This is a genomic window from Enterobacter cloacae complex sp. P38RS, assembly GCF_014930775.1.
Lineage (GTDB): Bacteria > Pseudomonadota > Gammaproteobacteria > Enterobacterales > Enterobacteriaceae > Enterobacter > Enterobacter bugandensis.
In genome coordinates this window covers 1-114,133 of record NZ_JADBRS010000014.1, presented here as the reverse complement: position 1 = coordinate 114,133, position 114,133 = coordinate 1, and the positions used below count along the sequence as shown (strand labels likewise).

The following is a 114,133-nucleotide window of genomic DNA, read 5'->3' as shown; positions in this document are numbered from 1 at the left end:
CAGCACGGAGAAAAACATCAGTACCCAGCGACGGTCGATACTTTTGGTCGCCGGCGTAATCAGAAGCCCGGTGACCAGTGCCACCAGCGCGGTGGCGGTGACGGCCTGCCCGGCCATGCCCTCGCTGACGCCCAGACTCGCGGCCATCGGCGTCAGCAAACTGGCTGGCAGGAACTCAGCCGTTATCAACCCAAACACGCCCAGCCCCAGTGAATAGACGGCCCGCCAGGCGGGTCTGGCTGGCGCCACGGCCTCTCTCGCCACGACACATGAATTCATCTGTTGTTCTCCCGTTATAAAAATGTGACAACTGTCGCAAAAGCATAGAGGGTTCACCGTGGACGATCTATGACATATAATCTCCACTTATTGATTATTCGTCCGGAGTTGCGCCATGACCGTTCAGTCCCCCGATTTGATCAGCGAACTCTTACGCGGCATGCGCCTGTCGGGTGTGAAATACCGACGGATTGAAGCCAGCGCGCCGTTTGGCGTGGCGTTCCACCAGGCGCCCGGTAAGGCGCAGTTCCATTTTGTGAGCCACGGTAGCGCCCTGCTGCGTATGGAGAGCGGTGCGACCTTCGAACTGAGCGGCGGCGACGCGCTGTTTATTCCTGGCGGGAATGCCCACGCCCTGCTCTCTGACGCGCAGGCAGCCATTACCCCGGTGAACGCTTTTCCGAGCGAACCTATCTGCGGCTCGGTGTGCGCCATTACCTGCGAGCCTTGTCCGGAGAGCGAGAACACCATCATCTTTAGCGGGTGTATGGATTTTGAGCTCGGCGGGATGCAGCCGCTGATCAAAGCAATGCCGGAAGTGATGATGGTCAGCCGGCTGATGTCCACCTGGCCGGAAATTCATCCGCTACTGGCGGCGATGGAGCGAGAATCCATGACCCGTCAGGCCGGGTTCGCCGGGATCCTTGCCCGGCTGGCTGATGTGGTGGCGGCGTTAATTGTGCGCGGCTGGGTTGAGGGCGGCTGCGGTAAAGCTACCGGCTGGGTGCAGGTTTTACGCGACCCGCGCCTGAGCCGGGCCATTTACGCCATGCACCAGCAGCCTGGCCTGAACTGGAGCGTGGCGGATCTGGCGAAAGAAGCGGGCACCTCACGCTCCGTGTTTGCCGAACGGTTTCTGGCCGCGACGGGGACGACCCCGGCAAAGTATCTCAGCGAACTGAGAATGCGGCTGGCGATTCAGTACATTCGTCACGAAAATCAGCCGATTGAAACGGTCGCCTTGCGGCTGGGTTACGGATCGCTGGCGGCCTTTAGCCGGGCCTTTAAGCGCATCATTGGCCATGCGCCGGGCACGCTGCGGGAAGCCGGCCAGGCCCCGGAAGAGGTCTGACCGGCAGGCTGGCATCAGAAAGAGTATTTAAAGCGCACGCGGCCACCGTAGCGATCGTCGTTTTTCTTATCGCCCGCTTTCGGGGAAGCGTTGACCCAGGACGCATACGCGCCCAGATAGATATTGAAGATTTTCATCTTCATGACGTTCGGGATCAGATCGTATGGATGGTATGAATATCGTACTCGCCCTTCGCGTCCAGGTAAGCGGTGTTGAGGTTCATGACCACGCCGTTCTCCGGATCGGTTTTAAGCCCGTCCCAGGTCATAGTAAACCCGTAGCCGTCGCTGTAGAGATCGTCCGACTTTAATTTCCCCGTCGTTCACAGAACCGAAGAAGAATACCGCATCATCGAGATACATTTTCCCGCCGAGAGGCTGAACGGAAAATCCGGCAAAATTGCCGTTATCCATTTTTCGATAACCATCAAAACCTCATAAATTACGCCCGTTAATATCCCAGCGTTATTTATATCCCGGCGCCCGGTCGCTATTAGTGCTTTGATTAATGGGGGTCAGACTGCCTGTTTTACTGGCGGCATCCATATTAAACTCCACGTCACCATAAAATTTAATATCGCCAAACCCTGAAAGCGTCAGCTTTGGCGGTTCGGCTTTGCTCACCGGCTCTTCGGACTGCATAACAACGGCGGGTGGTGCCTGCGCGGCGGCCGCCTGCTGCTGTCTAAGCGCCGGAATAAAATGCACTTATCAGTATTACCGTTTTTTTAATTTCATAAAATTCATCCTGATTATAAAAGTGGATACGCAAATAGGGAGCATCGCCATTTCGACTACATAGCCTTTTGGGTTCTATTATTTTTTTTGTTGCACAACAAATCCTTCCGGACAGGGCGTGCGAAGCGGTAAATTGTCTGGTTCTGCGCAAAATGGGATATTCAACACGCGAAGCGGGCAATATTCGTCTAAGGTTTTCAGGTGATTGATAACAGCGGTCACGCTGCTCAGGAATACAGGAGACGAACCGATGATAAGACCTCGTACTTTACGCCCTGCTCTTTTGCACCTCGCGCTGGGAGGCGCGCTGCTTGGTGTGGCAACGATGAGTTATGCTGAAGAACAACCAGCCTACCAGAAAAATTCACCCGATATTTTGCTTGGCCCTCTGTTTAACGACGTGCAGAGTGCCAAACTGTTTCCCGATCAGAAAACCTTTGCCGATGCCGTTCCCAAAAGCGACCCGCTGATGATTCTGGCGGATTACCGGATGCAGCACACCCAGACAAGCTTTGACCTGCGCCACTTTGTGGAGATGAACTTCACGCTGCCTGCGGAAGGTGAAAAATATGTGCCGCCTGCGGGACAAAGCTTACGTGAGCACATTGACGACCTCTGGCCTGTGCTGACGCGCACCACGGATAAAGCCAGTAACAAATGGGATTCCCTGCTGCCGTTACCGAAACCTTACGTTGTGCCCGGCGGGCGCTTCCGCGAGGTCTACTACTGGGATAGCTATTTCACCATGCTGGGCCTGGCGGAGAGCGGCCACTGGGACAAAATCAGCGATATGGTGGATAACTTTGCGTATGAGATTGATACCTTCGGCCATATCCCCAACGGCAACCGCAGCTACTACCTGAGCCGCTCCCAGCCGCCGTTCTTCTCACTGATGGTTGAGCTGCTGGCGACGCATGACAAAGACGCGCTGAAAAAATACCGTCCACAAATGGAGAAAGAGTACACCTACTGGATGGAGGGTGTAGAAAGCCTTCAGCCAGGGCAGGCTAACCAGCGCGTGGTGAAGCTCGATGACGGTTCCGTACTCAACCGCTACTGGGACGATCGCGATACCCCGCGCCCGGAGTCCTGGCTTGACGATATCACCACGGCGAAGAGCAACCCTAACCGGCCTGCGACGGAAATCTACCGCGATTTGCGCTCCGCAGCGGCCTCGGGGTGGGACTTTAGCTCCCGCTGGATGGACGACCCGCAAAAGCTCGGCACCATCCGCACCACCAGCATTGTGCCCGTCGATCTGAACGCCCTGATGTTTAAAATGGAAAAACTGCTCGCGCGAGCAGGCCAGGAGGCGGGCGACAGCGCGGCGGCGAGTAAATACGAGGCATTAGCCACCGCGCGTCAAAAAGCCATTGAGCGCCACCTGTGGAACGATAAAGAGGGCTGGTACGCCGATTACGATCTCAAGAGTAAGAAGGTGCGCAACCAGCTCACGGCGGCGGCCCTCTTCCCGCTCTACGTGAAGGCGGCGGCACAGGATCGCGCCGATAAAGTGGCCGCGGCCACCTCCGCGCGCCTGTTGAAGCCGGGCGGTATTACCACGACCACAATCAACAGCGGCCAGCAGTGGGATGCGCCAAACGGCTGGGCACCGCTGCAGTGGGTGGCAACGGAAGGGTTGCAGAACTATGGGCAGGATAAGGTTGCAATGGACGTGACCTGGCGCTTCCTGAAGAACGTTCAGCACACTTATGATCGCGAGAAGAAGCTGGTGGAGAAGTATGATGTCTCTTCTACCGGTACCGGCGGTGGCGGCGGTGAATATCCGCTCCAGGATGGGTTCGGCTGGAGTAACGGCGTGACGCTGAAAATGCTGGATCTGGTTTGTCCGAAAGAGAAACCGTGCGACAGCGTGCCGGAAAATCAGCCTGCGGCGAACGATGAGGCTGCGCCGGTGAAAGCTGCGGCGCAGTAAGGGAGTATTGCCGGGTGATGGCTACGCCTTACCCGGCCTTCATTTTGAACTCACAGGGATTTAGAAGCTGTAACTCGCCCCTAGCTGATACGTCCTGTCACGCCCAATCCAGCAGTTAGTCGCATCGTAGCAGGTCAGCGTCTCTTTATTGGTGATGTTCTGCATACTTGCCTTAAGCATCAGCCCCGCCAGCGAAGGCAGAATTTCGCCCATCCGGTACGACGCCGCCAGATCGTACTGCGTGGTGCCCCCCAGCTTACCCGCATCGTTAGACGGTGAAATCTCCATCGGCCCGGTATAGCGCGCCCCGGCGCCCAGCATCAGCCCCTTCAGCGGCGTGCTCTCGAAGGTGTAGTCCCCCCACAGGTTGAACGCATTTTCCGGCACCTGAGTAGGACGCTTGCCCTGGTATTTATCATCTTCGGTATTAATTACGTGGGTGTAGGCATAGTTGGCAATCAGCGTCAGGTTGTCCGTCGGGCGGCTGATGGCGGAGAGCTCCGCGCCTTTGGATTCCACTTCACCAGTCTGACGGTAGTTCAGGAAGCCCGGGTCGGAGGTGACGACGTTTTTCTGCCGGATGTTAAACACCGAGGCGGTAAACGTCGTGGCGTACTCTGCCAGCAGATATTTTACCCCGCCTTCAACCTGCTTGCTGGTGGTTGGCTTGACGTCTTTCGCCGTGAGCGTCCCCTGCGGCGAGACCGGTGCAAAACCTTCTGAATAGCTGATAAACGGCGAAATACCGTTATCGAAGGCGTAAAGCGCCCCCAGGCGTTTGGTAACGCGATCCTGCGATACCCAGGCCTTATCGCCGTTTTGCAGGTAATCGGTGGTGACGGAGCGGTAATCGTCGTAGCGCAGGCTGCCCAACAGACTTAAGCCGCCAAATTCCACCTGATCCTGCAGGTAGTACCCGTTCTGCTGGTAGCTGAGACGGTTTTTCTGGGCGGTGTAGAGTCCCAGCGCGCTTTCGTGGATTTGCGAATAGTCCGGATTACGCATATCCATGCCCGGCGTAGTCGACGCGTAGCGGTAGTGGAAATGGGAGTTCAGCCTCTGATAGTCAAACCCGGCCAGCAGATGGTGTTTCCATTCGCCCAGCGCAACGGTTTTAGTCACCTGGTTGTCGATGTTGAAGCTCTTAAGATCTTCATCGGTGGTATAGGCAAAGCGGTTAAGCTGATAGACCTCACTTCCCGTTCCCGTCGCGTAGACGCTGTTCTGGTGGGTATCGACGTCGAAATAGCGCGCTTTCTGATTAAAGCCCCAGCCGCTGTCAAACTCGTGTTCGAAGCTGTAGCCCAGCATCCACTGCCGCTGCTTAAACCCGCTCCACTCATCTCCGGCGTAATCCTGGCGATCGGCATATTTGGACCGCAGATAAGCGAGCGGCAGCGGGTTAGACGGCGTCAGGCTCGGGGAGTTTTGCGCCAGCGCATCCAGGGTGAGGCGGGTTTTACCGTCGGGTTGCCATGTAACGGACGGGGCGACCAGATAATTTTCATAGCGGCTGGTGTGCGGCTGATCGTCATTCTCCGTCGCCTTACCCAGCAGGCGGTAATTCCAGTCGCTGTCGGCAATTTGTCCGGTCGAATCGAGGTAGCCTTCTTTCAGATTACGGTTCCCGGTGTTAAAACCGACCTCGGTTCGGGCTTCCCGCTGCGGCATTTTGCTTTGAATATTTACCAGCCCGCCCGGCGAACCGCCGCCGTAAAGCACCGATGAAGGCCCTTTCAGAATATCGACGCTCTCTATTAACAGCGGATCGATGCGCGCCTTGGTGTTACCGGTGACGTTATAGGGTAGCTGCAGTCCGTTGTAAAACTCCTGATCGACGGTAAAGCCACGAATTTTGTATTCGCTCATATAGGAGGTATTCCCCCGCACCTCGGTTGAGACGCCTGGGGCATAGCGCAGGATTTCATTCACGGAGTTCGCGTGACGCTTTTCGATCTCCGGCGCAGAGAGCGTGTTGATAACCTGCGGCGTTTTACTTTCGGCAACGGCCGATTTGGTGGCGCTGTTGGTCCAGGCCGGCAGCGCGCTGCCCTGCTCTGAGCCCGTGACGACAATGGTTGATTCTTCGGCGAAAGCCTGGACCTGCAATGCCAGCGTGACGGCACCCGCCAGGGTGCATAACGTAAAACGTGAGGAGTTCATAATGTCGTCTTGTTATTACATGCAATACGGAACGACAATTATTATCATTTAGATTAGCAAATCAATATAGCGGCAAAAAAAACGGCCCTCCGCAGAGAGCCGTTCTGTCATTTTATGCTCGTCGCAGTAATCTGAATATGCCCAGCACGACAATGGCTCCCACGACAGCGACCAGGAAACTGTGCATGTCGAAACCACTGATGTCACCACCAAAACCAAACATCGTCGCCAGCCAGCCGCCTACAACCGCACCAACGACCCCGAGTACGCAGGTCAAAATAAAGCCGCCGCCATCGTTTCCCGGCATGATCAGTTTTGCGATAGCGCCGGCAATAAGGCCAAAGATAATCCAGGCGATGATACCCATAGCAATGCCCTCTTGCAGATTAAACGCATGTACAGAAAACCTTCTGCACAGCTAACTTAAGTATAGGTCATCACCGGAAAACCAGTTTCGTCTCACCGACTTATCCTGCGGACAACGGTAAAAAAATCTCACCGGTTTGTATTAAGTTTGAGGGTGGATTGCCGATAACACTAAGACAGTCTGTCATCAATCAAGGAGCCATCCGGCGTGAGTCATTACAGTGAGCAGTTCCTCAAGCAAAATCCGCTGGCTGTATTAGGGGTATTACGCGACCTGCAAAAAGGCGAAGTGCCGCTGCGCATCAGCTGGTCGAATAATCAATTTATCAGCAAGATCCTTGACGTCTCGCAGGAGAGGCTGGTTATTGACCTGGGCAGCCTGGAGTATGAAAACCGCGCGGCGCTGAAAGCAGAGAATATCGTGGTCATGGCCGAAACCCATGGGGCCAAAGTGGAATTTGTCCTGCCGCATCTGGAATTGAGCGAATACCAGGGACTTCCGGCTTTTGTTACCCTCCTTCCAGGCAATCTCTGGTTTGTCCAGCGCCGTGAATATTTCCGCATCAGCGCCCCGCTTCATCCTGCCTATTTTTGTAAGGCTAAAATGCCGGACAAAAAAGAGATCCGCTTCCGTCTCTTTGACCTGTCGCTGGGCGGAATGGGCGCGCTGATGGATACCCCGAAGCCGGAGGGTCTGGTAGAAGGCATGCGGTTCACGCAAATAGAACTGGATATGGCGGGCTGGGGCCGCTTTTATTTCGATGCACAGCTGATTGCCATCAGCGAGCGCACGGTGGTGGACAGCAAAAATGAAACGATTACCACGCCGCGTCTGAGCTTCCGTTTTCTGAACGTCGGGCCCGGCGCGGAGCGCGAGCTGCAGCGCATTATCTATTCGCTGGAACGGGAAGCACGGGAACGTGCGAATAAGGTTCTGTAGGAAAAGTCGGGCAGCGAGCGCCGCCCGTTTGCGGCCTTACATGGCATCCATCGCTTTCTGTACTTTCCAGATATAGCGAGGCGCCTGCGGTGCCGGATGATTTTTCGCCACATGCTCGACGAACTCATCTTTGTCCATGTCGTTGATCTCCTCAATCGCCTCTTTGCGGTCAGAGGAGAAGGTTCTGAGCAGCGCCCCGGCGCCATTCACGTACGAGACCACCAGCGCGTATTGCATCACTTCCGGATCCTCAATGCCCTTCAGCACGCCGTGTTCCAGAATGCTCAGGTAAGCGGTCCCCATAGAAATGTTGCGTTCCGGGTTCTTCAGCTCGCTGGTCGACGGCTGGCCGCTCCAGCCCATATAGCGGTAGACCTCTCTCCCCGCCGTAGAGGCTTTCAGCTGCATCAGCCCCACCGCGTTGGATTTGCTGACAAGCGTAGGATTGCCACCGGACTCCACCGCAATAATGGCGGTGATCAGCCGCGGGCTGACGCCCCATGCCTTCCCGGCTTTTTCACTGATCGGCATCCACTGCATGGCCCGTTTCACCGGCACTTCCGGGTTCCAGGGCGGGTTTTGATAATCATGTTTTGAACTACAGCCAGCCAGCAAAACAATCAAAAAAGCAAACCATCTCAATTTCACGTCATCTATCCTTATAGCCGGTCATCGCGGTGCGCCGCCCTTGAAGCAGGCGACGTATACGCGGCATGATATAGACAATTAGTTTCTCATTCAGCAAGGAATTGCCATGTCTCAGTTTCATCTCATCGCGCCATCGGGCTACTGTATTAACCAGGACGCGGCGCAGCGGGGCGTTCAGCGCTTACTGGAATCCGGCCATCAGGTAGAAAATCAGACAATTATCTCCCGCCGCCAGCAGCGTTTTGCCGGAACAGAAGCGCAGAGGCTAAATGATATCAATAGCCTGGTGAACCTGAAGGGCGAAAACCGAATAGTCCTTACGGTGCGCGGCGGCTATGGTGCGAGCAGGCTGCTTGAGAGCATTGACTGGCAGGGCCTGGCACAGCGCCAGCAGCAGGATCCGCTGCTGATATGCGGCCACAGCGATTTCACCGCCATCCAGCTTGGTCTTCTGGCGCTGCATAACGTCATCACGTTTAGCGGCCCGATGCTGGCCGGTAACTTCGGCGCGCCGGAACTGGACGCGTTCACAATGGAGCATTTCTGGCGCGCGCTGCGCAATCCCACCTACAGCGTTGAATGGCAAGGCAATGGACCGCACTGGGAATGTGAGGGCCAGCTCTGGGGCGGTAACCTGGCGATGCTGGTCTCGCTCATCGGCACGCCGTGGATGCCGCAAATCAAGGACGGCATTCTGGTGCTGGAGGATATTAACGAACATCCGTTCCGCGTCGAGCGCATGTTATTGCAGCTTTATCATGCCGGTATTCTCGATCGCCAGTCCGCGATCGTGCTGGGCAGCTTCAGCGGCTCTGCCCCGAATGACTATGATGCGGGCTACTCCCTGGAAACGATGGTCGATTTCATACGCTCGAGGCTGGATATTCCGGTTATCACCGGTCTGGATTTCGGCCATGAGCAGCAGACCGTTACCCTTGCGCTGGGCGCGCAGGCGACGCTTACACATGATGTTTCGGGCAGTCGGTTAACGATCGGTGGTCATCCGGTCATAAAAGCATAAAAAACCCCCTTAATAAAACGCTGTTGCCGTTGTTAATATGTTAGGGTTTTAGTAACAGCGTTAACATTGAGGTGGGAGAAAGAGAACATTGGATGCCGCAGCGATAATCAGCCTTTTCATTTTGGGTTCTGTACTTGTAACCAGCAGTATTTTATTAAGTTCATTTTCATCGCGTCTTGGCATACCCATTCTTGTTATTTTCCTGGCCATCGGCATGCTGGCCGGCGTTGACGGCATCGGCGGTATCCCCTTCGATAACTATCCCTTCGCCTACATGGTGAGTAACCTCGCGCTGGCGGTGATCCTGCTCGACGGCGGGATGCGCACTCAGGCGAGCTCCTTCCGCGTGGCCTTAGGGCCTGCGCTGTCGCTGGCGACCGTCGGCGTGTTGATCACCTCCGGCCTCACCGGGATGATGGCCGCCTGGCTTTTCAATCTCAATCTCATGGAAGGCTTGCTGATTGGCGCAATCGTTGGCTCTACCGATGCGGCGGCGGTCTTTTCCCTGCTTGGGGGTAAAGGGCTTAACGAACGTGTTGGCTCAACGCTTGAGATTGAATCCGGCAGTAACGATCCGATGGCGGTGTTCCTGACCATCACGCTGATAGAGATGATCCAGCAGCACGAGACGGGCCTGAGCTGGATGTTTGCCCTGCATATTCTGCAGCAGTTCGGGCTGGGGATTGTCATCGGCCTGGCGGGGGGATACCTGTTACAGCAGACGATCAACCGCATTTCTCTGCCCTCGGGACTTTACCCTCTGCTGGCGCTGAGCGGCGGCATTCTCATTTTTGCCGTCACCACCGCGCTGGACGGCAGCGGTATTCTCGCCGTCTACCTCTGCGGGTTCCTGATGGGCAACCGCCCTATTCGCAACCGTCATGCTATTTTGCAGAACTTTGACGGCCTGGCGTGGCTGGCGCAAATCGGCATGTTCCTGGTGCTGGGCCTGCTGGTGACCCCGTCGGACCTGCTGCCGATCGCCGTTCCGGCGCTGCTGCTGTCGGCGTGGATGATCTTTTTCGCCCGTCCGCTTTCCGTATTTGCAGGCCTGCTGCCGTTTCGCGGTTTTAACCTGCGCGAGCGCGTCTTTATCAGCTGGGTCGGCCTGCGCGGCGCGGTGCCGATTATCCTTGCGGTGTTCCCGATGATGGCCGGTCTCGACAACGCGCGGCTGTTCTTCAACGTGGCGTTCTTCGTAGTGCTGATTTCCCTGCTGTTCCAGGGCACGTCGCTCGGGTGGGCGGCGAAAAAGGCCAAAGTGGTGGTGCCGCCCGTAGGCTGGCCGGTCTCCCGCGTGGGGCTGGATATTCACCCGGAAAACCCGTGGGAGCAGTTCGTCTATCAGCTGAGCGCCGATAAATGGTGCGTGGGGGCCTCGCTGCGCGATTTGCACATGCCGACAGAAACGCGCATTGCTGCCCTGTTCCGCGATAATGTCCTGCTGCACCCGACTGGCAGCACCCGCCTGCGCGAAGGGGATATTCTGTGCGTCATTGGCCGCGAGCGCGACCTGCCCGCGCTGGGCAAGCTGTTCAGCCAGTCGCCTCCCGTGGCGCTGGACCAGCGTTTCTTCGGCGATTTTATTCTGGAAGCCAGCGCCAAATTTGCGGATGTGGCGCTCATTTATGGCCTGGATGAAGGTGCAGAAGACGGTGATAACCCGCAAACGCTGGGCGAAATCATTCAGCAGCGGCTTGGCGCTGCGCCGGTTGTGGGTGACCAGGTGGAGTTTGCCGGGATGATCTGGACGGTGGCAGAAAAAGAAGATAACGCGGTGCGGAAGGTCGGTTTGAGGCCGATGGAAGAGGACGCGGAGTAGTTTTTTTACCGGGTGGCGGCTTCGCGTCACCCGGCAAAGATACAAGTTACACCGTCACAACCGGCACTCTTGGTGCCAGGGCGCACATCAGTTCATACCCTACCGTTCCCGCCGCGGCCGCCACGTCATCAATTTTGATTTCGTTGCCCCACAGCTCGACCGGTGAACCGATGCCCGCCTGCGGGCATGGCGTCAGGTCAACGGCCAGCATATCCATTGATACGGTGCCTACCGTGCCCGTGCGCACCCCATCCACCCAGACCGGCGTGCCGGTCGGCGCGATACGCGGATAGCCGTCGGCATAACCGCCCGCGACGATGCCAATCCGCTGCTCGCCCTTCGCCCGGAAGCGGCTGCCGTAGCCTACCGTGTCGCCCGCCTTCAGCGTCTGCACGCCGATGATCTCGCTGCGCAGGGTCATGACCGGCCTCAGGCCGCTGTTGGCAATATCCTGCCACTGGCCTGAGGGTGATGCACCGTACAGAACGATCCCCGGACGCACCCAGTTATAGTGGGCTTCAGGATGCCAAAGCGTCGCCGCCGAGTTCGACAGGGAGCGCGGACAATCGAGCCCTTCAGCCGCCTGCTCAATGCGGACCATAGCATCAGCAATGCCGTCCGGTTTTTCCGCATCGGCAAAGTGCGCCATCAGCGTCATTTCGCCGACGTTTTTCAGGCCACGCAGCTGCTGCCAGACCGTATGCACCCGCTCGGGCTGGAAGCCCAGGCGGTTCATGCCGCTGTTCACCTTGAGATAAATATCCAGCGGAGCGTGGAGCTTCGCATCCTGAATGGCTTTAATCTGCCAGTTGCTGTGAACGCTGGTGGTCAGGCGATACTTATCCAGCAGCGGCAGATCGTCCGCGTGGAAGAACCCCTCCAGCAGCAGAATAGGCCCTTTCCAGCCGCGCTCGCGCAGCAGGATTGCCTCTTCCAGATTGAGTAACGCAAAACCGTCGGTCGCGCCGAGCGCGCTCCATATACGGTCAATACCGTGGCCGTAGGCGTTTGCCTTGACGACTGACCAGACGCGCGAACCAGGTGCTGCCCGGCGAACAATTTGCAGGTTTTCCTTCAGGGCCTGCAGATCCAGCTGAGCCAGAACAGGACGGGACATGACAACTCCTTAATTATGCGCGCCGTGCAGGTGCTGAGGACGCGATGGCGTAAATCCTGATTGATAGCGCGCAGCACTTAAATCGTCAAACGGAATTGCCGGCGTGCGCCCGGAAATCAGGTCGCTCAGCAGCTGGCCCGAGCCGCAGGCCATCGTCCAGCCGAGCGTGCCGTGTCCGGTATTGGTCCACAGATTTTTGTATGGCGTGCGGCCCACGATTGGCGTGCCGTCCGGGGTCATCGGACGCAGGCCGGTCCAGAACGTCGCCTGTTCCACAAACCCGCCGCGCGGGAAGAGATCGCCCACCACCATCTCCAGCGTTTCACGACGCGGCTGCAGCAGCTCGGTGTTGAAGCCGACAATCTCCGCCATGCCGCCGACGCGAATACGGTTATCGAAGCGGGTAATGGCGATTTTATAGGTTTCATCCAGGATGGTTGACACGGGCGCCCCGCTCTCCTCTTTCACCGGGATAGTCAATGAGTAGCCCTTGAGCGGGTAGACCGGAATATCGAGGATGCCTTTCAGCATGGCGGTGGAGTAGGAACCAAACGCCATCACGTAGGCATCCGCCTTTATCACCTCGTCGCCGCACTTCACGCCGTAAATTTTTTCGCCTTCCGACAGCAGCTTGTCGACGGATGTATTAAAGCGGAATTTCACCCCAGCCTGCTCGCACATCTGTGCCAGACGCTGGGTAAAGAGCTGACAGTCGCCGGTTTCGTCATTCGGCAGACGCAGACCGCCGGTCAGCTTGTGGGCCACTTCGGCCAGCGCGGGTTCCACCTGCCCCAGCTGGCTGGCTTCCAGCAGCTGATACGGTACACCGGCATCTTCCAGCACGGCGATATCGCGGGTGGCGTTTTCATACTGTTGCTCGGTGCGGAACAGCTGCAGCGTGCCGCCCTGACGGCCTTCGTACTCAATCCCCGTCGATGCGCGCAAGGCTTTGAGGCAGTCACGGCTGTATTCCGCCAGACGCACCATGCGGCCTTTGTTTTCCATGTAGTGCCGGGTGTCGCAATTGCGCAGCATCTGCCACATCCACTTCAGCTGGAACTGCGTGCCGTCAAGGCTGATGGCCAGCGGCGCGTGGCGCTGGAACATCCATTTGATTGCCTTCAGCGGCACGCCGGGCGCCGCCCACGGGGCCGCATAGCCAGGAGAGATTTGACCGGCATTTGCCGCACTGGTTTCAAGCGCCGGGCCGGATTCACGATCGATAACGGTAACCTCATGTCCCGCCTGACTTAAATACCAGGCGCTGGTTACGCCAACGACACCACTTCCCAGTATGACAACACGCATAGCCACTCCATTATGAGCAAAAGAACAATCATCTAATTACAGATTGATAACCTAGTTGAAAATATTATTCAACATACGACTTTTTTATGGTGACTTACCTCACACATCCCCCAGCATCAGGGGACAGGGATAATTTGGGATCTCCTGCTGAGCTTTATTTTTAACCAGCATAAAATTCTGATGAGTGCGCTTTTTTTGCCGTATCAAAAACGGGAAATCGCAAAGAAAAAATTTCTGCGCCAGCACGCTTTTTAACACGTTGATCTATGCTTGAAAGGAGGCTCTCCAGACAGAGAGAGCACCCACAACGAGGGCGCGCTAATGGCTACTATTGATTCCCTGAACAAGGACAACACACGTCTGAGCGATGGACCCGACTGGACCTTCGAGCTGCTGGATGTCTACCTCGCCGAAATCGACCGGGTGGCAAAACTGTATCGCCTGGATACCTATCCCCATCAGATTGAGGTGATTACCTCCGAACAGATGATGGATGCTTACTCCAGCGTCGGGATGCCGATCAACTATCCGCACTGGTCGTTTGGTAAAAAATTCATTGAAACGGAGCGGCTGTACAAGCACGGCCAGCAGGGGCTGGCGTATGAGATCGTCATTAACTCCAACCCGTGTATCGCCTATCTGATGGAAGAGAACACCATTACCATGCAGGCGCTGGTGATGGCGCACGCCTGCTACGGCCATAACTCCTTCTTTAAAAATAACTATCTGTTCCGCAGCTGGACGGACGCCAGCTCCATCGTCGATTACCTGATCTTCGCGCGTAAATACATTACCGACTGTGAAGAGCGCTACGGCGTGGATGAGGTAGAGAAGCTGCTCGACTCCTGCCACGCGCTGATGAACTACGGCGTGGACCGCTATAAACGCCCGCAGAAAATCTCTCTGCAGGAGGAGAAAGCCCGACAGAAAAGCCGCGAGGAGTATCTGCAGAGCCAGGTGAACATGCTGTGGCGCACCCTGCCGAAGCGTGAGGAGGAAAAAACGATTGCCGAAGCGCGTCGTTACCCGTCCGAGCCGCAGGAAAACTTGCTCTATTTTATGGAGAAGAACGCCCCGCTGCTGGAGCCGTGGCAGCGCGAGATTTTGCGTATCGTGCGTAAGGTGAGCCAGTATTTCTATCCGCAGAAACAGACCCAGGTGATGAACGAAGGCTGGGCAACATTCTGGCACTACACCATTCTCAACCATCTGTATGACGAGGGGAAAGTCACCGAGCGGTTCATGATGGAATTCCTCCACAGCCATACTAACGTGGTGTTCCAGCCGCCCTACAACAGCCCGTGGTACAGCGGGATTAACCCGTATGCGCTGGGCTTTGCGATGTTCCAGGATATTAAACGCATCTGCCAGTCGCCAACGGAAGAGGACAAGTACTGGTTCCCGGATATCGCCGGTTCTGACTGGCTGGAAACGCTGCATTTTGCGATGCGCGACTTTAAGGATGAGAGCTTTATCAGCCAGTTCATGTCGCCGAAGATCATGCGCGATTTCCGCTTCTTCACCGTGCTGGATGATGACCGCAACAACTATCTGGAGATCTCCGCGATCCACAACGAGGAAGGGTACCGGGAGATCCGCTCGCGCCTCTCCTCCCAGTACAACCTGAGCAACCTTGAACCCAATATTCAGGTGTGGAACGTGGACCTGCGCGGCGACCGCTCCCTGACGCTGCGCTATATTCCGCACAACCGCGCGCCGCTGGATAAAGGACGTAAAGAGGTGCTGAAGCACGTGCACCGCCTGTGGGGCTTTGACGTGCAGCTGGAGCAGCAAAATGAGGACGGCAGCGTGGAGCTGCTGGAACGCTGCCCGGCGCGGTTGAATACGCTGTAGCGCCACCGGGCGAAAAAAAACCTCTCGATTGAGAGGTTTTTTATTTTAGCGACTCTGAATCGCCAAATCGCCCGGCAGCGTTTTCTGCATACGGTGCCAGATTTCACCGGAGTCGTGGCCGTAGCGGCGTACGGTTTCATAAACCTGATCGTGCAGGCCTTCGGTGCAGAGCTTGCTCAGCTTATGGTAGAAGCCCAGCGCCAGACTGCGGGCTTCAGGGTTAGCGAAGTAGTGACGACCAATGCGGGTATAGAGCCCTTTCATACCGTTGAGGATCAGGCCGTAAACCGGGTTGCCGGAGGCAAACGCCAGGCCGCGAAACACGTTGTAATCGAGGGTGGCAAAGGCGTCGGCGTGATCTTCAACTTCATTCGCGCTGGCCAGCACCGCAAGCGCATCTTCAGGATGCTGACGGAAAGCGGTACGAATAAAAATAGTCGCGATGTTGGTGCGCACGGAGAGCAGATTATCAATCAGCTGCGGCACGCTTTCGTGGTCGAGGCGCGCCAGCGTTTCAAGAATGTTCAGCCCCGAGGTTTCCCAGAAGTTGTTTACCTTTGTTGGCTTGCCGTGCTGGATCGTCAACCATCCATCACGCGCCAGTCGCTGAAGCACTTCACGCAGCGTGGTGCGAGTGACGCCAATCAGTTCAGAGAGTTCGCGTTCAGCCGGAAGAATGGACCCCGCAGGGAAACGATTATTCCAGATGCTTTCAATGATGTACTCTTCCGCGAAACCCGCCGGGCTCTGCGCCTTAATGACCATAGTGAGATTTCCATTACACAGCTTTTTGCAAATTGGACTCATCATACCAGAGGCGTGCAACGGCAGGTAGCGCGGCAAAGTGAGAAAAGAGGGATCGCCGTTTCATTTTTGTGAAATTTACAATGCGGTCTTATCCGCCTCCGGGCCGCGATTTTTGCGTATACTGATGTTTTGTATTACTTAACGGGAAGGACGTCTGTTGTGGAAATTTCTTTTGGGCGCGCGCTGTGGCGCAATTTTTTAGGTCATTCTCCTGACTGGTACAAACTGATACTGCTGGTTTTCCTGGTCGTTAATCCCATCATTTTTAGCGTGGATCCGTTTATCGCCGGGTGGCTGCTGGTGGCAGAATTTATCTTCACCCTGGCCATGGCGCTGAAGTGTTATCCCCTGCTGCCCGGCGGTTTGCTGGCGTTTGAAGCCGTTGTCATCGGCATGACGTCCGCAGAGCATGTAAAAGCAGAGCTGGCCTCCAATCTGGAAGTGCTCCTGCTACTCATTTTTATGGTGGCCGGTATCTACTTTATGAAACAGCTGCTGCTTTTTATCTTTACCCGCCTGCTGCTGAGCATTACGTCAAAAACGATCCTCTCGCTGGCGTTTTGCCTTGCCGCCGCCTTTCTGTCGGCCTTCCTGGATGCGCTCACCGTTGTCGCGGTGGTGATCAGCGTCGCCGTCGGATTTTACGGCATTTATCACCGCGTGGCCTCCTCTCGCCCAAGTGAGGATTTACAGGACGATAGCCACGTCGAGGCGCATAACCGCGACGTGCTGGAACAGTTCCGCGCGTTTCTGCGCAGCCTGATGATGCACGCAGGGGTCGGTACGGCGTTGGGCGGCGTGATGACCATGGTGGGCGAGCCGCAAAACCTGATCATCGCGAAAGCGGCTGAATGGCATTTTGGCGAGTTTTTCCTGCGCATGGCCCCCGTCAGCGTGCCTGTGCTGATCTGCGGGTTAGCGACCTGCATTCTGGTCGAAAAATTCAGGCTGTTCGGCTACGGCACACAGCTGCCTGAACCGGTCCGCAAAGAACTGCATAAATTTGACGAGCAGAGCCGCAAACAGCGTACGCGCCAGGAGACGCTGCGTCTGATTGCGCAGGGGATCATCGGCATCTGGCTTATCGCCGCGCTGGCGTTGCATCTTGCCGAAGTCGGGTTGATTGGCCTCTCCGTCATTATTCTTGCCACCACCTTTAGCGGGGTAACGGACGAACATGCTATTGGTAAAGCCTTTACCGAAGCCCTGCCGTTTACCGCGCTGCTGGCGGTCTTTTTTGCAGTCGTGGCGGTGATTATTGACCAACACCTTTTCGCACCGATTATCGCGTTTGTGCTTCAGGCCTCGCCGGACTCGCAGCTTACGCTGTTCTATCTATTTAACGGTCTGTTGTCCTCTATTTCCGATAACGTTTTTGTCGGGACGGTGTATATCAATGAGGCCAAAGCGGCGATGGAGCAAGGGATCGTCAGTACCGGGCAGTTCGACCTGCTGGCGGTGGCCATCAACACCGGAACAAACCTGCCCTCCGTTGCAACACCGAACGGCCAGGCGGCATTTCTCTTCCTGCTGACCTCGGCGCTGGCGCCGCTCATACGGCTTTCTTATGGAAGAATGGTCTGGATGGCGCTGCCGTACACGCTGGTGCTCACCGTTGTTGGTTTGCTGTGCATCAAAATTACTCTCGTTCCCTGTACGCAATGGCTGCTACAAGCGGGTATACTTGCGGCGCATTAAAATTCGTTTACACTGCGCTTTCTAAGCATGTTCCAGGGAAATGATTATGTTGAGATTTTTAAACCAGTGCTCCCGCGGTCGCGGAGCGTGGTTGTTGATGGCCCTGACCGCCTTTGCGCTGGAAATGGTTGCGCTGTGGTTCCAGCACGTGATGGGACTCAAGCCCTGCGTGCTGTGCATCTACGAGCGCTGCGCGCTGTTCGGCATTATGGGTGCAGGCCTGGTGGGCGCAATTGCCCCAAAAACGCCGTTGCGCTACGTCGGTATTGCCATCTGGCTGTACAGCGCCTGGAAAGGGATTGAGCTTTCCTGGCAGCACACCATGATGCAGCTGCATCCGTCACCGTTTATGACCTGTGATTTCGCCGCCCGCTTCCCGAGCTGGCTGCCGCTGGATAAGTGGCTTCCGCAGGTGTTTGTCGCATCCGGTGACTGCTCCGTACGTCAGTGGGAATTCCTGACGCTGGAGATGCCGCAGTGGCTGGTGGGCATTTTTGTGGCCTACTTCGTCGTGGCGCTGCTGGTGCTGATCGCTCAGCCGTTCAAACCGAAGAAACGCGATTTGTTTGGAAGGTAAAAGCAAAAACCCGCCACGGCGGGTTTTTTATTATCACCGATTAGGGTGATTCATGATGTGATCTTCCCAGTCCCGTACCTCGGACTCCTTCACCGCAATGTGGCGTACCGAGATACGCTCGCCGTGCATCGCCGCTTTTGAACCGGTCAGCAGAGGATGCCAGGCCGGTAGATCTTTCCCTTCCGCCAGCAGGCGATACGCGCAGGTGTGCGGCAGCCACTCAAAAGTCGGCAGATTTTCACGGGTGAGCTTGATGCAGTCCGGCTCGAACTCGAAGCGGCGTTCGTAGTTGCGGCACTGGCAGGTTTTAATGTTCAGCTGCCTGCAGGCGACGTTGGTGAAATAGATCTCATCGGAGTCTTCATCCATCAGCTTGTGCAGGCAGCACTGCCCGCAGCCGTCGCACAACGATTCCCACTCCGCGTCGGTCATTTGGTCAAGAGTTTTGCTTTGCCAGAAAGGAATGTCGTTCATCAGGATGTCCACACGTCAAAAGAAAGCGCACCTTATAACGAGTCTGGCACGTGGTTGCAAGTTTTGCCGCCCTTTGCAGGCGGCAAGATGCGGTTACAGCACGCGGGTTTTTAGCGACAGACCGTTAAAACCGACCTCAAGCTCATCGCCGCTGGCGAGCGGGCCCACGCCTTCCGGCGTGCCGGTGAGGATCACATCGCCCGGCTTCAGGGTGAAGAAACGGCTCATGTAGGCGATCAGCGGCACGATCTTGTGGATCATATCTGCCGTGGTGCCCTGCTGGCGGATCTCGCCGTTAACCTTCAGGCTGAGCGGAGTGTCCTGCGGATCGTTGGTAAATTCATTCACCGGAACAAACCCTGAAATCGGACATGCGTTATCAAAGCCTTTGGCTTTTTCCCACGGCTGCCCTGCCTTCTTCATTTTGCCCTGCACGTCGCGCAGGGTCAGATCCAGCGCCACGCCGTAGCCGGCAATCGCTTTCTCGACATGCTCTTCGGAAGCCTGGCGCAGCGTGGCGCCGATCAGCACGGCAAGCTCTACTTCGTGATGTACCGACCCCAGCCCCTGCGGCAGCGCCAGCGGCTGGCGGATGTCGCATAGCGCCGTCTCGGGCTTAATAAACAGGACCGGCTCTTCTGGGGTTGCGCTGCCCATCTCCTGAATATGCTTCGCATAGTTGCTGCCCACGCAGACCACTTTGCTGACGGGATAATCCAGTAATGCACCTTGCCAGTTATGATGTTGATACATGCTCGACCCCTAATCGGTTGATGTGTTATGCCCGAAAACAGCTGAGGCTATTTTTTCCCGGACGCCTCGAGGTGCTGTTTTAATAAATTCTCAGGCGGCGGTGGAAGCTGTAAATAATAGCCCTGCTCGGCTAATGCCGTTTTCACTTTTTCCAGATCGGCATTCACCAGTTTCTTACGGCCGTCCAGCGGCAGCAGCATCGCCAGCTGTGGTCGGCCAAAGTTCTTCATTAATTCTTCCGGCACGCGTGAAAAATCGTCTTTCTTTTCGACATAAAGATAGGTCTGGTCACGGCTTGTACTTCTGTAGATCACACAAAACATGTTTTTACTCTGAATTAATGGGTGGTTGCTTGCCTCAATATACTCCTGACTATAACATGCCTGATACTCTTCGGAATATCGCAGCGAATGGTTGCGGTTAATAGCAAATTGAGTAAGGCCAGGATGTCAAACACGCCCATCGAGCTTAAAGGCAGTAGCTTCACCTTATCAGTGGTTCATTTGCATGATGCAAAACCCGAGGTTATTCGTCAGGCGTTAGAAGACAAAATCGCCCAGGCTCCCGCCTTTCTGAAGCACGCCCCCGTCGTCATCAACGTCAGCGGTCTTGAGGCGCCGGTTAACTGGACACGTCTCCAGCAGGCGGTCTCCTCTACCGGGCTGCGTATTGTCGGCATCAGCGGCTGCAAAGATCCCGAGTTGAAAGCGGAAATCGACCGTGCGGGGCTGCCTCTTCTTAATGAAGGCAAAGAAAAAACCCCACGTGCAGCACCCGCTGCCGTACAAACGCCCCCTCCTGCGGCGCAAAACGTTACCGCTCTCACAAAAACGCGAATGATTGATGTGCCGGTTCGTTCCGGTCAGCGCATTTATGCGCCAAACTGTGATCTAATTGTTACAAGCCACGTCAGCGCTGGCGCAGAGCTTATTGCAGATGGCAATATTCACGTTTACGGTATGATGCGTGGACGTGCGCTCGCGGGTGCAAGTGGCGATCGGGACGCGCAAATATTTTGTACTCACCTGACGGCGGAACTGGTGTCCATCGCAGGTGAATATTGGCTGAGCGACAAGATCCCAGCCGAATTTTATGGCAAAGCGGCTCGCCTGCTTCTGGCAGACGACGCGTTGACCGTTCAACCGTTGAATTAATCCCTTTTTAACAAGGAATTTCTATGGCACGCATTATTGTTGTTACTTCGGGTAAAGGAGGCGTTGGCAAGACCACCTCCAGCGCGGCCATCGCTACTGGTTTGGCCCAGAAGGGAAAGAAAACCGTCGTTATCGACTTCGATATCGGTCTGCGTAACCTCGACCTCATCATGGGATGTGAGCGTCGCGTCGTATATGACTTCGTGAACGTCATTCAGGGCGATGCCACGCTGAACCAGGCGCTGATTAAAGACAAGCGCACCGAGAACCTCTTCATTCTTCCGGCTTCTCAGACGCGTGATAAAGATGCCCTGACCCGTGAAGGCGTGGAAAAGGTGCTCGACGAGCTGAAAAAAATGGAGTTCGACTTCATCGTCTGTGACTCCCCTGCCGGCATTGAAACCGGTGCCCTGATGGCGCTCTACTTTGCTGATGAAGCGATCATCACCACCAACCCGGAAGTCTCCTCCGTGCGTGACTCCGACCGTATTCTCGGTATTCTGGCCTCCAAATCCCGCCGTGCGGAAAATGGCCAGGATCCGATCAAAGAGCACCTGCTGCTGACCCGCTATAACCCGGGTCGCGTAAACAAAGGTGACATGCTGAGCATGGAAGACGTGCTGGAGATCCTGCGCATTAAACTGGTTGGCGTTATCCCGGAAGACCAGTCCGTGTTACGCGCCTCTAACCAGGGCGAGCCCGTGATCCTTGATACAACGGCAGATGCAGGTAAAGCTTACGCCGATACCGTTGACCGTCTGCTGGGAGAAGAACGTCCTTTCCGCTTCATTGAAGAAGAGAAGAAAGGTTTCCTCAAACGCCTGTTCGGAGGATAAGTTATGGCATTACTGGACTTTTTTCTCTCGCGGAAAAAAAGCACCGCCAACATCGCAAAAGAACGCCTGCAAATTATCGTTGCGGAGCGTCGTCGTAGCGACGCCGAGCCTCACTACCTGCCGCAGCTGCGCAAGGACATCCTGGAAGTGATCTGTAAGTATGTGCAGATTGACCCGGAGATGGTCACCGTACAGCTGGAGCAAAAAGACGGGGATATTTCGATTCTGGAGCTGAACGTAACGCTTCCGGAAGCGGAAGAGTCGCGTCCGTAGGTTCCTGGTGTCGTAGCCCCGGTAAGCGCAGCGCCACCGGGGAGAATATGCCGGGTATATCGCCCGGCATATTTTTATCGCGGATAACCTTCCAGCAAGGTATTCAGGCGATCGGCCATCAATACCCCGCGCCAGCCAGCCATCAGTTCCGGCACGCCATTCTGCGGTTTCAGCTTCCAGTGCCAGTTCAGCAGCTGGTTAATCTGTCTGCGTGACGCCAGCAGTTCAGCGCTCAGCTTGCTTTCCGTTGCGACATCCTGCACCAGCGCTTTGATATCCTTAAATGCTTTACGATAGCCCGGCATATCCATGAGATTCAGCAGCGTCTCAGGCAGTGCGTCCTCCGGCAGCGCCTGCGCTTTGGCGACCAGCGCCAGCAGGGTTTTACCATGGAAACGGATCTCGCTGCCGGAAAGGCCAATGCTGTCCAGCTCGCCCAGGCTGCCCGGCATATAGCGCGCGACCGCCCAGAGATGCTCTTCACGCACCACAAAATTCACGGCTAGATCGCGCTCGCGCGCTTTACGCAAACGCCAGTCCGCTAACAGCTGCAGGCAGGCCAGCTGACGCGTGCGAAGCTGCCAGGCGTTGGTGATATCACGCCAGGCCTCTTTCGGGTCAACCACTTCCCGGCGACGCTGCTGCGTCATACGGCACTCGTCCAGCGCGGCAGACAGCCAGCCGGAGGCTTCCGCCTCTTTCATCAGCTGTCCGGCAATCGGCAGCAGGTAAAACACGTCTGCCGCCGCATATTCCAGCTGACGCTCGGTAAGCGGACGCGCCAGCCAGTCGGTACGGGATTCACTTTTATCCAGCGTCAGGCCCGTGTACTCCTCCACCATGGCGGCAAAGCCCCACGACAGCGGACGACCGCTGAACGCCGCGAGGATCTGCGTATCAATCAGCGGCTGAGGCATGATGCCAAAGGTGTTAAGAAAAACTTCCAGATCTTCACTGCCCGCGTGCAGATATTTCGTTACCGCAGTATCCAGCAGCAGGTCACGCATCGGCGCCCAGTCGGTAATGCCGAGCGGGTCGATCAGCGAGACGTGCTTACCGTCGTACATCTGTATCAAACCCAGCTGTGGATAATAGGTGCGAGTACGGACAAACTCGGTATCCAGAGCGATGGCAGGAAAGTCGCGCGTCACTTCGCACAGCGAAGCCAGCTCGTCGTTGGTCGTGATCATCTGGTAATTCAAATCGGATTCTCTTTTGTTTGCGCCCATAAAAAACGCCGGCTTAACCGGCGTCTGGGCGATTAACGTGAAGCTCAGGCCTTATTGTCTACTTTGGCACGGGCTTCGTCACGTAATTCTCGTCGTAATATCTTCCCGACATTGGATTTCGGCAGCTCATCGCGGAATTCCACCAGCTTCGGCACCTTATAGCCCGTCAGCTGACGGCGACAAAACGTTATCAGCGCTTCCTCGGTAAGAGAAGGATCTTTCTTGACCACAAATATCTTCACCGCTTCACCGCTACTGCCGGAAGGAACGCCCACCGCCGCCACTTCCAGCACGCCGCTGTGCTGCATCACCACGTCTTCGATTTCGTTCGGATAGACGTTGAAGCCGGAGACCAGGATCATATCTTTTTTGCGATCGACGATGCGCAGGAAGCCTTCGTCATCCATCACCGCAATATCGCCGGTGTGAAGCCAGCCGTCTTTAATGATTTCGTCGGTCGCATCAGGACGCTGCCAGTAACCCAGCATTACCTGCGGCCCTCTGACGCACAGTTCGCCCGGCTCGCCGTGAGGCACTTCGTTATCCTCATCATCCACCAGCTTTGCTTCCGTCGACGGGACCGGCAGGCCGATGCTGCCGCTGTGGTAGTCGATATCGTGCGGGTTGACGCTCACCAGCGGGGCACATTCCGTCAGGCCGTAGCCTTCCAGCAGATATTGCCCGGTTAGCTTCACCCAGCGCTCGGCCACCGCCTGCTGAACCGGCATGCCGCCGCCCGCGGAGAGATGGAGCGTGGAGAAATCAAGCTGCTGGAACTCTTTGTTGTTAAGCAGCGCGTTAAACAGGGTGTTCACCCCGGTCATGGCGGTAAACGGGTATTTTGCCAGCTCTTTCACCAGACCCGGGATATCGCGCGGGTTGGTGATCAATACGTTTTGCCCGCCCAGCTCGATAAACAGCAGGCAGTTCATGGTCAGCGCGAAGATGTGATACAGCGGCAGCGCGGTGATTACCAGCTCTTTACCCGGATGCAGCAGCGGCCCGTAGGTGGCATTAACCTGCTCAAGGTTCGCCAGCATGTTGCGGTGGGTCAGCATCGCCCCTTTGGCCACGCCGGTGGTGCCGCCTGTGTATTGCAGGAAGGCCAGGTCTTCGGAGACGACTTCAGGCTTGACGTACTGCATGCGATAGCCCGCATGCAGCGCGCGGCGGAAGGAGATAGCATCCGGCAGGTGGTATTTTGGTACCAGACGTTTGACGTATTTAACGACAAAGTTGACCAGCGTCCCTTTGGCGGTGGAAAGCTGATCGCCCATGCGCGTCAGGATGACGTGCTTCACCTGGGTTTTGTCGACCACTTTTTCCAGGGTATGGGCAAAGTTAGAAACTATGACAATCGCCACCGCCCCGCTGTCGTTCAGCTGATGTTCCAGCTCGCGCGGCGTGTAAAGCGGGTTAACGTTGACCACAATCATCCCGGCACGCAGGATGCCAAACAGCGCCACCGGGTATTGCAGCAGGTTCGGCATCATCAGCGCGACGCGATCCCCTTTTTGCAGCCCAAGTCCTTCCTGCAGATAAGCCGCAAACGCCCGGCTACGCTCCTCAAGCTTACGGAACGTCATCACCTCGCCCATATTCACAAACGCGGGCTGGTCTGCGTAACGTCTTACCGAGTGCTCAAATAATTCCACCAGGGATTGATAACGGTCAGGATTGATCTCCGCAGGCACATCTGCGGGATAACGGTTAAGCCAAACCTTTTGCAATGCATCACCTCTGAAATGAGTGTTCGTCGTCATCACAGCCCCGATAATAAACAGTTTGTTAACATTATATTAACTCAGCGTACCAGTTTATTAATTGTTCAGATTGCAGGTTGCGAAGCGCGTCACTCTTTTTTTTCGTTTTATCCGTAAAAAAACAGAGACAGCGGCTGAGCCGCTGTCTCTTTCTTAACAATAACAGTAAGTTACTCAGTTACGATCGTTTGCACCTGTGCAGGGCCCGGGTTATACCAGCCCCATCCCGGATAACCGTAACGATAAGGATGTGGACCCCACATCCACGGGTCGATTGGCTGAGGCGGCATCACCACCTGCTGGGCGATACGCCAGCGCTTATAGCCGTTCACCTGCATGGTCATAAATTTGTACGGCGTGTTGCCGATTTTGCCCTGCACCGAACCGGTAATCGGCCCGACAACGGTTACCAGCTGTCCGCGAAAATCGACCGGGTCGAGGAAACCACTAACGTCGGCATAGATACGCCCGCGAGAGGCTTCACCGAGTACGGGACGCGCGCCGCTGTCGAGCGGTACCGTGGCAATTTCCAGACGGGTTTTCCCCTGCTGGTTCTGCACGTCGATCACTTTCCCACCGAAGCGGGCTTCCTGGCCGACGTAAAGCTCGGGCGCATTCATTACCCGAACCAGATCCTGCTGTGGCGTCGGGCTGCTGCCCTTGATCGCATCAGGTACGGTTACGCAACCGCTCAGTGCTATGGCAACCGCGCCTGCCATAAAAAGGCGTACTACTTTAGTCTGAACCGCCATGATGCGACTCCTTTTTCTCAGTTCCTGTTACTGAGATTCATTCGCGGCCCGGAAGTTTCTTCCACGCGACGGTGTTTCGCAAATAAACCGGCTCCGCATGTTCAACGGCAACGGTTTTTCCTGCTGCAAGCAGTTGACGGGCAATCGGGAGCATATCTTCCGCCGCAGGCAGGAGCATGTTGCCGTCCACCAGCGTCACGCCGGTGCCGCTCGCCATCTCTGGCCACGCCGGCCAGCCCGTGCCGACCGTCGCCCACTCGCCGGACAGCTGCTTCAGGCGTTCAGTAACGGCTTCAGGCTTAAGCACTGCTTCCGTCTCTTCGCCGTGCCACACGCCGTTTTCATCGCGGGTATATTCCGCCCAGTAAACTTCACCCATGCGAGCGTCAATAGCGGCGAGCACGCGGGTCGCGCCCGTCATGCGCCAGGCTCCCTCCGCCATCGTCGCAAGCGTAGAGACGCCGATCATCGGCAGGTCAGCGCCCAGCGCCAGCCCCTGCGCGATGCCAATCCCAATGCGCACGCCCGTAAAGCTGCCGGGGCCGCGGCCAAAGGCCAGCGCGTCGAGGTCGGTTAAGGTGGTGTTGCCCTGGGTTAAAATGGCTTTTACCAGGGGCAGAATACGCTGGGTGTGTTCCCGTGGACACTCTTCGAAATGAGCAGAAACAGCACCGTCGTTTAACAGAGCAACAGAGCAAGCCTCTGTCGCGGTATCAATAGCCAGAATTCGCATCAGTCGTCGCGCTCTCGCAAGGGTCAGTCACAAAATGGCGCGCATCTTAGCACACTCCGGAGCGAATTACTCCGCCGTTGGGTTTGCCAGGAAACGCACCGCGCGTTTAATGTCCCGCGTACGCGGGGCGGGCGGCAGGCTGGCGAGGAACGTTGCGCCGTAAGGACGCATCACCAGGCGGTTATCGCAGATGACCAGCACGCCGCGATCAGTGACGTCACGGATTAAGCGCCCTACCCCCTGCTTAAGCGTAATGACCGCATCCGGCAGCTGAACCTCGTCAAACGGATCGCCGCCGCGCAGACGGCAGTCTTCCATCCGCGCCTTGAGCAGAGGATCGTCCGGCGACGTGAACGGCAGCTTATCGATGATCACTAGCGAGAGCGTGTCGCCGCGCACGTCCACCCCTTCCCAGAAGCTGCTGGTTGCCACCAGCAGGGCATTACCGGCGCTGACGAACTGCTGCAGCAGCTGGCCTTTGCTGGTTTCGCCCTGCAGCAGCACCGGGAGGGTCATGGTGGCGCGAAACTGCTCGGCGAGATCGCGCATCATGGCGTGTGAGGTGCAGAGCATAAAGCAGCGCCCGTTGTTGGCCTCAATCATCGGCTTGAGCATCGCCGCGAGATGCCGCGCCGCGCCCGGCTGGTTCGGCAGCGGGAGATTGCGTGGCACGCAGAGCAGCGCCTGCTTTTCGTAATCAAACGGGCTGGGCAGCAGCAGTGATTCCGCCTGCTCAATACCGAGGCGCTCGGTGAAGTGATGCAGATCGTCATTTACAGACAGGGTTGCGGAAGTGAAGATCCAGCTTCCCGGCTTCTGCGCCATCACCTCTTTGAATTTATCGGCCACCGTCAGCGGCGTGAGCGCCAGGGTAAAGTGGCGCGAGGTGCATTCATACCAGTAGCTGTACCCCGGCTGGTTGATCTCTTTTAGCCGTTTGAGCCGCCCGCGATAGAGCGTGGCGCGTTCGAAGGCGGCGTCAAGCAGCGCGGAGCGTCCGAGGGACAGCTTCGCCACGTCGTAGCAGAGCTCAAGTGCATCATCGAGCAGCAGCAGCGCGCGCTGGATATTTTTGTCCGCCAGCAGTTCGCGCAGGTTGCCGCGATAGCCCGGCTCGCCAAGCTGTAAGCGGAAATCCTGCGCGCTTTGCGCCAGACGGTCGGCGCACTTCTGCAACTGCTGGGTATCTTTAAGTTCGGTCCGGTAGGCAATGGTAAAATCTTTCGCCAGATCCTGTAGCTGGCGGCTGGAGAGCGACTGGCCGAAATACTGGCTGGCGATATCCGGCAACTGATGGGCTTCATCGAAGATCATCACGTCCGCCTCCGGAATCAGCTCGCCGAAACCGCTGTCCTTAACCACCATGTCCGCGAGGAACAGGTGGTGGTTCACTACCACCACGTCTGCGTCCATCGCGGTTTTGCGCGCTTTCACCACAAAACAGTCTTTATACAGCGGGCAGTCGCTGCCGAGGCAGTTGTCGTTGGTGCTGGTCACCAGCGGCCAGGCCGGGGAGTCTTCCGGCACGCTCGCGCAGGTGCTGATATCGCCCTCTTCGGTCTGGTTCGCCCAGGCGCGCAGGATAATGACGTCGCTCAGTGTTTGTACCGGCAGATCGCCGCCGGCCAGCGCCTGCTGTTCAAGTCGCTCCAGGCAAAGGTAGTTCGATCGCCCTTTCAGCAGTGCCAGGCGTCCTTTGTATTTCAGCGCTTTTGCTACGGTAGGCAGATCGCGGCTGTAGAGCTGATCCTGCAGCGCTTTCGATCCGGTGGAAATTATCACTTTCTTTTTCGCCCGCAGCGCCGGCGCAAGGTAAGCATAGGTCTTACCCGTGCCGGTTCCGGCTTCAACCACCAGCGGCTGGGCCTTATCAATGGCGCGGGCAACGGCGTGCGCCATCTGTCGCTGAGGCTCACGGGGCTTGAAGCCGGGGATCGCCTGCGCTAATTGACCTTCAGGGGAAAAATCGTCTGCCACGTTGCTCTCTCACTGTATTTTTGCACAGGGATTATGTCAGCCCATCTTCTCCTGTGCCACCCCAAATAGTGACGACGGCAGAACAATATGGCAGTCTTGCCGCCTGACGACGAAAAATAACGAGGAAACGTTTATGACAATTGTGCGCATTGATGCCGAAGCCCGCTGGTCTGATGTGGTGATCCATAACCAGACGCTGTATTACACCGGTGTACCGTCAAATCTGGAGGCGGATGCGTTCGAACAGACGGCGAATACCCTGGCGCAGATTGATGCCGTGCTGGAAAAACAGGGCAGCGATAAATCCCGCATTCTGGATGCGACCATTTTCCTGGCAAATAAAGACGATTTCGCGGCGATGAACAAAGCCTGGGATGCGTGGGTGGTAGCGGGTCACGCGCCTGTACGCTGCACCGTACAGGCCACGCTGATGAAACCGGAATACAAGGTTGAGATCAAGATTATCGCGGCGGTTTAAGCCCGATTACTCTTCATCTTCATCCTCAAAACGCGCCACGATCCGCTCGCCGGTATGGGTGGCGCGCAGCTCCTCCGCCACCTGGGAAATCGCCTGTCCGCTGCTCATCCCCTGGGACATCAGTTCCTGAATTCGCTCAACCGCTTTCTGCTGCTGTTCATGGCTCAGAGAAGGTAAACCTGCAAACATCGTCAACTCCTGCTAAATTATTCGCGCTAATTATTTCACGCTGCCCGGTAGTATGCCATACATGAACATGCGCTTCCCCACTGTTGTTACCTTACCCTGGCGCGCTGACGCCGCTGAGTTCTGGTTTGCCCGTCTGAGCCATCTTCCTTTTGCCATGCTGCTGCACTCCGGCCATGCGGATCACCCGTACAGCCGCTTCGATATTCTGGTGGCCGATCCCCTGAAAACGCTGACGACCGACGATCTGTCGACGACGGACGATCCGCTGATGCAGCTTCAGCAGGAAATCAACGCGCTGGGCTTATCCGCTACCCCTAACCTGGACCTGCCCTTCCAGGGCGGCGCGCTGGGCCTGTTTGGCTACGATTTGGGTCGCCGCTTCGAGGTGCTGCCCGAGCATGCGCAGGCGGATATTGCCCTGCCGGACATGGCCGTGGGGCTGTATGACTGGGCGTTGATTGTGGACCACCAGAAAAAAAGGGTCTCCCTGCTGAGCCATGATGACGTGCAGGCGCGTCTGGCCTGGCTTGAGGCACAACAGCCTGCTCCAGCTGAAGCGTTCACCCTGACCTCCGGCTGGCGCTCGAACATGACCGCGCTGGAATACGCGGAAAAATTCTCCCGCGTGCAGGCCTATCTGCAAAGCGGCGACTGCTATCAGGTTAACCTTGCCCAGCGTTTCCAGGCAGCATACCAGGGGGACGAGTGGCAGGCGTTTACCCGTCTCAATGCCAGCAACAGGGCTCCGTTCAGCGCGTTTGTACGTCTGGAACAGGGGGCCATCCTCAGCCTGTCGCCGGAGCGTTTTATCCATCTGGCGGAAGGGACGATTCAGACCCGCCCGATTAAAGGCACGCTGCCGCGCCTTGCCGATCCGGACGCCGATCGCCAGCAGGCGGAGAAACTCGCCGGGTCACCGAAGGATCGCGCCGAAAACCTGATGATTGTCGACCTGATGCGTAACGATATTGGCCGGGTCGCCGAACCAGGCAGCGTGCGCGTGCCGGAGTTGTTCGTCGTCGAACCTTTCCCGGCAGTGCATCATCTGGTCAGTACCATCACCGCGCGTCTGCCCGCCTCTCGCACCGCCTGCGATCTGCTCCGGGCCGCGTTCCCGGGTGGCTCCATCACCGGTGCGCCAAAAATTCGCGCCATGGAAATCATCGACGAACTGGAACCGCACCGCCGCAACGCCTGGTGCGGCAGCATCGGCTATATCAGCCTGTGCGGCACCATGGATACCAGCATTACCATTCGCACGCTGACGGCCTGCGGCGGCAATCTGTACTGTTCTGCGGGCGGCGGCATTGTGGCGGACAGCCAGGTCGAGGCGGAATATCAGGAAACCTTTGATAAGGTGAACCGCATCCTGAAGCAACTGGAGAACTAACGGTGGAGAAAGAGAACCTGACGCTGGATGATTTTCTGTCGCGCTTTCAGCTGCTACGGCCGCAGGTCAACCGCGCCACGCTGAATCAGCGTCAGGCGGCGGTGCTGATCCCGGTGGTGCGCCGGGAACAGCCGGGCCTGCTGCTTACGCAGCGTTCGCCGCATATGCGCAAACACGCCGGTCAGGTGGCCTTTCCGGGAGGGGCGGTGGACAGCACCGATGCGTCGCTGATTGCCGCCGCGCTGCGGGAAGCGCAGGAGGAGGTGGCGATCCCGCCTGACGCGGTGGAAGTCATCGGCGTGCTGCCGCCCGTCGACAGCGTGACCGGCTTTCAGGTCACCCCGGTAGTCGGCATTATCCCCCCCAATCTTCAGTATCACGCCAGCGTCGACGAAGTCTCTGCGGTGTTTGAGATGCCGCTTGAAGAGGCGCTCCGGCTAAGCCGCTACCATCCGCTGGATATCCATCGCCGGGGGCATGACCATCGGGTCTGGTTGTCCTGGTATCAGCATTATTTTGTCTGGGGCATGACGGCGGGCATCATTCGTGAACTGGCGCTACAAATCGGCCTGAAGCCTTGACTATACTTTACATTCCAGCCTTTTTTGCAGGTTTGCGATCCGCGTCGCGCTATTAGCAAAACCCATCGTTAACCATTAGTTTAATTCATGTGAATAGTTAAGCCGAGGTTGGTGTTCCCTCTTACACTATGCGCAGTTATAACATCGTTACTGGAACCCCGGTAACCCTGTCAGGAGTGTGAAAGTGATTAGTATATTCGACATGTTCAAAGTGGGGATTGGTCCTTCTTCTTCCCACACTGTAGGGCCGATGAAGGCCGGTAAACAGTTCGTCGATGATCTGGTCGAAAAAGGATTACTGGAAAGCGTTACCCGTGTCGCCGTAGACGTTTACGGTTCACTGTCATTAACGGGTAAAGGCCACCACACCGATATCGCCATTATTATGGGTCTGGCGGGCAATATGCCGGACACTGTTGATATTGATGCCATCCCGGCATTCATCCGCGACGTGGAAGCGCGCGGTCGCCTGCTGCTGGCTAACGGTCAGCACGAAGTGGATTTTCCGCAGGATGACGGCATGCGTTTTCGCAGCGACAACCTGCCGCTGCATGAAAACGGCATGACTATCCACGCCTGGAGCGGCGAAAAAGAGATCTACAGCAAAACCTACTACTCCATCGGCGGTGGCTTCATCGTTGACGAAGAGCATTTCGGTAAAGAGAGCGCGGGCGACGTGAACGTGCCCTATCCGTTCAAATCGGCCACCGAGATGCTGGGCTACTGCAAAGAGACCGGTTTGTCGCTGTCCGGCATGGTGATGCAGAACGAGCTGGCGCTGCACAGCAAAAAAGAGATCGAAGACTATTTTGCCAACGTGTGGCAAACCATGCGCGCCTGTATCGATCGCGGGATGAACACCGAAGGCGTACTGCCAGGGCCACTGCGCGTGCCGCGTCGTGCCTCTGCCCTGCGCCGTATGCTGGTGACCACGGACAAATTCTCTAACGACCCGATGAACGTGGTTGACTGGGTGAACATGTTTGCTCTGGCGGTGAACGAAGAGAACGCCGCAGGGGGGCGCGTCGTGACTGCGCCAACCAACGGTGCGTGCGGGATCGTTCCGGCTGTGCTGGCCTACTACGATCACTTTATCGAGCCTGTGACGCCGGATATTTATATCCGTTATTTCCTCGCGGCAGGCGCTATCGGCGCGCTGTACAAGATGAACGCGTCCATTTCAGGCGCTGAAGTGGGCTGTCAGGGTGAAGTAGGCGTGGCCTGCTCCATGGCGGCGGCCGGTCTGGCAGAGCTGCTGGGCGCAAGCCCTGAACAGGTTTGCGTGGCTGCGGAAATTGGCATGGAGCATAACCTCGGTCTGACCTGTGATCCGGTCGCAGGCCAGGTGCAGGTGCCGTGCATTGAGCGTAACGCGATTGCCTCCGTCAAAGCGATTAACGCCTCACGCATGGCGATGCGCCGTACCAGCGAACCACGCGTGTCGCTGGATAAGGTTATCGAAACCATGTACGAAACCGGCAAAGACATGAACGCGAAGTACCGTGAAACGTCGCGCGGCGGTCTGGCCATTAAGGTGCAGTGCGACTAATCCTCTCTTTCGCCCATCCGCAACGGATGGGCGAATTTCTCCCTTCATTCTCGTCTCCTTCTTCTTTCCCCACTACACTTTTACGGTCGCGGCTGCTCGCGCTCGGCCTGACATCAGGCAGCGGCTAAATAGCGAACGGGTTGAGAGAGAAGCAGGCGCGGTAGTAGCCACAATGGCTGGCGGGAAAATCTTCCCCGCCAGAAGATCGTAACGGGCACATCGTACCCGTTAAGCAGACTTATTCGTCTTCGTCGTGTGCAGACTGTTCTTTAACAATGCGGACCAGATCGACGCGGTAGTCGTTAGCTTCAACGATAGTGATGTGCAATGGAGGAAGCTCGATCACATCCCCGACGCGGGGGATCTGACCGTTTACGGCGATAACCAGCCCCGCCACGGTTGCGATGTCTTCTTCATCGTTAACCACGTTTTCCAGCCCCAGCGTATGCGAGAGCGCGTGCAGGTCGGTCGCACCTTTGACCAGCCAGCCTTCGCCGTCGGCCACAATCTCAGGCGTTTCGTCTTCATCCGGGAATTCACCGGCAATCGCTTCAAGCACGTCCAGCGGCGTCACCAGCCCCTGTACCACACCAAACTCGTTGGTGACGATAACAAAGCTACCGCGCGCGCGACGCAATACGCCCAGCAGGTTGATCGGATCCAGCGTTTCCGGTACGACAATCGCTGGCGACGAAGCTGCAATGGCCTCCACGTTGACGCCCTCTTCCAGCGCCACCAGCATCTCTTTCGCCCGAACCACGCCGATGATTTCATCCAGCTCACCGCGGCATACCGGGAACAGGCTGTGCGGAGATGAGAGCAATTGCTGACGAATTTCATCCACGCTCAGGTTTGCATCGACCCAGCTAATTTCCCCGCGCGGCGTCATGATGCCGCGCAGCGAGCGGGAAGCCAGGGAGAGCACGCCGTTAATCATGTAGCGTTCTTCTTCCACAAACGCCCCTTCCGGAACCGGCACCGGGTTACGGTTTTCAGGGTCAGACTGGACGTTCACCTGACGGCGTCCGCCCATCAGGCGCAGAATGGCGTCCGCCGTACGGGCGCGCAGCGGCTGATTTGACTGCTGCTTAATAAAGTTACGGCGCGCAATCTGGTTGAACAGTTCGATCAGGATCGAGAAGCCAATCGCGGCGTACAGGTAGCCTTTCGGAATATGGAAGCCGAAACCTTCCGCCACCAGGCTCAAACCAATCATCAGCAGGAAGCTCAGACAGAGCACGACCACCGTCGGATGCTGGTTGACGAAGCGCGTCAGCGGTTTCGAGGCCAGCAGCATCACCGCCATCGCAATCACGACAGCCGCCATCATCACCGGCAGGTGGTTCACCATACCGACCGCGGTAATCACCGCATCCAGCGAGAAGACTGCATCCAGCACCACAATTTGCAGCACCACGACCCAGAAGCTGGCGTAGCCCTTACCGTGACCATCATCATGCTGCCGGTTCTCCAGCCGTTCATGCAGCTCTGTTGTCGCTTTGAACAGCAGGAATATCCCCCCGATTAGCATGATCAAATCACGGCCGGAGAAGGTGTAATCCATGACGGAGAACAGCGGTTTGGTCAGCGTGACCATCCACGAGATCACGGAGAGCAGCCCCAGTCGCATGACCAGCGCCAGCGAGAGCCCAATCAGACGCGCTTTATCACGCTGTTTTGGCGGCAGCTTATCCGCAAGGATGGCGATAAACACCAGGTTATCAATACCGAGAACGATCTCCAGCACCACCAGCGTGAGCAGTCCCACCCAGATTGACGGGTCCATTAAGAATTCCATGACAAGCTCCTGCTAAAGGAATGACAAAACGGTGCCCCACTCAACGTAGGCAAATAAGAGGCAGACAGAGTTGATACGTGGCGTGGTTCGCCGGTGAAAAAGGCGCGGAATGGCCTGGTAGATGACTGACGTCGGTGACGGTCCATATAGTGGGCTGTAGCCCTATACTCCTGATCAAGTAAACGGAGGCTAAACATATCAGAGAGACTGTGTTTTTAGCAAAGATTTACGTTCCTTTGCAAAGTTCTGTAACACAGCGGCTATACGCTACAGATAATTCTGTAACGCGTGGCTAAATTACGGATCTTCATCACATAAATTATTTTTTCACTATCTAAAATAATTCGCGGAAGTCTTAGTTTTTTAAACTCTAACCCTTATCTGAATCGATTCGGTTCGCCAATACGATTCTCAGTACGTCTGCCCGGCAGGCGTATTAATGATAATAAAAGGAGGTAGCAAGTGACCATTGCTATTGTCATAGGCACACATGGTTGGGCTGCTGAGCAGCTACTCAAAACGGCAGAGATGCTGTTGGGCGAGCAGGAAAACGTCGGCTGGATCGATTTCGTTCCCGGTGAAAATGCCGAGACGCTGATTGAGAAGTACAACGCTCAACTCGCGAAGCTGGATACCAGCAAAGGCGTGCTATTTCTCGTCGATACATGGGGCGGCAGTCCGTTTAATGCTGCCAGCCGCATTGTCGTCGATAAAGAGCATTATGAAGTCGTCGCCGGGGTAAACATCCCCATGCTGGTGGAAACCTTTATGGCACGCGACGACAACCCAGGCTTCGATGAGCTGGTCGCGCTGGCCGTTGAAACCGGCCGCGAAGGGGTGAAAGCCCTGAAGGCTCAGCCGGTTGAAAAACCCGCCCCTGCCCCGGCTGCGGCGGCACCGAAAGCAGCAGCACCGGCAAAACCGATGGGACCGAACGATTACATGGTTATCGGCCTGGCGCGTATTGATGACCGTCTGATTCACGGACAGGTTGCGACTCGCTGGACCAAAGAGACCAACGTACAGCGTATCATCGTGGTCAGTGACGAAGTGGCCGCCGACACTGTCCGTAAAACCCTTCTGACTCAGGTTGCACCACCGGGCGTTACCGCGCACGTGGTGGATGTCGCCAAGATGATCCGCGTTTACAACAATCCGAAATATGCGGGTGAACGCGTGATGCTCCTGTTTACTAACCCGACAGACGTCGAGCGCATTGTTGAAGGCGGCGTGAAAATCACCTCCGTGAACATCGGCGGTATGGCTTTCCGTCAGGGCAAAACGCAGGTCAACAACGCGATTTCAGTTGATGCGAAAGATATCGAGGCGTTTAACAAGCTGAATGCCCGCGGTATTGAGCTGGAAGCCCGTAAGGTTTCCACTGACCAGAAACTGAAAATGATGGATTTGATCGGTAAAGTTGGGAAATAAGCCCGCGCCGGTTTTTCACATAAAGCTTATGTTATAGGAGAAGTACAATGGAGATTACCACTCTTCAGATTGTGCTGGTGTTCATCGTCGCGTGTATTGCGGGTATGGAATCCGTACTTGATGAATTTCAGTTCCACCGCCCTCTGGTGGCCTGTACGTTGATCGGTGCCGTTCTGGGTGATATGAAAACCGGTATCATCATCGGTGGTACGCTGGAAATGATCGCCCTGGGCTGGATGAACATCGGTGCCGCCGTTGCGCCTGATGCCGCACTGGCCTCTATCATCTCAACCGTTCTGGTTATTGCCGGTCATCAGAGTATTGGTGCAGGTATTGCCCTTGCCATTCCTCTGGCCGCAGCAGGCCAGGTGCTGACCATCATCGTTCGTACCATCACCGTGGCCTTCCAGCACGCGGCGGATAAGGCGGCCGAGAACGGCAACCTCACGGCACTCTCCTGGATCCACGTGTCGTCCCTGTTCCTGCAGGCGATGCGTATCGCAATCCCGGCGGTTATCGTTGCGATCTCTGTCGGCACCAGTGAAGTTCAGGGCATGCTGAACGCGATTCCTGAAGTGGTCACCAGCGGTCTGAACATCGCGGGCGGTATGATCGTCGTGGTAGGTTACGCGATGGTCATCAACATGATGCGCGCGGGCTACCTGATGCCGTTCTTCTACCTCGGCTTCGTCACCGCAGCATTCACCAACTTCAACCTGGTTGCGCTGGGCGTGATTGGTGCCGTGATGGCGATTCTCTACATCCAGCTCAGCCCAAAATACAACCGTGTTGCGGGTGCCCCAGCGCAGGCTGCTGGTAACAACGATCTCGATAACGAACTGGACTAACAGGTGAGCGAAATGGTTGATATGACAAAAACTACCACCGAGAAAAAACTCACTCCGGGTGATATTCGTGGCGTGTTCATCCGTTCTAACCTGTTTCAGGGTTCATGGAACTTCGAACGTATGCAGGCGCTGGGCTTCTGCTTCTCTATGGTGCCGGCGATAAAACGCCTCTACCCTGAGAACAACGAAGCACGCCGTCAGGCAATTAAGCGTCACCTGGAATTCTTCAACACCCATCCTTACGTCGCGGCTCCGGTTCTGGGCGTGACGCTGGCGATGGAAGAGCAGCGTGCGAACGGCGCGGAGATTGACGATGGTGCCATCAACGGTATCAAAGTCGGTCTGATGGGTCCGCTGGCCGGCGTGGGCGACCCTATCTTCTGGGGTACTGTTCGTCCGGTCTTCGCGGCGCTGGGTGCCGGGATCGCGATGAGCGGCAGCCTGCTCGGTCCTCTGCTGTTCTTTATCCTGTTCAACGCGGTACGTCTGCTGACCCGTTACTACGGCGTGGCCTACGGCTACCGTAAGGGCGTGGACATCGTTAAGGATATGGGCGGCGGCTTCCTGCAGAAACTGACCGAGGGGGCGTCTATTCTCGGCCTGTTTGTGATGGGGGCGCTGGTTAACAAGTGGACGCACGTGAACATCCCGCTGGTGGTTTCAACCATCACCGGTCAGGATGGTCAAACCCGCGTTACCACCGTGCAGACCATCCTCGACCAGCTGATGCCTGGCCTGGTGCCGCTGCTGTTGACCTTCGCCTGTATGTGGCTGCTGCGTAAGAAAGTGAACCCGCTGTGGATCATCGTTGGCTTCTTCGTCATCGGTATCGCGGGCTACGCTGTCGGCCTGCTGGGCCTGTAAAACATTGCGTTATCGACCGGGGGCTTGCCCCCGGTCTTTTTATCTGGAGGATGAATGACTGTTACGGACATCGTACTGGTGTTGTTTATTGTTGCCCTTCTGGCTTACGCGATCTATGACGAATTCATTATGCCTCGCCGTAATGGCGAGACGCTGCTAACCCTTCCCCTCTTACGCCGTGGACGCATTGATGCATTTATCTTCGCCGGCCTGGTGGTCATTCTGATTTACAATAACGTGACCAGCCACGGTGCAATATTAACCACATGGTTATTATGTGCGCTGGCATTAATGGCGATTTACCTGTTCTGGATCCGCTCGCCAAAACTCATTTTTAAAAAACAGGGATTCTTCTTCGCCAACGTATGGATAGAATATAACCGCATTAAAGAGATGAGTTTATCCGAAGACGGCGTGTTAGTGATGCAATTAGAACAGCGCCGCCTGCTCATTCGGGTCAAAAATATTGATGACCTTGAGAAAATCTACAAATTACTCGTTAAAACTCAATAATTTAACATTATAACCTCGGCTATATATTGTAATATTCTTTCGCAAAGAATATAGCCGTTGCTATATCTTCTCTCCTCTTTGACTTATATTTATTAACGATATTTTCACGCATAAACCTAAATGAAAATCGTTATCAAAGACGCAGATAAATTAAGCTTTGCTCGTTGTTGTTTTATATTCTCAAAATATGTTAAGGTTGCGCCCGTCGTTGGGGAGTAGCCGATTTCCTGCACGCAGGAAATGTACGCGTCAACATACTCGTTGAAAAACGTGGCGCGTACGGATCGCTTTCAGCACGCTTACCGTGCAAAAGAGATCAGGCGAGACCATAGATACATCAACTGCTGTTTACTGGGGGCAGTGATGTGTCATATGGATATCCCCGGTCTGGACGCTCTTATGAACATCTCCGCTACGATCCTTCTCGCTTTTGGCATGTCCATGGATGCATTTGCCGCCTCCATCGGCAAAGGCGCCACGCTTCACAAACCTAAATTCACAGAAGCTCTGCGCACCGGTCTGATCTTTGGTGCCATCGAAACGCTGACGCCGCTCATCGGCTGGGGTTTGGGCATGCTCGCCAGCCAGTTCGTGCTGGAGTGGAACCACTGGATTGCGTTCGTCCTGCTGGTGTTTCTCGGAGGCCGAATGATGATTGAAGGTTTTCGCGGGAATGATGATGAAGATGAAGCACCGCTGCACCGCCACGGTTTCTGGCTTCTGGTGACAACCGCTATCGCAACCAGTCTTGACGCCATGGCCGTCGGGGTGGGTCTGGCATTCCTGCAGGTCAATATTATCGCCACCGCGCTGGCCATTGGCTGTGCAACGCTGATTATGTCCACGCTGGGCATGATGGTCGGGCGGTTTATCGGCCCGCTGCTGGGTAAACGCGCCGAGATCTTAGGCGGTATTGTGCTGATCGGCATTGGTGCCCAGATCCTCTGGGCACACTTCGCGCCTTAAGCGTCGCGCTGCCAGACGTGGATACTGAAATCTGTCTGGCAGACAAACGTCGTCCGAGCCGCTAACGCATCCCATACTTCCGGCTTTGCCCGCCACGCGAACGGCGTCATCTGCAGCAGGGCTACCGCTTCTTCCCCGTTCAAATTCATTTCATACGCAACTGAATGCTCCTGCTTCAGCGTAAAGCCTGTCAGCTGTTCAGAGTGTGGGGCATGCAGACGCACCTCGTCGTAAATGAGTCCCTTCAGCTCCATCAGGTGACGCGGACCCGGCGTGACGGTTATCACCCAGCCTCCGGGCTTCACCACGCGCGCCAGCTCATCTGCTTTACACGGCGCGTAGATGCGGATAATGGCATCCATACTGGCATTATCAAACGGCAGCCGGTGGCTGGATGCCACGCAAAACGTCACGCCAGCGTAACGTTTAGCCGCCGCGCGGATCGCCACTTTCGACACGTCAAGACCGAATGTCACGGCCCCCTTCTCCCGCACCACATCCGCAAACCGTGCGGTGTAGTACCCTTCCCCGCAGCCGATATCAAGCATGGCGGACGCCGAATCAGGCAATAAGTCACCCAGCATCTGCGCTACCGTCTCCCGTAGCGGCAGATAGTGCCCGGCATCGAGAAACGCCCTGCGCGCCTGCATCATCTCTGCGCTATCACCCGGATCGCGGGAGCGCTTGTGCTGCACCGGAAGAAGATTCACATACCCTTCTTTCGCCATATCAAACTGATGTCCCTGCGGACAGGCATAACTTTTATCTGAGCGCGTCAGTGACGCGTGGCAAAGGGGACAGCTGAAGGACATGGAAACTCCGGGAGATAAACCAAAGGGCGAAGTGTACCGCTATTCGCCCTGCTATAAAACGGCTGGATTACCGCATGACGATAAGGTGGTCTGAACCGGCCGGCAGGCCATCGGGTTTGATATTCTCCAGGCGCAGCACGTTGCCCATGATTTCGCTGAAGACCGGCGCGGAAACCGCCCCGCCATAGTAGGCCCCGTTTTGAGGATCGTTAATCACTACCACCAGGGCGAAACGCGGGTCGCTGGCAGGCGCAACGCCTGCGGTATAAGCGACGTATTTATCGACATATTTGCCGCTATCATCAATTTTCTTCGCCGTCCCGGTCTTAACCGCCACGCGATAATCGCGAACGGCGGCCTTAACGCCCCCGCCGCCGGGCAGCGCGACGCTTTCCATCATGTGCTCCACTTCATGCGCGATCTCCTCCGGCATGACGCGGTGGCCGATAACCGGGGGATCGATGCGGGTGATGGAGAGTGGACGCTCAAGCCCGAAGCCGCCAATCGTCGCGTAGACGTGGGCAAGCTGGAGCGGTGTGACCATCAGGCCGTAGCCAAAGGCAAAAGTCGCGCGGTCTAGCTGACTCCAGTATTTACGCTGTGGCAACAGCCCGGCGCTTTCGCCCGTTAACCCCAGCCCCGTGTTGGTGCCAAACCCAAAGTTTCGATAGGTATCAATAAGATGCTGGACAGGCATCGCCAGCGAGAGCCGGGATACGCCGGTGTCGCTCGATTTTTGCAGGATCCCGGTCATGGTCAGCTCAGGATAATAACCCACGTCGCGGATACGATGCCCGTCAAGGGTATACGGGTGGGTATCAATGACACTGTCCGGCTGGACCAGCCCCTGCTGCAGAGCCGTCATCAACACCAGCGGCTTAACGGTCGAACCGGGCTCGAACGTATCGCTGATTGCCCGGTTGCGAAAATCGTTTATCGTCGCGCCTTCACGGTTATTGGGATTGAAATCCGGATAGCTCGCCATGGCGAGTATTTCCCCGGTGGGGATATTAATGAGCACCGACGCCCCTGACTCGGCCTTATTCCAGGCGACGGCATTGTCCAGCGCGTCTTCGGTAATGGTTTGCAGCCGCTCGTCAATACTCAACTGGATGTTATGTGCCGGCGTGGGCGCCACTTCCGTCAGGTTTTCAACCACGCGCCCGTAGCGATCCTCCCGGACCTGTCGGACACCCGCTTTACCGGTCAGCTGAGTGTTGAAGCTTTTCTCCACCCCTTCAATGCCCTGCCCGTCAATATTGGTGAAGCCAATCAGGTTCGCCGCCACGTGGCCTGCCGGGTAAAAGCGGCGGGATTCATCGCGCAAATTAATGCCGGGTAAATTGAGCTTATCAATCCACTTCGCCTGAGCAGGATCGACCTGACGCGCCAGGTAGATGAAGCGTCCCTGGGGGTTGGCGTTAATCCGTGATGAAAGGGTGCTCAACGAAAGATGCAGCGCGCTCGCCAGCGCCTGCCAGCGTTCATCAAACCCAACGCCCCCTTTTGCCAGCACCGTTTTTGGATCGGCCCATACGGCCCGGACGGGCACGCTGACCGCCAGCGGTCGGCCTTCACGATCCATAATCATCCCACGCGGCGCATCAATCGCCAGCTGACGGAGGGATCGCATATCTTCCTGCTTCACCAGATTGTCAGGTTTGATGATTTGTAGCCAGGCAACGCGGCCAAGTAAAAAGGCCAGACTGCAGAAAATAGCGAAACAGAGCAGCGCGAAACGCGCCGGCGTGAAATTGCCAGCGGTTAATATCAATTTTTTCTTCACCTGAACCCCAGGGCTGTTAAACAACGCTCTGATTTAACGAGAAAAGATGCGCTTAGGGAGGCGAAACTGTGATACTAACCTCGCAGCTTTGCAACAAGTTGCTAACAAGACCGTAGATAGTAATATTTTGAAAGATAGGGAATAAAAAAGCCCCGCATGATGCGAGGCTTTATGTCTGAGAGTGAAGCGCTATGCGCCCCAGTCAGCAGCGGTTCGATCAGATAGCAGTTACGTTAACTGCAGCTGGGCCTTTCTGGCCGTCCTGAATTTCGAACTCAACGTTCTGGCCTTCGGCCAGAGTTTTGAAGCCGTTACCCTGGATTGCAGAGAAGTGTACGAACACGTCTTTGCTGCCATCAGCAGGAGTAATGAAACCAAAACCTTTAGACTCGTTGAACCACTTAACTTGACCTTTAATCTTTGCCATTTTGCAAAATTCCTTAGAGTGTTTTCTTAGCCCGCAGGCATTAACTGAGATAAAACTGAGACATTACTGCATGAGGCACTAATATAAGGTTCGGCAGAGAAGCGGTATTCAACGACAACGTGTTTACTCAGGACTTCTTTACTGAAAATGCCACACATAAACAGAACTGTACCTCGTTTGACCCAAAACGTGTTATCACACACTATGTTTAATATGGCAAGCCATTTTTAAACATGTCTCGATCCGCCGCACAAATTCGAACACTGTCTGTAAGGAATTGCACAATTATGCGCTTCTCAAACAGACGGCTATACTCCCTTACACAGACTCAACGCTGCTTGCACAACCGCTGTAATCTAAGACTTTTTTAACATAGCTCAATCATTACAATGCGTCCAGCATTCGGGAAAAGAAATCTTTGGCGTTGATTGAGTTAGAACAAATTGTGAAAACTTATGCTTAAATCATTGTAACGTGACCGTATTGTTTCAGCCAAAAAGGATGTTAATAATCCGCACCCTTCTGTATTAAAATCCATCAGGTAATTAGCAGTGTTATGCACCAAAATAATGAAATTTTTATGACTCTGCATCAAAACAAGGCAAGCAAAACGTTTCGATAAAATTAAAATTTTCCTGACGACGAATACATACACAATATACGCAACAATTTATCGCTTCGTTTATAAGGGTAAATACTCGCCAACTTTCAGTATCCTGAAAGTATTATTAACTGGTGCTACATTATCCAGCGCATCAGTTAATTCTTTTATGGGGTCATCCAGCGCTTCATCCGCCAGCTCAAACACGCCCCAGTGAACAGGGAACGCCAGCGGGCAACCTAACTGTTGCCACAGCGCAACGGCAGACTGGGGATCCATATGGTGTACGGCCATAAACCATCGTGGAGCATAGGCGCCAACGGGCAATGCTGCAGCATCAATTTTCCCCAAACGTTCCGGTATCAACAGCAGCTCAGGCGAATAGCCGGTATCACCACTAAACCAGAACCGGTGATGCCGCCCTTCAAAGACCCAGCCGCACCACAATGAGCGATTGCGGTTCCAGAGCGTGCGCATACTCCAGTGCTGCGCCGGTACGGCGGATAATGTTATCCCCTGCCAGGTATAACTCTGCCACCAGTCGAGCTCAACCACCTGTTTTGCGCCCCGGCGGCGAAACCAGCCGCCCAGGCCTAAAGGAACAAACACGCTAACGTCCGGAAAGCGTTTGAGAATGTGGCGAACAGTGAGTTCATCAAGATGATCGTAATGGTTATGCGAGATAACGACCGCGTCAAGCTGGTGCAGCTGATCGACAGAGAGTGCCGGAGGCGTTCTACGCTGCGGCCCTAAGAAAGGAAGTGGAGAAGCGCGCCTTGAAAAAACGGGATCGGTAAGAAGGAAATTGCCGTCCAGCTGCAGCAGGATGCTCGCATGTCCGAGCCACCACGCCCCATCCTGCTGCGGCTGCTGAAGATCGGCCGGTTGCCACCACCGCCGGATAAAGTCATCGTAGCCGAGCGCGGGCGGCTTCGGTAAGCCAGCTGCTTTGCGTTCTTTGCGCCAGCGGTCAAGGTCGCCAGGCTGGTGTCCTGCAGAAGTGGTATTACGAAAACCGTTTGGGGTGTGATGTTTCAGGGAGGGGTCATACCAGGGATTTTTCCAGACCACTGCCACCTCCCGGAATAATACGATTAACGCTCAGCCACCAGGCGGATAAAATCGTCTTGATCGTTGTTCTCGTCAGCGACCGCTTCTTTTTGTGCTTCTTTCTCTTCCGGCTCGTTAGCCTCGCACAGACGACGCAACAGTGCATTCTGCCGTTTTTGCTGCTCAAGCAGCGCTTCCAGCAGTTCGATCTGCTCATTGGTACGTGAACTGGCACGGTTTACGAAAAACCAAATGACCAGCCCCACCAGCAGAACAACCAAAGAGATCGTCAGGGATGCCATATTTAGCAGCCCTGAATTCAGTAACTCACCCATTTCACCACCTCAATAAAAACGTCTATTTTACCACTGGCGCGAAGGAAGGAAATCACCTGAAGAAAAAATGCGTGCTACCACGGAATAAACTTATTGATTGCGCAAACGCCGCTAAAAAACTGTACATCCTGATCGCACATCACGTTGATAGTCTGCGTCCACAATACCACGCACGCTATCAGCACGATAATCAGAATCACCCAGCGTATTTTTTTCACTCCACACTCCGTTTACAGACCTGATATGACCAGGTTATCACGGTTATCTTAAACAAGGACTAACTGTAGCGCCATCAGGCTCTTTTCAGAATCCTGCACTTGTTTCATTACGTAAACCGGTTAGGCTAGCATCATGATAACAATGATAAAGAGGTAATAATGCGCTTAATTATTCGTACAATTGTTGCACTGGCGATACTCTGGATTGGCCTTCTTTTAACGGGTTATGGCGTGCTGGTGGGAAGCACCGAAAACGCCGCAGGGTTAGGCATTCAATGTAAGTATTTAACAGCACAGGGAGTCAGCACGGCGCAGTATCTCCATTCTGATAGCGGGATCATTGGGTTAACCAACTGCCCGGTACTGCGTAAGACCTCCGTCGTGATTGATAATGGCTGAGCCACAGCGTTAACGACGAATAAAAAACGCCGCAAAGATGCGGCGTTTTTTTTATGCTAACCGGGGTTAGAACGGATAGTCGTGGTAACCCATCTGTTCAGAAATCTTACGCGCGGCGGTATGCAGAATAGCCACGTACTCGTGCAGGCGCTCTTCCGAGAAGCGAAGCGTTGGGAAAGAGATGCTCAACCCCGCGATCACGACGCCAAAACGGTCAAACACCGGAACGCCAATACAGCGCAGCCCTTCTTCCTGCTCTTCGTTATCTTCGCCGTACCCTTGCTCACGCACCTTGTCGAGCACCGTTAATAACTCATCGGTGTTAGTAATGGTGCGTTCTGTGCTGCGTTTGTACTCCACGCCATCGAGGATCTGTTTAACTTCTTCACGATCGCGCCACGCCAGCAGAACCTTACCGATTGCCGTGCTGTAAAGCGGGTTGCGACGACCAATGCGCGAATACATACGCAGGTTATACATGGAGTCAATTTTATGGATGTAAACAATACTGTCTTCATCCAGCGCGCCCAGGTGGATAGTCTCCTTGGTCAGGCGGGAGATCTCGCGCATCTGAATATCCGCGCTACGGATCAGATCCACGTTTTGCAATGCCCGGGCACCCAGTTCAAACAGTTTCAGCGTCAGAGAATATTTTTCAGATTCGCCTTCCTGTGCAACGTAACCCAGTGATTTCATGGTTTGCAAAAAGCGGTAAACGGTGCTTTTCGACATCATCACGCGCTGTGACAACTCTGTGATACCAATTTCACGCTCTTCCCCGAGCGCCTGTAAGATGCCAAACACCTTCAGCACGGAAGAAACTGAATCTGGCTGTTTATCCAAATCCGCAATTGCCATTTACCACCTCATAGAGAGTGTTTTATAAAAATCAGAACCGGTTTTTATTATAAATTCCCGTCATGTTACCTGCAATCAATCCGCGTTTACTTCGTTACAAATCTGCGACATAAAACGGTGTTAACGATGCTAAAATAGTTACCCTGAGAATAATTTCACTCTGAGCTATTTATCCCCGATGGAAAAGAACCTTTCCGATGGCCTGCCTTTGCCCCAGCGGTATGGCGCTATCGCTACGATTATTATTGGTATCTCAATGGCCGTTCTTGACGGCGCGATTGCGAACGTTGCCCTTCCCACCATTGCCACCGATCTGCATGCTTCCCCGGCCAGTTCGATATGGATTGTTAACGCCTATCAGATTGCGATTGTGGTTTCCCTGCTCTCCTTTTCTTTTCTGGGCGATATGTTCGGCTACCGTCGGGTATATCAGTGCGGGCTGGTGGTATTTACCTTTACATCACTGCTGTGCGCCCTTTCGGACTCTCTGCATACGCTGACGCTGGCGCGCATCGCGCAAGGTTTTGGCGGCGCGGCGCTGATGAGCGTCAATACGGCGCTAATCCGCCTAATTTATCCGCACCGCCATCTGGGCCGCGGCATGGGGATAAATTCGTTTATTGTCGCGGTCTCTTCTGCCGCAGGGCCAACGATTGCAGCGGCCATTCTTTCTGTCGCCTCGTGGCAGTGGCTGTTCGCCATAAACGTACCGCTGGGTATCGTAGCCATCTTCTTTGCCCTGCGATTTCTCCCCGCTAACGGCCCGAAAAACACCATGCCGCGCTTTGACGTAGCAAGCGCGGTGATGAATGCGCTCACCTTTGGTCTGCTGATTACCGCCCTGAGCGGTTTTGCGCAGGGTCAATCCCTGATGCTAACCGCCGTGGAGCTTGTTGCCCTGCTGGTGACGGGCTTCTTCTTTGTTCGCCGCCAGCTTTCCCTGCCGGTGCCCTTACTGCCGGTCGATCTGCTGCGTATTCCCCTCTTTTCGCTTTCCATCTGCACCTCCGTCTGCTCATTCTGCGCCCAGATGCTGGCTCTGGTTTCTCTGCCCTTCTTCCTGCAAAGCGTGATAGGACGTTCCGAAGTGGAGACCGGGCTGCTGTTAACCCCCTGGCCGCTGGCGACGATGGTGATGGCCCCCCTGGCAGGTTATTTAATAGAACGTGTACATGCCGGTTTGTTGGGCGCGGTGGGGCTGGCCGTGATGGCAACAGGTCTTTTCGCGCTGGCGCTGCTTCCATCATCGCCAGGGGATCTGGACATCATCTGGCGCATGATTCTGTGCGGAGCCGGGTTTGGCCTGTTTCAGTCCCCCAACAACCACACCATTATTACCTCTGCGCCGCGCAACCGCAGCGGAGGGGCCAGCGGCATGTTGGGGACCGCGCGTCTGCTGGGGCAAAGCACCGGTGCGGCGCTGGTTGCCCTGATGTTTAACCTTGCCGGGCAAAACGGCAACCACGTTGCGCTTCTCACCGCAGGTGCGCTTGCCACCCTTGCAGCCATCGTCAGCGGGTTGCGCGTGACCCAACCCGGCGTTCAGGCATAAAAAAAGCCGGGCGGAGTCTTCTCCTGCCCGGCTTATTTAAGCGCTTAGCGTTACTTCAGGTATTCTCCACTGCGCAGCGCTTCAATACGTTTATCCAGCGGCGGGTGAGACATAAACAACTCGCTCAGCGACTTTGATTTGCCGTTGATGCAGAAGGCCATCATGCTGTTCGCTTCCTGCGGCTCGTAGCTGGTTTTCAGACGCTGCAGGGCGGCAATCATCTTTTCACGCCCTACCAGCTTCGCTGAACCGGCATCCGCATGGAACTCACGGTGACGGGAGAACCACATGGTGATAATGCTGGCCAGAATACCGAACACCAGTTCCAGCACCATCGATACGGCGAAGTAGATCAGCGGATTACCGTTGCTCTCTTCACCTTCATCACGGTTGCCGCCCATGAAGCCAGCCGCAATCTGCGCCAGGATACGGGAGATGAAGATAACGAAGGTGTTCACCACACCCTGAATCAGGGTCATGGTCACCATGTCACCGTTGGCGATATGGCTGATTTCGTGCGCGATAACCGCTTCGGCTTCATCACGGCTCATGTTCTGCAACAACCCGGTGCTCACGGCAACCAGCGACGCATCACGACGGGCACCCGTAGCAAACGCGTTAATATCCGGGGCATGGTAAATAGCAACCTGCGGCATCGCAATGCCTGCCTGCTTAGACTGCTGTGCCACCGTATTCATCAGCCACTGTTCCATGTCGTTACGCGGCTGTTCAATCACTTCACCGCCTACGGATTTCAGCGCCATCCACTTTGACATCAGCAGGGAAATGAAAGAGCCACCAAAACCAAACAGCAGCGCCATAATCAACAGACCCTGAACGCTGCTCGACTGAATTCCCGTCAGGCTTAGCACTAGCCCGAAAACCACCATCACCGCCAGGTTGGTGAGCAGGAAGAGCGCGATTCGCATCATAATTTTCTTTTAACCTCAGTTTAACAAAACGCACTATGCGATTACCCACATCGTATGGGTATTACGGCTATTTTCAAGCATCCGGTGGGCGTAAGTCACCAGAAAGACACAACTTTACACAATTGGAAATCAGCCTGACGGAAGGATGCAGAACAAAAAGAAACAGGCACAATTTCTTGTGCCTGTTGGGAGATTATTTTGCCGGAGCGGGCTGTACGGCAGGCTTCTCTTTTTCCAGATTCGCCAGGTCGAGCGCGATATGCACCGTCTCGTCCAGGTACGGATCCGGCTCCTGGTAATCTTTTGGCAGATCGTCCAGTTTCTTGAGCAGAGGCTTACCTTCTCGCTTGAAGCGATCGTTGATACGCGCCAGACGCGTTGCGTCGTCCTCGTTGTTCTCTTTTTCACGCTGAGCGTAGTTCAGAGAAACAATATTCCGCTTATCTTTCAGGGCATTGAAACGCGCAATGTCCTTCATTATGTACTGGAATTCCGGGTCTTTCGCGATGCGTTCATTATGCGCTTTCAGCAGCTCAGGGCCAAACTGCGTCATATCACCTGCCTTCACGAATGTCGCAGCATTGATGCTGTCCCACGGCAACGCGTTATCTTCAAACTTCTCGCCGGTTTCGGTCTCTTCCGTGCCGGTCGGCATCATGATATCCGGCGTTACGCCTTTACGCTGCGTACTGCCGCCGTTAACGCGGTAGAACTTCTGAATGGTGTACTGAACGGAGCCCAGCGCAGGCCATTCCGGACGCAGCATCTGATCGTAAATACGGTTCAGCGAGCGATACTGCTGAACAGTACCTTTGCCGAAGGTGGGCTCCCCCACGATTAGCGCGCGGCCATAGTCCTGCATTGCAGCGGCAAAGATTTCAGATGCGGACGCGCTGAAGCGGTCAACCAGGACCACCAGCGGGCCTTTGTAATAGACCACACCGTCGTTATCAGCATCTTCACGAACTTTACCGTTGTTATCTCGCACCTGTACAACCGGGCCAGACGGGATAAACAGGCCTGAGAGCGACACCGCTTCGGTCAGCGCACCGCCACCGTTCGTGCGCAGGTCGATAATGACGCTGCTCACGTTCTGCTTCTCAAGTTTCTGCAGCTGAACTTTTACATCGTCGGTCAGCCCCACGTAGAAGCCAGGGATATCCAGGACACCCACCTTCTCTTTACCCACGGTTTTCACCGACATTTTCACCGCGCGGTCTTCCAGACGGATACGCTCGCGGGTCAGGGTCACGATACGGGTTTTGGTGCCTTTACCGGCAGGCAGAATTTCCAGACGAACTTTGCTGCCTTTCGGACCTTTGATCAGCGCAACCACATCGTCCAGACGCCAGCCAATGACATCAACCATGCTCTGACCGGTTTGTCCTACCCCCACAATGCGATCGCCTACGCTTATCGCTTTGCTTTTGGATGCCGGGCCGCCCGCGACCATGGAGTTGATCACCGTGTAGTCATCATCCATTTGCAGTACCGCGCCAATACCTTCCAGAGACAGGCTCATCTCAGTATTGAACTGTTCGGTATTGCGTGGAGAGAGATAGTTGGTGTGCGGATCGATTTCGTGCGCAAAGGCGGTCATCGCCAGTGAGAAAACATCTTCACTGTTGGTCTGCGCCAGACGGCGAATGGCAAATTTGTAACGACGCGTCAGCGTGTCGCGGATCTCTTTTTCATCTTTGCCGGTCAGCTTGAGGCTCAGCTCGTCGTATTTGACCTTTCCATCCCACAGCGCGTTCAGCTCGGCTTCGTCTTTCGGCCAGGGCGCTTTGCTGCGATCGAGATTAAAGGTATCGTTGCCGGTGAAGTCCATTGGACGTTCCAGCACTTTCAGCGCGTACTGATAGCGTTCAAAGCGGCGCTTCTGCGACAGGTTGTAGAGATCGTAGAACAGATCCAGCTTGCCTGACCGCAGCTCATCACCCACCTCGGATTTGCGCTTAGCGAACTGCTCGACATCGCTGGCGAGCAAAACGTTATGGCTGTAATCCAGCAAGTTCAGATAGCGGTCAAAGATTTTGGCCGAAAAGGCCTGATCGAGATCGAACTGACGATAGTGCGAGCGGGTAAAGCGAGAGGTTACACGCTCGCTTACCGTCGCGTGCTGCGTCTCTTCCTTGAGTACCGGAATTTGATCAACACGCGTGATATCGTCCACTGCGAAAGCGTGACCTGTTATGGCAAACAGGCCCGCCAGCGCGGTGAGCTTAAAAAAAGTGTTCATGCCAGGCTTGGCCTCCGTTTCAGAACAACAAGTGTTCTGCGCGTACAATCATTGACATACCAGAAGTCAGCTGTACACGAACGCCATCTTTGGTGATTTCCAGTACGGTGGCGTCCATTGCGTTGTTGCCCGCTTTTACTTTCAGAGCCTGACCCACGCTCAGGGCGTTAATGTCAGAAACCGGAGTATGGCGCTGCTCTTCACGAGGCGCACGAGGGGCTTTCGCTGCTGGTTTGTCTGCACGCGGTTTGCGATCGTTATTGTCGTGACGACGCGGCGCAGGACGTGGTTTACGCTCACGACGAGGCGCTTCTTCCTGGCCGTTTGCCGCTGCGGCTTCGCGTTTTTTCGCCTGCTGTTCTGCACGTTGTGCCTGAACGCGTGCTTTGGCTTCTTCCAGCTGCTTGCGCGCGTGTTCTACGTGCTGCTCGTCCAGCTCGCCACAAGGGTTGCCGTCGAGATCCACGCGGGTCGCGCCCGGTTTGATACCGTACAGGTAACGCCAGCTCGAAGTATAAAGACGTAAGGCAGAACGCAGCTGAGTTTTGCTGAGGTTCATTTCCCCTTCAACACGCGCTACCAGATCCTGAAAAATACCGACTTTCAGGGGACGTGCTTCACCTTCCGCGCTGAAGCACTGAGGGAAACGCTCGGCCAGAAATGCGATAACTTCTTTACTGCTATTCAACTTAGGTTGATTTTCCATGAAATTTCCTGATTACAACGGACGTTGCCAACAAGCGCAGGCATGAACAGGCGTCATTATAATGACGCTATCAGTAAATGCTACGTTATCCGTTGATTATCCTGCGACGCTCGCAAAGAATTTTTGATAATCGGTTGCAGCGAGGACGTTTTCCAGATTCGCCACCAGCTCGTGCAGCCCCTGTTCGTCCTCGGTTGTAAAGCGACTGAAGACCGTACTGTCGATATCCAGAACGCCAATAATCTGATTTTTTACCACCAGCGGCAGAACGATCTCTGAATTGCTGGCAGCATCACAGGCGATATGCCCGTCAAAGGCATGAACATCTTCCACGCGCTGAACCTGATTCTCGGCCACCGCGGTACCGCATACGCCGCGCCCTACCGGAATACGCACGCAGGCCAGTTTGCCCTGAAACGGACCCAGCACCAGCGTTTCACCTTCCAGGAGATAAAAGCCAGCCCAGTTCACATCGGATAGCCGTTCGAACAGCAATGCGCTAGTATTTGCCAGAGTGGCTAAGAAGCTGGTTTCACCTGCCATCAATGCCTTAAAATCGCGGTTCAGATCCGCGTAGAATTCTGTTTTGTTCATTATTCAATCACTTAGTTGTCTTACAAAATTACCGCATAGCCTATTAAAATAAGCAATAAATGCGCTCATGCTCAAGATGAATCCGTTCATGAGTTAATATAACGTTCAACAATACTTATTTGCGCGCAGCTGATGGCCTTAAAAACAACCAAAATTACGCCGACAAAAAAGATAACTGTCCATACGGTAAGCGACGCTTTGCCTCGTGCACATTATCAGCGTTGCCCCCAGTGCGATACGCTTTTTATGTTGCCGAAGATGAAATCGCACCAAAGCGCCTTTTGTCCCCGCTGTGACGCTAAAATTCGTGACGGCCGCGACTGGTCGTTAACCCGCCTTGCCGCTATGGCCGTTACCATGCTGCTGCTGATGCCCTTTGCCTGGACCGAACCGCTTCTGAAGCTTTACCTGCTTGGTGTGCGCATTGACGCCAACGTGCTGCAGGGTATCTGGCAGATGACGAGCCAGGGCGATCCTCTCACCGCCGCCATGGTACTGTTCTGCGTTGTCGGCGCGCCGCTGGTGCTGGTTGCAGCCATTGCCTACCTGTGGTTTGGTAACATCCTCGGAATGAACCTGCGTCCGGTATTGCTGATGCTGGAAAAGCTTAAAGAGTGGGTCATGCTGGATATCTATCTGGTGGGCGTGGGCGTGGCATCAATCAAGGTGCAGGACTATGCCTTTCTGCAGCCGGGCGTCGGGCTTTTTGCATTTATCTGCCTGGTATTGCTCAGCATCCTGACACTGATCCACCTGAACGTTGAGCAGCTTTGGGAGCGTTTTTACCCGCAGCGCCCTGCCACCCGCCCGGATGAAAACCTCCGCGTCTGTCTGGGATGCCATTACACCGGGTTGCCCGACAAGCGTGGACGCTGCCCGCGCTGCCACATACCGTTGAGGTTACGACGCAACAACAGCCTGCAAAAATGCTGGGCGGCGCTGATTGCCTCCCTGGTGTTTCTGTTCCCGGCCAATATGCTGCCGATATCCATTATTTACGTGAACGGTGGCCGTCAGGAGGATACTATCCTCTCCGGTATTATCTCCCTTGCGCACAGTAACGTTGGGGTGGCGGCCATCGTCTTTATTGCCAGTATCCTGGTTCCCTTTACCAAAGTGGTGGTGATGTTTACCCTGCTCGTCAGCATTCACTTTAAGTGTGAACAAGGTTTACGTACCCGTATTCTGCTTCTGCGATTCGTCACCTGGATTGGCCGCTGGTCAATGCTGGATCTGTTTGTGATTTCGCTGATGATGTCGCTGATCAATCGCGACCAGCTTCTTGCTTTTACTATGGGACCCGCGGCTTTTTATTTCGGCTCTGCGGTGATATTGACTATTCTTGCTGTGGAATGGCTGGATAGCCGCTTACTTTGGGATGCACATGAGTCAGGAAACCCCCGCTTCGCCGACTGAAGCGAGAATTAAAACTAAACGCCGCATTTCGCCATTCTGGTTGCTGCCTGTCATCGCCCTGATGATTGCAGGCTGGCTTATCTGGACGAGCTATGAAGATCGCGGCAGTACCGTCACCATTGATTTTCAGACCGCCGACGGCATCGTCGCCGGACGAACCCCCGTTCGTTTTCAGGGGGTCGAAGTCGGTACGGTTCAGGACATCTCCCTTGGAAAAGGGCTTAACAAGATTCAGGTGCGGGTCAGTATAAAATCTGACATGCAGGATGCTCTTCGCAGCGAAACGCAGTTCTGGCTGGTGACGCCGAAAGCCTCCCTGGCCGGCGTGTCCGGGCTGGATGCGCTGGTTGGCGGCAACTACATCGGCATGATGCCGGGCAAGGGTGAACCGCAGGATCACTTTGTCGCGCTGGATACGCAGCCGAAATACCGCCTCAATAACGGCGATCTGATGATCCATCTTCAGGCACCGGATTTGGGCTCGCTGAACAGCGGCTCGCTGGTCTACTTCCGCAAGATTCCGGTTGGCCGCGTGTACGATTACAGCATCAACCCGAATAAACAGGGCGTCACCATTGATGTGCTGATCGAGCGTCGCTTCACCAATCTGGTGAAAAAAGGCAGCCGCTTCTGGAACGTGTCCGGCGTGGATGCCGACCTGAGTCTGAGCGGTGCAAAAGTGAAGCTGGAGAGTCTGGCCGCCCTGGTTAACGGTGCCATTGCCTTTGACTCCCCGGAAAACTCAAGCCCTGCCACGGCCGATGACACGTTCGGTTTATACCCGGATCTGGCGCACAGCCAGCGTGGCGTGATCGTTAAGCTCGTTCTGCCTGATGCCAAAGGGCTGAAAGCGGGGTCAACGCCGCTGATGTACCAGGGACTGCAGGTCGGCCAGCTCACCAAAATGACGCTCAACCCTGGCGGTTCGGTCACGGGCGAAATGACGGTCGATCCGAGCGTGGTCGATCTCCTGCGCGAGAAAACGCGCATCGAGATGCGCAGCCCTAAACTCTCTCTGAACGATGCCAGCCTCAGCACGCTGCTGACCGGAAATACCTTTGAACTGATCCCCGGTGAAGGCCAGCCCAGCAATAGCTTCGTCATTGCCCCGGCGGATAAAGCGCTGCTGCAAAAACCGGGCGTCGTGACGGTTACGCTCAATGCGCCTGAAAGTTACGGCATTGAGGCCGGTCAGCCGCTGATTCTGCACGGCGTACAGGTGGGTCAGGTGCTGGAGCGAACGCTCTCCGAAAATGGCGTGAGCTTCTCGGTAGCTATCGATCCGCAATACAGCAACCTCGTCCATGGCGACAGTAAGTTCGTGGTGAACAGCCGCGTCGACGTGAAGGTGGGTCTGGACGGCGTGGAGTTCCTCGGCGCCAGCGCCAGCGAATGGGTTAACGGCGGTATTCGCATTTTGCCGGGCAATAAAGGCGCCGTTCGAGACAGCTACCCGCTGTACGCCAACCTGGACAAAGCGATTGAAAACAGCCTGAGCGATATGCCAACCACGACCCTGACCTTAAGCGCCGAGACGCTGCCTGACGTTCAGGCGGGCTCCGTGGTGCTCTACCGCAAGTTTGAGGTTGGGGAGGTGATCGCCGTTCGCCCGCGTGCGGACGCGTTTGATATCGAACTGCATATCAAGCCCGAGTACCGCAAGCTGCTGACCCCAAACAGCGTCTTCTGGGCCGAGGGCGGCGCGAAGGTGCAGCTTAACGGCAACGGCCTGACCGTGCAGGCCTCCCCGCTCTCGCGCGCGCTGCGCGGGGCGATCAGCTTCGATAACCTCAGCGGCGCGGGCGCGAACCTGCGTAAAGGCGATAAGCGAATTCTCTTCCCGTCCGAAACCGCCGCGCGTGCCGTGGGTGGGCAGATTACCCTGCATGCGTTCGATGCCGGCAAGCTGGCGGAAGGCATGCCAATTCGTTACCTGGGCATTGATATCGGGCAGATCCAGAAGCTGACGCTCATCACCTCGCGCAACGAGGTGCAGGCCACCGCCGTGCTTTATCCGGAATATGTGCAGACCTTCGCCCGCTCGGGTTCCCGCTTCTCGGTGGTAACCCCGCAGATTTCGGCCGCGGGCGTTGAGCATCTCGACACCATTCTGCAGCCTTACATCAACGTCGAGCCCGGTCAGGGCAAAGCCCGTCGTGATTTCGAGCTGCAGGAAGCTACCATTACCGACTCGCGCTACCTTGGCGGCCTGAGCATTGTAGTGGAAGTGCCGGAGGCGGGCTCGCTTGGCATCGGTACGCCGGTGCTGTTCCGCGGCATTGAGGTGGGTACGGTTACGGGCCTCACGCTCGGCACGCTCTCCGACCGCGTGATGGTGGCGCTACGCATCAGCGAGCGTTACCAGCATCTGGTGCGTAATAACTCGGTGTTCTGGCTGGCATCCGGCTATTCGCTGGACTTCGGCCTGACGGGTGGCGTGGTCAAAACCGGTACCTTCAACCAGTTCATCCGCGGCGGTATTGCGTTTGCCACCCCGCCGGGAACGCCGCTGGCGCCGAAAGCGCAGCCGGGTAAACACTTCCTGCTGCTGGAAAGCGAACCGAAAGAGTGGCGCGAATGGGGAACGGCCCTGCCGCGTTAATCTGACAGGCTCCGGTGTCAACGCACCGGAGCCTTTATGTTACACTGCGCACCTGAACTTTTCCCTGTGGTGTGCTCGTGGCTCAAAACTCCGTATTTCTTCCCGATCAATTCCTGGCGCAGATGCGCGAGGCGCTTCCCTCTCATCTGTCGCTGGACGATTTTATCGCCGCCTGTCAGCGTCCGTTACGCCGCAGCATTCGCGTCAACACCCTGAAAATCAGCGTCGAGGATTTTCTGGCCCTGGTTTCTCCGTACGGCTGGCAGCTTACGCCGGTTCCGTGGTGTGAAGAGGGATTCTGGATCGACCGCGATGACGAAGACGCGGTGCCGCTGGGAAGTACCGCAGAACATCTGAGCGGTCTGTTTTATATTCAGGAAGCGAGCTCGATGCTACCGGTTGCCGCCCTCTTCGCCGACGGCAACGCGCCTGAACGCGTGATGGATGTCGCCGCCGCGCCCGGTTCGAAAACCACGCAGATTGCCGCGCGCATGGGCAACCGCGGAGCAATCCTCGCCAACGAATTTTCCGCCAGCCGCGTGAAGGTGTTGCATGCCAATATCAGCCGCTGCGGTATTCATAATGTCGCTCTTACGCACTTCGACGGTCGCGTCTTTGGTGCCGCCCTGCCGGAAATGTTTGATGCCATCCTGCTGGACGCCCCCTGCTCCGGTGAAGGGGTAGTGCGTAAAGATCCCGATGCGTTAAAGAACTGGTCCGTGGAGAGCAATCTTGAGATCGCCGCCACGCAGCGGGAGCTGATCGACAGCGCGTTCCACGCCCTGCGCCCCGGCGGCACGCTGGTCTATTCAACGTGCACCTTGAACCGGGATGAAAACGAAGACGTCTGCCTGTGGCTGAAAGCGCAATACCCGGATGCGGTCGAGTTCCTGCCGCTCAACGATCTGTTTTCCTCGGCACAGGAGGCGGTCACGCCGGAAGGTTTCCTCCATGTGTTCCCGCAGATTTACGACTGCGAAGGGTTCTTTGTGGCGCGCCTGCGTAAAACGCAGGCGATTACTCCCCTGCCCGCCCCCAAATTCAAGGTCGGCAATTTCCCGTTTGCCCCCCTCAAATGGCGCGATGCAGCACAGCTTGTCGCCGCCGCCGAAAAGGTTGGCCTGGTCTTGGATCAGAGCCTGCAACTCTGGGTGCGTGATAAAGAGGTATGGTTGTTCCCGGCAGAGATCGCACCGCTCATCGGAAAGGTCCGTTTTTCCCGAATCGGGATCCGCCTTGCGGAGGTGCATAATAAGGGCTATCGCTGGCAGCACGAGGCGGTCATCGCGCTTGCCGGACACGAGAATACGTTCGCCCTGACGCACCAGGAAGCTGAAGAGTGGTACCGTGGCCGCGATGTTTATCCTGACAGCTCGCCTTCCGCAGATGAAGTGGTAGTGACCTATCAGGGATTCCCGCTGGGGCTGGCCAAAAAGGTCGGTTCAAGGCTTAAAAACAGCTATCCACGCGAACTGGTCCGGGATGGCCGACTGTTTACCGGTAACGATCGCACCGCCTGAAAAAAGCGCATTTTTTTACTGGCGATTTTGCTCTCCTTGTCTACGATCAAAAATGGATGCCCATACTGGTCATACCAGATTTTGACAACCGACCCGGAGAGCACTATGACGAAAACCAGCGTGCGTATTGGCGCTTTTGAGATCGACGACGCAGAACTGCGCGGCGAAGCACAAGGCGATCGAACGTTAAGTATTCCCTGCAAATCCGACCCGGATTTGTGCATGCAGCTCGATGCATGGGATGCAGACACCAGCGTCCCGGCAATACTTGATGGCGAACACTCTGTCCTTTACCGTGAGCATTACGATAGTAAAACCGATGCCTGGGTCATGCGTCTTGCCTGACCTAAAGAGAACCCGCCCGAAGGCGGGTTATTTATTACTGCAGCTGCGCCAGCGTAAAGTAACCGTCAAAAACGGCCCCCGTATCAATGTAGTGCAGATTGTCAAAATCATACCTTCTGTCGACGGGCGTATGTCCGAACCAGAAGTGATCCGCCCCGCTAATTCCCTGCCCTTTGCCCACCATAAACCCCATCAGGCGGTCGCGATCCCATAACACGCGCTGGGCGCTTACCGGTTTTTCCCAGCGGTATTCCTCCGCCGGGTAATCAGCATGAGCAATAACGTTCACCCCGTTCGCGCAGGTAATTTCGATAATATGCGGTAACGCACGGCATGCGTTAAGTAACGAGCGCGCCCGCTGCTGCTCTTCATGCTCAAGCCGCGAAAACCACATTCCGCCATTCATTGTCCAGAGCGCAAAATCATTATTATCCAGGCTATCTATTGCCATTTGCTCATGATTGCCCCGCACTGCTCGAAACCATTTCTCATTGATGAGCTGCAATGATTTCACGCTGTCCGGACCACGATCGATCAGATCGCCAACGGAAATAAGTAAATCCTCATAAGGATTGAAATGACGGCGTTTCAGTTCCTCCATGAGCCTCTGGTAACAGCCGTGTATGTCGCTGACAACCCATACGTGACGCCACTCTCCACCTTCTATTCGCTGATACATAAGGCCTCCCTTTAACAGTATAGCCGCCGTCAAAAGCGCAAGAAGATCAGCGCAGCCCGTACAAAGTAAAACAAACGGTAAACCAAAGAGAAATAAAGATCCGCGCGCTCTTAATCCCTTTTTACTGGCTCCTTAGAATAAGGGGAGATAAAAACGAGAGGTCTTCACGTGTCTAATACACAGCTACATAACGATGTTTTCTATCCGCATCGCACGAATATTATTTCCGAGCTGGTGAACGGCAAACGCGTCCCGGGGCCAATCTGGCGGAAACGCGACTACAGACTGAAGTTCCTTTTACGTTCCCTGCTCTTTTGGTCTTCCACCCACCGTATGCTGGAAGCCCTCTCTGGCCGTGACGATTTCGACAAACTGCTGACATCGCAAATTACGTTGCCCAGCAAGACCCATCGGCAGTACCTGATGCGCGGTCTGACGGCTAACGATCGCGCCGACGCTATCGTTAACCATTACTACTGGATCGATCGCCTGAAGGAGAGCCGTCTTGCCCAGGCTATGACCGGCGCGCAGGAACAACCTATCGCGCAGTTCCATGTCAAAGACGGCGTGACCTACACGGTTAATGCGTCCTCAGCTGGCAAAGCCGAGCGTGAAGGTGAGAGTACGCTCTGGCTGCGCGACAACGAGGATACGCTTCTTGCCAGCCTGACCTTTAGCGTCGCCCGCAGCAATGGCCAGCCCGTTGTGGTCATTGGCGGACTTCAGGGCCCCCGTCGCTGCGTGTCACGAGATGCCATTAAACTGGCAACTCGCGCCTGCCATGGCCTGTTTCCCAAGCGCGTGCTGATGGAGGTACTTTTCCAGCTGGCAGCGCAGTCATCTGTTCGGGCCATTTTTGCCGTCAGCGATGAAGGACACGTTTTCCGCGCGCTACGCTATCGCCTCAGCAAAGGCCGTCATTTCCACGCCAGCTATGACGAATTCTGGGATTCTTTGGGTGGAAAAAAACTTTCCGCCTTCTGCTGGCAGCTGCCGCTGCAGATGGAGCGCAAATCCCTCGACGAGATAGCCAGTAAAAAACGCGCTGAATACCGTCGTCGCTTTGAACTGCTTGATGAAATTGAGGCGTCCGTTAAGTCCCATTTCTAATCGCGACAAGCGTTTTCGCTCTCAGCACAGAGAATGCTCTCGGTTTGAGAAAGGAATGATAAAGCAGAGCACTCTTGCATATGCCAGGGGTGCTCAGTTAGCATTGCGCGAAATGAAAATAGCGAATGCGTTGGAAAAGCGCAGTGTAGACGCAAATTTAAGGACTTTAGTGATGATTTACGACTGCTTCTTGTATTACGATGAAGATATGCTTCTTGATATCAGGCTAAATACGCTAGCGGACGTTGTTGATCGGTTCGTTATCGTTGAGTCAACGCATACCTTTACCGGCAAAAAGCGGCAGCTTCACTTTGACATAAATAAATACGGTCCTTTTAAAGATAAAATTATTTATGTTGTGCATGATGAAACACCTCTCATGAAAGCCTCTGACGGCGGCGATCAGCATCAGGACGGTCTGGTGGTGGATGCATGGGCGAATGAAGCCGCGCAGAGAAATGCCATCATGCAGGGCCTCAAAAGTGCTAAAGATGATGATTTGATTTTAATTTCCGATGTGGACGAGATTTTTTCACCACAGGTTATCGGCTCTATCAACGCGAATAAACTCTGCACAACGCTTTATCAGAATTTTTATAATTATCAGTTTAATCTGCAGGTTTTTAATACAGATAACACCCCAAGAAAATGTAAACTGCCGAGAGCGACAAAATATAAAAACCTCGTTCATTTTTTTGGCGGCGAGCCTGAGTCGTTCAGAAATCTTAAACGCACCAGAAGCGTCAAAAACTGGTCCTGGCTTAAATGGAACTGGTTCAAACTTAACAATCGCATCATTGAAAATAGTGGCTGGCATTTCTCATGGGTTATGACCCCTGAACGCATATCAGAAAAAATGTCCACCATCTCCCACACGGAATACGATCTGCCTGAGTTCAACAACCCGGAACATATCATGAAGGTGATAAAAAACGCCGAAGATATCTGGGGACGAGACAGGAAGTTAATCAGGCAAGAGCTGTCGGCAGACAATTTCCCCGAGTATATCGTTAACAACAAAGATAAATTCAGGGAATTCATTATTTAACTATCAGGCCGGGCCTTTACTTCACCGACGAAGATTCCACAGCGATCGCCAGGCCACAATTTTTTAACAAAGATGCCAAAAAACCCTGGACGCACGCGGTCCTGAGTATGTTATGGTTTAGTCAGGATAGGGAACTGTCCATCTATTCTCGGGGTTTTCGGTCCATAACCGAAGAAACCTTTTGAGAAACAAACAGATAAAAAGAGACCGAATACGATTCCTGTATTCGGTCCAGGGAAATGGCTCTTGGGAGAGAGCCGTGCGCTAAAAGTTGGCATTAATGCAGGCTAAGTCGCCTTGCCTTTTAAGAATAGATGACGACGCCAGGTTTTCCAGTCCACAGCAAAAGTGGCCTGAAAAAAAGCGTCAGAGCATCATTAAAAGTGAAAAACCGCAGTGCTTTGGCGAGCATCTGCGGTTTTTTATTGGAAACCTGAACGTCAGCAGAGCTTGTCAGCGCGCTCGATAAACGGTGCCAGGCTCATCTTCTGCCCCGGGTTGGCCGGGTCATCAATCTGAATCACGCTGACTGGTTGACCGCTGCTCTTGCCGCTGGCGACCTGCTGCTCAGCGGTATCGTTGAGCGGGTACTGGACCAGCGTGCTCGGGTTGATCGCATACAGCGCATGGCCCGGACGGCAGGTCAGCATCACCTCTTCGCGATTAAAGGCCCATTTGTCTTTGCCCACTTCAAAGCGGCTTACTGTGATTACCTGCGGTGCCGCCAGAGCGCTTCCCGCGCAGGCCAGCAATAAGAGAGAAAGTACTGTCTTTTTCATTTAATAGTTAACCTTGTCAGAAGGGTTCCCAGGTAGCAAACAGACTGACCGTTGCCAGAACCAGCGCGCCTAGCACCACCTCTGCCTGTGTCATCCTGATAAACATCTGTTGTGCGCGCCCGGAATCCGGACGGAACCGTGGCACCAGAAAATACCGATTTGCCAGCGCAATTGCCACCATCAACGCCACGAGAGCACATTTGAACAACAAAAACTGCACGTAGCCAGCCTGCCAGGGAATATGGATGCCCAGAATCAATAGCGCATTCACTACGCCGGTGAGCAGCACGCCTGCGACGGCATAATGCCCCACGCGCGAGAAACGCATCATGGTATAGATGGCCGCGTTCTGCCAGCGTCCTTTCGCCAGACGCATGCAGAACAGCAGCGGCAGCAATCCACCCACCCAGGTTGCGGCACACAGCAGGTGAACAGCATGATTGAGTCGCTGTATCGCCCCCATCGGGCCGTCGCTCATCGCCGCGTGCCCTACCCCTGCCAGCAGGATAAGCTGGCCCATGGCGAGCAGCAGCAGGCGCGAGCCTTTCAGCGGCGCGAGCCACGCGACGACAACGGTGATGGCAGCGAGGATAATTTGCCACAACCAGACGCCACCAAACCGCGTTCCCAGCACGCTGTACCAGATTTGCGGGTTAAACACATCGCCCCAGCCGTTGCCCATTAAGCCGCCCTGAAGCATAAACATCAGGATCGCGGCGGTCAGGCTGACGATGGACGCCACTCTCTGCTGGAGCTGGAAACGCCGGGCCATCAGGCGGTGCAGCCCGGAAGGCGCAAACCAGACGCTGTAAAGCGCGTTGCCAAAAACGAGCATTAACGCCGCAAAATGGATAAAGCGCAATCCTACGTATAACAGTCCCAGCATGCTATTTCACGCTGAAGCGATAGCTGCCTTTGGTTTTATGGCCGTCGACGGAAACCACGTGCCAGTCCACCCGGTAAGCCCCCGGCGCCAGCGTCTGTTCCAGCGGAACGGTCAGCTGTGCTTTGTTCTTTTCGTCTCGCGTGGCGGTACCGGTTTTGATCACCTGCTTTTGCGCATCCGTCACCACGACGCCGCTAAATCCGGGCTCGATACCTTCGGAGAAATTCAGCGTCAGCACCTGCGGTGACGCCACCTGGCTGTCCGCTGCCGGGCTCTGCTGCTCAAGATGCGCATGCGCCAGCACGGAGGGTGAGATTACCGTTGAGGCCAAAAAAACCAGTGCGCATACCGCGCGGGAAGCGGATAAACCCATCACAATCATTCCTTTTTGTTATGTCTGTATGCTAAAGAATAACGCTGTATAATAAACGAGTCGAGGATCATCCCGCTCTGCTTGTCATCGTCGCGCAATCGCGGTAACGTTGCCGCCGCAAAATAAGGAGAAGGTAATGAAGATCAATCTGGCCGCCCTTCCTCAGGACGAGATGGATAAAGTGAATGTCGATCTCGCTGCCGCTGGCGTCGCCTTTAAAGAGCGTTACAACATGCCCATCGTGGCTGAAGTGGTGGAGCGAGAACAGCCCGCCCATCTGCGTGACTGGTTTCGCGAAAGGTTAATTGCCCACCGTCTCGCCTCGGTCAACCTCTCCCGCTTGCCGTACGAGCCGAAAGTTAAATAAGCTTAACGACTCGTTACACTTCCTTACGCGGAATCTGGCAGGATAAGAAAACCCTGATTAAATTAGGTGTACTCTTTAATCCCTGCGACTCTGTGTATAAGGAAGTCACGATGTCACATTGGAATATTGCGGCAGCCCAGTATGGCGGGCAGCATCAAAGCGTAGATGACCATATTGCGCACCATCTCAACTTTATTGCCGAAGCAGCACAGCATCATTGCGATTTGCTGGTTTTCCCGGAACTCTCATTAACCGGCCCGGGCGCGACGGCATTACCGCTCCCGCCCGAAGACGATCGACTACAGCCGTTGCTTGACGCCGCGCATTTTTACCGCATTACCCTCATTGCAGGGCTTCCCGTTGAACGAAACGGTCAGCGCCAGAAAGGCCTTGCGCTGTTTATCCCCTCCCGCGATCGTATTCTGCGTTACCCTCAGGGGAGCGGCGCCAGCCTGGTGCCGGGTGATAAACAACTCACGATTATCGATGGGCAAAGCGATTCCCCGAATCTTGATCCGCAGGCAACACTCTTCACCAGCTGCCAGTCGGTGAGGGATTACCGCTGGCGACAGTCCATCAATACCCTGCAGCGCTTTGCGCACAGGTATGCCATCGCGGTGTTAATGGCAAATGCCGGCGCGGGCAGCGCGTTATGGGATGAAAAAGGCCAGCTGATCGTTCGGGCAGATAAGGGGGAGCTCCTGTTGACCGGCACGCGCAGCGGACAGGGTTGGCAAGGCGATATCATTCCTTTAGGCTAAGCGTTTTAAGCTCAGGAGATTTTCATGCTGCGCGTCATTGATACCGAAACTTGCGATCTTCAGGGCGGAATTGTGGAAGTGGCCTCGGTCGACGTGGTTGATGGAAAGATCGTCAACCCGATGAGCCATCTGGTGCGTCCCGATCGTCCTATTAGCCCACAGGCCATGGCTATCCATCGCATTACAGAATCAATGGTGGCGGATAAACCCTGGATAGAAGACGTTATCCCGCACTACTACGGCAGCCCATGGTACGTTGCCCACAACGCCAGCTTTGACCGTCGGGTGCTCCCCGAAATGCCCGGGGAGTGGATTTGTACCATGAAGCTGGCGCGTCGCCTCTGGCCAGGGATCAAATACAGCAATATGGCGCTGTATAAATCCCGCAAGCTCAGTGTCAGAACCCCTGAAGGGCTGCACCATCACCGCGCCCTGTATGACTGCTATATCACCGCCGCGCTGCTCATAGATATTATGAACACATCGGGCTGGACGCCGGATGATATGGCAACGATCACCGGACGCCCTGCGCTGCTGACGACGTTCACCTTCGGCAAATACCGCGGGAGAGCGGTATCGGATATTGCGGATAAAGATCCGGGCTATCTGCGCTGGCTGTATAACAACCTCGACAAAATGAGCCCGGAGCTGCGCTTAACCCTGAAACACTATCTGGGCGAAGCTTAACGCTGAACACGGCCTGGCAACGTATCCTGCGCCAGGCCTATCAAAAAGGCATACTCCAGGGCCACCCCTTCGTAGGATTTGAATCGACCCGATTTCCCCCCGTGCCCGGAGTCCATATCGGTGCAGAGCAGCAGCAGGTTGTCATCGGTTTTCAGCTCCCGCAGCTTTGCTACCCATTTTGCCGGTTCCCAGTATTGCACCTGTGAATCGTGCAAACCGGTCGTCACCAGCATGTGCGGGTACGCTTTCGCTTCCACGTTGTCATACGGGCTGTACTCTTTCATATAGCGATAATAGGTTTCATCCTGCGGGTTGCCCCACTCCTCAAACTCCCCGGTCGTCAAAGGGATGGACTCATCGAGCATAGTGGTAACCACATCGACAAACGGGACCTGCGCAACAATGCCCTTAAAGCGATCGGGCCGCTGATTGATGACCGCCCCCATCAGCATCCCCCCCGCGCTGCCGCCCATGCCGAAGCAAAGCTGAGGATCGCCATAGCCTTGCTCAATCAGCGCATCGCAGACGTCGAGATAGTCGTTGAAGGTGTTTTTCTTTTTCAGGAATTTCCCGTCTTCATACCAGTGCTGCCCCAGCTCGCCGCCGCCGCGAATATGGGCAATGGCGAAAACAAAGCCGCGGTCGAGCAGGCTTAATCTGCTGCTGCTGAAGTCGGCATCCATGCTGGAGCCATAGGAGCCGTAGCCGTAGACCAGGATCGGATTTTTACCCTTCTGAAAATGCGTCTTATGATAAACGAGCGAAACCGGCACCTCCACGCCATCGCGCGCGGTGACCCACAGGTGTTCGCTGCGGTAATTGTCGGAATCAAAGCCCTTCACTTCGGTTTGCTTAAGTACCTGGCGCTGTCCGGTATCCATATCCAGCTCAAAGAGCGTATCCGGCGTAGTCATCGACGAGTAGCCGTAGCGCAGCCGGGACGATTCAGGTTCCGGGTTAAAGCCGATCCACGTGACGTAGGCCGGATCGTCGAACGCAATCCCTATCACCTCACGCGTTTTACGGTTGATCTGCCGGATACTGGTCAGCCCCCGCTGGCGCTCCTCCACCACCAGCCAGTCGGTAAACAGCGTGAACCCTTCCAGCATCACCTGATCCCGCGCGGGAATGAGCACCTCCCACTTGCGCTCGTCGCGCACCTTGGTTTTGTACAGACCAAAGTTCTTGCCTTCACGATTCGAACGCAGATAAAAGCTGTGCTGGAAGTGATCCAGGCTGTACTCGTGGTCCTTGCGGCGCGGCAGGAAACAGAGCGGCTGGGCGTCAGGCAGTTCGGCATCCAGGAGCAGCACTTCCGAGGTGGTGGCGCTGGCGAGGAAAATAATCACATAGTGGCGCGAGGAGGTTTTATGCAGGCTGACATAAAACGTTTCGTCTTTCTCTTCATAGACCAGCTCGTCACCGGCTGAGTCCGTGCCTACGGTATGGCGCCACACCTGATAAGGCAGCAGCGTGGAGGCGTGCTTTTTAACGTAGTAGACCGTCTCGGAATCGTTCGCCCAGACAAAATCCGGGGAGACGTTTTCCAGCATTTCCGGATACCAGTTGCCGGTTTCCAGATTGCGAAAACGCAGGCCGTACTGGCGCCGGGAGAGATAATCCTCCGCCAGCGCCATGATGGTGTTGTCCGGGGAGATGGACATACCGCCCAGGGTATAAAACTCGCTATGGGCGGCGCGCTGGTTTGCATCCAGCAGAATGTCCCATTCATCCCACTCGGCGCTTAATACCGACTGTCGTTGATAGATAGGATACTCGTTGCCCGGCTCATAGATATGGCGATAGCGATAGCCGTTTTTGGTCCAGGGCGCGGAGATGTCGCGCTGGGGAATACGCTGCACCATTTCGTTCAGCAGTTGGTCCTGCAGCGCCTGCTGGCTGGCCATGACCCTGCGGCCATAGTCGTTTTCCTCGTGCAGGTAGTCGAGCACCTCTGGCCGGGAACGCGAATCGTCCCGCAGCCAGTAGTAGTTGTCTATGCGCGTATCGCCATGCGTGACGATCGCATAAGGAGTACGTCGGGCTTTCGGTGGCATGTCATCATTCTTTTAAGTTTTACACCCTATAAGGTTGGCAAAACCCGCGCATGATGCAAGCGAAACATGACCACGGGGGCGCGAGTTAGCCCTGTAGCGCCTGTTTTTGTTCCCCGATATCTTTTTCTATCCCCTCGCGCACGTCCTGAGGGATCTTCAGCGCGTCGCCGAGGGCGTTAAGGTAGCTACGCTCCATAAAGTGATCGATATCTATGGCGGCACAGCTGAGAAAATAGAGTTCCAGCGCCTCTTCCTCATTTTTCACGCTCAGTGCCAGACGCTGCGGATCGAGCGGCTGTTCAATGGCCTGCGCCACCAGCGTTCTGCCCTGTTCTTCAACACCCGCCTCGCGCAGCTGCTGTTCGATAGCCGCTCTTTCATTATCATCAATATGCCCGTCGCTTTTGGCGGCAAACACCAGCGCCAGGATGAGCCGCTCCGTGCGCAGATCCAGCGGAGAAGTATGCTCCCCATAGTGAGGTTCATCGCGGTGCGCCGCTCGCACCCTGTCCTTATATTTGTTCCACAGCACGGTGCCGGCGATAGCGCCGCCCCCGGCCAGCAGCGCGCCGGTACCGTACTTCGCCAGCAGCTTGCGTGAGGATTTATTGGCAACCAGCAGCCCTGCCAGCCCACCGAGCGCCCCCGGTACCAGAAGTTTGCTCAGCCCCTGCTCGCCGGAACCAGACGTTTTCTGCCCTAACATGGATTGCAGTTGATTTAACCAGCCTGACATGGTTTCCCTCGCTTAACGGTTAACATGTTCTCCAGCGTAAGCGAGCAGGCGTCAGGAAATGTCCATCAAGCCTAAAGAAGCGCAAATTTCTGGTCTGCCCTTTTGCCGTGCGCAAGACAGACGCAAACGTTTTCGTTTATACTGCGCGCATCTTTTTCAGGGGGAATGTTATGACTCGTTTAGGAACCGCGCTGCGACCTGCGGCGACGCGCGTAATGCTGTTGGGATCGGGCGAACTGGGTAAAGAAGTCGCCATTGAGTGTCAGCGTTTAGGGGTGGAGGTGATTGCCGTAGACCGCTACGCCGACGCGCCCGCCATGCACGTCGCCCATCGTTCTTATGTGATTAACATGCTGGACGGTGATGCCCTGCGTACGCTCATTGCACGGGAGAAACCGGATTTTGTCGTGCCGGAAATTGAAGCTATCGCAACCGATACGCTGATCGCCCTTGAGCAGGAAGGCCAGCGCGTGGTGCCCTGCGCCAAAGCGGCAAAGCTGACCATGAACCGTGAAGGCATTCGCCGCCTGGCGGCGGAGGAGCTGGGGCTGCCTACCTCTAGCTACCGTTTTGCGGGTGACAAAGCCGCATTCCTGCAGGCCGTTGAAGAGATTGGCTACCCGTGCATCATTAAGCCGGTGATGAGCTCTTCCGGGAAAGGTCAGAGCTTTATTCGCGACAGCAGCGAGCTGGACAGCGCGTGGGATTATGCGCAACAGGGTGGCCGTGCCGGTGCCGGTCGCGCGATCGTCGAAGGCGTGGTGAAGTTTGATTTCGAAATCACTCTGCTCACCGTCAGTGCCGTGGACGGCGTCCATTTCTGCGACCCAATTGGCCACCGTCAGGAAGATGGCGATTATCGTGAATCCTGGCAGCCGCAGCAGATGAGCGACCTGGCGCTGGAGCGTGCCCGGGAGATTGCCCGTAAAACCGTTCTGGCCCTGGGCGGTTATGGCCTGTTCGGCGTGGAGCTGTTCGTCTGCGGTGACGAAGTGATCTTCAGCGAAGTCTCCCCTCGCCCGCACGACACCGGTATGGTCACGCTCATTTCGCAGGATCTCTCGGAGTTCGCCCTGCACGTGCGCGCCTTCCTCGGCCTGCCGGTTGGCGGCATCCGCCAGTACGGCCCGGCGGCGTCGGCGGTGATCCTTCCGCAGTTGACCAGCCAGAATGTGACGTTTGATAACGTCGAAGGCGCGGTGGGCGCAGGCCTGCAGGTCCGTCTGTTCGGCAAGCCGGAGATCGACGGTACGCGTCGTCTGGGCGTGGCGTTAGCCACCGGGGATAACGTTGACGAGGCCGTAGCAAGAGCAAAAGCGGCGGCTGCGAACGTTCAGGTAGCAGGATAAAAAAAACGGGCCGAAAGGCCCGTTTTTCATGCTGCATATGGCTTACTGCTTCGCGCCTTCAACCGCTTCACGAGCCAGTTTCGTGATGCGATCCCAGTCGCCCGCTTCCAGCGCATCCGCCGGAACCAGCCATGAGCCGCCGATGCACAGTACGCTTTTCAGCGCCAGGTAGTCGCGGTAGTTAGCCGGGGAGATACCGCCCGTCGGGCAGAAGCGTACCTGAGAGAAAGGACCGGCAATTGCCTGCAGCGCTTTGGTGCCGCCGTTCGCTTCTGCCGGGAAGAATTTGAACTCTTTCAGACCGTAGTCCATGCCCAGCATCAGTTCAGAAACGGTGCTGATGCCCGGGATCAAGGGAATGGTGCCTTCGGTCGCGGCCTTCAGCAGCGGCTCGGTCAGGCCCGGGCTGATGGCAAACTGTGCGCCGGCTTCGGTCACTTCCGCCAGCTGCTGCGCGTTGAGAACGGTACCCGCACCGATGATGGCGTCCGGCACTTCTTTAGCGATGGCGCGGATGGCATCCATCGCGCAGGCGGTACGCAGGGTCACTTCCAGAACGCGAACGCCGCCCGCAACCAGCGCTTTCGCCATTGGCACAGCGTGCTCCAGCTTGTTTACCACGATAACCGGCACGACAGGGCCAGTGGTCAGGATTGCTTCTGCACTTGTTTTCCAGTTTTTCATCAGAGTTCTCTCTCGCCAGATCGTTAAAATCAAGTCGTCTTAAAACGTAATACAGGTTGCGCCCTGCTCCGCACCGGAGAGCTTCTCACGCAGCGCGCTGAACATTTCGCGTCCGGTCCCCACGCGCGATGCGCTCAGGTCAGGAATATGAGGCTGACGTGCCGCCAGCTCCGCGTCATCCACCAGCAGGGTTAACTCGCCAGTCTGGCCGTTCACGCGGATCATGTCGCCGTCGCGCACTTTCGCCAGCAAGCCGCCGTCGTAGGCTTCAGGCGTGACGTGGATGGCGGAAGGCACTTTGCCGGATGCGCCTGACAGGCGGCCATCGGTCACTAACGCAATTTTGAAACGGCGGTCCAATAATACACCAAGTGGTGGCATAAGTTTATGTAATTCTGGCATGCCGTTCGCTTTTGGCCCCTGATGACGCACGACCACCACGCAGTCTTTATCCAGCAGACCGGCGTCGAAGGCAGGCAACACGTCGTGCTGGCTTTCAAACACTACCGCCGGGGCCTCGATAACCTGGTTCTCTTCCGGCACGGCAGAGGTTTTCATCACCGCGCGGCCAAGGTTGCCGCTCAGCACTTTGGTACCGCCGTGGTGGGAGAACGGTTTGTCGATAGTGGCAATCACCTGCGGATCAAGAGACGCGGTTGCCCCGTCGCGCCAGTCCAGCTCGCCGTTGTTCAGCCACGGCTCCTGGGTGTAGCGCTGCAGACCAAATCCGGCTACGGTGTTCACGTCTTCATGCAGCAGACCGCCTTTCAGCAACTCGCGCATCAGCAGCGGCACGCCGCCCGCAGCCTGGAAGTGGTTGATGTCCGCCGGCCCGTTCGGGTACAGACGCGCCATCAGCGGTACCACGGAGGAGATGTCGGAGAAGTCATCCCAGTTAATCAGGATACCCGCCGCGCGCGCCATGGCCACCAGGTGCATGGTGTGGTTAGTTGAACCGCCGGTTGCCAGCAGGGCGACGATACCGTTGACGATCACTTTTTCGTCGACCATTTTGCCCATCGGCATCCATTCATTGCCGTTTCCTGTCAGGCGCGTCACCTGACGGGCCGCGGCCTCGGTCAGCGCCTGGCGCAGCGGCGCGTCCGGCTGGATGAAGGACGAGCCCGGAAGCTGCATCCCCATAAACTCCACCACCATCTGGTTGGTGTTGGCCGTGCCGTAGAACGTACAGGTGCCCGGCGCATGGTAGGACGCGGCTTCGGCTTCCAGCAGCGCCTGACGATCGGCTTTGCCTTCCGCATACAGCTGGCGGATACGCACTTTTTCTTTATTCGGCAGACCGCTGGCCATCGGGCCGGACGGCACGAAAATCGCAGGCAGATGACCAAACGACAGCGCCGCCATCACCAGGCCCGGGACGATTTTGTCGCACACGCCGAGATACAGCGCGCCATCAAACATGTTGTGTGACAGGCCCACCGCCGCAGACATCGCAATCACTTCGCGGCTCAGCAGCGACAGCTCCATACCATCCTGCCCCTGCGTCACGCCGTCGCACATGGCCGGGACGCCCCCTGCCACCTGCCCGACCGCGTTCACGCTGTGCAGCGCTTTACGAATGATGTTGGGATAGACCTCATACGGCTGATGCGCGGAGAGCATATCGTTATAGGACGTGATAATAGCGATATTGTTACGCAACATGCTTTTCAGTGAGGCTTTGTCATCAGGCTGGCAGGCAGCGAAGCCGTGGGCCAGGTTACCGCAGGCCAGCTGGGAGCGGTGAACGGTGTTGCTTTTCGCCTGTTCAATGCGGGCGAGGTAGGCCGAACGGGTCTCTTTCGAGCGCTCGATAATGCGTTGTGTTACGCGTAACAATACAGGATTCATAAAAGCTCCTTTAATTTATCTGTCCGGGCTCGGGAGTTTACAAAGTAGCTGGCGGTTGTTAACAACGCTGAAACGCTTGCTGTCCGGAGCTCAGGGGCAAAATCACTTCCGGCAGTGTAATAAAAAAAGCCCCGCGGGTGAATCCACGCGGAGCTTAAAAGTATAAAAATTGTGCCACTAGCTGTGTTAGATCATGTTACCGGTAAAATAACACTTTCGGGCTAGCGGAATATGCTACTCAAACTCGTTCCAGGAGCGGCCATCGCGGGTGATCATCGCCACCGACGCCACAGGCCCCCAGGTACCCGCCTGATACGGTTTTGGCGCATCCTGATCGGCAGCCCAGGCTTCGGTGATGGAATCAACCCATTTCCACGCCTCTTCCACTTCGTCGCGACGCACGAACAGCGCCTGGATACCGCGCATGGTTTCCAGCAGCAGACGCTCGTAAGCATCCGCAAGGTGCGTCTGGTTGAAGGTTTCGGAGTAGCTCAGATCCAGCTTGGTGGTCTGCAGGTTGTGCTTATGATCCAGGCCCGGCACTTTGTTGAGGATCTGGATATCCACCCCTTCGTCCGGCTGCAGACGGATGGTCAGCTTGTTCTGCGGCAACTCCTGCCAGGACTCTTTAAACAGGTTCAGTTCCGGGTTCTTAAAGTAGACAACCACTTCGGAACACTTCGTCGGCAGACGCTTACCGGTGCGCAGGTAGAACGGCACGCCCGCCCAGCGCCAGTCGTCGATATCCACGCGGATGGCCACAAACGTCTCGGTATTGCTGGACTTGTTCGCGCCCTCTTCTTCCAGGTAGCCTGGCACTTTTTTACCTTGCGCAAACCCGGCAGTGTACTGGCCGCGAACGGTTTTCTCGCGCACGTTGGAGCGGTCAATGCGGCGCAGCGACTTCAGCACTTTCACTTTGGCATCGCGGATGCTGTCAGCCGTCAGGTCAGACGGTGGAGACATGGCAATCATGCACAGAATTTGCAGCAGGTGGTTCTGGATCATGTCGCGCATCTGGCCGGCCTGGTCAAAGTAACCCCAGCGACCTTCAATCCCCACCTCTTCCGCCACGGTAATTTCCACGTGGTCAATGGTACGGTTGTCCCAGTTATTCACAAACAGGGAGTTAGCGAAACGCAGCGCCAGCAGGTTCAGTACCGTCTCTTTACCGAGATAGTGGTCGATACGGTAGACCTGGCACTCTTCAAAGAACTCGCCCACCTGGTCGTTAATTTCACGGGAGGTAGCCAGCGACGTCCCCAGCGGTTTTTCCATCACCACGCGCGCCGGCTTGGCGTTCAGTTTGGCTTCGCCCAAACCTTTGCAGATGGCACCAAAGGTGCTTGGCGGCATGGCGAAATAGTTAATGGTGACACGGTTTTTCTGATCCAGCATGGCACCCAGGCGGGAAAACGCGCTGACGTCATTAACGTCCAGGTTGCAGAAATCGAGACGACCGCTGAGGGTATCCCACAAACTTTCATCAATTTTTTCCTTCATGAAAGTTTCGAGCGCCTCGCGGACAACTTTGGTATAAGCGTCCTTGTCCCAGTCGGCGCGCCCAACACCCAGGATACGCGTATCCGGATGAATTTGGCCCGCTTTCTCCAGTTGATACAGGGAAGGCAGCAATTTTCGGCGTGCAAGATCGCCTTTCGCGCCGAAAATGACCAGGTCACATGCCTGGGCTGTTTGCGTTACCGCCATGTCATTCTCCTCAGTTGGATCACCTGGTGCTTCTGCCAGGTATCGTTGTAATTTTATTACAATGCACTGTACTGCTTTTACGTCATTCCCGAAACCATTAGCGCTTATCGTCTCGTGCGATACGGCGATTTTTCGCCATTCAGTCGATTATGGCGACGTAATGACGCAACAGCCGTCGATAATTTGCGCAACAGGGTCATAGCAAAACCCGACATCGATCAAGTAATGAAAAAAAACAACAACATTATCTTGTCGACTGTTACCCTTTAGGGAAGCCACAGGGGTAATATCGGCTAATCGAATCAAGATTTCATCAATGAGTGAAATCGTTTCCACCCCCATGAGCGCCTTGTTAACAATGAACATGCTTGAAAAAATCCAGTATCAACTGGAACACCTTAGCAAATCCGAGCGAAAAGTGGCTGAAGTCATTCTGGCCGCGCCCGCTCAGGCGATTCATTCAAGCATCGCCGCTCTGGCTCAGGAAGCGGGCGTCAGTGAACCGACGGTCAACCGCTTCTGCCGCAGCCTGGAAACGCGCGGCTTTCCTGATTTTAAACTGCATCTGGCACAAAGTCTGGCAAACGGCACCCCCTATGTTAATCGTAATGTGGATGAAGACGACAGCGTAGATGCCTATACGGCAAAAATATTTGAGTCGGCCATGGCCACGCTCGATCACGTTCGTCAAAGTCTGGATATGAGTTCAGTAAACCGCGCGGTGGATTTACTCACCCAGGCCAAACGCATTGCATTCTTCGGTCTTGGCTCGTCAGCCGCCGTGGCGCACGACGCCATGAATAAATTCTTCCGCTTTAACGTGCCGGTTATTTATTCCGATGACATTGTGCTGCAACGCATGAGCTGTATGAATTGCAGTGAGGATGACGTCGTGGTACTGATTTCGCACACTGGCCGCACCAAAAGCCAGGTTGAGCTGGCGCAGCTGGCCCGTGAAAACGATGCCATGGTAATCGCCCTCACCACCGCCGGCACGCCGCTGGCGCGGGAGGCGACTCTCGCCATTACCCTGGACGTGCCTGAGGATACCGACATGTATATGCCAATGGTGTCCCGTCTGGCGCAACTCACGGTAATCGACGTGCTGGCGACCGGATTTACCTTACGCCGGGGCGCAAAATTCCGAGATAACTTGAAGCGAGTCAAGGAAGCGCTGAAGGAATCGCGTTTTGATAAAGAATTGCTTATAAAGAGCGATGTTCCCTGAAAGTAGATAACGAAGACGTAACCCATAATTAGATGTAACGATTTTCGGCATTCGGCCCCCTCTTTGCTGCCTTGCAGTAGATGAAGGCCGATTCAATGTTCACGCAACACCAAAGTTGTTTCAGTCAACGGAGTATTACATGTCCAGAAGGCTTCGCAGAACCAAGATCGTCACCACCTTAGGCCCGGCCACCGATCGCGATAATAACCTCGAAAAAATTATCGCCGCTGGCGCCAACGTGGTGCGTATGAACTTCTCTCACGGTACGCCAGAAGACCATAAATTGCGTGCCGATAAAGTGCGTGAGATCGCCGCTAAGCTGGGCCGCCACGTCGCTATCCTCGGCGACCTGCAGGGTCCAAAAATTCGTGTATCAACCTTCAAAGAAGGTAAAGTTTTCCTCAATATCGGCGACAAATTCCTGCTGGATGCCAACCTCGGCAAAGGCGAAGGCGATAAAGAGAAAGTCGGGATCGACTATAAAGGCCTGCCGGCTGATGTGGTACCTGGCGATATCCTGCTGCTCGACGACGGTCGCGTCCAGCTGAAGGTGCTGGAAGTTCAGGGGATGAAAGTGTTCACTGAAGTCACCGTCGGCGGCCCGCTCTCCAACAATAAAGGCATCAACAAACTGGGCGGCGGCCTCTCTGCGGAAGCCCTGACCGACAAAGACAAAGCGGATATCGTAACGGCGGCCCAGATCGGCGTCGACTACCTGGCGGTCTCCTTCCCACGCTGTGGGGAAGATCTGAACTATGCGCGCCGTCTGGCCCGTGACGCAGGCTGTGATGCCAAAATCGTCGCTAAGGTTGAACGCGCGGAAGCCGTGTGCGATCAGGATGCGATGGACGATGTGATCCTCGCCTCTGACGTGGTGATGGTTGCCCGTGGCGATCTGGGCGTGGAAATCGGCGACCCTGAACTGGTCGGTATCCAGAAAGCGCTGATTCGTCGCGCACGTCAGCTGAATCGCGCGGTGATCACCGCCACCCAGATGATGGAATCCATGATCACTAACCCAATGCCAACCCGTGCGGAAGTCATGGACGTCGCTAACGCCGTGCTGGACGGTACCGATGCGGTGATGCTGTCAGCGGAAACTGCGGCGGGCCAGTATCCGGCAGAAACCGTGGCCGCAATGGCGCGCGTCTGCCTGGGCGCGGAGAAGATCCCAAGCATTAACGTCTCCAAGCACCGCCTGGATATCCAGTTCGACAATGTGGAAGAAGCGATTGCGATGTCCGCCATGTATGCAGCCAACCATCTGAAAGGCGTTACGGCGATCATCACCATGACCGAATCTGGCCGCACCGCGCTGATGACCTCTCGCATCAGCTCCGGCCTGCCGATTTTCGCCATGTCACGCCACGAGCGTACGCTGAACCTGACGGCGCTGTACCGCGGTGTTACCCCGGTACACTTCGACAGCACCAATGACGGCGTAGCCGCGGCGCACGATGCCGTAAACCTGCTGCGCGATAAAGGTTACCTGGTGTCTGGTGATATCGTCATCGTGACGCAGGGTGACGTGATGAGCACCATCGGCTCAACCAATACCACGCGCGTACTGACTGTAGAGTAAGATCCGATCCCCTCTCCCCTAAGGGGAGAGGGGCAAGGTGAAGGTTTTCTATTTCCTCGGGTAAAGCTCTTTACGCTTATAGGGCTCCGTCTCTCCCGGCTTCCGCGTTTTCAGCAGCTTCAGTATCCACGTGTACTGTTCGGTATGCGGCCCCACCAGCAGCTCCACCTCTTCGTTCATGCGGCGCGCGATGGTGCGATCGTCCGCGGTCAGCAGGTCGTCCATCGGCGGACGGACTTCAATGCTCAGACGATGCGTTTTACCGTCGTAAACCGGAAAGAGCGGGATCACGCGGGCGCGGCAGACCTTCATCAGGCGCCCAATCGCGGGGAGCGTGGCTTTGTAGGTCGCAAAGAAGTCGACAAACTCGCTGTGCTCGGGTCCGTGGTCCTGGTCCGGCAAATAGTAGCCCCAGTACCCCTGACGTACCGACTGAATAAACGGCTTGATGCCGTCGTTACGCGCATGCAAACGTCCGCCAAAACGACGACGTACCGTATTCCAGACAAAATCGTAGATTTTATTGCCCTGGTTATGGAACATCGCCGCCATTTTCTGCCCCTGGGAAGCCATCAGCATTGCCGGGATATCCACGCCCCAGCCGTGCGGCACGAGAAAAATGACCTTCTCATCATTGCGACGCATTTCGTCGATGATTTCCAGCCCTTTCCAGTCAACGCGGTCGATGATTTTTTCCGGTCCTTTCAGCGCCAGCTCCGCCATCATCGCCATGGCCTGCGGTGCGGTGGTATACATCGCGTCGATGATGGCCTCGCGCTCGGCATCGCTTTTTTCAGGAAAACAGTAATAGAGGTTGATCTGCGCACGACGACGCGCGCTTTTACCTAAGCGTCCGGCCAGACGGCCAATTTTTCCCAGTACGGGATCGCGCAGCGCGGCAGGCAGCATAGCGATGCCCGCAAAGGTGTAAACCCCCAGCCAGGCGCCCCAGTTGCGCGGGTGTCGAAAGGATTTTTCAAACTCAGGAATGTATTCAATATTATTTTTTTTTGTTTCCATGCTGGTTCCAGGGTCTGGTGACGCAAAAAATTATTCAGATAGTGTAGCGAGGCAGTCGCCCACGCACAAAAGAAAAAGCCGGCGCATGCTGACACCGGCTTTTTTCACAAAACAGAGAGCTTAGTTTAAGCTCAGCTGCGGTATCACCTCTCTCGCCTGCGCCAGGTAATCGGAACGATCTTTACCTGTCAGGCCTTCGGTGCGCGGCAGTTTGGCCGTCAGCGGGTTCACGGCCTGCTGGTTGATCCACACTTCATAGTGCAGATGCGGGCCCGTAGAGCGTCCGGTGTTGCCGGAGAGCGCGATACGGTCGCCGCGTTTCACTTTCTGCCCCGGTTTGACCAGCAGCTTGCGCAGGTGCATATAGCGGGTGGTATAGGTACGACCGTGACGGATAGCCACGTAATAGCCCGCAGCACCGCTGCGTTTTGCCATCACCACTTCGCCATCGCCAACGGACAGCACCGGCGTGCCCTGCGGCATCGCGAAGTCTACCCCGCGGTGAGGCGCAACGCGCCCGGTAACCGGGTTCAGACGACGCGGGTTAAAGTTAGAGGAGACGCGGAACTGTTTCGCCGTCGGGAAACGCAGGAAGCCTTTTGCAAGGCCCGTACCGCTACGGTCATAGAACTTGCCGTCTTCAGCGCGAATTGCGTAGTAATCTTTTCCCTCGGAGCGCAGACGCACCCCCAGCAGCTGGCTCTGCTCGCGCTTGCCGTCCAGCATTTCGCGGGACATCAGGACGGAAAACTCATCGCCTTTCTTCAGCTTACGGAAATCCATCTGCCACTGCATGGCTTTGATCACCGCGCTGATTTCACCGCTGGTCAGGCCCGCATCACGGGCGCTGGAAACAAAGCTTCCGCCCACGGTACCTTTCATCACGCTGTTAACCCAGTCGCCTTTCTGCATTTCACTGGTCATTTTGAAACCGTTTGCAGTGCGGTCATAGGTGCGGGTTTCGCGGCGGGACATTTCCCAGGTCAAACGCTGAAGATCGCCATCCGCCGTTAATGTCCAGGAGAGCTGTTGCCCGATTTTCAGGTTACGCAGGTCTTTATCCGCAGCGGCCAGCTGGCTGATATTGCCCATGTCGATACCGTACTGGTTGAGCACGCTGCTCAGCGTGTCACCGGTAGAGACAACGTATTCGTGGATCCCCGCTTCGTTCTCGGTTTTATCGTCCAGTTCATCCTGAGGGATAGCTTCATCTTCCTGAGCGGCCTGGTCGATAGGCTCGCTGGCTTCAGGCAGCAAAGAGCGGATCTCGCTCTTTTCAAGCTCGATGGTTTTAATGATAGGGGCAGAACTCGGGTGGTAAACATAGGGCCGCCAGACGGCGACCGCTAAGGTGAGAACTGTAAGCGACCCCAGCATAACGCGGTGGGGTCGAGGCAGATTGTTAAATGCCAGGGCGACAGAGCGGGCTATCTGTTGCACGTATTCACTTCCTCGTTAATCTCCTTTCAGGCAGCTCGCATACTGGTTCGCCAGTTGGCTGAGGAACTGCGAATAGCTCGCTTTGCTCAACTGGATATTCGTACCTAGCGGGTCAAGGGTTCCCATGCGCACGGATGTTCCCCTGGCCACGGCTTCTACGACCGCTGGCCTGAACTGTGGCTCAGCAAAAACGCATGTCGCTTTCTGCTCAACCAGCTGTGTTCTGATTTCATGTAAACGCTGCGCACCAGGTTGAATTTCAGGGTTGACGGTAAAGTGCCCAAGCGGGGTCAGGCCGTAGTGTTTTTCGTAGTAGCCGTAGGCGTCATGAAAAACGAAATACCCTTTTCCTTTCAACGGTGCGAGCTCATTACCTACCTGCTTATCGGTTGCGGCTAATTGTGCCTCAAAATCCTTCAGGTTGGCGTCTAGTTTGGCTCGACTTTGCGGCATAAGTTCCACTAATTTGTCATGGATTGCAACCGCTGAAAGCCGCGCTATCTCTGGGGATAGCCAGAGATGCATGTTGTACTCGCCGTGATGGTGATCTCCATCACCTTTTTCACCCTCTGCAGCGTGATGGTCATGTTCGTCACCGTCATCATCCGCCCCTTTCATGAGCAACGGTTTCACGCCGGAAAGCCCGGCAATCGCGACCTGTTTTTCATCAGCAATCTGTTTGGCGGATTTCTGCATGAATGCTTCCATCTCCGGACCAATCCAGACAACTAAGTCTGCGTTTTGTAAGCGTTTTACATCAGACGGACGCAGAGAATAGTCATGCTCTGAGGCCCCGTCAGGGAGCAGAACCTGGGTTTCCGTTACCCCATCGGCAATGGCCGACGCGATGAATCCAAGCGGTTTAAGCGAAGCAACAACGGCGGCGTTAACATCTTGTGCGGTTGTTCCCCAAAGGGCAGCGGATAATGCTGCGAAAAGAAGCGTATTTTTATGTAACATAATGCGACTAATCATCGTAGTGAATGCGTGGAATGTGATATTATAACATTCGTTGACTTCTTCAAGCTTAAATTGACATGACGACTCTGGTTTCTCTCGACAATATTTCGGTCTCCTTTGGCCAGCGCCGCGTCCTCTCTGACGTATCGCTGGATCTCAAGCCTGGAAAAATTCTGACGCTGCTCGGCCCCAATGGCGCAGGTAAATCCACTCTGGTGCGCGTGGTGCTGGGTCTGGTTACACCGGATGAAGGTGTAATCACGCGCGAGGAAAAATTGCGGATCGGCTATGTGCCGCAAAAATTACATCTGGACGCCACCCTGCCGCTGACGGTAAATCGTTTTCTGCGTCTGCGTCCGGGCACGCGAAAAGCCGATATTCTCCCGGCGCTGAAGCGCGTACAGGCGGGCCACCTTATCGACGCGCCGTTGCAGAAGCTGTCCGGCGGTGAGACGCAGCGCGTTTTGCTGGCCCGTGCGCTGCTGAGCAGCCCGCAGCTGCTGGTGCTGGATGAGCCAACCCAGGGCGTGGACGTCAATGGTCAGGTCGCGCTTTATGATTTGATCGACCAGCTGCGCCGCGAACTGAACTGCGCCGTGCTGATGGTCTCCCATGACCTGCATCTGGTGATGGCGAAAACCGACGAAGTGCTGTGTCTCAACCATCACATTTGCTGTTCCGGCACGCCTGAAGTGGTCTCAATGCACCCGGAATTTATCTCCATGTTCGGCCCTCGCGGCGCTGAACAGCTTGGCATTTATCGCCATCATCATAATCACCGCCATGATTTGCAGGGACGAATCGTTCTGCGTCGGGGAAATGGACACTCATGATTGAACTGTTACTGCCCGGCTGGCTGGCCGGGGTTATGCTTGCCTGCGCCGCAGGCCCACTCGGCTCGTTTGTGGTGTGGCGCAGAATGTCTTACTTCGGTGATACCCTGGCGCATGCGTCGCTGCTGGGCGTTGCCTTTGGTTTGCTGCTGGATGTGAATCCCTTTTACGCGGTAATTGTGGTCACACTGCTGTTGGCAGCCGGTCTGGTCTGGCTGGAGAAGCGCCCTCACCTCGCGATTGATACGCTGCTTGGCATCATGGCGCACAGCGCGCTGTCGCTGGGTCTGGTCGTTGTTAGCCTGATGTCAAATATCCGCGTTGACCTGATGGCCTACCTGTTCGGCGATCTGCTGGCCGTAACGCCTGACGATCTCATCGCGATCGCCATTGGCGTGGTGGTGGTACTGGGTATTCTGCTGTGGCAGTGGCGGAATTTACTGGCAATGACCGTCAGCCCGGATCTGGCGTTTGTCGACGGCGTGAAGCTGCAGCGCGTGAAGCTGCTGCTGATGCTGGTGACGGCGTTAACGATTGGTGTCGCAATGAAGTTTGTCGGCGCGCTGATTATAACATCGCTGCTGATCATCCCTGCCGCCACGGCGCGCCGTTTTGCACGTACGCCAGAGCAGATGGCCGGTATCGCGGTGGTTATCGGGATGATCGCCGTCACGGGCGGGTTAACCTTTTCGGCGTTTTATGACACGCCAGCAGGGCCGTCGGTGGTCTTGAGCGCGGCGGTGTTGTTTGTTTTCAGTATGATGAAAAAGACCGCGCAGTAGTGAGCATGTCCCCGGTGGCGCTTCGCTTACCGGGGCTACCATTTATCGCTACTTACGGCATCGCGGGCGGCGTAATACCGAAATGATTCCACGCCCGCACCGTCGCCATACGACCACGTGGGGTACGCTGTAAGAAGCCCTGCTGGATCAGATACGGCTCCAGCACATCTTCGATCGTCTCACGCTCTTCGCCAATTGCCGCCGCCAGGTTATCCAGCCCGACCGGGCCACCGAAGAACTTGTCCAGCACCGCCAGCAGCAGTTTGCGGTCCATATAGTCAAAGCCTTCAGCATCGACGTTCAGCATATCCAGTGCCTGGGCGGCGATCTCGGCGGAAATCGAACCATCGTGCTTCACTTCAGCAAAGTCACGCACGCGGCGCAGCAGGCGGTTGGCAATACGCGGCGTACCGCGGGAACGTTTCGCCACTTCATATGCCCCCTCTTCGCTCATATCCAGCCCCATGTAGCGCGCGCTGCGCCCCACGATATGCTGAAGATCGGGTACCTGATAAAACTCCAGACGCTGAACGATGCCAAAGCGGTCGCGCAGCGGAGAGGTCAACGACCCGGCGCGGGTCGTGGCGCCAATCAGGGTAAACGGCGGCAGATCGATTTTGATGGAGCGCGCGGCCGGGCCTTCGCCGATCATGATATCCAGCTGGTAATCTTCCATCGCCGGATAGAGCACTTCCTCCACCACCGGTGACAGGCGGTGGATCTCATCGATAAACAGCACATCATGCGGTTCAAGGTTGGTCAGCATCGCCGCCAGATCGCCCGCTTTCTCCAGCACCGGGCCGGAGGTGGTACGCAGGTTGACGCCCATTTCATTGGCGACGATATTCGCCAGGGTAGTTTTCCCTAATCCCGGCGGGCCAAAAATCAGCAGGTGATCGAGCGCATCGCCGCGCAGCTTTGCCGCCTGGATGAAAATCTCCATCTGGGAACGTACCTGCGGCTGGCCGATGTACTCATCAAGCAGCTTCGGGCGGATCGCACGATCCACCACGTCTTCTGCCTGAAGGGTGCCTGCCGATACCAGGCGGTCTGCTTCAATCATCCTTTACCTCACAATGCAGCGCGCAGCGCTTCACGAATCAGAGTTTCACTGCTGGCGTCCGGTTTGGCAATTTTGCTCACCATCCGGCTGGCCTCCTGAGGTTTATAGCCCAGCGCCACCAGCGCGGCAACCGCTTCCTGCTCGGCGTCATCATCAGAGGCAGGCGCACCCGGAGCAGTCAGAACCAAATCGGCAGCCGGAGTGAACAGATCGCCGTGCAGACCTTTAAAGCGGTCTTTCATCTCAACTATCAGACGCTCTGCGGTTTTCTTACCAATGCCCGGAAGCTTAACCAGCGCCGCGGGATCTTCGCGCTCAACGGCATTCACAAACTGCGGAGCGGACATGCCGGACAAAATCGCCAGCGCCAGCTTAGGCCCCACACCGTTGGTTTTAATCAGCTCGCGAAACAGGGTGCGTTCCTGCTTGTTGTTAAAGCCGTACAGCAGCTGAGCGTCTTCACGCACCACAAACTGGGTAAAGACAATCGCCTCTTTGCCCGCGTCCGGCAGCTCGTAGAAGCAGGTCATCGGCATATGGACTTCATAGCCCACGCCACCCACTTCCAGCAGCACTAACGGGGGTTGTTTTTCAATGATGATGCCTCTGAGTCTGCCTATCACGTGACGCTCCTGCGTTCTGGGAGAAATTAACTGCCGACATAATAAAAAAAGGCTGGATGTTTATCCAGCCTGATTTCTGATTATCGTAACCTGCCTCGCGCCAGATTGAGCCGCGACTCGCTCATTTGCATCGCGTTCTGGCTGACGTGGCAGTGGGTAATTGCAATCGCCAGCGCATCGGCGGCGTCGGCCTGCGGGTTCGCGGGAAGCTTCAGCAGGGTGCGCACCATGTGCTGCACCTGGCTCTTCTCCGCGCTACCGATGCCCACCACCGTCTGCTTAACCTGGCGCGCGGCGTATTCGAATACCGGCAAATCCTGGTTCACCGCAGCCACGATGGCCACCCCACGCGCCTGACCGAGCTTCAGCGCCGAATCCGCGTTCTTCGCCATAAAGACCTGCTCAATGGCGAAATAGTCTGGCTGAAACTGGGTGATGATCTCCGATACGCCCGCATAAATAAGCTTGAGGCGCGACGGCAGATCGTCCACTTTGGTGCGAATGCATCCACTGCCGAGGTAGGTTAGCTGGCGTCCCACCTGACGGATAACGCCATACCCGGTGACGCGCGAGCCGGGGTCAATCCCGAGGATAATCGACATCACGCGTCTCCCGTAAACGGTTTACAGGCTCTCATCAGAGAGTCGCTGCAACCTCATCAGAGATTTCACCGTTGTGGTACACTTCCTGCACGTCGTCGCAGTCTTCGAGCATGTCGATCAGACGCAGCAGTTTCGGTGCGGTTTCTGCATCCATATCCGCTTTGGTGGACGGGATCATGGAGACTTCAGCGTTGTCCGCTTTCAGGCCCGCCGCTTCCAGCGCATCGCGCACGGCACCCATCTCTTCCCACGCGGTGTAGACGTCAATGGCACCATCATCGTAGGTCACCACGTCTTCCGCACCCGCTTCTAACGCCGCTTCCATGATCGCATCTTCGTCGCCTTTCTCGAAAGAGATGACGCCTTTTTTGCTGAACAGGTAAGCTACGGAGCCGTCAGTGCCCAGGTTGCCACCGGTTTTGGTGAACGCGTGGCGCACTTCCGCAACGGTACGGTTACGGTTGTCAGACAGGCATTCAACCATCACCGCAGTACCGCCAGGGCCGTAACCTTCATAAATGATGGTTTCCATGTTCGCGTCTTCATCACCGCCCACGCCGCGTGCGATAGCACGGTTCAGGGTGTCACGCGTCATGTTGTTAGACAGCGCTTTATCTACCGCCGCGCGCAGGCGTGGGTTAGAAGCCGGGTCGCCGCCGCCCAGACGCGCTGCTGTCACCAGCTCGCGAATGATTTTGGTAAAGATCTTACCGCGCTTGGCATCCTGTGCCGCTTTACGGTGTTTGGTGTTGGCCCACTTACTATGACCTGCCATAAAAAGTTCTCCAAAAATCGCGCCTTCTCAGGCCGCGTTAATTACAAATTCTTCAATCGCCTGCCGGTTGCTCCACGACTTGGTCAGTGCGGCGGCATCCGCCGCGTTCACCCAGCGGTAGTTCAGGTGTTCGGTAAACACGATCTCCCGCTCATGGGGGAGCGCGAGACAGAACCACGACTCCGTGTTGCGCTCAATGCCCGGCGCATAGCGATGACGTAAATGGCTAAAAATTTCAAACTCCACCGTGCGCTGACAGTCCTTCAGGGTCAGTTGCTCATGAGCAACGTCAATGGTGACCTCTTCCTTTACTTCACGCGCGGCGGCCTGCGGCGCGGTCTCCCCCTCTTCCAGGCTGCCGGTAACCGACTGCCAGAAATCAGGATCGTCGCGCCGCTGCAACATCAGCACCCGCTTCGTGTCTTCTGCATAAATGACCACCAGGACAGAAACGGGAAGCTTATATGCCATATCAGTTTTTCTCTTCCTTCTTCACCACTTCAATGCCCAGTTCGGCCAGCGCTGCCGGGTTGGCAAAGCTTGGCGCTTCGGTCATCAGACACGCTGCGGCAGTGGTTTTCGGGAAGGCGATAACGTCACGAATGTTATCGGTGCCGGTCAGCAGCATGGTCAGACGGTCGAGACCGAAGGCCAGACCCGCGTGCGGAGGCGTGCCGTACTTCAGGGCGTCCAGCAGGAAGCCAAACTTCTCGCGCTGCTCCTGCTCGTTAATACCCAGAATGCCGAACACGGTCTGCTGCATTTCACCGCTGTGAATACGCACGGAACCGCCGCCCACTTCATAGCCGTTGATAACCATGTCATAAGCGTTTGCCACTGCCTCTTCCGGCGCCGCTTTCAGCTCTGCCGCCGTCATCTCTTTTGGCGAGGTGAACGGGTGGTGCATCGCGGTCAGGCCGCCTTCACCGTCGTCTTCAAACATCGGGAAGTCGATAACCCACAGCGGCGCCCATTTGCTTTCGTCGGTCAGGTTCAGGTCTTTGCCGAGCTTCAGACGCAGCGCGCCCATCGCATCCGCAACGACTTTCTTGTTGTCTGCGCCGAAGAAGATCATGTCGCCGTCCTGCGCACCGGTGCGCTCAAGGATCGCTTCCACGATGTCCGCGTTCAGGAATTTCGCCACCGGGCTGGTGATCCCTTCCAGACCTTTCGCACGCTCGGTCACTTTAATATAGGCCAGACCTTTCGCGCCGTAGATCTTAATAAAGTTGCCGTAGTCATCAATCTGCTTACGGCTCAGCGCCGCGCCGCCCGGTACGCGCAGGGCAGCCACGCGGCCTTTCGGATCGTTAGCCGGTCCCGCGAATACCGCGAACTCAACGGATTTCACCAGGTCAGCCACGTCCACCAGCTCCATCGGGTTACGCAGGTCTGGTTTGTCGGAGCCGTAGCGACGTTCCGCTTCGGCGAAGGTCATGATCGGGAAATCGCCCAGCTCAACGCCCTTCACGTCGTTCCACAGGCTACGCACCAGCGCTTCCATCACTTCACGCACCTGTTCGGCGGTCATGAAGGAAGTCTCAACATCGATCTGGGTAAATTCTGGCTGACGGTCAGCGCGCAGGTCTTCGTCGCGGAAGCACTTAACGATTTGATAATAGCGGTCGAAGCCGGACATCATCAGCAGCTGTTTGAACAGCTGCGGTGACTGCGGCAGCGCGTAGAATTTGCCTTTATGAACGCGGGATGGCACCAGGTAATCGCGCGCGCCTTCCGGCGTGGCTTTGGTCAGCATCGGGGTTTCAATATCGAGGAAACCGTGGTCATCCATAAAGCGACGCACCAGGCTGGTGATTTTCGCACGGGTTTTCAGGCGCTGAGCCATTTCCGGACGACGCAGATCCAGGTAGCGGTATTTCAGACGCGCTTCTTCAGTGTTGACGTGGTTGGAGTCCAGCGGCAGCGCTTCGGCACGGTTGATGATAACCAGATCGGACGCCAGCACTTCGATAGCGCCCGTCGCCATGTCTGCGTTAACGTTTTTCTCGTCACGCGCACGCACGGTGCCGGTGACCTGAATGCAGAACTCATTACGCAGCTCAGAGGCCAGCTTCAGCGCATCTGCGCGATCCGGGTCGAAGAACACCTGAACGATACCTTCACGGTCGCGCATATCGATGAAGATAAGGCTACCAAGATCACGACGACGGTTGACCCAACCACACAGGGTGACCTGCTGTCCGACGTGGGACTGACGCAGCTGCCCGCAATATTCTGTACGCATGAGATATCCCTTAATTAGCCGCAGGCTAAATGTCGCCTGGTATGCAGGCTACTATGTCGCAGCTTTCTGTATGTCACAACTGGATGAAAAAAGGCGGCTATTATACTGGAAATTCCGCCGGACGATAAGAGCGAACCACCGCCAGACGGTCGTTTGCTGCACTCTTATTGCGCATTCTCACAAAAATTAACAAAATTATCCGACCGATAACAGGTCATCACGTCGTAAGGTGTTACGGAAGTGATTAATTTACCTGGAGTGACGATGTTAACACTTGATGCCCGCAAAACCGCGCTTGTTGTGATTGATTTACAGGAAGGGATCCTGCCCTTCGCCGGTGGCCCACACGCAGCGGACGAAGTCGTCAGCCGCGCCGCTCGCCTGGCCGAGAAGTGCCGCGCCAGCGGTGCCACTGTGGTCATGGTGCGCGTCGGCTGGTCCGCTGATTTCGCCGAGGCGTTAAAACAGCCCGTTGATGCCCAGGCGCCCGCGCATGCCCTGCCGGAAAACTGGTGGACGTACCCGGTGTCGCTGGGCAAACGCGACAGCGATATCGAAGTAACTAAACGCCAGTGGGGCGCGTTCTACGGGACCGACCTTGAGCTGCAGCTTCGCCGCCGCGGTATCGACACCATTATTCTGTGCGGCATATCCACCAACATCGGCGTGGAATCGACAGCCCGTAACGCCTGGGAGCTGGGCTTTAATCTGGTGATTGCTGAAGATGCCTGCAGCGCGGCTTCCGCGGAGCAGCATCAGGGCAGCATGACCCATATCTTCCCGCGCATCGGACGCGTGCGCAGCACGGATGAGATTTTAAGCGCGCTATGATGTACGTGGGCCTGCCCCAGTGGTCGCACCCGAAATGGGTGCGCCTGGGCATTACCAGCCTTGAAGAGTATGCCCGACACTTTAACTGCGTCGAGGGTAACACCACGCTGTATGCACTGCCCAAAGCCGAGATAGTCGAACGCTGGCGGGAGCAAACAACGGACGATTTCCGTTTCTGCTTTAAGTTTCCGGCGACCATTTCCCACCAGGCCGCGCTGCGCAACTGCGGGGACTTAACGGAAGAATTTTTCGCGCGCATGTCGCCGCTGGCGAACCGAATTGGACAATACTGGCTCCAGCTTCCCGCCACGTTTGGCCCGCGCGATCTGCCCGCCCTGTGGCAGTTCCTGGACGCCCTGCCCCGCGAATTCACCTACGGCGTGGAAGTCCGACATCAGGACTTCTTTGCGAAAGGCGAAGCCGAAAAAGCGCTTAACCGCGGCCTGCTGGATCGTTCCGTTAACCGGGTGATCCTCGACAGTCGTCCGGTGCACAGCGCGGTACCGCATAACGAGGCCATCGTTGAAGCCCAGCGTAAAAAACCGAAAGTGCCGGTCCACGCCATCGTGACCGCACAGAACCCGATGGTCAGGTTCATCGGCAGCGACAATATGCAGCAAAATCAGGCGATGTTCGCCGTCTGGCTGCAAAAACTCGCGAGCTGGGAGCACACCACCACGCCGTACCTCTTTTTGCACACGCCGGATATTGCTCAGGCGCCCGAACTGGTCGATGCTCTGTGGCAGGCCTTGCAGGCCGCGGTGCCGTCCGTGGGCAGTGTCCCTTCCATCCCACAACAATCTTCTCTTTTCTGATATCACCCCCTATCATAGTGAAGTGCCATCTGCCAAAAAACAGGGAGTTAGTATGGTCAGCGCGCTGTATGCGGTGTTAGGTGCATTACTGCTGATTAAATTTTCGTTTGATGTTGTGCGCCTCAGGATGCAGTACCGCGTCTCTTACGGCGACGGCGGTTTCTCCGAACTGCAAAGCGCTATTCGCATTCACGGTAATGCGGTGGAATACATTCCCGTTGCTCTCATCCTGCTGCTGTTTATGGAGATGAATGGCGCGGAAACCTGGATGGTGCATATTTGTGGCCTGATGCTTATTGCTGGCCGGTTAATGCATTATTACGGCTTTCACCACCGTTTATTCCGCTGGCGTCGTTCCGGCATGAGCGCGACCTGGTGTTCGCTTTTGCTGATGGTGCTGGCTAACCTGTGGTATATGCCGTGGGAGTTGGTTTTCTCCCTCCATTAGCGCACAATACGCCACTTTATTTTTCCCGGATTTTTACGTTATGTCAGATCGCGACACGCTTTTTTCCGCGCCTATCGCCAGCCTGGGCGACTGGACCTTCGATGAACGGGTAGCCGAAGTCTTCCCGGATATGATCCAGCGCTCTGTTCCCGGTTATTCCAATATTATCTCTATGATCGGTATGCTGGCTGAGCGCTTCGTTCAACCCGGTACGCAGGTCTATGACCTGGGCTGCTCGCTCGGCGCGGCAACGCTGTCGGTACGTCGTAACATTCATCACGATGGCTGCCGAATCATTGCCGTCGATAACTCCCCGGCCATGGTGGAACGCTGCCGTCGCCATATTGACGCGTACAAAGCCCCCGTTCCGGTGGACGTGGTGGAAGGCGATATCCGCGAGATCGAGATTAACAACGCCTCGATGGTAGTGCTGAATTTTACCCTGCAGTTCCTGGTGCCTGAAGATCGCCAGCTGCTGCTGGACAAAATTTACCAGGGGCTGAATCCCGGCGGCGCGCTGGTGCTTTCTGAGAAATTCAGCTTTGAGGATGCCAAAGTAGGCGAGCTGCTGTTCAACATGCACCACGATTTCAAACGGGCGAACGGCTACAGCGAGCTGGAGATCAGCCAGAAGCGCAGCATGCTGGAAAACGTGATGCTGACGGACTCCGTGGAAACCCATAAAGCGCGCCTGCACAAAGCCGGTTTTGAGCACAGCGAACTGTGGTTCCAGTGCTTTAACTTTGGCTCTCTGGTGGCGCTAAAAGCCGGGGATGCCGCATGATTGAATTCAGCAACTTTTATCAGCTGATTGCTAAAAACCATCTTTCCCACTGGCTGGAGACCCTGCCGGCGCAGATTGCCGCCTGGCAGCGCGATCAGCAGCACGGCCTGTTAAAGCAGTGGTCAAATGCCGTGGAGTATCTGCCGGAGCTGACGCCGCATCGTCTGGATTTACTGCACAGCGTGACGGCGGAAAGCGCAGAGCCGCTCCCTGCCGGGCAGATCAACCGCATCGAAACGCTGATGCGTAATTTAATGCCGTGGCGCAAAGGGCCGTTCTCGCTGTACGGCGTGAACATCAATACCGAGTGGCGTTCAGACTGGAAGTGGGATCGCGTACTGCCGCACCTTTCCGACCTGACCGGGCGCACCATTCTGGACGTAGGCTGCGGCAGCGGTTACCACATGTGGCGCATGATTGGCGCGGGAGCCCATCTGGCGGTCGGCATCGACCCGATGCAGCTCTTCCTGTGCCAGTTTGAGGCGGTGCGAAAACTGCTCGGCAACGACCAGCGCGCGCACCTGCTGCCGCTGGGCATCGAGCAGCTCCCTGCCCTGAAAGCGTTCGATACAGTCTTCTCAATGGGCGTGCTGTATCATCGTCGTTCCCCACTTGAACACCTGTGGCAGCTCAAAGATCAGCTGGTCAGCGGCGGCGAGCTGGTGCTGGAAACGCTGGTGATTGAAGGCGATGAGCATGCGGTTCTGGTGCCGGGCGATCGCTACGCGCAGATGCGCAACGTTTACTTCATCCCGTCCGCGCTGGCGCTGAAAAACTGGCTGGAGAAATGCGGATTTGTGGATGTGCGCATTGCCGATGTTTGCGTAACGTCTATCGAAGAGCAGCGCCGCACCGACTGGATGATCACCGAATCGCTGGAGCAGTTCCTCGACCCGGCCGACCACAGCAAAACCGTTGAAGGCTATCCTGCACCGATGCGTGCGGTGTTGATTGCGACCAAGCCGTAGTTTTTCCCTCTCCCCTGTGGGGTGAGGGGATAAAAAAAGGCCCCTGTTGAAATTGCAGGGGCCTGGTACAAGCAAGCATCATATTGGGCGACATGATGCGCGGTAAAAATCGGTACGTTGCTACACGTGATGACGCTCAATCAGCGACTTCATTTCCGCAACCGACTCTCCCTCTACGCCGTAGCGAGAATATTCATCCGCTTCAGCATCCGTCGACATTGACAGCCCTGTATTGCGATAACGCATGGGTGAAGGTATCCATTTCCCCGCAGAGCTGTGAAGCTCTTCCACCCCGGCGTTTAAAAACCGTTCCAGATTGCTGGCACGGACTCCCGCACCCGCCATTATTATTGGAACACCGGAATGTGCTTTTAGTTCCGTAATTAATTGCAGACCTTTTTCCGCCGAAGACTGCTGTCCCGATGTCAGGACGCGCGCCACGCCAAGTTCGGCAAGCGTATCAAATGCTTGCAGGGGATCTTTGCACATATCAAACGCACGATGAAATGTGACGGCCATTCCTTTCGCGGCGTCCATTACCTTACGCATCCGCGGCAGGTCGACATGTCCGTCTTCATCAAGCAGGCCGGTCACCAGGCCTGGGAACCCCAGGTCGCGAACAAGGGCGATATCTTCAAGCATGGCACTGAACTCGCCCGCCGTGTAACAAAAATCGCCGCCGCGAGGGCGAATAATCGGGTGGACCGGGATGGTGACGGCCTGGCGGGCAGACTTCAACACGCCGTATGAAGGCGTTAACCCCCCTTCTTTCGGGGCGGCGCATAGCTCAATCCGGTCAGCTCCCATCTGTTGCGCCGTTACGGCACACGCCACGCTGTAACAACAAATCTCCAGCAGCGCCATCTGCTTCTCCTTAAAATCAGCTTAACGCGCCATCATGGCACGCCTCTCGTTTCGTGTCTCAGCGACGAATCACAACTCTCAGGCTTCGCTGGCAACGATCTGCTCAATGGTCCAGGGATGAAATTTCACGGTCACCTGCCCGTCCGTCACGGCCAGCGTCGGGTTAGGCAGACGCTCGCGCTCGCCTTTGGGTGAACTCGTCTTCACAAAAATCCCCGGCTTGCTTAACCCGTCGTCTGACAGCAGGGCCAGGGCGCGCGCGTTCAACGTTTCCGGCTCACCCGGCAGGACGATTTCGATATGCTCCCAGCCTTCGTGCGGATAGCGTTTCTCGCCCGGCCACGGCAGTTCAACCACGGTGAACTGCCAGTGCGCCACGTTCACCGGCTCATACAGTTTGAACAGACAAATGGGGCGTCCATTGATGATGTTCTCAGAGAGCAACTCGCCGCACTGTTCAAACCCGCGACGCCAGCGCTCGGCGGTGGCATTCTGGTGGCAGCGTAAGGAAATGTGATCCGCCTCAAGCGGCACGATATCCAGACCAAGACGGGTGGCAAGTTCTGTGAACGCCTTTGTGAAGCGCGGTAAATCTGCGGAAATATCATGCAGTTCGTCAATGGATTGCCAGTTCGCCATAAGTCAGTCTCTTTTCGTGTCGCAAAGCCGCTAATTTACTCCGTTGCCCCGTTTTGACCAACCGCAGAATCCGGCTTTTTATGACTGCATGGTTATGCACGCTTTCTTAGCCTGGATTCTGAGCAATCTTCGGGCCCCGCAATGCTGACGCCAGAAGGCATTTGCAGTATACTCCCGCCCTAAATTCTTTAACTGGCGCGGGCGGTTGTAAGCCCGCATCAAAAACGTAAGGTATCCAGGTGAATATTCAGGCTCTTCTCTCCGAAAAAGTCAGTCAGGCACTGATTGCCGCAGGCGCACCTGCGGATTGCGAACCGCAGGTTCGTCAGTCAGCAAAAGTACAGTTTGGCGACTATCAGGCTAATGGCGTGATGGCAGTGGCTAAAAAACTGGGCATGCCGCCGCGACAGCTCGCTGAGCAGGTACTGACGCATCTGGATCTCTCCGGCATTGCCAGCAAAACCGAAATTGCTGGTCCGGGCTTTATCAATATTTTCCTTGAGCCTGCGTTCCTGGCGAGCCACGTTGACGCGGCGCTGAAGTCTGACCGTCTGGGCGTTTCCCAGCCGGAAGCGCAGACCGTGGTGGTCGACTACTCTGCCCCGAACGTGGCGAAGGAGATGCACGTAGGCCACCTGCGCTCCACCATCATCGGTGACGCCGCGGTACGCACCCTTGAGTTCCTCGGTCACAAGGTGATCCGCGCGAACCACGTGGGTGACTGGGGCACCCAGTTCGGCATGCTGATTGCTTACCTGGAAAAACAGCAGCAGGAAAACGCGGGTGAAATGGCGCTGGCGGACCTGGAAGGGTTCTACCGCGAAGCCAAAAAGCACTATGACGAAGACGAAGCCTTTGCCGAGCGCGCGCGCAGCTACGTGGTGAAGCTGCAGGGCGGGGATCAATACTTCCTCGAGATGTGGCGCAAGCTGGTTGACATCACCATGTCCCAGAACCAGCTTACCTATAACCGTCTGAACGTGACCCTGACTCGCGACGACGTGATGGGTGAAAGCCTGTACAACCCGATGCTGCCAGGCATTGTGGCGGACCTGAAAGCCAAAAACCTGGCGGTGGAGAGCGAAGGCGCAACGGTAGTGTTCCTTGATGAGTACAAAAACAAGGAAGGCGAACCGATGGGCGTGATTATCCAGAAAAAGGATGGCGGCTATCTCTACACCACCACGGACATCGCGTGTGCGAAATACCGTTACGAAACCCTGCATGCGGACCGCGTGCTGTACTACATCGACTCCCGTCAGCACCAGCACCTGATGCAGGCGTGGACTATCGTGCGTAAAGCCGGTTACGTGCCGGACTGCGTGCCGCTGGAACACCACATGTTCGGCATGATGCTGGGTAAAGACGGCAAGCCGTTCAAAACCCGCGCGGGCGGTACCGTGAAGCTTTCCGATCTGCTGGACGAAGCGCTGGAGCGCGCCCGTCGCCTGGTGGCAGAGAAGAACCCGGACATGCCTGCTGACGAACTGGAAAAACTGGCCAACGCCGTCGGTATCGGCGCGGTGAAATACGCGGATCTTTCCAAGAACCGCACCACCGACTACATCTTCGACTGGGACAACATGCTGGCGTTTGAAGGCAACACGGCGCCGTACATGCAGTACGCCTATACCCGCGTGCTCTCCGTGTTCCGCAAGGCGAACATTGATGAAAGCGTGCTGGCGAATGCGACAGTGACCATCACGGAAGATCGTGAAGCACAGCTGGCGGCGCGTCTGCTGCAGTTCGAAGAGACGCTGACGGTTGTCGCGCGTGACGGCACGCCGCACGTGATGTGTGCTTACCTGTACGATCTGGCGGGTCTGTTCTCCGGCTTCTACGAGCACTGTCCTATTCTGTCTGCAGAAAATGAATCGGTGCGTAACAGCCGCCTGAAGCTGGCTCAGCTGACGGCGAAGACCCTGAAGCTGGGTCTGGATACCCTGGGTATCGAAACCGTAGAACGTATGTAAAAAAGAAACCCGGCGGTCGCCGGGTTTTTTTATGAATGATTGCGGTTAGTCGTGAACGAGCACCTGGAAGGTATCTAATTCATACTCTCTGCCGTTATAACCGATGCAGCATCCTCTGCTAAGGTGGCTTCCTGCTTTACCAACAAAGAGGCCATTATCGAATTTTGCACGTGCAACGTAGAGCTTAGCACCATTGGCTTCATGCCCCGCCTCAACCATATTCGGTGGGAAATTTTTCCCCTTAACGTCTACCCATTTTAACGCGCCCACGTAAATTTCAAATTCATTACACAGGTGCTCGCTCCCTCCCCACGGGACCCAAGCCGTATTGCCGAACACCCATTTACCCGGATGAATACCATTATTCAGTTTTGCGCGAATAACAAATAACGGTGAAGGTCCTTTAATACCTGGCACCCCAATTTCATAACCGGCCACAGGCGCGTCCAACGGAATAAATTCATCTCTTTTCGCTGATTTCCACATAATGATTTCCTTTTCAGTTTAAATAATTATCCGTAAGTAAAATGATTAGAATTCTGAGATCGAATGAATAGCCAACTCATTGTTCAGGCTTTGAAAAATAATGACCTTAACCAGTGATTTTTCCTGCCCCTTTGCATGCATGAAACGGCGAAGCGCAATAAAGGTATGCAGTTGGCCAGCCACGAGCTGGCTACCGACAAACATTAGCGGGGTATAGCCCGCGCCGTCGATATCATTGAAAACCGATTCGAACATTTGAAGATGTTCATCCGACATTTTATCGGCATGCATATTTACAGAAGGATTAATAACAATACTGCCCATTGCATTTTCCATTGCGTCACTCCTTAAATGTGTATTGGAAGAGTCTTAATGCAATTAAAAAATAGGATAAATACGGAATGCATTTTGTGTAGAAAATCACATATTAATAACAGCCTGAATTTATTTTAATTGTATTATTCACGTCGTAAATATAAACGGAACATCATATTTATGGCGTATTATATTTACCCGCCGTTATTATAAAAAAAGCCCCTTTAAGGAGGGGCTTTGCAGTAATGAAATTATTAAGCAGCCGTCAGAAATATTTGCGTAAATACTCCGTCAGGCACAGAATCGCCATTGCCTGGCCATACGGCATCGACGTCAGCGGTATTTGACGATAAAAATCGAGATCGCTGCCCATTCCCGTCCCGAACGAGGTTTGCAGCAGCTCCCCTTCCGGCGAGATATTTTGCACAATACCGCGAATCGCTTTCTCCGCCACCTCAGCGTACTCTGCGCCGACATAACGCTTGCGCACGGCCTTCAGAATTCCGTAGGCAAACCCTGCCGTGGCCGACGCCTCCAGATAAGAATCAGGATCGTCCAGCAGCGTATGCCACAACCCGCTTTCGTCCTGACATTTTGCCAGCGCGGCGATCTGCGCATTCAGCACCTGCACCAGATAACGGCGCACGGCGTTGTTTTCAGGCAGATCAACCAGTTCGAGGAAGTCGGGGATCACGATGGTGAGCCAGCTGTTGCCGCGCGCCCAGCGGGCCCGGGCAAAGTTATGGTTGCCGTCGTAGCTCCAGCCGTGGAACCACAGCCCGGTCTCCCGGTCCATCAGGTTCTGCACGTGGAGCAGGAACTGATAAATCGCCTCCTCTACGTACTCCGGCTTATTCAGCAGCCTGCCGATTTTCGCCAGCGGCAGCACCGTCATCATCAGCGTGTCGTCCCACATCTGTTGATGATTCTCTTCCGCCAGCGTGATGTGCTGCATGCCGCCGTGTTCGGTGCGTGGCATTTCAGTCATCGCCCACTCCGCCCAGCTTTCCAGCCACGGCAGCCAGGCCGGGTTTTTGCTCTCTTCGTAGCGATAGGCCAGCGTCAGAAACGGCGACATCGTATTGACGTTTTTGGTGGTGGCGCCTTCCGCAAAGCGGTCGGCAAACCAGCTGTCGATAATGTTGCGCATCCCTTCGTCACCGGTCTGGCAGTAGTACTGCCAGATGCCATACAGGCCGACGCCGTGCGTCCACTCCCATCCGGCCCAGCCTTTGGTGTCGATCACGCGCCCGTCGTCCAGCCGCAGCAAAAATTCACCCGTTTTGTCGTGGATATTGACCAGGTTGTGCGTCACTTTTTGAATCAGTGATTTCAGCTCGTCCCGGGCGATAAAGCGCTCTGGCTGACGCAATAGCGGGCTATGTTTGACAGGCCAAACTTTCATCATCTTAACCTCTGTTGTATGTCGAATTGAGTACCGCGCGATCCTTCAGCGAAGATGCAGCTGGCTTATTGCGATTCAGATAACCGATGTTGTTATTGCCCCACAGTGACTCATAAGGCATACCGGCCAGCATCTCGACGGTGGCGCGGGCGTGTGGCGTCGCTGACTCCGGCATCGCATGACCACACTCACGCATTTTCGCGGTCTCCTCGCGCAGCGTGCTGTGGGTCTGCAAATTAAGCCTGAAGCGCAGGGAAACGAGGAAACCGCAGAACAGCACCAGGATGGTGCCCACGCTCAGGATCAGCAGAATGGTGTGGCTCACTTCCGCAGGCTGTACCTTCTGACCGCTGACAAAGCCGGACATTTGCATCACGATGCCTACCAGCATCACCGCACCGGCCTGTGACGCCTTACGGGTCAGGGTCATGATGCCAGCGAAAATCCCTTCCCGGCGCTGGCCGGTGATCGCTTCATCCACGTCAGCAATGTAGGTATAGGTATTCCATGGCACGTAGTTAATACCGCCGCGACCCAGCCCAGCCACCGCAGAGATCAGCAACAGCAGAGCGTAGACGTCGCTCAGACCGGCGTAATAGAGCATGGCGTAAGAGAGAGACGCCAGGCCAAACAGCACCACCACCATGCGGTAGGACGGCGCAGGTCCGAAGCGAATACACAGCGGGATCATCCCGATCACGGCGAGGAACTGGAAGATAGCCATCGTGCCCAGCAGGTTGGACGCCATTGACGCTTCCTGCATCAGCACAAACACCACGTAGTAGGTGAAGACTGCGTTAAATACGTCCTGTGCGATGTAGCCGCCGAGGTACATGCCAAGATGCTGGCGGAAAATCTTGATGCGCAGCGTAGAGCTTAATTCGACAAACAGACGATTGATGCTTTGCCCCAGCGTCAGTTTCTTCTTCTCTTCTTCGGCACGCAGCGCCGCTTCAGACCACTCCTCACGCGGGCGCTCCCAGGTAAAGAACCAGACAAAGGTCAGCATCAGGGCGCACAGCACGGAGAAAACCAGGCTTGCGTAAAAGAATGAGATGGCGTTGTCTTTACCGAAGTGGGTGAGCAGGATCCCCGGCAGGAAGGAGGCCAGAATCGCTGACATCTGCGCCATAGAAATACGCGCCCCGGAGAACTTGGTTTTCTGTTTGAAGTCGTCGGTCATTTCCGGCACCAGCGTCTCGTAAGGCACCAGAATCATGGTGTAGACAATATCAAACACCAGATAGGTCAGCAGGTAGTACCAGAAATTCATGTCCCCTACCCACATCAACGAGTAGCTGAACACGCACGGAATGCCTAGCAGGATAAAGAACTTACGGCGACCAAAGCGCTTTCCAGGCCAGGTCGTACCGAAGTTATCCGTCAAAAAGCCCATTAACGGGCTGACAACAGCATCCAGCACCCTCGCAGCGGCAAAGATGAAGGTTGCTTCAATCGGTGTGAGTCCACAGAAGGTGGTATAAAAATACAAAAGCCAGGCCGCCGTCAGAGCGGTCGTACCAGCCCCGAGAAAATCGCCTGCCCCGTAAGCAAGATAATTTGCGAGTCCAATTTTACGTGTTTTCATTGCCGTCAACCCTAAGCAAATTTGGGAGACTCCCTGCAAGTAAGGCTCATCGGGGAGTTTTTACACGGCTACAGTAAATGCAACGACGTCCTGATACCTTTCTGTTTCTGCCATCACGGGCAGGGTAAATGGCAAAAATGCAAAGAGTCGCGTCACGCGTGTCACTAATTTATAAAACAGCGTTTCTGTTGCATCAAAAGGTGAGGTCAATTTTGCGAGACAGCCATCAGAATTGACTGATGGCTGGTGACAAAGGCAGGCAGCTAGCGGTAGTTGACGATGACAGAATTGCTCTGCACCTTCAGCGCCGGGATCAAACGTCCTCCGCCCGGCACTTCCCAGATAAAACGTAAAGGTTCAATGGCCGGCACGCCGTTGAACGCCTGCGTTGTGCCATTTTCGCCGTCGATTTCCGTGCAGCGGGTCTGTGAGCAGAGGCGCACCCGCAGTCCGGCTGGCGTTGGGCCAATCAGCCTGTAGTTCCACACCACCATCCCCATCTGACCAGAAACCGTTTCAGAGGGCGACAGCGGATTAGAAGACATGGCGACACCCCGGTTGCTGAGGGTCACGCCCATGCTGCTTGCCTGCCAGGTCCCTTCCCCGGCAGCCTGAGCCACCAGCGGGAAGAGCAAAATCCATAGCCATTTCATTATTTTCCTCCAATCGTTGCCGTCATGCGGATATGGCGGTTATCCGACAGTTCCAGATTCGACAGCACAACAAGCTGATTCAGGCTGCGGCGCAGGAAGCGCGACAGCAGCGGACGCAGCGCGTGGTTGACCAGCAGCACCGGCGGCGCGCCCAGCATCTCCTGACGCGCCAGCGCCTCCTGAGTTTGCTCCAGCAGGCGATCCGCCAGGCCAGGCTCGAGGCCGCCGCCGCCCTGCAGGGCCTGCAGCAGCAGGCGTTCAAGCGGCGTATCGAGGCCAATCACCTGGACTTCGCCGGTTCCGGGGAACCACTGCTGGGTGATCGCACGCCCCAGCGCCACGCGCACCACCGCTGTCAGCTCGTGCGGATCGCTCTGCAGCGGCGCATGCTCGGCAAGGGTTTCCAGGATGGTACGCATATCGCGGATCGGCACTTTTTCCTCAAGCAGGTTTTGCAGCACCTTGTGCAGCGTAGTTAACGTCAGCACGCCCGGCACCAGGTCTTCCGTCAGCTTCGGCATCTCCTGCGTCACGCGATCGAGAAGCTGCTGCGCTTCCTGACGGCCAAACAGCTCGGCCGAGAATTGCCCAATCAGGTGATTAAGGTGGGTTGCCACCACGGTACTGGCTTCGACAACCGTATAACCCTGAATTTGCGCCTGCTCTTTCAGCGCGCTTTCAATCCAGATTGCCGCCAGGCCAAAGGCCGGATCGACGGTCTGCTCGCCCGGCAGCGTGCCAGCTGCAGTGCCAGGGTTAATCGCCAGCCAGCGTCCCGGGTAAGCATCGCCGCTGCCAATTTCAACACCCTTCATCAGAATACGATAGCGCGCAGGCGGCAGGTCCATATTGTCCTTGATATGCACCACCGGCGGCAGGAAGCCCATGTCCTGGGCGAATTTTTTACGGATGCTGCGGATGCGGCCGAGCAGCTCGCCATCCTGCTGGAAATCCACCATCGGGATCAGGCGATACCCCACTTCCATTCCCAGGGAATCTTCCAGCTGAACGTCGTTCCAGGTTGCTTCGACGGCCTGGGTGTTCTCCGGCATTTTCACCGGAACCGGATCCGCAGCCGGCCTGGTCTCACGGCCACGCATCCACCAGGCCAGCCCCAGCAGCCCCGCCGTAAACAGCAGGAACACGAGGTTTGGCATCCCCGGCACCAGGCCGAGCAGCCCGAGCACCGCAGCCGCCAGCAGCATAACGCGCGGGTTGCTGAAGAGCTGGCCCACCATCTGCTCGCCAACGTCCTGATCGGTACTGACGCGGGTCACGATAACGCCCGCCGCCGTGGAGATAACCAGCGCCGGGATCTGCGCGACCAGACCGTCACCGATGGTCAGCAGCGTATAGCTTTCCGCCGCGTGTCCCATGTCCATCCCGTGCTGCAATACCCCCACCAGCAGGCCGCCGACCACGTTAATCACCATGATCAGGATGCCCGCGATGGCATCCCCGCGCACAAACTTACTCGCACCGTCCATGGAGCCGTAGAAGTCCGCTTCCTGGGTCACTTCCGCACGGCGTTTTTTGGCTTCATCTTCAGCGATAAGCCCGGCGTTCAGGTCGGCGTCGATCGCCATCTGCTTGCCCGGCATCCCGTCGAGCACAAAGCGCGCGCCCACTTCCGCAATACGCCCCGCACCCTTGGTGATAACCATAAAGTTGATGATAACGAGGATGACGAACACCACGATCCCGATAGCGAAGTTCCCGCCCACCAGGAAGTGACCGAAGGCCTCGACCACCTTACCCGCCGCTGCCGCCCCGGTGTGGCCTTCCATCAGGATGATACGCGTGGAGGCCACGTTCAGCGCCAGTCGCAGCAGGGTGGTAAACAGCAGAATGGTCGGGAACGCGGCGAACTCCAGCGTGCGCTGGGTGAACATCGCCACAAGCAGCACCATAATGGACAGCGCAATATTGAAGGTGAAAAGCAGATCGAGGATGAACGCCGGGAGCGGCAGTACCATCATCGACAGAATTAACAGGATGAGGATCGGCCCGGCAAGGATCTGCCATTGAGTCGATTTCAGGTTGCCGGGCAGGCGCAACATTGCCACCAGATTAGCCATCAGTGTCCTTCTCGTTCATAAAATCCAGCGCGGCAGGCACCGGAAGGTTCTCAGGTTTGACAGGCCGTTGACCGCCGGCCAGACGCCAGCGCTTCAACTGCCATACCCAGGCCAGCACTTCCGCCACCGCGGCGTAGAGCTGTCCAGGGATCTGTTGTCCGATATCCGCGTGGCGGTAAAGGGCTCGCGCCAGCGGAGGCGCTTCCAGGATCGGCACGCGGTTTTCGGTACCAATTTCCCTGATGCGCAATGCAATCAGCCCCGCTCCTTTTGCCACCACTTTCGGCGCACTCATTTTGTTTTCGTCATAGCGCAGCGCCACGGAATAGTGCGTCGGGTTGGTAACGATGACGTCCGCTTTCGGCACGTCTTCCATCATGCGGCGACGGGCGGCGGCACGCTGCATCTGCCGGATACGCCCCTTCACGTGCGGGTCACCTTCCATCTGCTTATATTCGTCGCGGATGTCCTGACGTGACATTCGCAGCTTCTTGAAGTGGGAATAGAGCTGGAAGATAACGTCAAAACCCACCATCGGAATAATGCTGAGCACCACCAGCAGCGCGCAAAGCCCGACAAGGTTCAGCGCATTGCTCATCGCGGTAAGGGGCGACTCGCTGATAAGGCGCATCATTTCGGGCCAGTGGTACCAGAGGAAAAACCCTGCGGAACTGCCCATCAGCACCGATTTGAGAATAGCCTTGAGCAGCTCGGCCCCGGTCTGCGCCGAGAACATTTTCGCAATGCCCTGCAGCGGGTTCAGTTTTGAAAATTTAGGTTGCAGCGATTTTCCGCTAAAGACCAGCCCGCCCAGCATCACCGGGGAGACCAGCGCCACCAGCACCACCCCGGTAATGAGGGGCAGCAGCGCAACCATGGCCCCTTTAATCAGCTGGATAATCTGGCTGAGGATCAGATTCGGGTCGTTGACCATGCTGTGGTCAAAACGTAAGCCGGTGGAGAGCATCCCCGCCAGCTTGCGGGCGAGCGACTCCCCGCCCCACCAGATAATGCACACGCCTACGATAAGGATCAGCAGGGAGGTCAATTCTCGGGATCGGGGGATCTGCCCTTCCTCACGCGCCTTTTCTAGTCGGTGGGGTGTGGGGGCTTCCGTTTTGTCGTCGTTCTCTTCTGCCACAGTGCATGCTCAGCCCATTACGTCACGGGTATCATGCCAGCGCAGCGGAAATCCAATGGCGGGAAAAGCCCGTTTATTCGGGCTCTTTTCGGTGATTTTGTCGTAAACCGCCTCAGGCGGCGTAACCCCCTGAGGCGAAATGGACAATCAGAAGCCGAGGCTGTCCAGCAGGTCGTCCACCTGATCCTGGCTTGCCACGACGCCCGCCTTGCTGGCGTCGAGCTGCGGACCATTGAGCAGGCTTTCGTTCTCGCGTTTTGGACGGGCGGCCGGTTCCGGGATGTTCTCCAGCAGCACCATCAGCAGCTGGCGCTCAATCTCCTGAATCACATCCATCATGCGCTTGATCACCTGACCGGTCAGATCCTGGAAATCCTGCGCCATCATAATGTCCAGCAGCTGGGCGTTGGTGAAGCTGGTGTGGCCCGGCACATCCCCCAGGAACTGACGGGTGTCGGTCACCAGCTCTCGGGCATCCGCCAGCTCGATGGGGTTCTCAAACCACTCATCCCAGCGTTGGGTCAGGGCTTTCGCGCCCTTTTCCATCGCGTCCTGATGCGGCTGCGACGCTTCAACGCTGTTCAGCGCGCGTTCAGCCGCCTGGGCGGTCATCTGCACAACGTAGTCCAGACGGTCGCGGGCGTCCGGGATCGCTTCCGCCGCTTCGGCAATGGCCTGATCCAGCCCCAGTTCACGCAGGCTGTCACGCAGCATGCGCGTCAGGCTGCCGATGCGGACGATGATGTCGCTCGGCGAGTGTTCTTCAACGGGTTTCATTGCAGGTTGCATCATCACCAACACCTCACATGCCGAGTTTCTCGAAGATCTTACCGAGCTTCTCTTCCAGGGTCGCTGCGGTGAATGGCTTCACCACGTAGCCGCTTGCGCCCGCCTGTGCAGCGGCAATGATGTTCTCTTTTTTCGCTTCTGCAGTGACCATCAGCACCGGCATAGACGCCATGCCCGCGTCCGCACGAATGGTTTTCAGTAGCTCCAGACCGTCCATATTCGGCATGTTCCAGTCGGAGATGACAAAACCAAACCCGCCAGCCTGCAGTTTGTTCAGCGCATCCACGCCGTCTTCTGCTTCTTCAACGTTGTTGAAGCCCAGCTCTTTCAGCAGGTTGCGCACAATGCGACGCATGGTGGAAAAGTCATCCACAACCAAAAACTTAAGCTCTTTATCCGCCATAAAATAATACTCCTGAGTCAAATACGTATTGCCTGTCCGGCACTGATTTTCGCCAGCATCTGCTGGCTTACCTGGCTAAGATCGACCACTTCGCTCACGCCACCCATATTGATGGCCTCGCGCGGCATGCCGAACACCACACAACTTGCTTCATTCTGCGCAATCGTCCAGGCGCCAGCCTGGTGCATTGCAAGCATTCCGGCGGCACCGTCGTTGCCCATCCCCGTCAGGATCACCCCAACGGCGTTGCGCCCCGCATGTTTTGCCACCGAATGAAACAGCACATCCACCGACGGACGGTGCCGGTTAACCGGCGGTCCGTCATGAATTTTGATTTGATAGTTAGCGCCGCTGCGCGCCAGCTCCATATGCTTGTCCCCCGGCGCGATATAGGCATGTCCCGGCAGCACGCGCTCGCCGTCTTCCGCCTCTTTCACGCTGATCTGGCACAGCTTGTTCAGACGTTCGGCGAAGGAGCGGGTAAAGCCAGGCGGCATATGCTGCGTGATCAGAATACCCGGACTTGAAAGCGGCAATGGCTGGAGTACATGGCGAATTGCCTCTGTTCCTCCGGTTGACGCCCCAATAACCAGCAGTTTTTCCGAGCTGAGTAACGGTCCGGCCTTCAGGGTTGCCGGCGCGGCCATCGGCTTGTGGGCCGCGAGCTTCGCGCGCGAGGCGGTGCGAATTTTCTCGGCGATCATCTCGCTGTACGCCAGCATCCCCTCGCGAATGCCGAGCTGCGGTTTGGTGACAAAATCCACCGCCCCCAGCTCCAGCGCGCGCAGAGTGATTTCCGATCCTTTCCCGGTCAGGGAGGAGACCATCACCACCGGCATGGGACGCAGGCGCATCAATTTCTCAAGGAAATCTATGCCATCCATGCGCGGCATCTCGACATCCAGCGTTAGCACGTCGGGGTTATATTTTTTAATTAAATCCCGCGCTACCAGCGGATCCGGCGCAGTGGCCACCATCTCCATGTCGCTGTGGCTATTGATGATTTCAGTCATGATCTGACGCATCAGCGCTGAATCATCGACAGACAATACCCTGATTTTACTCATGCTTTTTCCTTACTCAGCGCATATACCGTTTGCCCACGCAGGCTAAACTCACGCGCGAGGTTGCTGAAGTTTTCCGAATGCCCGGCAAACAGTAAACCGTCAGGCTTGAGCAACGGAACAAACCGACGCAGAATGTCCTGTTGCGTCGTTTTATCAAAATAGATCATGACGTTACGGCAAAAAATGGCGTCGAAAGGCCCCGGCACGTTGTACTGCTTATCGAGCAGGTTAACAGGCGCGAATTCGACGCAGTTCGCCAGCTCCTGGCGTACGCGAACCAGGCCTTCATGCGGCCCCGTACCGCGCATGAAGTAACGCTGCAGCTGCTGCGGCGACAGCGTTTTCAGCTCGTCCTGGCGATACACGCCGTTGCGCGCTTTCTCCAGCACCTCGGTGTCGATATCGCTGGCGTAGACTTTCCAGCGTCCCGGCGCCATGCCCAGCGTGTCTGCAAGGGTGATCGCCAGCGAGTACGGCTCTTCGCCCGTTGAGGCGGCCGCACTCCATACGCGATACTCCCCGGTGCGACGGCGCGCGTGCTCGGCCAGAACCGGAAAGTGGTGGGCTTCACGGAAAAAGGCCGTCAGGTTGGTCGTGAGTGAGTTAATAAAAGCCTGCCACTCCGCGCTGTTCTGGTTCGCTTCGAGCATGCTCAGATAGCGGCCAAAATCATCCAGCCCCAGCGTACGCAAGCGCCGCACCAGTCGGTTGTAGACCATGTCCCGCTTATGATCCGCAAGCACGATCCCCGCACGCTGGTAGATTAACTGACATATCCGACGAAAATGCGCGTCGGACAGCGCGAGGCGCTGTGTCATCTGCAACAATAATGACGTTTGCCCAGGGGGCATTGGTGATGTCATAGCGCCTTCTTAATTACATTCAGGATACAACTGGCACGGCCTGCGACCGCCCGACTTCTGTTACTGCTTCAACGTGCTCTTTCACATTAAATACCGCGACCAGCCCGGTGAGACGATCCGCCTGGCTGGCCAGCTGATCGGTTGCCGCTGCCGCTTCCTCAACTAACGAGGCATTCTGTTGCGTCACCTGATCCATCTGGCTAACGGCCTGAGCCACCTGCTCTATCCCGCGACGCTGTTCGTCCGACGCCGAGGCAATTTCGCCCATGATGTCGTTAACCCGCGTCACCGAGGTGACGATCTCGTGCATGGTATGCGCCGCCGTATCCACCAGGGCAGACCCCTGCTGGACGCGAGAGACCGACTCTTCAATGAGGGACTTAATCTCTTTCGCCGCGTTGGCGCTGCGGCTCGCCAGGTTTCGCACTTCACCTGCCACCACCGCAAACCCACGTCCCTGCTCGCCGGCGCGCGCCGCTTCCACGGCGGCGTTCAGCGCCAGGATGTTGGTCTGAAACGCAATACCGTCAATCACGCTGATGATGTCGCCGATCTTCTGCGAGCTGGCGGCAATCTCCTGCATGGTGCTTGCCACGTGAGAGGCCTGATCGCCCCCTCTCTTCGCCGTCAGCGCCGCCTGTTTTGACAGGTCAGACGCCTGGCGCGCGTTATCGGCGTTCTGGCTTACCGTCGCGGTCAGCTGTTCCATACTGGCCGCCGTCTGCGCCAGCGACGCCGCCTGCTGCTCGGTGCGGGACGAGAGATCGTTATTCCCCGCCGCAATCTCTGAGATCCCCGTATGCATGGCGTAACTGCCCTGACGCACGTCGGATACCGTTTCCCGTAGCGACCCCTGCATGGCCTTCAGGCTGGCAAAGATCGCCGAAATTTCGTTTTTGCCAAACACCGCCACCGGACGCGCCAGATCTCCCTTCGCAATACTGTCGAAGTGGCTGCTGATAATCGCCAGCGGCTGCACAATCATTCTGCGCGACCAGAGCAGCGCGGCGCCGGTCAGCAAGCCTGCAAGAATCACCACCACGGCAAAGATGACGCCCGACATGTGATAGCTTTGACGGCTCTGTTCACCGGCACGCTCAACAGACTGGTTAATATCCTGCTGCCACGCGTTAAAGCTGCCGTCAAACGCGGCCTGCGAGGCCTGAACCGGTGCGGTCATAAAGTCCGACAGCTGGTTGTTCTCAAGCCACGTCGCCTGATGGTCGAGATCGCTGTACCACTGTTCAAAGTGGGTCTTCATGGCGGCCTTCAGCGCTTTCTCTTTCTCGCTGCCGGTGGCCTGTGCCGTAAAGGCCTTAAACTGTGCGTCAGCCTGCTTCAGGCTGTCGCGCGCGGTGGCCATCAGCGCCTTAATGTCATCCGGCGGATAGCTGAGCGCGGTTAAGGTTCCTGCCTTGTTCAGCGCAGTGCTTGCCTGCAACAGCACGGCACGCGTTTGTGCCAGTGCGGAGCGCTGCTGATTACTCGCCTCAACGTCCTGCAAATTCTGATAGCCATCGCGAAACGCCCAAAAAGACAACCCGTTACTGCCAACCTGCAACACACCGCAAAGGATCAGAATCAAAAACAGTGTGGTCGAGATACGAATACGATTTAACATCCACGCTCCCATCAAGCGGCAAGCAGCCGCGGTTTAATTGTCAGTCAAAATGTTTCCCAGTTTTCATCTTGTCCGGTCGTTGCAGCACGCGTGCGGGTGACCGCCGTGTCGGCGGCTGGCGCGCGGTACGTAGCTTGCGCAGTGACCGTATTTCCAGCGAGTGAAGCGAGACGAAACGCCGAGACGGCCATCTTCAGACGGCTCGCCTGGTCTTCCAGCGCAGCGGCCGCCGCAGCGGACTCCTGCACCAGGGCGGCGTTTTGCTGTGTCACGCGGTCCATTTCCGATACCGCCAGGGCAACCTGGTCGATACCACGACTCTGCTCATCGGACGCAGAGGCGATTTCACCCATGATGTCCGTCACGCGGGTGACGGCATTCACGATGTCATTCATGGTCTCCCCGGCACTCTCCACCAGCACGGAGCCGGTATCCACGCGGGAGACGGAGTCTTCAATCAGGGATTTAATCTCTTTTGCCGCGTTGGCGCTGCGGCTGGCAAGGTTGCGCACTTCTCCGGCCACCACCGCAAACCCGCGACCCTGTTCGCCCGCACGCGCCGCTTCCACGGCGGCGTTCAGCGCCAGAATGTTGGTCTGGAAGGCAATGCCGTCGATGACGCTGATGATGTCGGCGATTTTCTTCGAGCTGTCGGCGATTTCGTGCATGGTTTTCACCACGCCATCCACCACGCGACCGCCGCGCTGCGCGGTTTCGGAGGCGCTTTCCGCCAGCTGAGACGCCTGGCGGGCGTTATCGGCGTTCTGCTTCACGGTTGCGGTGAGCTGCTCCATGCTGGCGGCCGTCTCTTCCAGCGCCGACGCCTGCTGCTCGGTACGAGATGAGAGATCGTTATTCCCCATCGCGATTTCGCTGGTGCCGGTATAGATCGCCTCGGATCCGTTACGCACGTTGGCGACGGTCTCGATCAATGAACGCTGCATGTGGTCGACGCTGTTGGCCAGCTCGGTGATCTCGTTACGTCCGGAAACGGTCAGCGTTTTGGTCAGATCGCCAGAGGCAATCTCGCGAATATGGGCAATCACGCGGCCGAGTGGGTTCAGCAGGATGTGGCGAATGCCGTACCACACAGCAAACAGCACAATGACCAGCGCCAGGGCCAATACCGCCATCTGCCATTTCGCAAAGCGGTAGTCATTCTGGCTTTCAGTAAAGGCCGAGTGATACAGATCGCCGCTGGCCTTCGCGTATTCCCCCAGCGCCGCGCCGAGTGCGTTTTGCATCCCCTGCGTCGGCTGTGCGAAGTAGGCATCCATGTTGCCGCTCTCCAGGAACTGGATCAGCTCCGTCAGCCCGGCATAGTAGGCGCTGTATTTTTCATCAATGTTCTGGCTCACCTGCGCCATAGCAGGCTGCGGTGCGATCTGCCTGAAGGCGGCGTAATGTTTAGCCGCGTCGGCCAGCGTGGCCCGGGCATTTTTTAGCAGATCGGTCTTCGCGCTGCTCTGCTGATTGTTCGGATCCATCATCATGCGCGCGGACGAGCGGCTCAGGTTGATACGCGTTTGCAGCATCAGATCCCACGTTGAGGTGAGCTCACTCTGCTGCAGGCGGAGATCGTTTGAGGCGGCGAAGCTGTCCTGGTTCTGTTTTAACGACGAGAAAAAAAGCCCGCCGGAGATAAGCTGAAGTAGTGCGAAAATGACCAGCACCATCATGAGCATTGTGACAACGCGGATACGGTTCAACATACAACACCTTCTCATAGATTTATTAACGGTGTTATCGGCACAGGCCACAGGAACTTTACATTTGCGAAAGGGAAAAGCGCGGGGTTAAAACGCGACGTCAACAATCAGCGTATCGGTGTAGGTACCGGCGGGTGGCGTGGCCTGATTCGTCAGGACTTTGGCGGTGTAGTTATAGGTACGCAGCAGGCCGTCGGCGCTGACCAGCGAGGAGGTCGCGCTGGTCCAGCGTTCGCTGCCGCTGCTGCCCCAGCGGTTAGTCGTGGCTTCTTTATAGATGTCATAACTCAGGTAGTTACTGCCGCTCACCATCCGGCGCACGTTATTCAGCGCGTTGGCACCATTGTTAATCCCGATGGTATAGGTACTGCCTTTGGTACAGGTGACGGCAATCGCCTGCGAGACCGTGGGGAAATTTTGCACCAGCGGCGCACTGCTAAAGTTGACGTCCGGCGTGGTCATGGCGCTGCAGTCGTTGGTGACGGTCAGGTTAAGCAGAATACTGGTCGTCGCGGTTCCCGTTTGATTGATGGTGCAAATACCGAGCGCCCCCACGGAACAGACGCTGTAGTTAACGCTGAAGGTTAACTGCACCTGATACGGCCCGGCAGAGACGTTTTGTCCGGCGACGGTGCGGAAATAGAGCGGAATGTTGTACTGCTTTGACCCGAGCAATCCCAGCAAGGTATTTCCGCTCCAGGTATACGATTTACTTATCTGTACCTCACTGCTGCTCGCGCAACCCGAAAGTCCACACAGCCGGGTGGGGATCACGTCCGTGATGGCGGCATTATCGGTGCGTTTCAGGGTCGCACGACTGTTGGCCGATATCGTTGCTGCGGTGTAGTTCAGCGTCACCGAGTCGTTCGTCAGCAGGTTGAGTATCGCATCACACGCCACCACCAGCGTGCCGGTGGTCTCCACCTCCCCGGAGCCGCTCAGCGCAAACGACGTGACGCTGCCGAACGACGCATTGACCGTGCTGACGGTACAGGCCGCCCAGCTGCCGCCGGAGAGCAGCAGCAGGAGCAACATCACCCAGCGCTTCATGGCCCCTCCCGGCAGACCAGCGGGCCGTAGGTTTGCAGCCTGTGGTCCGGGTTCGCGCCGATGGTCAGCGTTGCCCTGCAGCGTTTGCCTGTCGGCGTCGTGACGTCGAGCAGATTGACGTCGCTGAGGTTTTCCAGCCAGGCAATCCCGTCATATCCCACCACCGCATTGCTGCGCGAGGCGCGTCGAACCTGGCTTCCCACCGGAATGGCCTCCCCCTGCGCGTCGTGCAGGATGACGCTCGCTACCCGCTCCTGTTCCATCGGGAAATCCACCAGATAACCGCTGTGGCGGCGGATCGCCACCCGCCGCTCGGTCTCTTTCAGCCGGGTGTCGGCAGGCAGGTTCAGGGTATTAATACTGTAGCTTGCCGGGTAATAGGCCGAGACGCCGCTCACCAGCAGATACCCGTTGCGGTTGGTTTTACCAACCGGCTGGTTTTCATAGCTGACGGGGACATCCGGCTGGCCATCGGTGCTGATGACCACAAACGCATCGTTGATTTTGTTTGCCGCAAACAGTTCGCCGTCCATCAGCACCAGGGAGCCCATCGCTTCGCTCCACCAGGTCATCATGCCCTTCTCGCCGTACCCGCCCCCCTGCAGCTCGATATTGTTATTGCGCCAGCCCACCGTTCCCTGCTGGTAGTTATTCGATCGCGACTGGTTCGCCCACGCCATATTCCAGCTGAAGCCGCCGTCGGAGGGCATCGAGTGGTTGTAGTTGATACGCTGCGTGCTGCCTGCATCCGGGGTATTTTCCACGGTGAGCGCCGCGCTGTCGCGTTCGCCCAGCGGCACCTGGAATGACATCGCGACCGTCCAGTCGCCCCGCTGCTGGTCCCGGCTGGCGGCGAGGTAAATGCTGCTGGAGCCCCACAGATTTCGGCTCCAGGAGAGGTTAAGCAGCTCGGTTTTCTGGCTGTCAAAGCTCTCCACGCCGATCCAGGCCGCCCCGATGTTGCCGTATTCCCCCAGGTTGAAGGTCAGGGAATATTGATCGGTATTGCGGCTAAAGCTGGCGATGGGGCGGTCATTTTCGTCGTACACCGTCGGCTGGTCATACAGGGCCAGGTTACCAAAGCCGCGATCGCGGCGGGTATGCTGGGTGGCGAGGCTGAACTCGCTGGTGCTGTACTGGTAGCCCCAGTTGATTTGCCCGCCGTCATCTCCGCGCATCCGGCTCTGGCTGTACGAGGTATTCACCACGCCAAAACGCCCCAGCTTGACCACCGTCCCCGCACCGGCGAGCGCCAGTTCCTCCGCGCCTTCGGCGTGCCCCTCCAGCGTCAGCCAGTCCGTCAGGCCGTAGCGATACGATCCGCTCCCCGCCGCCGGGCCGTAGTCAAAATTCTTAATGCCGTAGTTGCGCCGCAGGCTCCCCAGGGTAACGGCCCCGTCGCTAAGCCCTTCTTTCAGCAGATCGCTGGTGACGTAAAACGGCAGCGTGGTACTCACCTGGCGCCCCAGCGCATCGGTGGTGACCAGCACCGCATCCCCGGCGCCGTTAATGTAGGGCAGGTTCGTCAGGGTGAACGGTCCGGGCTGCAGCTGCGTGGACCCGGAGCGGTAGCCGTTAATGAAGAGGTCGACCGAGGTCGGCACCGCCGCTTCACCTGAAAATTCCGGCAGCGGCCAGGTCACCAGGTCCGGACGCAGGGAGAAATCACGCCCATAGCTGATCCCGCCCATGCGGACGCTGCTGCTCCAGCTCAGGGCATCGCTGATGACATCCCCGGCGGTCCAGGTGGTGGCGTCCTCCTCGTTGGTCACCAGAAGGGTGGTGTCATAGCGGACATAGCCCTCCTGCTGACCGTCGTTGCCGGTGAAATTTTCGCGGGCGTAGCCGGTGGAGGAGAATGAACCGTTTTCATTGAAGTAGCGGAATTCATGCCAGAGCGAGGCCTGCCCGCCGACGTGCTCGGTATGGTTGGTATAAAAATCGTAATTGAGCAGCGCGCCTCTGCCATAGTGAGGCTTACTCTGCGTCGGCTGGCCGCCAAACGGGGTGACGCGGGAGGTTATCCACTCACGGGGCACGGTCAGCAGCAGACGCTGGGCGGGACTGTCGTACTCCACCCGCACCGCCGGAAGCGTGCTGAGATTGACGTCGCCGTTGGGCACATGTTCAGGCGGAAGCCCGGCGCGCAGCAAATCGGCGCTGGAGATATAGTAAGCGCCGTCGCGTTGCGTCACGGGAACCACCAGCCCGGTGTCGTAGTGGTTCAGTACCAGGGCGAGCTGGAAAACCGCCTCCCCGTTTATCGCCTGCGCTTGCGGCGGCGGCGGTAAGCTGTCATCACCCGGTTCGGCCCAGGTACTGGTACTCACGCAAAGCAGGATCATCATTGCGGGCTTCAGTTGACGGGCGTCGACTGCCATTGTGCATCCCTGGCATTAATCTGCGCGCTGATCTGGCTGGGCTGGCGGATCCCGGCCGGAATCGGCCAGCTGCGGGTGCTGCCCGGCAGCACATAGCCCAACAGGCCATCCGCAATCATGCGCTTTTGTCCCCCCTGCTCCAGCGCCACCTGGCTGAGCCTGACGTGAACATCGCCCTGATTGCGCACTTCAATGGCAGGCTGGCCCGCCACCTGCGTGACGCGCCAGCTTAGGTTACGGGTATCCACGAGGGCATGATGCGCCCCCTCTTTTATTGTCGGGATCCCCTGTCCGTAAACGAACAGCGGTATGGAATAGCGCATCTGCAGTTTAAGGCCGATGGCGGGGTCGGCCTTCGCGTCCGGCTGGGGAATTTCATCCACGATAATGCGATAGGCTTGTTCAACGCCCATCGGAACCGTACCCTGTTTGATCAGGCGGATCAGCTGTTTACTGCCTTTGCCGATGGTGACGATGGGCGGGCTGGCGACCACGTCCTGCTGGGCGGTATAGCGCTCAAAGCCCCCCTCCTGCTTCCAGCGCACAATGCGCACCTGCATCGTTGTGGCACTGTTTCCCTGATTCTGGATCCACAATTCAGTCGCTTTGCTGTCGGCCGACAGCCACGGATCGATGGGCCATAACAGAATGGTCGCCGCCGCCTGCGCCTGTCCTGCCGCCATGGCGGTCACGCCCAACATACTCACCAGGTACCAATGCCTGAATAGTGGCTTCATCGAATGTTCTCCCTTTTTCACCATGACAAGGTCACGGTGAGCTGATCGGAATAGGTGCCTGCCGGGCTAAATCCCGTCAGCAGCGCTACGCCAAAAAGTGGTAGTGCAATATTGTTGCTGTTGGTGTAGGTCACCGGGATGGCCTGGTTGACCCCAATCTCACTGTTCGCCGCCAGTGAACTGCTGCTGTAAAGCCGGTAGCCCACCACGTCGGTGCCGCCTGAACGCGTCATGCGGCGCACCGAGGCGTAGTTTTGCCCGCCGTTGATGCTCATGCTCAGCGCCACGCCCGGCGTGCAGGCGATGGACAGCGCCCCGTTGGGCACAAAGCTGGTGCTGACCGGGGCACTCTCCACGCCGGTATGGGTTCCAAAATCCAGCGTCCCGAAGATCCCGCCGGTCCCCGTCTTGACAGAACATCCCGGCACGACGGTCGCGCTCACCTTAAACGACTGCGACGTCACAGCGCCGGCCCCGGAAACCAGGGTCAGCCCCAGCGCCAGCGCAAAAAAAGGCTGCACGATCCCCTCTGCGCAAGCGCGCAGACTTAAAAAGGAGGCCTTCATGGCTGGAGCTAGTAGGTGACGCTGACGTTGATCGTGTCGGTATAAGTGCCCGGCACCACCGTCACGCTGTTACCGCCGCCGGTGATGCGCCCGTAAAGGGTGTAGCTGTTGACCCCGCCCGCCGTCGACGCGACCGGCAGCGCCGCGTTGTTGGCGATGACGTTGTTAAATCCGCTGTCGCTGTACAGACTGTAAGCCACGCCCTGCGCCGCATTGGCGGTATTGATCAGATAGCGCGCAGGCGTGCCCGGCGTGCCGACCACGGTACCGGGTGCGGTGGAGTTAGTGTTGCCGGTGATCGCCACCGTATAGCTGGCGGTGGTGCACTGAATGGTGAACGTATTCCCGCCGCTGGCGCCGGTGAGCTGGGTGGTCAGCGTGGAAAACGTGGCGGGATGGGTACCAAAATCGAGTGTCCCGAAGTTAATACCGTTTTGCGTGGGCGATCCGTTAATCAGACACCCGTTTGTGAGGGTCAGCGTCGCACCGATGGTGCCGCTGCTGGTCACGGCCAGCGCAGGATGTACCGTTGTCGCCGCCAGTAACGCGCCAGCGCAGATTAAAAGGCGTTTTCTTTTCATTTTCCACCCTCCGGAAGTCAAACGCGTTCCCTTGCCACATTTTATTTATGCTGTTCAAGATGTTAGCCCCGCTTAAGGTTCCTCTGAGAGGGGTTAATGAGAATTTAGTTTACGGATATCGCTTCCACCACCCGCCCCAAAACGCATAATCCTTGTGTCCTATTGACTTAATATTCTTATAAATAACAATGAATTAAAATTATTTTGGCCGCATTTTTATTTTTTCAGAAGAGAATATATCCCTTATAGTGTGATCACCATCACAATATATCGTTATGCCACCAACAACAAAATCAATAAAACTTAAAAACTTGTTGTAACCCCCTACGCTTTGCGTCAATTTATGTGCCGAATATTTTCCCGCGCAGTATTAAAAAATTTATATGTATCGGCGCGGGCGACATCTGATAGCGCATAGAGGGTCTTTTTTCGTGGCAAGTGCAAACAAACTTACACTCTTCATCGTGATATTCATGCTGGCGGGTATTCTTTCAGGGGCGGCAATTCACGAGTACGCATCTGCGGATGCCATCAAAGCCTGGTCGGATAATATTACCCTTCTGACCGATATTTTCCTCCGTCTGATCAAAATGGTTATTGCGCCGCTGGTCTTCAGCACGCTGACCGTAGGCATTATGAAGCTGGGAGAAACCTCCACCATAGGCCGGGTGGGCGGCAAAGCGATGGTATGGTTCATCAGTTCATCCGTGCTTTCTATTCTGGTCGGACTGTTTATCGTCACGCTTGAGCGTCCGGGAAGCGGCTTGAACCTGACTATTCCAACCGAGGCGGTGGATACCGGTCTGGCCGTGGGCGGGATGACGCTGAAGGCGTTCCTGTCTCACACCATTCCCACCAGCATCGCGGGGGCGATGTCGAACAATGAGATCCTGCAGATTGTAGTGTTCTCGATGTTCTTCGGCATCGGCGGCGCGTCGCTGGGGCAGAAATTCAACGCGCCGCTGGTGGCCGCACTGGATGTGGTTTCCCATATCATGCTAAAGGTAACGGGTTACGTGATGTACGTTGCGCCACTGGCCATCTTCGCGGCGATCTCCTCCGTCATTGCCACGCAGGGTCTGGGCATCCTGTTGAACTACGCCTCCTTTATTGGCGGCTACTACGTTGCCATTCTTCTCACCTGCATGGTGCTGCTGGCCGTGGGTTACATGGTACTGAAAAAAGAGGTGTTTCGCCTGGTCAGCATGCTGAAAGATCCGGTGCTGGTCGCATTCACCACCAGCAGTTCTGAAGCGGCCTACCCTAAAACGCTGGAGCAGCTGGAGCGCTTTGGCTGCTCGCGCAATATCGCCTCTTTCGTTCTGCCGATTGGCTACTCCTTCAACCTCGTGGGGTCAATGGTGTACTGCTCGTTCGCCTCGATGTTTATTGCGCAGGCGTACAACATTCACCTGAGCTTCTCTGAGGTGACGGTGCTGATGTTAACCCTGATGCTGGCGTCGAAAGGCATTGCGGGCGTGCCGCGTTCTTCGCTGGTGGTGCTGGCCGCGACGATCCCAAGCTTTAACATTCCGGTGGCGGGGATCCTGCTGCTGATGGGGATCGACCACTTCCTGGATATGGGGCGTTCCGCGATTAACGTGCTGGGGAACGGGATTGCGACGGCGATGCTCTCGCAGAACGAAGGTGCGCGGGAAGCTGAAGCTGAAGCTGAACTGGTAAAGCAGGAAGCGTAATGGCATGAAAAAGGGTGAGGCCTGATGCCCTCACCCCAGCCCTCTCCCTGTGGGAGAGGGAGCAAACACTAAAAACGGCAACCTGGGTTGTAATGCCAGTCAGTTAAGACTCTGACTGGCCCTTTTTCGGGGCTGTGGGGTATCTCCAGGGCCTTTCCTT

109 protein-coding genes, 2 pseudogenes and 1 riboswitch (1 of these 112 cut by a window edge) are annotated in these 114,133 nt (G+C 56.2%); of the genes and pseudogenes, 43 read left to right on the top strand and 68 right to left on the bottom strand.

Features of this window, described 5'->3' with window-relative positions:
• On the bottom strand, positions 1-279 hold the beginning of the coding sequence (locus tag IM303_RS16365) for an MFS transporter (protein WP_045260284.1). 909 nt of this gene lie to the left of the window's left edge; only the first 279 of its 1,188 coding nucleotides appear in the window; its start codon is at positions 277-279; its stop codon lies beyond the left edge, outside the window.
• A 115-nt stretch (positions 280-394) separates the two neighbouring features.
• Here IM303_RS16365 and IM303_RS16360 point away from each other — a divergent pair, with 115 nt between their 5' ends.
• Positions 395-1,351 carry an AraC family transcriptional regulator gene (locus IM303_RS16360; RefSeq protein WP_028013503.1) on the top strand — a complete coding sequence of 319 codons (957 nt, stop codon included), beginning with the start codon at positions 395-397 and terminating at the stop codon, positions 1,349-1,351.
• A 14-nt stretch (positions 1,352-1,365) separates the two neighbouring features.
• On the opposite strand, the pseudogene IM303_RS16355 reads toward IM303_RS16360, so the two are convergent.
• A pseudogene (locus IM303_RS16355) lies at positions 1,366-2,058 on the bottom strand (carbohydrate porin).
• Positions 2,059-2,338: 280 nt separating this feature from the next.
• On the opposite strand from IM303_RS16355, the gene IM303_RS16350 reads away from it, so the two are divergent.
• Positions 2,339-4,024, top strand: a complete 1,686-nt coding sequence (locus tag IM303_RS16350; RefSeq protein WP_193052214.1) for an alpha,alpha-trehalase — start codon at positions 2,339-2,341, stop codon at positions 4,022-4,024.
• A gap of 60 nt (positions 4,025-4,084) precedes the next feature.
• Here IM303_RS16350 and IM303_RS16345 read toward each other — a convergent pair whose 3' ends face one another.
• Positions 4,085-6,187, bottom strand: coding sequence for a TonB-dependent siderophore receptor (locus tag IM303_RS16345; protein ID WP_193360087.1), 2,103 nt, complete (start codon positions 6,185-6,187; stop codon positions 4,085-4,087).
• A gap of 112 nt (positions 6,188-6,299) precedes the next feature.
• Positions 6,300-6,554, bottom strand: a complete 255-nt coding sequence (locus IM303_RS16340; protein WP_028013508.1) for a GlsB/YeaQ/YmgE family stress response membrane protein — start codon at positions 6,552-6,554, stop codon at positions 6,300-6,302.
• A gap of 207 nt (positions 6,555-6,761) precedes the next feature.
• Here IM303_RS16340 and IM303_RS16335 point away from each other — a divergent pair, with 207 nt between their 5' ends.
• The gene (locus IM303_RS16335; RefSeq protein ID WP_193360086.1) at positions 6,762-7,493 is read left to right on the top strand and encodes a flagellar brake protein; all 732 of its coding nucleotides are present in this window, start codon (positions 6,762-6,764) and stop codon (positions 7,491-7,493) included.
• Positions 7,494-7,529: 36 nt separating this feature from the next.
• On the opposite strand, the gene emtA is transcribed toward IM303_RS16335, so the two are convergent.
• Complete coding sequence (emtA, locus tag IM303_RS16330) at positions 7,530-8,141, bottom strand: membrane-bound lytic murein transglycosylase EmtA (protein ID WP_028013510.1); 612 nt, start codon at positions 8,139-8,141, stop codon at positions 7,530-7,532.
• Between the two features lie 106 nt (positions 8,142-8,247).
• Between emtA and ldcA the strand changes: the two genes are divergently transcribed.
• Complete coding sequence (gene ldcA, locus IM303_RS16325) at positions 8,248-9,162, top strand: muramoyltetrapeptide carboxypeptidase (protein WP_193360085.1); 915 nt, start codon at positions 8,248-8,250, stop codon at positions 9,160-9,162.
• Positions 9,163-9,250: 88 nt separating this feature from the next.
• The gene (locus IM303_RS16320) at positions 9,251-10,984 is read left to right on the top strand and encodes a potassium/proton antiporter (RefSeq protein WP_041909504.1); all 1,734 of its coding nucleotides are present in this window, start codon (positions 9,251-9,253) and stop codon (positions 10,982-10,984) included.
• Positions 10,985-11,030: 46 nt separating this feature from the next.
• On the opposite strand, the gene dadX is transcribed toward IM303_RS16320, so the two are convergent.
• Together dadX and IM303_RS16310 are read right to left on the bottom strand one after the other, a co-directional pair.
• On the bottom strand, positions 11,031-12,101 hold the full coding sequence (dadX, locus tag IM303_RS16315) for a catabolic alanine racemase DadX (RefSeq protein WP_028013513.1): 1,071 nt from the start codon (positions 12,099-12,101) through the stop codon (positions 11,031-11,033).
• A gap of 9 nt (positions 12,102-12,110) precedes the next feature.
• Positions 12,111-13,409 (bottom strand): D-amino acid dehydrogenase, encoded by a 1,299-nt coding sequence (locus tag IM303_RS16310; protein ID WP_041909503.1) that lies wholly within the window; start codon positions 13,407-13,409, stop codon positions 12,111-12,113.
• Positions 13,410-13,730: 321 nt separating this feature from the next.
• Between IM303_RS16310 and IM303_RS16305 the strand changes: the two genes are divergently transcribed.
• The gene (locus tag IM303_RS16305) at positions 13,731-15,263 is read left to right on the top strand and encodes a SpoVR family protein (protein ID WP_023293929.1); all 1,533 of its coding nucleotides are present in this window, start codon (positions 13,731-13,733) and stop codon (positions 15,261-15,263) included.
• Between the two features lie 45 nt (positions 15,264-15,308).
• On the opposite strand, the gene fadR is transcribed toward IM303_RS16305, so the two are convergent.
• Complete coding sequence (fadR, locus tag IM303_RS16300) at positions 15,309-16,028, bottom strand: fatty acid metabolism transcriptional regulator FadR (RefSeq protein ID WP_028013515.1); 720 nt, start codon at positions 16,026-16,028, stop codon at positions 15,309-15,311.
• A gap of 201 nt (positions 16,029-16,229) precedes the next feature.
• Here fadR and nhaB point away from each other — a divergent pair, with 201 nt between their 5' ends.
• Positions 16,230-17,768: a sodium/proton antiporter NhaB gene (gene nhaB, locus IM303_RS16295; RefSeq protein ID WP_193360084.1), complete on the top strand. Its 1,539-nt coding sequence runs from the start codon at positions 16,230-16,232 to the stop codon at positions 17,766-17,768.
• 46 nt (positions 17,769-17,814) lie between these two features.
• The gene (gene dsbB, locus IM303_RS16290) at positions 17,815-18,345 is read left to right on the top strand and encodes a disulfide bond formation protein DsbB (RefSeq protein ID WP_028013517.1); all 531 of its coding nucleotides are present in this window, start codon (positions 17,815-17,817) and stop codon (positions 18,343-18,345) included.
• 33 nt (positions 18,346-18,378) lie between these two features.
• Here the strand turns inward: dsbB and IM303_RS16285 are convergent, their stop codons facing one another.
• From IM303_RS16285 to IM303_RS16275, 3 genes are all read right to left on the bottom strand, one after another.
• Complete coding sequence (locus IM303_RS16285) at positions 18,379-18,819, bottom strand: YcgN family cysteine cluster protein (RefSeq protein ID WP_028013518.1); 441 nt, start codon at positions 18,817-18,819, stop codon at positions 18,379-18,381.
• 93 nt (positions 18,820-18,912) lie between these two features.
• The gene (locus IM303_RS16280; protein WP_028013519.1) at positions 18,913-19,572 is read right to left on the bottom strand and encodes a fumarylacetoacetate hydrolase family protein; all 660 of its coding nucleotides are present in this window, start codon (positions 19,570-19,572) and stop codon (positions 18,913-18,915) included.
• A 47-nt stretch (positions 19,573-19,619) separates the two neighbouring features.
• Complete coding sequence (locus IM303_RS16275) at positions 19,620-19,895, bottom strand: YcgL domain-containing protein (RefSeq protein WP_041909499.1); 276 nt, start codon at positions 19,893-19,895, stop codon at positions 19,620-19,622.
• Between the two features lie 123 nt (positions 19,896-20,018).
• On the opposite strand from IM303_RS16275, the gene minC reads away from it, so the two are divergent.
• Genes minC through minE form a run of 3 tightly spaced genes read left to right on the top strand, consistent with a single transcriptional unit; the run spans position 20,019 to position 21,835 of the window.
• A complete protein-coding gene (gene minC, locus IM303_RS16270) occupies positions 20,019-20,726 on the top strand; it encodes a septum site-determining protein MinC (RefSeq protein WP_028013521.1) in 708 nt (235 codons plus the stop codon).
• 23 nt (positions 20,727-20,749) lie between these two features.
• Positions 20,750-21,562, top strand: coding sequence for a septum site-determining protein MinD (gene minD / locus IM303_RS16265; protein WP_028013522.1), 813 nt, complete (start codon positions 20,750-20,752; stop codon positions 21,560-21,562).
• Positions 21,563-21,565: 3 nt separating this feature from the next.
• On the top strand, positions 21,566-21,835 hold the full coding sequence (minE, locus tag IM303_RS16260) for a cell division topological specificity factor MinE (protein WP_010432714.1): 270 nt from the start codon (positions 21,566-21,568) through the stop codon (positions 21,833-21,835).
• A gap of 74 nt (positions 21,836-21,909) precedes the next feature.
• On the opposite strand, the gene rnd is transcribed toward minE, so the two are convergent.
• From rnd to IM303_RS16235, 5 genes are all read right to left on the bottom strand, one after another.
• The gene (rnd, locus tag IM303_RS16255; RefSeq protein WP_193360083.1) at positions 21,910-23,037 is read right to left on the bottom strand and encodes a ribonuclease D; all 1,128 of its coding nucleotides are present in this window, start codon (positions 23,035-23,037) and stop codon (positions 21,910-21,912) included.
• A gap of 71 nt (positions 23,038-23,108) precedes the next feature.
• Positions 23,109-24,794 (bottom strand): long-chain-fatty-acid--CoA ligase FadD, encoded by a 1,686-nt coding sequence (fadD, locus tag IM303_RS16250; protein WP_072252102.1) that lies wholly within the window; start codon positions 24,792-24,794, stop codon positions 23,109-23,111.
• 203 nt (positions 24,795-24,997) lie between these two features.
• On the bottom strand, positions 24,998-25,579 hold the full coding sequence (locus IM303_RS16245; protein ID WP_041909497.1) for a Slp family lipoprotein: 582 nt from the start codon (positions 25,577-25,579) through the stop codon (positions 24,998-25,000).
• Positions 25,580-25,616: 37 nt separating this feature from the next.
• A complete protein-coding gene (gene tsaB / locus IM303_RS16240; protein WP_047367799.1) occupies positions 25,617-26,312 on the bottom strand; it encodes a tRNA (adenosine(37)-N6)-threonylcarbamoyltransferase complex dimerization subunit type 1 TsaB in 696 nt (231 codons plus the stop codon).
• A gap of 66 nt (positions 26,313-26,378) precedes the next feature.
• Positions 26,379-28,289, bottom strand: a complete 1,911-nt coding sequence (locus IM303_RS16235; RefSeq protein WP_023293935.1) for an ATP-dependent DNA helicase — start codon at positions 28,287-28,289, stop codon at positions 26,379-26,381.
• Positions 28,290-28,422: 133 nt separating this feature from the next.
• Here IM303_RS16235 and IM303_RS16230 point away from each other — a divergent pair, with 133 nt between their 5' ends.
• Complete coding sequence (locus IM303_RS16230; RefSeq protein WP_048998672.1) at positions 28,423-28,767, top strand: RidA family protein; 345 nt, start codon at positions 28,423-28,425, stop codon at positions 28,765-28,767.
• Between the two features lie 6 nt (positions 28,768-28,773).
• Here the strand turns inward: IM303_RS16230 and IM303_RS16225 are convergent, their stop codons facing one another.
• Positions 28,774-28,956, bottom strand: coding sequence for a YoaH family protein (locus IM303_RS16225; protein ID WP_008500497.1), 183 nt, complete (start codon positions 28,954-28,956; stop codon positions 28,774-28,776).
• Between the two features lie 61 nt (positions 28,957-29,017).
• Here IM303_RS16225 and pabB point away from each other — a divergent pair, with 61 nt between their 5' ends.
• The 3 genes from pabB to sdaA all read left to right on the top strand — a co-directional run bounded on the left by pabB (position 29,018) and on the right by sdaA (position 32,476).
• Complete coding sequence (pabB, locus tag IM303_RS16220; RefSeq protein WP_048998671.1) at positions 29,018-30,346, top strand: aminodeoxychorismate synthase component 1; 1,329 nt, start codon at positions 29,018-29,020, stop codon at positions 30,344-30,346.
• Positions 30,347-30,348: 2 nt separating this feature from the next.
• On the top strand, positions 30,349-30,927 hold the full coding sequence (locus IM303_RS16215) for a CoA pyrophosphatase (protein ID WP_028013530.1): 579 nt from the start codon (positions 30,349-30,351) through the stop codon (positions 30,925-30,927).
• Positions 30,928-31,111: 184 nt separating this feature from the next.
• Positions 31,112-32,476: an L-serine ammonia-lyase gene (gene sdaA / locus IM303_RS16210; RefSeq protein ID WP_028013531.1), complete on the top strand. Its 1,365-nt coding sequence runs from the start codon at positions 31,112-31,114 to the stop codon at positions 32,474-32,476.
• A gap of 238 nt (positions 32,477-32,714) precedes the next feature.
• Here the strand turns inward: sdaA and yoaE are convergent, their stop codons facing one another.
• Positions 32,715-34,274: a CNNM family cation transport protein YoaE gene (yoaE, locus tag IM303_RS16205; RefSeq protein WP_028013532.1), complete on the bottom strand. Its 1,560-nt coding sequence runs from the start codon at positions 34,272-34,274 to the stop codon at positions 32,715-32,717.
• A 462-nt stretch (positions 34,275-34,736) separates the two neighbouring features.
• On the opposite strand from yoaE, the gene manX reads away from it, so the two are divergent.
• From manX to mntP, 5 genes are all read left to right on the top strand, one after another.
• Entirely contained in the window at positions 34,737-35,705 is a 969-nt protein-coding gene (gene manX / locus IM303_RS16200; protein ID WP_028013533.1) for a PTS mannose transporter subunit IIAB, read from the top strand.
• 47 nt (positions 35,706-35,752) lie between these two features.
• Positions 35,753-36,553: a PTS mannose transporter subunit IIC gene (gene manY / locus IM303_RS16195; protein WP_003859914.1), complete on the top strand. Its 801-nt coding sequence runs from the start codon at positions 35,753-35,755 to the stop codon at positions 36,551-36,553.
• Positions 36,554-36,565: 12 nt separating this feature from the next.
• Positions 36,566-37,417 carry a PTS mannose transporter subunit IID gene (locus IM303_RS16190; protein WP_006810994.1) on the top strand — a complete coding sequence of 284 codons (852 nt, stop codon included), beginning with the start codon at positions 36,566-36,568 and terminating at the stop codon, positions 37,415-37,417.
• Between the two features lie 54 nt (positions 37,418-37,471).
• Positions 37,472-37,930, top strand: a complete 459-nt coding sequence (locus IM303_RS16185; protein WP_048998664.1) for a DUF986 family protein — start codon at positions 37,472-37,474, stop codon at positions 37,928-37,930.
• A gap of 198 nt (positions 37,931-38,128) precedes the next feature.
• Positions 38,129-38,319, top strand: a riboswitch (yybP-ykoY riboswitch).
• 10 nt (positions 38,320-38,329) lie between these two features.
• On the top strand, positions 38,330-38,896 hold the full coding sequence (mntP, locus tag IM303_RS16180; protein ID WP_041911997.1) for a manganese efflux pump MntP: 567 nt from the start codon (positions 38,330-38,332) through the stop codon (positions 38,894-38,896).
• Here the strand turns inward: mntP and rlmA are convergent.
• The 7 genes and pseudogenes from rlmA to mgrB form a co-directional block, all read right to left on the bottom strand.
• The gene (gene rlmA, locus IM303_RS16175) at positions 38,893-39,708 is read right to left on the bottom strand and encodes a 23S rRNA (guanine(745)-N(1))-methyltransferase (protein ID WP_048998663.1); all 816 of its coding nucleotides are present in this window, start codon (positions 39,706-39,708) and stop codon (positions 38,893-38,895) included. The genes mntP and rlmA overlap by 4 nt on opposite strands.
• Positions 39,709-39,775: 67 nt before the next feature.
• The gene (gene ftsI / locus IM303_RS16170) at positions 39,776-41,494 is read right to left on the bottom strand and encodes a peptidoglycan glycosyltransferase FtsI (protein WP_028013537.1); all 1,719 of its coding nucleotides are present in this window, start codon (positions 41,492-41,494) and stop codon (positions 39,776-39,778) included.
• Between the two features lie 217 nt (positions 41,495-41,711).
• On the bottom strand, positions 41,712-41,921 hold the full coding sequence (gene cspE / locus IM303_RS16165) for a transcription antiterminator/RNA stability regulator CspE (protein ID WP_001062678.1): 210 nt from the start codon (positions 41,919-41,921) through the stop codon (positions 41,712-41,714).
• Positions 41,922-41,934: 13 nt separating this feature from the next.
• Positions 41,935-42,079: pseudogene (locus IM303_RS16160) on the bottom strand (DUF2627 domain-containing protein).
• 524 nt (positions 42,080-42,603) lie between these two features.
• A complete protein-coding gene (locus tag IM303_RS16155) occupies positions 42,604-43,593 on the bottom strand; it encodes an MBL fold metallo-hydrolase (protein ID WP_075206584.1) in 990 nt (329 codons plus the stop codon).
• A gap of 23 nt (positions 43,594-43,616) precedes the next feature.
• A complete protein-coding gene (locus tag IM303_RS16150) occupies positions 43,617-43,907 on the bottom strand; it encodes a YebO family protein (protein WP_047364849.1) in 291 nt (96 codons plus the stop codon).
• A gap of 74 nt (positions 43,908-43,981) precedes the next feature.
• Entirely contained in the window at positions 43,982-44,125 is a 144-nt protein-coding gene (mgrB, locus tag IM303_RS16145) for a PhoP/PhoQ regulator MgrB (RefSeq protein ID WP_006175995.1), read from the bottom strand.
• 159 nt (positions 44,126-44,284) lie between these two features.
• On the opposite strand from mgrB, the gene IM303_RS16140 reads away from it, so the two are divergent.
• The gene (locus IM303_RS16140) at positions 44,285-44,524 is read left to right on the top strand and encodes a YobH family protein (RefSeq protein WP_041909477.1); all 240 of its coding nucleotides are present in this window, start codon (positions 44,285-44,287) and stop codon (positions 44,522-44,524) included.
• Between the two features lie 66 nt (positions 44,525-44,590).
• On the opposite strand, the gene kdgR is transcribed toward IM303_RS16140, so the two are convergent.
• Complete coding sequence (kdgR, locus tag IM303_RS16135; protein WP_014884288.1) at positions 44,591-45,382, bottom strand: DNA-binding transcriptional regulator KdgR; 792 nt, start codon at positions 45,380-45,382, stop codon at positions 44,591-44,593.
• Between the two features lie 178 nt (positions 45,383-45,560).
• Between kdgR and IM303_RS16130 the strand changes: the two genes are divergently transcribed.
• Positions 45,561-46,934, top strand: coding sequence for an MFS transporter (locus IM303_RS16130; RefSeq protein WP_048998658.1), 1,374 nt, complete (start codon positions 45,561-45,563; stop codon positions 46,932-46,934).
• A 50-nt stretch (positions 46,935-46,984) separates the two neighbouring features.
• Here IM303_RS16130 and htpX read toward each other — a convergent pair whose 3' ends face one another.
• From htpX to IM303_RS16110, 4 genes are all read right to left on the bottom strand, one after another.
• A complete protein-coding gene (htpX, locus tag IM303_RS16125) occupies positions 46,985-47,866 on the bottom strand; it encodes a protease HtpX (protein ID WP_010432647.1) in 882 nt (293 codons plus the stop codon).
• 193 nt (positions 47,867-48,059) lie between these two features.
• A complete protein-coding gene (gene prc, locus IM303_RS16120; RefSeq protein WP_028013542.1) occupies positions 48,060-50,108 on the bottom strand; it encodes a carboxy terminal-processing peptidase in 2,049 nt (682 codons plus the stop codon).
• 19 nt (positions 50,109-50,127) lie between these two features.
• The gene (gene proQ / locus IM303_RS16115; RefSeq protein WP_028013543.1) at positions 50,128-50,814 is read right to left on the bottom strand and encodes an RNA chaperone ProQ; all 687 of its coding nucleotides are present in this window, start codon (positions 50,812-50,814) and stop codon (positions 50,128-50,130) included.
• 96 nt (positions 50,815-50,910) lie between these two features.
• Entirely contained in the window at positions 50,911-51,408 is a 498-nt protein-coding gene (locus tag IM303_RS16110; protein WP_048998656.1) for a GAF domain-containing protein, read from the bottom strand.
• 132 nt (positions 51,409-51,540) lie between these two features.
• On the opposite strand from IM303_RS16110, the gene yebS reads away from it, so the two are divergent.
• The 4 genes from yebS to IM303_RS16090 all read left to right on the top strand — a co-directional run bounded on the left by yebS (position 51,541) and on the right by IM303_RS16090 (position 57,291).
• Complete coding sequence (gene yebS / locus IM303_RS16105) at positions 51,541-52,824, top strand: membrane integrity lipid transport subunit YebS (protein WP_041909475.1); 1,284 nt, start codon at positions 51,541-51,543, stop codon at positions 52,822-52,824.
• Entirely contained in the window at positions 52,793-55,426 is a 2,634-nt protein-coding gene (locus IM303_RS16100) for a PqiB family protein (RefSeq protein WP_045260305.1), read from the top strand. The genes yebS and IM303_RS16100 overlap by 32 nt, the downstream gene beginning before the upstream one ends.
• Positions 55,427-55,503: 77 nt before the next feature.
• Positions 55,504-56,946: a 16S rRNA (cytosine(1407)-C(5))-methyltransferase RsmF gene (gene rsmF, locus IM303_RS16095; protein ID WP_048998655.1), complete on the top strand. Its 1,443-nt coding sequence runs from the start codon at positions 55,504-55,506 to the stop codon at positions 56,944-56,946.
• A 105-nt stretch (positions 56,947-57,051) separates the two neighbouring features.
• On the top strand, positions 57,052-57,291 hold the full coding sequence (locus IM303_RS16090; RefSeq protein ID WP_008500472.1) for a YebV family protein: 240 nt from the start codon (positions 57,052-57,054) through the stop codon (positions 57,289-57,291).
• Between the two features lie 34 nt (positions 57,292-57,325).
• On the opposite strand, the gene pphA is transcribed toward IM303_RS16090, so the two are convergent.
• A complete protein-coding gene (gene pphA / locus IM303_RS16085; protein WP_048998654.1) occupies positions 57,326-57,970 on the bottom strand; it encodes a protein-serine/threonine phosphatase in 645 nt (214 codons plus the stop codon).
• A gap of 168 nt (positions 57,971-58,138) precedes the next feature.
• On the opposite strand from pphA, the gene IM303_RS16080 reads away from it, so the two are divergent.
• Together IM303_RS16080 and IM303_RS16075 are read left to right on the top strand one after the other, a co-directional pair.
• On the top strand, positions 58,139-59,080 hold the full coding sequence (locus IM303_RS16080) for a VirK/YbjX family protein (RefSeq protein ID WP_048958966.1): 942 nt from the start codon (positions 58,139-58,141) through the stop codon (positions 59,078-59,080).
• Positions 59,081-59,252: 172 nt separating this feature from the next.
• On the top strand, positions 59,253-60,128 hold the full coding sequence (locus IM303_RS16075) for a benzoate transporter (protein ID WP_047368118.1): 876 nt from the start codon (positions 59,253-59,255) through the stop codon (positions 60,126-60,128).
• Positions 60,129-60,568: 440 nt separating this feature from the next.
• On the opposite strand, the gene IM303_RS16070 is transcribed toward IM303_RS16075, so the two are convergent.
• The 3 genes from IM303_RS16070 to yobA are packed head-to-tail and all read right to left on the bottom strand — an operon-like array spanning position 60,569 to position 62,166.
• Complete coding sequence (locus IM303_RS16070) at positions 60,569-60,907, bottom strand: YebY family protein (protein WP_028013604.1); 339 nt, start codon at positions 60,905-60,907, stop codon at positions 60,569-60,571.
• 16 nt (positions 60,908-60,923) lie between these two features.
• Positions 60,924-61,793 carry a copper homeostasis membrane protein CopD gene (gene copD / locus IM303_RS16065; RefSeq protein ID WP_048998651.1) on the bottom strand — a complete coding sequence of 290 codons (870 nt, stop codon included), beginning with the start codon at positions 61,791-61,793 and terminating at the stop codon, positions 60,924-60,926.
• Between the two features lies 1 nt (position 61,794).
• Positions 61,795-62,166: a CopC domain-containing protein YobA gene (gene yobA / locus IM303_RS16060; protein WP_045260311.1), complete on the bottom strand. Its 372-nt coding sequence runs from the start codon at positions 62,164-62,166 to the stop codon at positions 61,795-61,797.
• Positions 62,167-62,302: 136 nt separating this feature from the next.
• Between yobA and IM303_RS16055 the strand changes: the two genes are divergently transcribed.
• The 3 genes from IM303_RS16055 (at position 62,303) to exoX (ending at position 63,981) form a co-directional block, all read left to right on the top strand.
• Entirely contained in the window at positions 62,303-62,533 is a 231-nt protein-coding gene (locus IM303_RS16055) for a DNA polymerase III subunit theta (RefSeq protein ID WP_013096102.1), read from the top strand.
• Between the two features lie 110 nt (positions 62,534-62,643).
• On the top strand, positions 62,644-63,294 hold the full coding sequence (locus IM303_RS16050) for a carbon-nitrogen hydrolase family protein (protein ID WP_048998649.1): 651 nt from the start codon (positions 62,644-62,646) through the stop codon (positions 63,292-63,294).
• A gap of 24 nt (positions 63,295-63,318) precedes the next feature.
• Positions 63,319-63,981 carry an exodeoxyribonuclease X gene (exoX, locus tag IM303_RS16045; protein WP_025756911.1) on the top strand — a complete coding sequence of 221 codons (663 nt, stop codon included), beginning with the start codon at positions 63,319-63,321 and terminating at the stop codon, positions 63,979-63,981.
• Here exoX and ptrB read toward each other — a convergent pair.
• Complete coding sequence (gene ptrB, locus IM303_RS16040; RefSeq protein WP_193360082.1) at positions 63,978-66,038, bottom strand: oligopeptidase B; 2,061 nt, start codon at positions 66,036-66,038, stop codon at positions 63,978-63,980. The genes exoX and ptrB overlap by 4 nt on opposite strands.
• 85 nt (positions 66,039-66,123) lie before the next feature.
• A complete protein-coding gene (locus tag IM303_RS16035; protein ID WP_045260314.1) occupies positions 66,124-66,774 on the bottom strand; it encodes a tellurite resistance TerB family protein in 651 nt (216 codons plus the stop codon).
• A 170-nt stretch (positions 66,775-66,944) separates the two neighbouring features.
• Between IM303_RS16035 and purT the strand changes: the two genes are divergently transcribed.
• A complete protein-coding gene (purT, locus tag IM303_RS16030; protein WP_193360081.1) occupies positions 66,945-68,123 on the top strand; it encodes a formate-dependent phosphoribosylglycinamide formyltransferase in 1,179 nt (392 codons plus the stop codon).
• 42 nt (positions 68,124-68,165) lie between these two features.
• On the opposite strand, the gene kdgA is transcribed toward purT, so the two are convergent.
• The 3 genes from kdgA to zwf form a co-directional block, all read right to left on the bottom strand.
• Positions 68,166-68,807, bottom strand: a complete 642-nt coding sequence (gene kdgA, locus IM303_RS16025; protein WP_014884307.1) for a bifunctional 4-hydroxy-2-oxoglutarate aldolase/2-dehydro-3-deoxy-phosphogluconate aldolase — start codon at positions 68,805-68,807, stop codon at positions 68,166-68,168.
• A 39-nt stretch (positions 68,808-68,846) separates the two neighbouring features.
• Positions 68,847-70,658, bottom strand: coding sequence for a phosphogluconate dehydratase (edd, locus tag IM303_RS16020; RefSeq protein WP_041909456.1), 1,812 nt, complete (start codon positions 70,656-70,658; stop codon positions 68,847-68,849).
• A 234-nt stretch (positions 70,659-70,892) separates the two neighbouring features.
• Positions 70,893-72,368, bottom strand: a complete 1,476-nt coding sequence (gene zwf / locus IM303_RS16015) for a glucose-6-phosphate dehydrogenase (RefSeq protein WP_028013613.1) — start codon at positions 72,366-72,368, stop codon at positions 70,893-70,895.
• Between the two features lie 358 nt (positions 72,369-72,726).
• On the opposite strand from zwf, the gene IM303_RS16010 reads away from it, so the two are divergent.
• Both IM303_RS16010 and pyk read left to right on the top strand, forming a co-directional pair.
• Positions 72,727-73,596, top strand: coding sequence for a MurR/RpiR family transcriptional regulator (locus IM303_RS16010; RefSeq protein ID WP_028013615.1), 870 nt, complete (start codon positions 72,727-72,729; stop codon positions 73,594-73,596).
• A 139-nt stretch (positions 73,597-73,735) separates the two neighbouring features.
• The gene (gene pyk, locus IM303_RS16005; RefSeq protein WP_028013616.1) at positions 73,736-75,178 is read left to right on the top strand and encodes a pyruvate kinase; all 1,443 of its coding nucleotides are present in this window, start codon (positions 73,736-73,738) and stop codon (positions 75,176-75,178) included.
• Between the two features lie 48 nt (positions 75,179-75,226).
• Here pyk and lpxM read toward each other — a convergent pair whose 3' ends face one another.
• From lpxM to znuA, 3 genes are all read right to left on the bottom strand, one after another.
• Positions 75,227-76,198: a lauroyl-Kdo(2)-lipid IV(A) myristoyltransferase gene (lpxM, locus tag IM303_RS16000; RefSeq protein WP_028013618.1), complete on the bottom strand. Its 972-nt coding sequence runs from the start codon at positions 76,196-76,198 to the stop codon at positions 75,227-75,229.
• Between the two features lie 120 nt (positions 76,199-76,318).
• Positions 76,319-77,638 (bottom strand): murein DD-endopeptidase MepM, encoded by a 1,320-nt coding sequence (gene mepM / locus IM303_RS15995; RefSeq protein ID WP_028013619.1) that lies wholly within the window; start codon positions 77,636-77,638, stop codon positions 76,319-76,321.
• Positions 77,639-77,653: 15 nt separating this feature from the next.
• Entirely contained in the window at positions 77,654-78,598 is a 945-nt protein-coding gene (znuA, locus tag IM303_RS15990; protein WP_028013620.1) for a zinc ABC transporter substrate-binding protein ZnuA, read from the bottom strand.
• A gap of 77 nt (positions 78,599-78,675) precedes the next feature.
• Between znuA and znuC the strand changes: the two genes are divergently transcribed.
• Complete coding sequence (gene znuC, locus IM303_RS15985) at positions 78,676-79,431, top strand: zinc ABC transporter ATP-binding protein ZnuC (protein WP_028013621.1); 756 nt, start codon at positions 78,676-78,678, stop codon at positions 79,429-79,431.
• Entirely contained in the window at positions 79,428-80,213 is a 786-nt protein-coding gene (znuB, locus tag IM303_RS15980) for a zinc ABC transporter permease subunit ZnuB (RefSeq protein ID WP_041909449.1), read from the top strand. The genes znuC and znuB overlap by 4 nt, the downstream gene beginning before the upstream one ends.
• Positions 80,214-80,265: 52 nt before the next feature.
• Here the strand turns inward: znuB and ruvB are convergent, their stop codons facing one another.
• From ruvB to aspS, 6 genes are all read right to left on the bottom strand, one after another.
• The gene (gene ruvB / locus IM303_RS15975; RefSeq protein WP_028013623.1) at positions 80,266-81,276 is read right to left on the bottom strand and encodes a Holliday junction branch migration DNA helicase RuvB; all 1,011 of its coding nucleotides are present in this window, start codon (positions 81,274-81,276) and stop codon (positions 80,266-80,268) included.
• An 8-nt stretch (positions 81,277-81,284) separates the two neighbouring features.
• The gene (gene ruvA / locus IM303_RS15970; RefSeq protein WP_028013624.1) at positions 81,285-81,899 is read right to left on the bottom strand and encodes a Holliday junction branch migration protein RuvA; all 615 of its coding nucleotides are present in this window, start codon (positions 81,897-81,899) and stop codon (positions 81,285-81,287) included.
• 80 nt (positions 81,900-81,979) lie between these two features.
• Entirely contained in the window at positions 81,980-82,501 is a 522-nt protein-coding gene (gene ruvC, locus IM303_RS15965; protein WP_003859749.1) for a crossover junction endodeoxyribonuclease RuvC, read from the bottom strand.
• 34 nt (positions 82,502-82,535) lie between these two features.
• A complete protein-coding gene (locus IM303_RS15960; RefSeq protein ID WP_003859747.1) occupies positions 82,536-83,276 on the bottom strand; it encodes a YebC/PmpR family DNA-binding transcriptional regulator in 741 nt (246 codons plus the stop codon).
• A 27-nt stretch (positions 83,277-83,303) separates the two neighbouring features.
• Complete coding sequence (gene nudB / locus IM303_RS15955) at positions 83,304-83,747, bottom strand: dihydroneopterin triphosphate diphosphatase (RefSeq protein ID WP_059353978.1); 444 nt, start codon at positions 83,745-83,747, stop codon at positions 83,304-83,306.
• 1 nt (position 83,748) lies between these two features.
• Positions 83,749-85,521, bottom strand: a complete 1,773-nt coding sequence (gene aspS, locus IM303_RS15950) for an aspartate--tRNA ligase (protein ID WP_028013627.1) — start codon at positions 85,519-85,521, stop codon at positions 83,749-83,751.
• Between the two features lie 264 nt (positions 85,522-85,785).
• Between aspS and IM303_RS15945 the strand changes: the two genes are divergently transcribed.
• From IM303_RS15945 to cmoB, 5 genes are read left to right on the top strand one after another with little or no spacing between them, the layout of a single operon-like run.
• Positions 85,786-86,352: a hydrolase gene (locus IM303_RS15945; protein ID WP_048998641.1), complete on the top strand. Its 567-nt coding sequence runs from the start codon at positions 85,786-85,788 to the stop codon at positions 86,350-86,352.
• Positions 86,349-87,167, top strand: a complete 819-nt coding sequence (locus tag IM303_RS15940) for a DUF72 domain-containing protein (RefSeq protein ID WP_193360080.1) — start codon at positions 86,349-86,351, stop codon at positions 87,165-87,167. The genes IM303_RS15945 and IM303_RS15940 overlap by 4 nt, the downstream gene beginning before the upstream one ends.
• Before the next feature lie 52 nt (positions 87,168-87,219).
• Positions 87,220-87,615, top strand: a complete 396-nt coding sequence (locus IM303_RS15935; RefSeq protein WP_028013630.1) for an MAPEG family protein — start codon at positions 87,220-87,222, stop codon at positions 87,613-87,615.
• Between the two features lie 40 nt (positions 87,616-87,655).
• Positions 87,656-88,399 carry a carboxy-S-adenosyl-L-methionine synthase CmoA gene (gene cmoA / locus IM303_RS15930; protein WP_045260318.1) on the top strand — a complete coding sequence of 248 codons (744 nt, stop codon included), beginning with the start codon at positions 87,656-87,658 and terminating at the stop codon, positions 88,397-88,399.
• Positions 88,396-89,367 carry a tRNA 5-methoxyuridine(34)/uridine 5-oxyacetic acid(34) synthase CmoB gene (gene cmoB / locus IM303_RS15925; protein WP_028013632.1) on the top strand — a complete coding sequence of 324 codons (972 nt, stop codon included), beginning with the start codon at positions 88,396-88,398 and terminating at the stop codon, positions 89,365-89,367. Before cmoA ends, cmoB begins: the two co-directional genes overlap by 4 nt.
• Before the next feature lie 120 nt (positions 89,368-89,487).
• Here cmoB and cutC read toward each other — a convergent pair whose 3' ends face one another.
• Both cutC and IM303_RS15915 read right to left on the bottom strand, forming a co-directional pair.
• A complete protein-coding gene (gene cutC, locus IM303_RS15920; RefSeq protein WP_028013633.1) occupies positions 89,488-90,231 on the bottom strand; it encodes a copper homeostasis protein CutC in 744 nt (247 codons plus the stop codon).
• A gap of 78 nt (positions 90,232-90,309) precedes the next feature.
• Positions 90,310-90,870, bottom strand: a complete 561-nt coding sequence (locus IM303_RS15915; protein WP_193360079.1) for a VOC family protein — start codon at positions 90,868-90,870, stop codon at positions 90,310-90,312.
• 239 nt (positions 90,871-91,109) lie between these two features.
• Here IM303_RS15915 and argS point away from each other — a divergent pair, with 239 nt between their 5' ends.
• Positions 91,110-92,843, top strand: a complete 1,734-nt coding sequence (argS, locus tag IM303_RS15910; protein WP_028013635.1) for an arginine--tRNA ligase — start codon at positions 91,110-91,112, stop codon at positions 92,841-92,843.
• A gap of 45 nt (positions 92,844-92,888) precedes the next feature.
• On the opposite strand, the gene IM303_RS15905 is transcribed toward argS, so the two are convergent.
• From IM303_RS15905 to IM303_RS15820, 18 genes are all read right to left on the bottom strand, one after another.
• The gene (locus IM303_RS15905) at positions 92,889-93,329 is read right to left on the bottom strand and encodes a DUF3421 domain-containing protein (protein WP_028013636.1); all 441 of its coding nucleotides are present in this window, start codon (positions 93,327-93,329) and stop codon (positions 92,889-92,891) included.
• Positions 93,330-93,374: 45 nt separating this feature from the next.
• Complete coding sequence (locus IM303_RS15900) at positions 93,375-93,665, bottom strand: hypothetical protein (protein WP_192987288.1); 291 nt, start codon at positions 93,663-93,665, stop codon at positions 93,375-93,377.
• 244 nt (positions 93,666-93,909) lie between these two features.
• Entirely contained in the window at positions 93,910-95,049 is a 1,140-nt protein-coding gene (locus IM303_RS15895) for a glycoside hydrolase family 105 protein (RefSeq protein WP_192971794.1), read from the bottom strand.
• 4 nt (positions 95,050-95,053) lie between these two features.
• On the bottom strand, positions 95,054-96,637 hold the full coding sequence (locus IM303_RS15890; RefSeq protein ID WP_045631221.1) for an MFS transporter: 1,584 nt from the start codon (positions 96,635-96,637) through the stop codon (positions 95,054-95,056).
• A 263-nt stretch (positions 96,638-96,900) separates the two neighbouring features.
• Positions 96,901-97,293, bottom strand: a complete 393-nt coding sequence (locus IM303_RS15885; RefSeq protein ID WP_059358204.1) for a flagellar protein FlhE — start codon at positions 97,291-97,293, stop codon at positions 96,901-96,903.
• A complete protein-coding gene (gene flhA, locus IM303_RS15880) occupies positions 97,290-99,368 on the bottom strand; it encodes a flagellar biosynthesis protein FlhA (RefSeq protein ID WP_028013641.1) in 2,079 nt (692 codons plus the stop codon). The genes IM303_RS15885 and flhA overlap by 4 nt, the downstream gene beginning before the upstream one ends.
• Positions 99,361-100,509: a flagellar biosynthesis protein FlhB gene (gene flhB / locus IM303_RS15875; RefSeq protein ID WP_028013642.1), complete on the bottom strand. Its 1,149-nt coding sequence runs from the start codon at positions 100,507-100,509 to the stop codon at positions 99,361-99,363. The genes flhA and flhB overlap by 8 nt, the downstream gene beginning before the upstream one ends.
• A 147-nt stretch (positions 100,510-100,656) precedes the next feature.
• Complete coding sequence (gene cheZ / locus IM303_RS15870) at positions 100,657-101,301, bottom strand: protein phosphatase CheZ (RefSeq protein ID WP_028013643.1); 645 nt, start codon at positions 101,299-101,301, stop codon at positions 100,657-100,659.
• Positions 101,302-101,311: 10 nt separating this feature from the next.
• On the bottom strand, positions 101,312-101,701 hold the full coding sequence (cheY, locus tag IM303_RS15865) for a chemotaxis response regulator CheY (RefSeq protein WP_008500431.1): 390 nt from the start codon (positions 101,699-101,701) through the stop codon (positions 101,312-101,314).
• Between the two features lie 17 nt (positions 101,702-101,718).
• The gene (locus IM303_RS15860) at positions 101,719-102,768 is read right to left on the bottom strand and encodes a chemotaxis response regulator protein-glutamate methylesterase (protein ID WP_014884341.1); all 1,050 of its coding nucleotides are present in this window, start codon (positions 102,766-102,768) and stop codon (positions 101,719-101,721) included.
• The gene (gene cheR, locus IM303_RS15855; RefSeq protein ID WP_014884342.1) at positions 102,765-103,631 is read right to left on the bottom strand and encodes a protein-glutamate O-methyltransferase CheR; all 867 of its coding nucleotides are present in this window, start codon (positions 103,629-103,631) and stop codon (positions 102,765-102,767) included. Before cheR ends, IM303_RS15860 begins: the two co-directional genes overlap by 4 nt.
• Positions 103,632-103,650: 19 nt before the next feature.
• A complete protein-coding gene (gene tap / locus IM303_RS15850) occupies positions 103,651-105,252 on the bottom strand; it encodes a methyl-accepting chemotaxis protein IV (protein ID WP_193360078.1) in 1,602 nt (533 codons plus the stop codon).
• Between the two features lie 44 nt (positions 105,253-105,296).
• The gene (gene tar, locus IM303_RS15845; RefSeq protein WP_047367823.1) at positions 105,297-106,964 is read right to left on the bottom strand and encodes a methyl-accepting chemotaxis protein II; all 1,668 of its coding nucleotides are present in this window, start codon (positions 106,962-106,964) and stop codon (positions 105,297-105,299) included.
• 84 nt (positions 106,965-107,048) lie between these two features.
• Positions 107,049-108,011 (bottom strand): spore coat U domain-containing protein, encoded by a 963-nt coding sequence (locus IM303_RS15840; protein ID WP_045260325.1) that lies wholly within the window; start codon positions 108,009-108,011, stop codon positions 107,049-107,051.
• Positions 108,008-110,392 (bottom strand): fimbria/pilus outer membrane usher protein, encoded by a 2,385-nt coding sequence (locus tag IM303_RS15835; RefSeq protein WP_045260326.1) that lies wholly within the window; start codon positions 110,390-110,392, stop codon positions 108,008-108,010. The genes IM303_RS15840 and IM303_RS15835 overlap by 4 nt, the downstream gene beginning before the upstream one ends.
• Positions 110,368-111,129 (bottom strand): molecular chaperone, encoded by a 762-nt coding sequence (locus tag IM303_RS15830; RefSeq protein ID WP_045260435.1) that lies wholly within the window; start codon positions 111,127-111,129, stop codon positions 110,368-110,370. Before IM303_RS15830 ends, IM303_RS15835 begins: the two co-directional genes overlap by 25 nt.
• A gap of 17 nt (positions 111,130-111,146) precedes the next feature.
• A complete protein-coding gene (locus IM303_RS15825) occupies positions 111,147-111,695 on the bottom strand; it encodes a spore coat U domain-containing protein (protein WP_193360077.1) in 549 nt (182 codons plus the stop codon).
• An 8-nt stretch (positions 111,696-111,703) separates the two neighbouring features.
• Positions 111,704-112,276, bottom strand: a complete 573-nt coding sequence (locus IM303_RS15820) for a spore coat protein U domain-containing protein (protein ID WP_028013650.1) — start codon at positions 112,274-112,276, stop codon at positions 111,704-111,706.
• Between the two features lie 431 nt (positions 112,277-112,707).
• Between IM303_RS15820 and IM303_RS15815 the strand changes: the two genes are divergently transcribed.
• Entirely contained in the window at positions 112,708-113,973 is a 1,266-nt protein-coding gene (locus tag IM303_RS15815; RefSeq protein WP_063942288.1) for a dicarboxylate/amino acid:cation symporter, read from the top strand.
• The last annotated feature ends 160 nt before the right edge of the window (positions 113,974-114,133 follow it).

Excerpts from the sequence above, each read along its gene's own strand:
- pabB (WP_048998671.1), top strand. The coding sequence starts at position 29,018 with ATGAACATGCGCTTCCCCACTGTTGTTACCTTACCCTGGCGCGCTGAC.
- htpX (WP_010432647.1), bottom strand. The coding sequence starts at position 47,866 with ATGATGCGAATCGCGCTCTTCCTGCTCACCAACCTGGCGGTGATGGTG.
- nudB (WP_059353978.1), bottom strand. The coding sequence starts at position 83,747 with ATGGCATATAAGCTTCCCGTTTCTGTCCTGGTGGTCATTTATGCAGAA.
- edd (WP_041909456.1), bottom strand. The coding sequence starts at position 70,658 with ATGAATCCTGTATTGTTACGCGTAACACAACGCATTATCGAGCGCTCG.
- IM303_RS15900 (WP_192987288.1), bottom strand. The coding sequence starts at position 93,665 with ATGGAAAATGCAATGGGCAGTATTGTTATTAATCCTTCTGTAAATATG.
- dadX (WP_028013513.1), bottom strand. The coding sequence starts at position 12,101 with ATGTCCCGTCCTGTTCTGGCTCAGCTGGATCTGCAGGCCCTGAAGGAA.
- tar (WP_047367823.1), bottom strand. The coding sequence starts at position 106,964 with ATGTTGAACCGTATCCGCGTTGTCACAATGCTCATGATGGTGCTGGTC.
- IM303_RS15905 (WP_028013636.1), bottom strand. The coding sequence starts at position 93,329 with ATGTGGAAATCAGCGAAAAGAGATGAATTTATTCCGTTGGACGCGCCT.
- znuB (WP_041909449.1), top strand. The coding sequence starts at position 79,428 with ATGATTGAACTGTTACTGCCCGGCTGGCTGGCCGGGGTTATGCTTGCC.
- IM303_RS15835 (WP_045260326.1), bottom strand. The coding sequence starts at position 110,392 with ATGGCAGTCGACGCCCGTCAACTGAAGCCCGCAATGATGATCCTGCTT.
- IM303_RS15840 (WP_045260325.1), bottom strand. The coding sequence starts at position 108,011 with ATGAAGCGCTGGGTGATGTTGCTCCTGCTGCTGCTCTCCGGCGGCAGC.
- IM303_RS15945 (WP_048998641.1), top strand. The coding sequence starts at position 85,786 with ATGTTAACACTTGATGCCCGCAAAACCGCGCTTGTTGTGATTGATTTA.
- copD (WP_048998651.1), bottom strand. The coding sequence starts at position 61,793 with ATGCTGGGACTGTTATACGTAGGATTGCGCTTTATCCATTTTGCGGCG.
- proQ (WP_028013543.1), bottom strand. The coding sequence starts at position 50,814 with ATGGAAAATCAACCTAAGTTGAATAGCAGTAAAGAAGTTATCGCATTT.
- ldcA (WP_193360085.1), top strand. The coding sequence starts at position 8,248 with ATGTCTCAGTTTCATCTCATCGCGCCATCGGGCTACTGTATTAACCAG.
- cmoB (WP_028013632.1), top strand. The coding sequence starts at position 88,396 with ATGATTGAATTCAGCAACTTTTATCAGCTGATTGCTAAAAACCATCTT.
- IM303_RS16130 (WP_048998658.1), top strand. The coding sequence starts at position 45,561 with ATGGAAAAGAACCTTTCCGATGGCCTGCCTTTGCCCCAGCGGTATGGC.
- IM303_RS16190 (WP_006810994.1), top strand. The coding sequence starts at position 36,566 with ATGGTTGATATGACAAAAACTACCACCGAGAAAAAACTCACTCCGGGT.
- IM303_RS16345 (WP_193360087.1), bottom strand. The coding sequence starts at position 6,187 with ATGAACTCCTCACGTTTTACGTTATGCACCCTGGCGGGTGCCGTCACG.
- cheR (WP_014884342.1), bottom strand. The coding sequence starts at position 103,631 with ATGACATCACCAATGCCCCCTGGGCAAACGTCATTATTGTTGCAGATG.
- znuA (WP_028013620.1), bottom strand. The coding sequence starts at position 78,598 with ATGTTACATAAAAATACGCTTCTTTTCGCAGCATTATCCGCTGCCCTT.
- lpxM (WP_028013618.1), bottom strand. The coding sequence starts at position 76,198 with ATGGAAACAAAAAAAAATAATATTGAATACATTCCTGAGTTTGAAAAA.
- pphA (WP_048998654.1), bottom strand. The coding sequence starts at position 57,970 with ATGTATCAGCGAATAGAAGGTGGAGAGTGGCGTCACGTATGGGTTGTC.
- IM303_RS16035 (WP_045260314.1), bottom strand. The coding sequence starts at position 66,774 with ATGTCAGGCTGGTTAAATCAACTGCAATCCATGTTAGGGCAGAAAACG.
- IM303_RS16280 (WP_028013519.1), bottom strand. The coding sequence starts at position 19,572 with ATGTATCAACATCATAACTGGCAAGGTGCATTACTGGATTATCCCGTC.
- IM303_RS15895 (WP_192971794.1), bottom strand. The coding sequence starts at position 95,049 with ATGAAAGTTTGGCCTGTCAAACATAGCCCGCTATTGCGTCAGCCAGAG.
- prc (WP_028013542.1), bottom strand. The coding sequence starts at position 50,108 with ATGAACACTTTTTTTAAGCTCACCGCGCTGGCGGGCCTGTTTGCCATA.
- flhA (WP_028013641.1), bottom strand. The coding sequence starts at position 99,368 with ATGGCTAATCTGGTGGCAATGTTGCGCCTGCCCGGCAACCTGAAATCG.
- yobA (WP_045260311.1), bottom strand. The coding sequence starts at position 62,166 with ATGGGTTTATCCGCTTCCCGCGCGGTATGCGCACTGGTTTTTTTGGCC.
- IM303_RS16340 (WP_028013508.1), bottom strand. The coding sequence starts at position 6,554 with ATGGGTATCATCGCCTGGATTATCTTTGGCCTTATTGCCGGCGCTATC.
- zwf (WP_028013613.1), bottom strand. The coding sequence starts at position 72,368 with ATGGCGGTAACGCAAACAGCCCAGGCATGTGACCTGGTCATTTTCGGC.
- tsaB (WP_047367799.1), bottom strand. The coding sequence starts at position 26,312 with ATGCGAATTCTGGCTATTGATACCGCGACAGAGGCTTGCTCTGTTGCT.
- cheZ (WP_028013643.1), bottom strand. The coding sequence starts at position 101,301 with ATGATGCAACCTGCAATGAAACCCGTTGAAGAACACTCGCCGAGCGAC.
- IM303_RS16310 (WP_041909503.1), bottom strand. The coding sequence starts at position 13,409 with ATGCGTGTTGTCATACTGGGAAGTGGTGTCGTTGGCGTAACCAGCGCC.
- IM303_RS16090 (WP_008500472.1), top strand. The coding sequence starts at position 57,052 with ATGACGAAAACCAGCGTGCGTATTGGCGCTTTTGAGATCGACGACGCA.
- IM303_RS16150 (WP_047364849.1), bottom strand. The coding sequence starts at position 43,907 with ATGGGTGAGTTACTGAATTCAGGGCTGCTAAATATGGCATCCCTGACG.
- IM303_RS16185 (WP_048998664.1), top strand. The coding sequence starts at position 37,472 with ATGACTGTTACGGACATCGTACTGGTGTTGTTTATTGTTGCCCTTCTG.
- IM303_RS16305 (WP_023293929.1), top strand. The coding sequence starts at position 13,731 with ATGGCTACTATTGATTCCCTGAACAAGGACAACACACGTCTGAGCGAT.
- IM303_RS15825 (WP_193360077.1), bottom strand. The coding sequence starts at position 111,695 with ATGAAGGCCTCCTTTTTAAGTCTGCGCGCTTGCGCAGAGGGGATCGTG.
- IM303_RS16110 (WP_048998656.1), bottom strand. The coding sequence starts at position 51,408 with ATGAACAAAACAGAATTCTACGCGGATCTGAACCGCGATTTTAAGGCA.
- IM303_RS16050 (WP_048998649.1), top strand. The coding sequence starts at position 62,644 with ATGTCACATTGGAATATTGCGGCAGCCCAGTATGGCGGGCAGCATCAA.
- mntP (WP_041911997.1), top strand. The coding sequence starts at position 38,330 with ATGAACATCTCCGCTACGATCCTTCTCGCTTTTGGCATGTCCATGGAT.
- yebS (WP_041909475.1), top strand. The coding sequence starts at position 51,541 with ATGGCCTTAAAAACAACCAAAATTACGCCGACAAAAAAGATAACTGTC.
- tap (WP_193360078.1), bottom strand. The coding sequence starts at position 105,252 with ATGTTAAATCGTATTCGTATCTCGACCACACTGTTTTTGATTCTGATC.
- IM303_RS16275 (WP_041909499.1), bottom strand. The coding sequence starts at position 19,895 with ATGTTTTGTGTGATCTACAGAAGTACAAGCCGTGACCAGACCTATCTT.
- dsbB (WP_028013517.1), top strand. The coding sequence starts at position 17,815 with ATGTTGAGATTTTTAAACCAGTGCTCCCGCGGTCGCGGAGCGTGGTTG.
- IM303_RS16350 (WP_193052214.1), top strand. The coding sequence starts at position 2,339 with ATGATAAGACCTCGTACTTTACGCCCTGCTCTTTTGCACCTCGCGCTG.
- IM303_RS16360 (WP_028013503.1), top strand. The coding sequence starts at position 395 with ATGACCGTTCAGTCCCCCGATTTGATCAGCGAACTCTTACGCGGCATG.
- minC (WP_028013521.1), top strand. The coding sequence starts at position 20,019 with ATGTCAAACACGCCCATCGAGCTTAAAGGCAGTAGCTTCACCTTATCA.
- aspS (WP_028013627.1), bottom strand. The coding sequence starts at position 85,521 with ATGCGTACAGAATATTGCGGGCAGCTGCGTCAGTCCCACGTCGGACAG.
- IM303_RS16070 (WP_028013604.1), bottom strand. The coding sequence starts at position 60,907 with ATGAAAAAGACAGTACTTTCTCTCTTATTGCTGGCCTGCGCGGGAAGC.
- IM303_RS16055 (WP_013096102.1), top strand. The coding sequence starts at position 62,303 with ATGAAGATCAATCTGGCCGCCCTTCCTCAGGACGAGATGGATAAAGTG.
- ruvB (WP_028013623.1), bottom strand. The coding sequence starts at position 81,276 with ATGATTGAAGCAGACCGCCTGGTATCGGCAGGCACCCTTCAGGCAGAA.
- yoaE (WP_028013532.1), bottom strand. The coding sequence starts at position 34,274 with ATGGAATTCTTAATGGACCCGTCAATCTGGGTGGGACTGCTCACGCTG.
- cspE (WP_001062678.1), bottom strand. The coding sequence starts at position 41,921 with ATGGCAAAGATTAAAGGTCAAGTTAAGTGGTTCAACGAGTCTAAAGGT.
- minD (WP_028013522.1), top strand. The coding sequence starts at position 20,750 with ATGGCACGCATTATTGTTGTTACTTCGGGTAAAGGAGGCGTTGGCAAG.
- purT (WP_193360081.1), top strand. The coding sequence starts at position 66,945 with ATGACTCGTTTAGGAACCGCGCTGCGACCTGCGGCGACGCGCGTAATG.
- kdgA (WP_014884307.1), bottom strand. The coding sequence starts at position 68,807 with ATGAAAAACTGGAAAACAAGTGCAGAAGCAATCCTGACCACTGGCCCT.
- fadR (WP_028013515.1), bottom strand. The coding sequence starts at position 16,028 with ATGGTCATTAAGGCGCAGAGCCCGGCGGGTTTCGCGGAAGAGTACATC.
- IM303_RS16075 (WP_047368118.1), top strand. The coding sequence starts at position 59,253 with ATGATTTACGACTGCTTCTTGTATTACGATGAAGATATGCTTCTTGAT.
- IM303_RS15860 (WP_014884341.1), bottom strand. The coding sequence starts at position 102,768 with ATGAGTAAAATCAGGGTATTGTCTGTCGATGATTCAGCGCTGATGCGT.
- IM303_RS15935 (WP_028013630.1), top strand. The coding sequence starts at position 87,220 with ATGGTCAGCGCGCTGTATGCGGTGTTAGGTGCATTACTGCTGATTAAA.
- IM303_RS15890 (WP_045631221.1), bottom strand. The coding sequence starts at position 96,637 with ATGAAAACACGTAAAATTGGACTCGCAAATTATCTTGCTTACGGGGCA.
- exoX (WP_025756911.1), top strand. The coding sequence starts at position 63,319 with ATGCTGCGCGTCATTGATACCGAAACTTGCGATCTTCAGGGCGGAATT.
- IM303_RS16140 (WP_041909477.1), top strand. The coding sequence starts at position 44,285 with ATGCGCTTAATTATTCGTACAATTGTTGCACTGGCGATACTCTGGATT.
- IM303_RS16245 (WP_041909497.1), bottom strand. The coding sequence starts at position 25,579 with ATGGCGGTTCAGACTAAAGTAGTACGCCTTTTTATGGCAGGCGCGGTT.
- IM303_RS15820 (WP_028013650.1), bottom strand. The coding sequence starts at position 112,276 with ATGAAAAGAAAACGCCTTTTAATCTGCGCTGGCGCGTTACTGGCGGCG.
- znuC (WP_028013621.1), top strand. The coding sequence starts at position 78,676 with ATGACGACTCTGGTTTCTCTCGACAATATTTCGGTCTCCTTTGGCCAG.
- kdgR (WP_014884288.1), bottom strand. The coding sequence starts at position 45,382 with ATGGCAATTGCGGATTTGGATAAACAGCCAGATTCAGTTTCTTCCGTG.
- IM303_RS16010 (WP_028013615.1), top strand. The coding sequence starts at position 72,727 with ATGAACATGCTTGAAAAAATCCAGTATCAACTGGAACACCTTAGCAAA.
- ruvC (WP_003859749.1), bottom strand. The coding sequence starts at position 82,501 with ATGTCGATTATCCTCGGGATTGACCCCGGCTCGCGCGTCACCGGGTAT.
- ptrB (WP_193360082.1), bottom strand. The coding sequence starts at position 66,038 with ATGCCACCGAAAGCCCGACGTACTCCTTATGCGATCGTCACGCATGGC.
- IM303_RS15940 (WP_193360080.1), top strand. The coding sequence starts at position 86,349 with ATGATGTACGTGGGCCTGCCCCAGTGGTCGCACCCGAAATGGGTGCGC.
- cutC (WP_028013633.1), bottom strand. The coding sequence starts at position 90,231 with ATGGCGCTGCTGGAGATTTGTTGTTACAGCGTGGCGTGTGCCGTAACG.
- IM303_RS16100 (WP_045260305.1), top strand. The coding sequence starts at position 52,793 with ATGAGTCAGGAAACCCCCGCTTCGCCGACTGAAGCGAGAATTAAAACT.
- manY (WP_003859914.1), top strand. The coding sequence starts at position 35,753 with ATGGAGATTACCACTCTTCAGATTGTGCTGGTGTTCATCGTCGCGTGT.
- pyk (WP_028013616.1), top strand. The coding sequence starts at position 73,736 with ATGTCCAGAAGGCTTCGCAGAACCAAGATCGTCACCACCTTAGGCCCG.
- IM303_RS16285 (WP_028013518.1), bottom strand. The coding sequence starts at position 18,819 with ATGAACGACATTCCTTTCTGGCAAAGCAAAACTCTTGACCAAATGACC.
- rlmA (WP_048998663.1), bottom strand. The coding sequence starts at position 39,708 with ATGTCCTTCAGCTGTCCCCTTTGCCACGCGTCACTGACGCGCTCAGAT.
- IM303_RS16225 (WP_008500497.1), bottom strand. The coding sequence starts at position 28,956 with ATGTTTGCAGGTTTACCTTCTCTGAGCCATGAACAGCAGCAGAAAGCG.
- IM303_RS15960 (WP_003859747.1), bottom strand. The coding sequence starts at position 83,276 with ATGGCAGGTCATAGTAAGTGGGCCAACACCAAACACCGTAAAGCGGCA.
- IM303_RS16230 (WP_048998672.1), top strand. The coding sequence starts at position 28,423 with ATGACAATTGTGCGCATTGATGCCGAAGCCCGCTGGTCTGATGTGGTG.
- cheY (WP_008500431.1), bottom strand. The coding sequence starts at position 101,701 with ATGGCGGATAAAGAGCTTAAGTTTTTGGTTGTGGATGACTTTTCCACC.
- IM303_RS15830 (WP_045260435.1), bottom strand. The coding sequence starts at position 111,129 with ATGAAGCCACTATTCAGGCATTGGTACCTGGTGAGTATGTTGGGCGTG.
- cmoA (WP_045260318.1), top strand. The coding sequence starts at position 87,656 with ATGTCAGATCGCGACACGCTTTTTTCCGCGCCTATCGCCAGCCTGGGC.
- minE (WP_010432714.1), top strand. The coding sequence starts at position 21,566 with ATGGCATTACTGGACTTTTTTCTCTCGCGGAAAAAAAGCACCGCCAAC.
- IM303_RS15915 (WP_193360079.1), bottom strand. The coding sequence starts at position 90,870 with ATGGCGAACTGGCAATCCATTGACGAACTGCATGATATTTCCGCAGAT.